The organism is Pedobacter sp. SAFR-022, from assembly GCF_051965375.1.
Taxonomy (GTDB): Bacteria; Bacteroidota; Bacteroidia; order Sphingobacteriales; family Sphingobacteriaceae; genus Pedobacter.
The window spans coordinates 1-115,343 of sequence record NZ_JBQCME010000005.1; the positions used below are offsets into that span (position 1 = coordinate 1).

At 44.0% G+C, this 115,343-nt stretch carries 88 protein-coding genes; 19 read left to right on the forward strand and 69 right to left on the reverse strand.

Translation table 11 applies throughout. From position 1 onward, the window contains the following. The first annotated feature begins 1,024 nt into the window (after positions 1-1,024). Entirely contained in the window at positions 1,025-3,931 is a 2,907-nt protein-coding gene (locus tag ACTHQF_RS12715; RefSeq protein ID WP_440430600.1) for a TonB-dependent receptor, read from the forward strand. A 48-nt stretch (positions 3,932-3,979) separates the two neighbouring features. Here the strand turns inward: ACTHQF_RS12715 and ACTHQF_RS12720 are convergent, their stop codons facing one another. The 11 genes from ACTHQF_RS12720 to ACTHQF_RS12770 form a co-directional block, all read right to left on the reverse strand. Next, complete coding sequence (locus tag ACTHQF_RS12720) at positions 3,980-5,311, reverse strand: transglycosylase SLT domain-containing protein (RefSeq protein WP_440430601.1); 1,332 nt, start codon at positions 5,309-5,311, stop codon at positions 3,980-3,982. A 52-nt stretch (positions 5,312-5,363) separates the two neighbouring features. Beyond that, a complete protein-coding gene (gatA, locus tag ACTHQF_RS12725) occupies positions 5,364-6,782 on the reverse strand; it encodes an Asp-tRNA(Asn)/Glu-tRNA(Gln) amidotransferase subunit GatA (protein ID WP_440430602.1) in 1,419 nt (472 codons plus the stop codon). A gap of 26 nt (positions 6,783-6,808) precedes the next feature. Then, positions 6,809-7,018 carry a Sec-independent protein translocase subunit TatA/TatB gene (locus tag ACTHQF_RS12730; RefSeq protein WP_440430603.1) on the reverse strand — a complete coding sequence of 70 codons (210 nt, stop codon included), beginning with the start codon at positions 7,016-7,018 and terminating at the stop codon, positions 6,809-6,811. Between the two features lie 10 nt (positions 7,019-7,028). Further along, positions 7,029-7,424, reverse strand: coding sequence for a Sec-independent protein translocase subunit TatA/TatB (locus ACTHQF_RS12735; RefSeq protein ID WP_440430604.1), 396 nt, complete (start codon positions 7,422-7,424; stop codon positions 7,029-7,031). Positions 7,425-7,500: 76 nt separating this feature from the next. Then, a complete protein-coding gene (locus tag ACTHQF_RS12740; RefSeq protein ID WP_440430605.1) occupies positions 7,501-8,763 on the reverse strand; it encodes a murein hydrolase activator EnvC family protein in 1,263 nt (420 codons plus the stop codon). A gap of 19 nt (positions 8,764-8,782) precedes the next feature. Beyond that, positions 8,783-9,577 (reverse strand): DUF4292 domain-containing protein, encoded by a 795-nt coding sequence (locus tag ACTHQF_RS12745; protein WP_440430606.1) that lies wholly within the window; start codon positions 9,575-9,577, stop codon positions 8,783-8,785. Between the two features lie 10 nt (positions 9,578-9,587). Further along, positions 9,588-10,019, reverse strand: coding sequence for a dUTP diphosphatase (gene dut, locus ACTHQF_RS12750; RefSeq protein WP_440430607.1), 432 nt, complete (start codon positions 10,017-10,019; stop codon positions 9,588-9,590). A gap of 18 nt (positions 10,020-10,037) precedes the next feature. Further along, positions 10,038-11,543 (reverse strand): lipopolysaccharide biosynthesis protein, encoded by a 1,506-nt coding sequence (locus tag ACTHQF_RS12755; RefSeq protein ID WP_440430608.1) that lies wholly within the window; start codon positions 11,541-11,543, stop codon positions 10,038-10,040. A gap of 1 nt (position 11,544) precedes the next feature. After that, the gene (locus tag ACTHQF_RS12760) at positions 11,545-11,820 is read right to left on the reverse strand and encodes an acylphosphatase (protein ID WP_440430609.1); all 276 of its coding nucleotides are present in this window, start codon (positions 11,818-11,820) and stop codon (positions 11,545-11,547) included. A gap of 70 nt (positions 11,821-11,890) precedes the next feature. Next, positions 11,891-12,832, reverse strand: a complete 942-nt coding sequence (locus ACTHQF_RS12765) for an NAD(P)H-dependent flavin oxidoreductase (protein WP_440430610.1) — start codon at positions 12,830-12,832, stop codon at positions 11,891-11,893. Between the two features lie 4 nt (positions 12,833-12,836). Continuing rightward, positions 12,837-14,009, reverse strand: a complete 1,173-nt coding sequence (locus ACTHQF_RS12770) for an amidohydrolase family protein (RefSeq protein WP_440430611.1) — start codon at positions 14,007-14,009, stop codon at positions 12,837-12,839. 109 nt (positions 14,010-14,118) lie between these two features. Between ACTHQF_RS12770 and ACTHQF_RS12775 the strand changes: the two genes are divergently transcribed. The 4 genes from ACTHQF_RS12775 to ACTHQF_RS12790 all read left to right on the forward strand — a co-directional run bounded on the left by ACTHQF_RS12775 (position 14,119) and on the right by ACTHQF_RS12790 (position 18,486). Beyond that, positions 14,119-15,453: a peptidoglycan DD-metalloendopeptidase family protein gene (locus ACTHQF_RS12775; RefSeq protein ID WP_440430612.1), complete on the forward strand. Its 1,335-nt coding sequence runs from the start codon at positions 14,119-14,121 to the stop codon at positions 15,451-15,453. 104 nt (positions 15,454-15,557) lie between these two features. Continuing rightward, a complete protein-coding gene (gene rluF / locus ACTHQF_RS12780) occupies positions 15,558-16,604 on the forward strand; it encodes a 23S rRNA pseudouridine(2604) synthase RluF (protein WP_440430613.1) in 1,047 nt (348 codons plus the stop codon). Positions 16,605-16,629: 25 nt separating this feature from the next. Beyond that, positions 16,630-17,679 (forward strand): 23S rRNA (adenine(2503)-C(2))-methyltransferase RlmN, encoded by a 1,050-nt coding sequence (gene rlmN, locus ACTHQF_RS12785; protein WP_440430614.1) that lies wholly within the window; start codon positions 16,630-16,632, stop codon positions 17,677-17,679. Positions 17,680-17,787: 108 nt separating this feature from the next. Beyond that, positions 17,788-18,486 carry a ComF family protein gene (locus ACTHQF_RS12790; RefSeq protein WP_440430615.1) on the forward strand — a complete coding sequence of 233 codons (699 nt, stop codon included), beginning with the start codon at positions 17,788-17,790 and terminating at the stop codon, positions 18,484-18,486. Between the two features lie 81 nt (positions 18,487-18,567). On the opposite strand, the gene ACTHQF_RS12795 is transcribed toward ACTHQF_RS12790, so the two are convergent. Both ACTHQF_RS12795 and glyA read right to left on the reverse strand, forming a co-directional pair. After that, positions 18,568-21,126: a response regulator gene (locus ACTHQF_RS12795; protein ID WP_440430616.1), complete on the reverse strand. Its 2,559-nt coding sequence runs from the start codon at positions 21,124-21,126 to the stop codon at positions 18,568-18,570. Between the two features lie 8 nt (positions 21,127-21,134). After that, complete coding sequence (gene glyA / locus ACTHQF_RS12800; RefSeq protein WP_440430617.1) at positions 21,135-22,406, reverse strand: serine hydroxymethyltransferase; 1,272 nt, start codon at positions 22,404-22,406, stop codon at positions 21,135-21,137. Between the two features lie 135 nt (positions 22,407-22,541). Between glyA and dxs the strand changes: the two genes are divergently transcribed. The 3 genes from dxs to ACTHQF_RS12815 all read left to right on the forward strand — a co-directional run bounded on the left by dxs (position 22,542) and on the right by ACTHQF_RS12815 (position 26,343). Next, positions 22,542-24,470 (forward strand): 1-deoxy-D-xylulose-5-phosphate synthase, encoded by a 1,929-nt coding sequence (dxs, locus tag ACTHQF_RS12805; protein WP_440430618.1) that lies wholly within the window; start codon positions 22,542-22,544, stop codon positions 24,468-24,470. A gap of 152 nt (positions 24,471-24,622) precedes the next feature. Beyond that, the gene (locus tag ACTHQF_RS12810; RefSeq protein WP_440430619.1) at positions 24,623-24,931 is read left to right on the forward strand and encodes a hypothetical protein; all 309 of its coding nucleotides are present in this window, start codon (positions 24,623-24,625) and stop codon (positions 24,929-24,931) included. Positions 24,932-25,011: 80 nt separating this feature from the next. Continuing rightward, positions 25,012-26,343, forward strand: coding sequence for a sigma-54-dependent transcriptional regulator (locus tag ACTHQF_RS12815; RefSeq protein WP_440430620.1), 1,332 nt, complete (start codon positions 25,012-25,014; stop codon positions 26,341-26,343). Here the strand turns inward: ACTHQF_RS12815 and ACTHQF_RS12820 are convergent. The 18 genes from ACTHQF_RS12820 to ACTHQF_RS12905 form a co-directional block, all read right to left on the reverse strand. Further along, the gene (locus ACTHQF_RS12820; protein WP_440430621.1) at positions 26,328-28,685 is read right to left on the reverse strand and encodes an ATP-binding response regulator; all 2,358 of its coding nucleotides are present in this window, start codon (positions 28,683-28,685) and stop codon (positions 26,328-26,330) included. The two genes, ACTHQF_RS12815 and ACTHQF_RS12820, sit on opposite strands and share 16 nt — an antisense overlap. A gap of 238 nt (positions 28,686-28,923) precedes the next feature. After that, on the reverse strand, positions 28,924-30,096 hold the full coding sequence (locus tag ACTHQF_RS12825; RefSeq protein WP_440430622.1) for an FAD-dependent oxidoreductase: 1,173 nt from the start codon (positions 30,094-30,096) through the stop codon (positions 28,924-28,926). Positions 30,097-30,218: 122 nt separating this feature from the next. Then, positions 30,219-31,385 (reverse strand): pyridoxal phosphate-dependent aminotransferase, encoded by a 1,167-nt coding sequence (locus ACTHQF_RS12830; protein WP_440430623.1) that lies wholly within the window; start codon positions 31,383-31,385, stop codon positions 30,219-30,221. An 8-nt stretch (positions 31,386-31,393) separates the two neighbouring features. Beyond that, positions 31,394-31,783, reverse strand: a complete 390-nt coding sequence (locus ACTHQF_RS12835) for a response regulator (RefSeq protein WP_440430624.1) — start codon at positions 31,781-31,783, stop codon at positions 31,394-31,396. Between the two features lie 4 nt (positions 31,784-31,787). Beyond that, positions 31,788-33,767 carry a PAS domain S-box protein gene (locus tag ACTHQF_RS12840; protein WP_440430625.1) on the reverse strand — a complete coding sequence of 660 codons (1,980 nt, stop codon included), beginning with the start codon at positions 33,765-33,767 and terminating at the stop codon, positions 31,788-31,790. A 165-nt stretch (positions 33,768-33,932) separates the two neighbouring features. Next, a complete protein-coding gene (locus tag ACTHQF_RS12845) occupies positions 33,933-34,631 on the reverse strand; it encodes an SGNH/GDSL hydrolase family protein (protein WP_440430626.1) in 699 nt (232 codons plus the stop codon). Between the two features lie 265 nt (positions 34,632-34,896). Continuing rightward, positions 34,897-35,790 (reverse strand): glycosyltransferase family 2 protein, encoded by an 894-nt coding sequence (locus tag ACTHQF_RS12850; RefSeq protein ID WP_440430627.1) that lies wholly within the window; start codon positions 35,788-35,790, stop codon positions 34,897-34,899. Positions 35,791-35,815: 25 nt separating this feature from the next. Further along, positions 35,816-36,898 carry a DegT/DnrJ/EryC1/StrS family aminotransferase gene (locus ACTHQF_RS12855; protein WP_440430628.1) on the reverse strand — a complete coding sequence of 361 codons (1,083 nt, stop codon included), beginning with the start codon at positions 36,896-36,898 and terminating at the stop codon, positions 35,816-35,818. Further along, the gene (locus ACTHQF_RS12860) at positions 36,895-37,446 is read right to left on the reverse strand and encodes a GNAT family N-acetyltransferase (protein ID WP_440430629.1); all 552 of its coding nucleotides are present in this window, start codon (positions 37,444-37,446) and stop codon (positions 36,895-36,897) included. The genes ACTHQF_RS12855 and ACTHQF_RS12860 overlap by 4 nt, the downstream gene beginning before the upstream one ends. A gap of 276 nt (positions 37,447-37,722) precedes the next feature. Then, a complete protein-coding gene (locus ACTHQF_RS12865) occupies positions 37,723-38,916 on the reverse strand; it encodes a hypothetical protein (protein WP_440430630.1) in 1,194 nt (397 codons plus the stop codon). A 12-nt stretch (positions 38,917-38,928) separates the two neighbouring features. After that, complete coding sequence (locus ACTHQF_RS12870; RefSeq protein ID WP_440430631.1) at positions 38,929-39,684, reverse strand: glycosyltransferase family 2 protein; 756 nt, start codon at positions 39,682-39,684, stop codon at positions 38,929-38,931. Continuing rightward, positions 39,681-40,730: a glycosyltransferase family 4 protein gene (locus tag ACTHQF_RS12875; protein WP_440430632.1), complete on the reverse strand. Its 1,050-nt coding sequence runs from the start codon at positions 40,728-40,730 to the stop codon at positions 39,681-39,683. Before ACTHQF_RS12875 ends, ACTHQF_RS12870 begins: the two co-directional genes overlap by 4 nt. Positions 40,731-40,901: 171 nt before the next feature. After that, positions 40,902-41,981 (reverse strand): hypothetical protein, encoded by a 1,080-nt coding sequence (locus ACTHQF_RS12880; RefSeq protein ID WP_440430633.1) that lies wholly within the window; start codon positions 41,979-41,981, stop codon positions 40,902-40,904. An 8-nt stretch (positions 41,982-41,989) separates the two neighbouring features. After that, positions 41,990-43,078: a Wzz/FepE/Etk N-terminal domain-containing protein gene (locus ACTHQF_RS12885; protein ID WP_440430634.1), complete on the reverse strand. Its 1,089-nt coding sequence runs from the start codon at positions 43,076-43,078 to the stop codon at positions 41,990-41,992. Positions 43,079-43,100: 22 nt separating this feature from the next. Beyond that, positions 43,101-45,686 (reverse strand): SLBB domain-containing protein, encoded by a 2,586-nt coding sequence (locus ACTHQF_RS12890; RefSeq protein WP_440430635.1) that lies wholly within the window; start codon positions 45,684-45,686, stop codon positions 43,101-43,103. 79 nt (positions 45,687-45,765) lie between these two features. Further along, complete coding sequence (locus ACTHQF_RS12895) at positions 45,766-47,163, reverse strand: undecaprenyl-phosphate glucose phosphotransferase (protein ID WP_440430636.1); 1,398 nt, start codon at positions 47,161-47,163, stop codon at positions 45,766-45,768. Between the two features lie 108 nt (positions 47,164-47,271). Next, a complete protein-coding gene (locus tag ACTHQF_RS12900; protein ID WP_440430637.1) occupies positions 47,272-47,907 on the reverse strand; it encodes a hypothetical protein in 636 nt (211 codons plus the stop codon). A gap of 260 nt (positions 47,908-48,167) precedes the next feature. After that, entirely contained in the window at positions 48,168-49,562 is a 1,395-nt protein-coding gene (locus ACTHQF_RS12905; RefSeq protein WP_440430638.1) for a UDP-glucose 6-dehydrogenase, read from the reverse strand. A gap of 484 nt (positions 49,563-50,046) precedes the next feature. Between ACTHQF_RS12905 and gmd the strand changes: the two genes are divergently transcribed. Then, entirely contained in the window at positions 50,047-51,159 is a 1,113-nt protein-coding gene (gene gmd, locus ACTHQF_RS12910; protein ID WP_440430639.1) for a GDP-mannose 4,6-dehydratase, read from the forward strand. A 73-nt stretch (positions 51,160-51,232) separates the two neighbouring features. Here gmd and ACTHQF_RS12915 read toward each other — a convergent pair whose 3' ends face one another. The 6 genes from ACTHQF_RS12915 to ACTHQF_RS12940 all read right to left on the reverse strand — a co-directional run bounded on the left by ACTHQF_RS12915 (position 51,233) and on the right by ACTHQF_RS12940 (position 57,660). After that, positions 51,233-52,633 (reverse strand): alpha-L-fucosidase, encoded by a 1,401-nt coding sequence (locus ACTHQF_RS12915; RefSeq protein WP_440430640.1) that lies wholly within the window; start codon positions 52,631-52,633, stop codon positions 51,233-51,235. Positions 52,634-52,719: 86 nt separating this feature from the next. After that, positions 52,720-53,910 carry a glucuronyl esterase domain-containing protein gene (locus ACTHQF_RS12920; protein WP_440430641.1) on the reverse strand — a complete coding sequence of 397 codons (1,191 nt, stop codon included), beginning with the start codon at positions 53,908-53,910 and terminating at the stop codon, positions 52,720-52,722. Positions 53,911-53,926: 16 nt separating this feature from the next. Next, positions 53,927-54,787: a glucose-1-phosphate thymidylyltransferase RfbA gene (rfbA, locus tag ACTHQF_RS12925; RefSeq protein ID WP_440430642.1), complete on the reverse strand. Its 861-nt coding sequence runs from the start codon at positions 54,785-54,787 to the stop codon at positions 53,927-53,929. Between the two features lie 6 nt (positions 54,788-54,793). Beyond that, positions 54,794-55,654, reverse strand: a complete 861-nt coding sequence (gene rfbD / locus ACTHQF_RS12930; RefSeq protein WP_440430643.1) for a dTDP-4-dehydrorhamnose reductase — start codon at positions 55,652-55,654, stop codon at positions 54,794-54,796. Between the two features lie 2 nt (positions 55,655-55,656). Further along, positions 55,657-56,556 (reverse strand): NAD-dependent epimerase/dehydratase family protein, encoded by a 900-nt coding sequence (locus ACTHQF_RS12935; protein ID WP_440430644.1) that lies wholly within the window; start codon positions 56,554-56,556, stop codon positions 55,657-55,659. Positions 56,557-56,655: 99 nt separating this feature from the next. Beyond that, positions 56,656-57,660, reverse strand: coding sequence for an MraY family glycosyltransferase (locus ACTHQF_RS12940; RefSeq protein ID WP_440430645.1), 1,005 nt, complete (start codon positions 57,658-57,660; stop codon positions 56,656-56,658). Between the two features lie 169 nt (positions 57,661-57,829). On the opposite strand from ACTHQF_RS12940, the gene ACTHQF_RS12945 reads away from it, so the two are divergent. Then, positions 57,830-58,657, forward strand: a complete 828-nt coding sequence (locus ACTHQF_RS12945; RefSeq protein WP_440430646.1) for a glycoside hydrolase family 16 protein — start codon at positions 57,830-57,832, stop codon at positions 58,655-58,657. Between the two features lie 36 nt (positions 58,658-58,693). Here ACTHQF_RS12945 and ACTHQF_RS12950 read toward each other — a convergent pair whose 3' ends face one another. The 27 genes from ACTHQF_RS12950 to ACTHQF_RS13080 form a co-directional block, all read right to left on the reverse strand. Then, complete coding sequence (locus ACTHQF_RS12950) at positions 58,694-59,530, reverse strand: glycosyltransferase (RefSeq protein ID WP_440430647.1); 837 nt, start codon at positions 59,528-59,530, stop codon at positions 58,694-58,696. Next, on the reverse strand, positions 59,517-60,509 hold the full coding sequence (locus tag ACTHQF_RS12955; RefSeq protein ID WP_440430648.1) for a glycosyltransferase family 2 protein: 993 nt from the start codon (positions 60,507-60,509) through the stop codon (positions 59,517-59,519). Before ACTHQF_RS12955 ends, ACTHQF_RS12950 begins: the two co-directional genes overlap by 14 nt. Before the next feature lies 1 nt (position 60,510). After that, positions 60,511-61,557 carry an EpsG family protein gene (locus ACTHQF_RS12960; protein WP_440430649.1) on the reverse strand — a complete coding sequence of 349 codons (1,047 nt, stop codon included), beginning with the start codon at positions 61,555-61,557 and terminating at the stop codon, positions 60,511-60,513. A gap of 15 nt (positions 61,558-61,572) precedes the next feature. After that, positions 61,573-62,364: a LicD family protein gene (locus ACTHQF_RS12965; RefSeq protein ID WP_440430650.1), complete on the reverse strand. Its 792-nt coding sequence runs from the start codon at positions 62,362-62,364 to the stop codon at positions 61,573-61,575. 10 nt (positions 62,365-62,374) lie between these two features. Continuing rightward, complete coding sequence (locus tag ACTHQF_RS12970; RefSeq protein ID WP_440430651.1) at positions 62,375-63,442, reverse strand: iron-containing alcohol dehydrogenase; 1,068 nt, start codon at positions 63,440-63,442, stop codon at positions 62,375-62,377. Continuing rightward, complete coding sequence (locus ACTHQF_RS12975) at positions 63,439-64,242, reverse strand: HAD-IIA family hydrolase (RefSeq protein WP_440430652.1); 804 nt, start codon at positions 64,240-64,242, stop codon at positions 63,439-63,441. The genes ACTHQF_RS12970 and ACTHQF_RS12975 overlap by 4 nt, the downstream gene beginning before the upstream one ends. A gap of 14 nt (positions 64,243-64,256) precedes the next feature. After that, positions 64,257-64,976 (reverse strand): sugar phosphate nucleotidyltransferase, encoded by a 720-nt coding sequence (locus ACTHQF_RS12980; protein ID WP_440430653.1) that lies wholly within the window; start codon positions 64,974-64,976, stop codon positions 64,257-64,259. A gap of 17 nt (positions 64,977-64,993) precedes the next feature. Beyond that, positions 64,994-66,166 carry a CDP-glycerol glycerophosphotransferase family protein gene (locus ACTHQF_RS12985; protein ID WP_440430654.1) on the reverse strand — a complete coding sequence of 391 codons (1,173 nt, stop codon included), beginning with the start codon at positions 66,164-66,166 and terminating at the stop codon, positions 64,994-64,996. A 5-nt stretch (positions 66,167-66,171) separates the two neighbouring features. Continuing rightward, positions 66,172-67,530, reverse strand: coding sequence for an SDR family NAD(P)-dependent oxidoreductase (locus ACTHQF_RS12990; protein WP_440430655.1), 1,359 nt, complete (start codon positions 67,528-67,530; stop codon positions 66,172-66,174). Between the two features lie 66 nt (positions 67,531-67,596). Continuing rightward, complete coding sequence (locus tag ACTHQF_RS12995; protein WP_440430656.1) at positions 67,597-68,640, reverse strand: glycosyltransferase family 2 protein; 1,044 nt, start codon at positions 68,638-68,640, stop codon at positions 67,597-67,599. Between the two features lie 9 nt (positions 68,641-68,649). Beyond that, entirely contained in the window at positions 68,650-69,732 is a 1,083-nt protein-coding gene (locus ACTHQF_RS13000; protein ID WP_440430657.1) for a lipopolysaccharide biosynthesis protein, read from the reverse strand. 15 nt (positions 69,733-69,747) lie between these two features. Then, positions 69,748-72,273: an SLBB domain-containing protein gene (locus tag ACTHQF_RS13005; RefSeq protein WP_440430658.1), complete on the reverse strand. Its 2,526-nt coding sequence runs from the start codon at positions 72,271-72,273 to the stop codon at positions 69,748-69,750. A 137-nt stretch (positions 72,274-72,410) separates the two neighbouring features. Next, on the reverse strand, positions 72,411-73,571 hold the full coding sequence (locus tag ACTHQF_RS13010) for a glycosyltransferase family 4 protein (protein WP_440430659.1): 1,161 nt from the start codon (positions 73,569-73,571) through the stop codon (positions 72,411-72,413). Between the two features lie 119 nt (positions 73,572-73,690). Next, positions 73,691-74,398 carry a glycosyltransferase family 2 protein gene (locus ACTHQF_RS13015; RefSeq protein ID WP_440430660.1) on the reverse strand — a complete coding sequence of 236 codons (708 nt, stop codon included), beginning with the start codon at positions 74,396-74,398 and terminating at the stop codon, positions 73,691-73,693. A 76-nt stretch (positions 74,399-74,474) separates the two neighbouring features. Then, positions 74,475-75,632, reverse strand: coding sequence for a metallophosphoesterase family protein (locus tag ACTHQF_RS13020; protein ID WP_440430661.1), 1,158 nt, complete (start codon positions 75,630-75,632; stop codon positions 74,475-74,477). 244 nt (positions 75,633-75,876) lie between these two features. After that, complete coding sequence (gene rfbC / locus ACTHQF_RS13025) at positions 75,877-76,440, reverse strand: dTDP-4-dehydrorhamnose 3,5-epimerase (RefSeq protein ID WP_440430662.1); 564 nt, start codon at positions 76,438-76,440, stop codon at positions 75,877-75,879. Next, entirely contained in the window at positions 76,441-78,378 is a 1,938-nt protein-coding gene (locus tag ACTHQF_RS13030) for a polysaccharide biosynthesis protein (protein ID WP_440430663.1), read from the reverse strand. Between the two features lie 211 nt (positions 78,379-78,589). Beyond that, a complete protein-coding gene (locus ACTHQF_RS13035) occupies positions 78,590-79,681 on the reverse strand; it encodes a TDP-N-acetylfucosamine:lipid II N-acetylfucosaminyltransferase (RefSeq protein WP_440430664.1) in 1,092 nt (363 codons plus the stop codon). 96 nt (positions 79,682-79,777) lie between these two features. Continuing rightward, positions 79,778-81,214 carry a lipopolysaccharide biosynthesis protein gene (locus tag ACTHQF_RS13040; protein ID WP_440430665.1) on the reverse strand — a complete coding sequence of 479 codons (1,437 nt, stop codon included), beginning with the start codon at positions 81,212-81,214 and terminating at the stop codon, positions 79,778-79,780. Beyond that, positions 81,211-82,338 carry a dTDP-4-amino-4,6-dideoxygalactose transaminase gene (gene rffA, locus ACTHQF_RS13045; RefSeq protein ID WP_440430666.1) on the reverse strand — a complete coding sequence of 376 codons (1,128 nt, stop codon included), beginning with the start codon at positions 82,336-82,338 and terminating at the stop codon, positions 81,211-81,213. Before rffA ends, ACTHQF_RS13040 begins: the two co-directional genes overlap by 4 nt. After that, positions 82,325-82,975: an acetyltransferase gene (locus tag ACTHQF_RS13050; RefSeq protein WP_440430667.1), complete on the reverse strand. Its 651-nt coding sequence runs from the start codon at positions 82,973-82,975 to the stop codon at positions 82,325-82,327. The genes rffA and ACTHQF_RS13050 overlap by 14 nt, the downstream gene beginning before the upstream one ends. Beyond that, the gene (locus ACTHQF_RS13055) at positions 82,972-84,099 is read right to left on the reverse strand and encodes an ATP-grasp domain-containing protein (protein ID WP_440430668.1); all 1,128 of its coding nucleotides are present in this window, start codon (positions 84,097-84,099) and stop codon (positions 82,972-82,974) included. The genes ACTHQF_RS13050 and ACTHQF_RS13055 overlap by 4 nt, the downstream gene beginning before the upstream one ends. Before the next feature lie 428 nt (positions 84,100-84,527). Continuing rightward, positions 84,528-86,168, reverse strand: a complete 1,641-nt coding sequence (locus ACTHQF_RS13060) for a gliding motility protein RemB (protein WP_440430669.1) — start codon at positions 86,166-86,168, stop codon at positions 84,528-84,530. Position 86,169: 1 nt separating this feature from the next. After that, a complete protein-coding gene (gene glmS, locus ACTHQF_RS13065) occupies positions 86,170-88,008 on the reverse strand; it encodes a glutamine--fructose-6-phosphate transaminase (isomerizing) (protein ID WP_440430671.1) in 1,839 nt (612 codons plus the stop codon). A 51-nt stretch (positions 88,009-88,059) separates the two neighbouring features. Continuing rightward, positions 88,060-89,049 carry a PorP/SprF family type IX secretion system membrane protein gene (locus ACTHQF_RS13070; RefSeq protein ID WP_440430673.1) on the reverse strand — a complete coding sequence of 330 codons (990 nt, stop codon included), beginning with the start codon at positions 89,047-89,049 and terminating at the stop codon, positions 88,060-88,062. A 4-nt stretch (positions 89,050-89,053) separates the two neighbouring features. Beyond that, positions 89,054-99,421, reverse strand: a complete 10,368-nt coding sequence (locus tag ACTHQF_RS13075) for a Calx-beta domain-containing protein (RefSeq protein WP_440430675.1) — start codon at positions 99,419-99,421, stop codon at positions 89,054-89,056. Positions 99,422-99,693: 272 nt separating this feature from the next. After that, positions 99,694-101,007, reverse strand: coding sequence for a nucleotide sugar dehydrogenase (locus tag ACTHQF_RS13080; protein ID WP_440430677.1), 1,314 nt, complete (start codon positions 101,005-101,007; stop codon positions 99,694-99,696). A 267-nt stretch (positions 101,008-101,274) separates the two neighbouring features. On the opposite strand from ACTHQF_RS13080, the gene ACTHQF_RS13085 reads away from it, so the two are divergent. The 6 genes from ACTHQF_RS13085 to ACTHQF_RS13110 all read left to right on the forward strand — a co-directional run bounded on the left by ACTHQF_RS13085 (position 101,275) and on the right by ACTHQF_RS13110 (position 105,221). Further along, positions 101,275-101,913: a DUF6266 family protein gene (locus ACTHQF_RS13085; protein WP_440430679.1), complete on the forward strand. Its 639-nt coding sequence runs from the start codon at positions 101,275-101,277 to the stop codon at positions 101,911-101,913. A gap of 10 nt (positions 101,914-101,923) precedes the next feature. Next, complete coding sequence (locus tag ACTHQF_RS13090; protein ID WP_440430681.1) at positions 101,924-102,220, forward strand: hypothetical protein; 297 nt, start codon at positions 101,924-101,926, stop codon at positions 102,218-102,220. Positions 102,221-102,227: 7 nt separating this feature from the next. Beyond that, positions 102,228-102,683: a hypothetical protein gene (locus tag ACTHQF_RS13095; RefSeq protein ID WP_440430683.1), complete on the forward strand. Its 456-nt coding sequence runs from the start codon at positions 102,228-102,230 to the stop codon at positions 102,681-102,683. Between the two features lie 131 nt (positions 102,684-102,814). Then, positions 102,815-103,906: a mannose-1-phosphate guanylyltransferase gene (locus ACTHQF_RS13100; protein WP_440430685.1), complete on the forward strand. Its 1,092-nt coding sequence runs from the start codon at positions 102,815-102,817 to the stop codon at positions 103,904-103,906. 79 nt (positions 103,907-103,985) lie between these two features. Next, positions 103,986-104,168, forward strand: coding sequence for a DUF3606 domain-containing protein (locus ACTHQF_RS13105; protein ID WP_440430687.1), 183 nt, complete (start codon positions 103,986-103,988; stop codon positions 104,166-104,168). A 141-nt stretch (positions 104,169-104,309) separates the two neighbouring features. Beyond that, the gene (locus ACTHQF_RS13110) at positions 104,310-105,221 is read left to right on the forward strand and encodes an NAD-dependent epimerase/dehydratase family protein (protein WP_440430689.1); all 912 of its coding nucleotides are present in this window, start codon (positions 104,310-104,312) and stop codon (positions 105,219-105,221) included. Between the two features lie 75 nt (positions 105,222-105,296). Here ACTHQF_RS13110 and ACTHQF_RS13115 read toward each other — a convergent pair whose 3' ends face one another. Continuing rightward, the gene (locus ACTHQF_RS13115) at positions 105,297-106,157 is read right to left on the reverse strand and encodes a glycosyltransferase family 2 protein (RefSeq protein ID WP_440430691.1); all 861 of its coding nucleotides are present in this window, start codon (positions 106,155-106,157) and stop codon (positions 105,297-105,299) included. 208 nt (positions 106,158-106,365) lie between these two features. Between ACTHQF_RS13115 and ACTHQF_RS13120 the strand changes: the two genes are divergently transcribed. Continuing rightward, positions 106,366-107,289 (forward strand): glycosyltransferase family 2 protein, encoded by a 924-nt coding sequence (locus ACTHQF_RS13120; RefSeq protein WP_440430693.1) that lies wholly within the window; start codon positions 106,366-106,368, stop codon positions 107,287-107,289. Positions 107,290-107,507: 218 nt separating this feature from the next. Here ACTHQF_RS13120 and ACTHQF_RS13125 read toward each other — a convergent pair whose 3' ends face one another. Continuing rightward, positions 107,508-107,879 carry a response regulator gene (locus ACTHQF_RS13125; protein ID WP_440430695.1) on the reverse strand — a complete coding sequence of 124 codons (372 nt, stop codon included), beginning with the start codon at positions 107,877-107,879 and terminating at the stop codon, positions 107,508-107,510. A gap of 173 nt (positions 107,880-108,052) precedes the next feature. Between ACTHQF_RS13125 and ACTHQF_RS13130 the strand changes: the two genes are divergently transcribed. Continuing rightward, entirely contained in the window at positions 108,053-108,505 is a 453-nt protein-coding gene (locus ACTHQF_RS13130) for a BLUF domain-containing protein (RefSeq protein WP_440430697.1), read from the forward strand. Between the two features lie 48 nt (positions 108,506-108,553). On the opposite strand, the gene ACTHQF_RS13135 is transcribed toward ACTHQF_RS13130, so the two are convergent. The 3 genes from ACTHQF_RS13135 to ACTHQF_RS13145 are packed head-to-tail and all read right to left on the reverse strand — an operon-like array spanning position 108,554 to position 114,173. Next, positions 108,554-110,920, reverse strand: a complete 2,367-nt coding sequence (locus ACTHQF_RS13135) for a GH92 family glycosyl hydrolase (RefSeq protein ID WP_440430699.1) — start codon at positions 110,918-110,920, stop codon at positions 108,554-108,556. A gap of 28 nt (positions 110,921-110,948) precedes the next feature. Continuing rightward, the gene (locus ACTHQF_RS13140; protein ID WP_440430701.1) at positions 110,949-112,361 is read right to left on the reverse strand and encodes a sugar porter family MFS transporter; all 1,413 of its coding nucleotides are present in this window, start codon (positions 112,359-112,361) and stop codon (positions 110,949-110,951) included. A gap of 6 nt (positions 112,362-112,367) precedes the next feature. Further along, on the reverse strand, positions 112,368-114,173 hold the full coding sequence (locus tag ACTHQF_RS13145; RefSeq protein ID WP_440430703.1) for a class I mannose-6-phosphate isomerase: 1,806 nt from the start codon (positions 114,171-114,173) through the stop codon (positions 112,368-112,370). A gap of 258 nt (positions 114,174-114,431) precedes the next feature. Between ACTHQF_RS13145 and ACTHQF_RS13150 the strand changes: the two genes are divergently transcribed. Continuing rightward, positions 114,432-115,160 (forward strand): GntR family transcriptional regulator, encoded by a 729-nt coding sequence (locus ACTHQF_RS13150; RefSeq protein WP_440430705.1) that lies wholly within the window; start codon positions 114,432-114,434, stop codon positions 115,158-115,160. Positions 115,161-115,343 lie beyond the last annotated feature (183 nt).

Sequence of the window (115,343 nt, forward strand, 5' to 3'; positions counted from 1 at the left end):
AAATATCTTGTTTAAACCTGCTAACCTCTTGAAAAACAAGCGTAATGATTTGCACAGCTTTTCACAGTACTTCGTGTCACTTGTACAATAAGCGCTATGAGCTGGTTTGAACTTCAATTGCAAAGCACATACAGGCTTCAACTCGGTAGCACCCTGCATCTGTTTACAACAAATCTCAAAACGCTGTTTAACAATGCTTTATTGCCAGAGACTCCATTTTACCGGCACATTTAATGTTCTAGCATAGTGTTGTATCACTGTAGCGAAGAAAGATCCCCTACCCTTTTTAATGTACAGGATTACCAACCTTCAGCCAAAACATGCATCTAGCTACATCCAGCTAAATTTAGCATGTATATATAGTAGCAACCTCTACAATATAATATCACCGCCATCGTACCAACCTCAAGTCTGCCGTCAAAACGAGTAGTAGGGTGACTAAAACGGCTTTCTTATTGCTCTTAAAGGGCTTTCCAGCGCCTCTTAAACGCCTTTTCTTCGCCTGGAGGCGAACAATAGGCGAACAATAGGCGAACAATACGCGGTCAAGAGGCGAACAAGAGCCGCTCAAGAAGCAAAGCTGTTCGCTGCCCATCAACATGACAATTCTGATAGATACCATACCATAGCAAATCCAAAAAGGGGTTTAAAGCATACTACTTTAGGTCTATACTTTACCTAAAGGGCTAATCTTCCGGTCATTCAGCTAATACAAGACCATCCACGATTCAAGCGGTATACCAGCACAGCGTGTCCCCCCCTTCAGCCTAGCCCACTGATCGTCAGGAAAATAATTGCAACACAATGCTGAATTTATTTTGCAATGTGATTCTCATCATCTACATTTGTCTACAATTTTAGTAGACTTTAATTTCAACTAAATTTAAGGACGAATTAGTAGTTTTTTCAGCAGGGTCAATGCGCACGTCGATTCCTGAAGATTAATAAACAAGTAAAGCAAAATCAATCTTCCATTTATTAATATTCTTTCCGACCTATGCCTAAAAACTACTGCAAACCAAGATTGATCTTACTTCTATTCCTGCTGGGCATCAATACACAGCAAAGCCTCGCACAGGAAAACCAACTGATCGAGGTCAGCGGAACCGTGACTGATCAGGAACAAAAGACGCCACTTGCCGGAGTCAGCGTTGTCATTAAAGGTGCAATAACCGGAACCACTACGGATCGAAACGGCAAATTCAAGCTACGGTCGCGGCTGAAGTTCCCCTTTAAACTGGTCTTCAGCAGCATCGGCTTTAAGACACAGGAATTTGAAGTGCGGGATATTGGAAACAACCTGAACATTGAACTGGCCAGTCAGACGGTACTGGCCAACGAGGTGGTGATTACTGCATCAAGGGTGCATGAAAGCATCTTAAAGTCCCCGGTAGCCATTGAAAAGCTCGACATCCGTGCCATACGCGAGTCGCCGGCACCCAGTTTCTACGACGCACTGGAGAATGTCAAAGGGGTACAGATGACCACTTCGAGCTTAACTTTCAAAATTCCGAATACACGCGGTTTCAACATTCCGAGCAACTACCGGTTTATGCAGCTGGTAGATGGAATCGACATGCAGGCTGCCACTTTGGGCGTTCCACTAGGTAATGCCATTGGACCAACAGAGCTGGATATCGCCAGCATTGAAATCACACCAGGTGCGGCTTCTGCCCTGTATGGCATGAACGCGATCAATGGCATGTCTAACCTGATGACCAAAAGCCCGTTTTACTACCAGGGCCTGAGCTTCTACCAAAAAGCAGGCTTAAACCACCTTGGCGGAACCGGTCGCGACTTGAGTAACCTCACTGAAACTGCTGTTCGATACGCCAAAGCCTTCAACAATAAGTTCGCGTTTAAAGTAAACCTGAGCTACCTTAGAGGTACCGACTGGCTTTCGGACACCCGTACCGACCAAAACCCCAACAACCTGAAGACCGCAAATCCTGGCTATCCTGCCCTGAACGGCAGCAACAATATCGCGTTCGATGGCTGGAATAAGTATGGTGATGATGTGCTTGCAGGGAGTAACACGGTTTCGGTATCTGGGCTCAGCATCAACGGGCAGCCAAATCAGACTTTGAACGTGGCCAGAACCGGATACTGGGAAAAGGATCTGGTAAATCCCAATGTCGATAACCTGAAGTTTGATGCAGCCTTACACTACCGTCTCGGCGAAACTGCAGAACTATCGTACGATTACCGTATCGGCAAGATGGACGGCGTCTTTCAACGTGGCAATAAGATCCAGCTGGATAACGTGATCATTCAAAACCATAAGCTGGAGTTAAAGGGCAGCAATTATCTGCTACGCTCTTATGTATCCATCGAGAGTTCCGGCGATTCGTATAATGTAAAGCCACTTGCAGACAATATGGACCTTGCAAGCGGTGGCAGTGGCAGTGCCTGGGGTACCAAGTACAAAAATGCGCTGAATGAATATGCAGCGGCAAACGGCGGTGCACTAACGGACGCAAACCTGGCCGCAGCGACAGCCTTTGCCCGTCAACAGGCAGACGCCGGGCGTGCAGAGCCGGGTACGCCAGCTTTCGAAACTTTGAAAAACACGATCATCGGTATTAACAACTGGGATATCCGATCAGCAACAATCCCCAATGCCCCGGAAACTGGTGGTGCAGCACTGATACAGAAAAGCCGCATGTACCATGTGGAGGGGCAGTATGACTTCTCCGGCAAGACCCGGTATTTCGACCTGCTAGTCGGCGCCGATGCCAGGCTCTACGAAATTATACCGGATGGAAACAGCTTTGTTGATTTCAGCAGGGCCATTGCCGACCGAGGCACAGCCTTACCGGATGGTTCCTATGGCGACAACATCCATTATAAAAAGATCGGAGCCTTTACGCAGCTCACCAAAACCCTGTTTCAGGATAAGTTAAAGCTGTTTGGCTCGGTACGCTATGACTATAACCCGGAGTTCGATCCGAAACTTACCCCTCGTATTGCCGCGGTTTATTCTCCTGATCAGCACCATAACTTCCGCTTCACCTATCAACAGGGATATCGCTTCCCCGGATTGTTCGAGGCCTTATCCTATGTAAACAATGGCCGGGTGAAACGTGTGGGAAGTCTATCCTATATCAATGAAGGCTTGGGATACCTGGATAACAGTTACACCCGTGCATCCGGCGTGTTATTTAATGCAGCGGTGAATGCTGACGTAGCAAATGGGGCCGACCGAAACACTGCAGCATTGGAAAACCGGGGATTGCTGGTGAAAGCGGATCTACCGAAAGCAGCACCAGAGCGGATCAACTCCCTGGAGTTTGGCTATAAAAGTGTGTTCTTAGAAAATCGGCTGTACCTCGACATTGATGCTTACACCAACACCTACACCGGATTTCTCGGCCAGGTTCAGGTGGATGTACCCCGGGGCGCGACTGTAGGCAGCGATGCAGCAGTACTCGCCATGCTCGATGTAAACCGGGATGCAGGTCAGGATCGCTACCGGGTATACACGAATGCCAAAAACAAGTATCGAAATTATGGAACTGCACTGGGCCTCACATTCAACTTCTACAAGAAATACACTGTTGCCGGAAATGTGAGTTACAACAAGATCAAGTCGAACGAGCAGAACGATATTTTCGTGACCGGCTTCAACACGCCGGAATGGGCAACAAACTTTACGATCGGAAATCGGGAGATTGCCAAAAACCTCGGCTTCAGCGTTGTTTACAAATGGCAGAATGCCTTTTTATGGGAGAGCCCATTGGTGACGGGCCAGATTGCGGCCATCCATACCTTTGATGCGCAGTTCAGCTACAAACTACCCGCGGTAAATGGAAGCATCAAAGTCGGTGGCACGAATATTTTCAACAAACCTTTCCTGCAATATGCGGGTGGACCAACGATTGGCGCCTTATATTACGCAGCCGTAACGTTTGAAGGACTACTTAACAGGTAGATATGCTTAGCAGCAAAGCGGAGCAGATATTGGATGAAGGTTCCGGTTTTAAATTTTTCCGGAACCTTCATTAGACCGCTTAGTCTTATAGGAAATATAAGTTTTAGAACGTGCCGGCACCTTTTTCGGTGCTGCAGCTTTAGCAGACACGATCAGACGTTGCCCAGGCACCAGTGTACTACCTTTCAGGTTGTTCCAGACTTTCAGGTCCTGAACTTCCACCCGGTATTGTGCGGCAATGGTACTCAGGTTTTGTCCGCTCTTGACGCGGTGGTAAGTCGTTGCTCCAGACGACGACGATCTGCTGCTGCCAGATCTGGATTTGCCACGCAGCCTCTTATCATCGTTGGAGGCAAGATACACGCGGGTATCCACATCTACAGGCATATTGTTTAGCACTTCATAAACCTTCGCAAAGTTTGACACCTTCGCTGAAGGCATGATGATTCGCTTCGGAGATTCTTCTGTACCATTAACAATCTTCTTTTTGTAGGAAGGATTTAACACGAACAAGGCATCGGTTTCCAGATCCAGCGCTTCAGACAGCGCCGTGAGCGAAACGAAGCGGTTCACCTGCACCGTATCGGTTTGTTGAGCCAAAGGTGATTTTTGCGCCATGATCTCGTGGCGCTCTGCATAATTCATTACATATACGGCTGCAATAAATGCTGGAACATAGTTCCGGGTTTCTTGTGGCAGGTAAGGACGAATTGCCCAGAAGTCACGGGAATTGGCCTTTTCTATTGCACGGTTTACATTGCCCGCGCCGCAGTTATAGGCGGCAATGGCAAGCAACCAATCGCCAAAGCGCTCATAAGCATCACGGAAATAGGCAGCCGCAGCATAACTCGCTTGTACCGGATCTTTACGTTCATCCACAAAATTGTCCATATTCAAGCCGTAGCCTTTCGCCGTGGTAAACATGAACTGCCAAAGGCCGGTGGCGCCTACCCTGGACACTGCATGTGGATTCATCGCCGATTCGATGATCGGGAGGTACTTCAGCTCATCCGGAATGTCGTATGCTTTCAGTGCTTTTTCGAAGATTGGGAAATAATAACTGGACAAACCAAGCATCTTCCCCATCATATTTTTTCGCCCAGAATACACGTCAATGTATTTCTGGACATACTCATTATAATCCATTGGAATTACATTCCGAATAGAGTCCAAACGCTTTTTATGAACGAAGTTGTAATTATAAAAAGCCAAACTTTCATCGACCAGGGGAACAGCGGTCGTATCCGTTTCGAAAGTATTGGGGAATGCAAATGGAGAGGCAGGTATGGAATCTAGTTTTGCATTTTTCTGCTGCGCATAACCTGAAAAAGCTATTGTCGTCAGGGCTAGTACGGTTTTAAAACGTAATTTTAATTTCATAGGCAAAGAACTGCATCTCGCAGATTTAAAAGATTTCTATCTTATCAATAGGCTATTTTAAAAAACTATATGACAAATTTAAAAGCGCGCTTTCATTGAAATGCCCGGCCATCAGCTGTATTCCTAACGGTAAACCAGCCTTATTATTGCCAAGGGGCAGAGATATTGCAGGAACTCCAGAAAGGGAAGCTAGTACGGTAAAGATATCCTCCATGTACATTACCAGAGGATCCTTGATGTTCTCACCAATCTTGAAAGCCGGTGTAGGCGTAACAGGCAATAGAATCGCATCATAGTTTGCCAGCAAACTTTCGATCTTATCGCGGATCAACCGGCGTACCTTTTGCGCCTTCTGGTAGTAGGCATCATAATAGCCGGCACTCAGAATAAAGGTCCCTAACATGATACGCCTTTTAACTTCGGGCCCAAAACCTTCCGCCCGGCTCAGTTTATAGAGCTCGTTAAGGTCTTTTGCTTCCTTATTCCTATAGCCATAATGTACGCCATCATAGCGGGAAAGATTTGAGGAAGCTTCCGCAGCGGTAAGCACATAATAAGCAGGTACAAGGTAATCCAGGAGATCGAAAGACACATACTCAATTTCGTGACCTTCTGCTTTCAACTTTTCAATTCCCTTTGCAATCGCTTCGCGGATCTCCGGATCAAGCGCTTTACTTTCCAGGGTTTCCTGCAGTACGGCAATTTTCTGTTTGTTCGCTGGGACCAAAGTCTGGCTATAAGCTGGAACAGGCTTTTCGGAAACGGTACTATCATGTTCATCCGCGCCCGCAAGCACCTCTAACAATAATGCGGCATCAGCTACAGAAGAGGTAATGGTACCCACCTGATCAAAGGAGGAGGCATAAGCAATAACACCATAACGTGAAATCCGTCCGTAAGTAGGCTTCAGGCCAATGCAGCCGCAGAATGCAGCCGGTTGCCGTACCGAACCACCGGTGTCAGTACCCAGGGCTGCAAGGCACATGTCGGCCTGTACTGCCACGGCCGAGCCACCGGAAGAACCCCCGGCAACACGTTCCGGGTCTGCAGCATTGCGCACAGGACCGAAATAAGAAGTTTCATTAGAACCGCCCATGGCGAATTCATCACAGTTCAAGCGACCGATGATGATGGCGTCTTCTGCAAGTAGCCGCTTGATTACTGTTGCATGATAGGGCGCCACAAAGTGCTCCAGCATTTTAGAGGAGGCGGTAACCAGGTGATCCTGGTAGCAAATATTATCCTTAATGCCGATAACCATTCCGGCCAGTTTACCTGCGGTCTGGTTATCTATCTTTTTCTGAACGGCTTCAGCCTGATTTCTTGCAGACAAAAAAAACACCTCATTGAATGCATTGAGGTGTTTATGATCTTCTATTTGTTGAAAATAGTATTCCAGCAGATCAGGAAGGCTCAGCTTTTGCTGGGCAATCTGGGATTGGATCTCTGCTAAAGTGGTGTATTTCTTCAAACTAAATGATAAAGGTCAGCGAATACTTATAATGGTTTGTTGGTGTTTGTACGATCAGGACCTAAGTTGTCCGAAGTATCGATACCGTCTTTACCATCTTTAAATTCTTTCATACCTTTTCCTAAGCCACGCATTAATTCAGGAATTTTTTTACCGCCAAAAAGAAGTAATACAATAACAAGAATAATTGCGATTTCAGTGCCACCTAAAGCAGCTAGTAGGGTTGTGTTTAACATAATCGTTAAGTTAAATATTGTTTTTTTCTAATTCAGTCTTTTCTGTTGTGTCCGTTACCGGTTGGCTTACTTCAACAGTACTAGCTGTTGACTCCACAACAGGTGATTCTGTACTGCCGGTTGTTGTTACAGTGCTGCTATTTGTTGAAGAATAACTATTGGTACCGCTCAAAGTATCATTAAAGGTACTCTTTACATCGTCAACTATATCCACGGCATTGATATTTCTGTGAATTTCTCTTTTTACCCCTTCGGAAGCGTCTTTAAAGTCACGGATACCTTTACCCAGTCCACGGGCAAGCTCAGGAAGTTTTTTACCTCCAAATAAAAGTAAAACGACAACCAGGATAATCATGATCTCTCCGCCGCCCATATTTAAGAATTCTAATAATGTTCCTGTATACATTGTCTGGAATTTATATGTATCGTTTTTATTTCTTGTTAATTAGCTATTGCAAATATAACGTATTTAATTTTTAAAATTATTTGGAAATCCAGGCTTCCGGATTTTGCGGCGACGCGCCCCTCCAGATCTGAAAATCAATTTCCGGCACCCCGTCAGATCCCGAAACCACCCCAATCGTTTGCTTTGTAGTAACTTCTTGTCCTATAGACACATTGACCGTAGCAAGGTTTTGATAAACTGTAAAATATTCTCCATGTTTGATAAGTACGAAGTATTTACCCATAGAGTTGCTGACGGTTGTAACTTTTCCATTAAACACAGCGCGAACAGCTGCACCTGCTGCTGTAGCGATCTTAACACCGTTCTGATCGATGTTCGCCTGATCTACACGGTGACGCCCAAAACGTTCCGTGATGGAACCTGTAGCAACGGGCCATGGCAATGAACCGCGGTTGTTTATGAATGCCGCGGAAAGCTTAGCCGCTTCTGGTGTTGCATTCAAATATCCCGAGTTGGTTTTTGCTGCTGCTGTAGGTGCTGCAGGTGCAGCTTTGTTTTCAGCCTTTGCTTTTGCAGCGGCTGCTCTTGCTGCTTCCTCAGCTCTACGTTTCGCCAAGGCAATCTCCCGTTGAATCGCATTGCGGATATCGCGATCAATCTTAGCCTGCTGCTTTTTACGGGCAGCGATGTCTCGTGAGTATTTACGCTCCTGCTGACTGTAGCGGTTAAGTACTTTAGATTGTTCTGATTTATTTTTACCCAGCTTTTCTTTCTCAGATTCCTGTTCTTTCAACAGATTGCTCTTTTCCTTCAAGCTTCTATCCAGTACGACGATCTTATAGCTTAGGTTTTTCTGCGTGCCATTGATATAATCGGCCTGCTTTTTACGGTATTGACTAAACTGCTGTAAATATTTAACCCGTTTATAGGCTTGATTGAAGTCCTTTGCCGCGAAGATGAACATCATTTTGTCGTATGCATTTCTGTTTCGTTGAGCAAAGCGGATCATTGCCGCATACTCCTTCTTCAACTGTGCAAGTTGCTCTTTCAGGGACAATACGGCATTGGTATTTTCGTGGATCTGGCCATCCAGGTTTCTGATCTCAGAGTTGATGACACCGATTTTATCCTGCATCAGACTGATCTTGGTATTTAGTGCCCGGATTTCGCTTTGTGTAAGCTTTTTACTGGTTGCGGTTTTGGTCAGATTCTTCTGTAACAAATTAATCTCGCGTTGCAAGGCTTCCTTTTTTCGCTTCAGTTGAGCACTGCTTTGTGCAAAAGCGGTGGTACCAAATGTGAGCAGGAAAAGGAATAGTATTAGTTTGTAGAACTTCATTCAATCAAAAGTATAAATTTTAGTTTATTAACTCGTAGCCCTTCGGAACTCTAAACGGAAAATCAAGCTGAACATTACTCTCGATCTTTGAAAAGTCGAAATCAATGTCCACCCGTCTATTTCCAGATAGAGAATTAATTGCGATCTGTGCTGGCGCCATAAACTCGTTCACTTTCTGATAATTGCCGTATGCTACTTTGAGCGCCTGGGCGGCTTTGGCATCATTCAAATTAAGCTGACCAGGTTTCTGCAGCGTATTGAAATTAAGGTTATAGCCCAATGAGCCCTCATTTCCTTTCAGAACCCACAAGCCCTGTGGATTTTGCTCGAGTGTAGCGGCAGGATTGAAGAGCGTGTTGATGGTATTACCTGTCAATACATCCTGCAGCATTTTAAAGTTCACCTGTTTGCTGGTGTAGCGGTAAATGTAGCTGAATGGCTGACGGACATAGGTGTTTTGTAATTTATTTAATACCATGATGCTGTCTGGGGTAATCACTGCCCGGGCAACCTCAATACCCAGTAGTGCGGTGATGCTCATCCAGATCTTCTGATCACGCTGGATGCGTACATTAACCGTAACGGTATTCTCGTTACCAGGTAAACGAAGGTTCGCTTTCCCCTTCATGGAAAGGGTGTTGAAGTTGATGTTTTTGCTTCTTAAAAGTTTGATGTGCGCTTCCTTCTTATCCGTTACAATTGGTGCTGGCTTTACCTCTGGCGTAGCAGCAACCATTGCTTTTTTACTCTTACATGCCATCACCACCGAAACCAGGCTTAGCATGACCATTGCTTTTACGAAACTTTTCTTCATTGATATGTTTTTATTTTCCGGTATGACCGTAACCACCTTGGCCCCTTGCCGTTTCATTTAACTGTTCTACAGGCTCCCAGTTAATGGTTTCATGTTTCGCAATAACCATCTGTGCGATACGATCTCCATTGTTTATGACGAAATCAGTATCAGAAAGATTAATCAGCAGGACTTTAATTTCTCCCCGATAGTCGGCGTCGATCGTACCCGGAGCGTTCACAATGCTGATGCCATGTTTGTAAGCCAGGCCACTTCTGGGGCGGATCTGTGCTTCATAACCTACAGGAAGTTCAATATGCAGACCTGTAGGCACCAACATACGCTGCAGGGGTTTGATCACGATCTGGAGTTCGGTATGTGCACGAAGGTCCATACCCGCCGCATGGGCAGTTTCGTATTTTGGTAATTCATGGCCTGATTTGTTGATGATGTTGATCTTCATTCTGATAAAATTTGTAGGTTATTTTTTAGACAATATAAATTTGAGCTGATCTTTTTCGAAGTAGAAAACACCGCCCAGAAAAAGCAGCAACATGGCGTTGCCAATGTAAATGTTCCGGTTGAATACGTAAAAGGACAAGGTCACCAGGATACAGGAAACCAGCAGATAAGCAAGAATTCTTTTTAACTTGTACGGGATCGGGTAATGTTTCTGCCCCAGCACATAGGAAGTTACCATCATGACCGAGTAGGCCAGCATGGATACAAATGCAGAACCCATATAGCTGAACCTTGGGATAAGCACAATATTCAAAACGATAGTCAGGATTGCGCCTACGGCAGAGATATACAGGCCATATCTCGTCTGGTCGGAAAGACGGTACCAGATGGAGAGATTCATATAGATCCCCAGGCACATATAACCGAAAAGCAGCAAGGGTACTGCCGGTAAACCCGACCAGTAGAGCAGCCGTTCTTCTGTATTTTTACCATGTATAAAGTACTTCAGGATCTCGATGTTGGCAACCAGTGCGACGAAAATCAATGTTAAGGCAATGACAAAGTACTGGAGAATGGTTGCGTAAGTTTGACGGGCATTCGCCTGTTTAGCGTGACTAAAAAAGAAAGGTTCTGCACCTAGTCTGAAGGCCTGAATAAAGATGCTCAGGAATACGGCAATCTTTGCGACGGCACCATAGATCCCAGTATCCCGGTCTGCAATGCTTTCCGGCAGGTAATGCCCAAGCATGATCTTGTCCAGGTTCTCATTGACAATAAAGGAAAGATTAGCCACCAGTATTGGCCAGCTGTAAGAAAACATGTTCATTAACATTTTGCGGTCCATTCTGAACTGGAGCTGCAGAATTTCCGGCAGCAGTAAAAGCAATGCTGCGCCACTGGCAGCAAGGTTAGCAATAAAAACATAGCCTACCCATTGCGGACGGTACCAGCTCTGGAACCATTCGGCACCCGGACCACCATTTGAGATGATCGCCGGGATTAGAAACAGGAAGGTCAGGTTGGTCCCGATGAATGTTCCAATATTCACAAACTTGATGATGCTGTATTTGATAGGCCTGCCATCAGCACGCAGCTTCGAAAATGGGATAACGGCGATGGCATCAAAAAAAGATAGCCATACGAAATATTGCACGTACCTGGTTTGATCTTTAAGCTCGCTGATATCGGCGTGCAACATCATCAGAGCAATATCTTCCGCCCATAACAAACCCGTAACCAGAAATAAGCTGGCAAGAATGAGAATGGTTAGAAATGCATTGTTATAGACCTCCTGCTTACGATCCTCATGTTTATTCAGGTACCTGAAAAAGGTTGTTTCCATGCCAAATGCGAGCACTGCATTAACAATAGAAACGTAGCTGTACATTTTGGTGAAAATACCATATACCGAAGGCGCAAAGACTGTGGTAAATATGGGTGTGAGGATGAAGTTGAAGAGCCTGGAAATGATGGTACTAAATCCATAGATCGCGGTATCACCAAGAAATTTCTTAATCACAGACATCCTATTTCTTTAGAATTTCAAAATTCTGGTAGCCTTTTAGTTCGCCAGGTGTTACCTGGACTTCCTCAACACGCGAGCGATCGGAGCCTTCATGGCACCATTCCAGGAAAACTTCCAGGGTAACATCGTCGGCCTCCGCTTCAATGAACAGCGAACCATCTTTCTCGTTACGAACGAAGCCGCGAACACCCATCTGGTCGGCGACATACTTTGTTGTTGCACGGAAAGAAACGCCCTGTACTTTGCCAGTTATTCTAATTTCTATATGTTTTTTCATCTGTTAATCTTTTGTACGCTTGATGAAGCCATCATGATCTTTACGCTTGCTGTTACGCCGCGAAGCTCATCTATATGGATTTTAATCTTTCTTTTTCTGTTAAAAACTCAGTCCAGATCTGCTGTATGATCTGTGCTGCAGGTTTAATCTCGCGGATCATCGCTGCCACTTGTCCGATTTCAAGTTCTCCCGCTTCCAGGTCACCCTCAAACATCCCGGCCTTTGCTCTTGCCCTTCCGAGCATTTGCTGCAACTGCTCCGCACTGGCACCTTCGGCTTCCGCAGTAGCAACAGCTTCTGCAAAGGTATTCTTCAATAGCCTTACGGGCAGCAATTTTTTCATCCGCAATGCGGTATCCCCTTCTGCAGCCTCAATGATCCGCTTTTTAAACGCCGGGTGCGCCGAGGATTCTTCTGCTACGGCGAAGGCTGAACCAATCTGCACGCCTTCTGCACCGAGCGCAAAGGAGGCCAACATGGCTTTACCACTGGCAATTCCACCCGCAGCAATTACCGGGATGCGCAGGGCCTCTGCGATCATTGGGACAAGGCAGAAGGTTGTGGTTTCCTCGCGACCATTGTGCCCGCCGGCTTCAAAGCCTTCCGCTACGACCGCGTCTACACCTGCCGACTGAGCCTTCAGCGCAAATTTCGTGTTGGCGATAACATGTACCACAGTGATGCCATGTTGTTTTAGAAAGCTGGTCCAGGTGGCCGGGTTTCCGGCAGAGGTAAAAACAATCTTCACTTGTTCTTCCACAATGATGTCGAAGATCTCTTTTATATCCGCATATAGCAAGGGTACGTTAACCGCAAAAGGTTTATTTGTATGGGCTTTGCATTTCTGCACATGTGTCCGGAATACCTCAGGATACATGGAGCCTGCACCGATGATGCCAAGTCCGCCGGCGTTTGATACTGCCGCGGCAAGCCTCCAGCCACTGCACCAGACCATTCCTGCCTGAATAATTGGATATGGTATACCGAAGAGTTGCGTAATTCTGTTCTGCATGCGGCTAAAATAATCTTTTGATACGGGTTGCACCTGATAGCTCTTCGTTTGCTATTGCTTCCAGCAGTACTACCCCAGGCTTTTTTCCGAGCTCAAAGCTACCGTAGGTATCCTCAATACCCAAGAATTTCGCGCCATTCAGCGTAGCCCATTCCAGTAGCGTCTGGAAACTGATTTGTTTGTGCGTTTGCAGCACCTTCATCTCTTCCAGGATACTTAGCTGCTGGTTGCTGGCCAGGCTGTCTGTACCTAAAGTGATCCGTAGGCCTTCGTTTTTCAGCATGTGCACATCTGGCAAGGTATTCTCGATGTAGCGGTTTGCATTCGGACACAGGCACCAGTAAAGATCGGGGTGCTGTGTGTTGGCTAACGCTACATCTGCTAGACTGGTTTGCGTGTTGTGTACGAGCAGGGTTCTGCTTTTCGGCAGCTTAGGCAGGGTGCTTTGCAAAGATGTTTTGCCACTAGCCTGGTAAAACTCCAAATCCAGGCCCAGCATTTTATAGAGTTCCAGGAATGCTCCGGTTTTATGCTGAAAAAATTCGTTTTCCGCCGCCGTTTCCTGATTGTGAATACTCAACAGGTTTTCCTGAGTCTGGCTGATGGTTGCAATTTCTGCAAAAAGTGCATCGGAGACGGAATATGGTGCATGTGGTACTATAGAAGCATTAGTCTTTTCAAAGCTATCCATGGTTTCCTTTGCTTCTGCGATGATTGACGAAGCTTGCGATGGATTGAAGCCCATGGCTTCCACGAAAGTATGGTAGTAAATCTTACTTTTTTGTTTTACGCTCGCGGATACTGCCTGATTGGAGATATCGCCGACGGCTACAATGCCATTCTGATACATCTCCTCATCTGCCTGTTCCATTGCTTTCATGATCTCAGAGGTATCTGCAGTGCGGCTTTTCATCACCTCCGACACAAATTTGAAGAGTCCGGTATGCTGACTGATTTTACCGCGCAGGTGCGAAAGCTCCAGATGACAATGTGTATTGATAAAGCCCGGTATCAGCAGGCCGGAATAGTGTTGGCTTACCGGAAGACTCAATGCTTCAGCTTCCTGCTGGGTGTACAGCCCCTTAACACAACCTTGCTCATCAAGTGCGATTACGCCATGATCAATAGCGGGTGTTGAAACAGGGTATATGGTGGATGCTGATAGAAATGTTAGCATGGGGCAAAGTACGCGTATATGTGCGATTGAACCAAATTGGCTTTAGCGTTTAAGGGGAAAGCGCAAAACTTTTTACGGCGGTTGATCGTATTAAGGTAAACACCACAGCATGAAACCATTAAATATTGTCTTGTCCGCTTGCGCAGTGCTTTGTCTTTTCTTTAGCTCCTGTAAAACAGGGCCGGTGAACATTTTTAAGACAGCGAGCCCGTATGAGTTGTATCAGCGCAAGCTTAGTAATGCGGGCCTGGATAAAACTGCCATGGGCAAAGCCTGGATCGATGCAGGGCAGGAAAGTATTGCTAAGGCCCTTCGCATTAAGCTGCCCTATAAGGAACAGGGCTATTTCCCTGCGGAGCGTGTCGCAGCTACTGCTTTTAGGTTTGATGTGGTCCGTGGACAGCGTTTGAACATTCGCCTGGAGAAAACACCTGCAACAGATTTCATGGTATACATGGATCTATGGGCATTCCGCGAGGGGAATTCACCCAAGGCTGTGGCTTCTGCAGACACCATAAATGCCAGCATCACGGTTGATGTAGACGAAAATGCGGAATATCTGCTGCGCCTGCAGCCAGAATTATTGAAAAGTGGTTCCTATACTTTGGAAATCCTTAGCGGACCTTCCCTGGCTTTTCCGGTTAAAGGAGATGGCCGGAAGCGAATCGAAAGCTTGTTTGGCGTGGGAAGGGATGCGAATACCCGCAGGCATGAGGGCATAGATATCTTTGGGGCAAAACATACCCCGGTGCTGGCCAGTGCAGATGGAATCGTAACCAGGGTGGGTGAAAACAATCTTGGCGGACTGGTCGTCATGATGCGGCCCAATGACAAGAACTACACCCTGTACTATGCTCACCTGGATAAGCAGCTGGCGATTGAAGGTCAGGAAGTGAAAGTTGGCGACACCCTTGGTCTGATGGGCAACACAGGTAATGCAAGGACTACCCCACCGCACCTGCATTTCGGCATCTACACTGGTAGCGGTGCCATAGATCCCCTGCCTTTTGTTAACCCGGAGGTCCGGGAGCCCAAGGCAGTAACGGCGGCGACGGCAAACCTGAACGCGACGCTTAGAAGCAGCAGCAAAACGGAACTGCGGGAAAGTCCTGATGCAAAATCGCTCAGCATAAAAAAACTGGAGCCTTCTACAATTGTGCTTGTTGAAGCTGCAACAGACTCCTGGTATAAAGCTAAGCTACCCGATGGTAGCACAGGTTATGTACCCAGCAAAAGTTTGGGCTCCGTAAAGACGAGCTTGCGAAGCCTGAAGCTGGGTCCGCAGCAACTTGCCTTATATGAGCAGCCCATAGTTGCTGCGCCGCTGAAGAAAACTTTGGATAGTGGTGCCACCGTAAATCTGATCGGCCGGTTTGAGGATTTTTTGCTCGTTAGAGATGCCGAAGCGGAAACCGGCTGGATTCCGGCAGCGGCTAAGCGCTAAATGATTGGACTATTATCTTGTATTGATGGTTCCAATATCATATTTTGATAGTTTATATGGGTATAAATCTATTCCTTTGCAGTTCGTAATAAATTTTTCAACACATGACTGATTCGTCTACAAGATTAAATAAATACATAAGTGAGAGTGGTTTGTGCTCGAGAAGAGCGGCTGACCGGTATATAGAGCAGGGAAATGTGTATATCAATGGCAAGAAAGCCAAAGTAGGCGATAAGGTAATTTTTGGAGATGTGGTTACGGTGAATGGTCAGACCATTGAACCAAAAGCGGTTGAAAACTCTGTTTTGATTGCATTCAATAAGCCGGTGGGCATTACCAGCACCACAGAAGCGGGTGTTCCAAGCAACATCGTAGATTACGTGAACCATAGCGAAAGGGTGTTCCCAATCGGCCGTCTGGATAAAGATTCTCAGGGTTTGATCTTCCTGACCAACAATGGTGACCTGGTAAATAAAATTCTAAGAGCGGGCAACAATCACGAGAAAGAATATCTGGTTACGGTTAATAAGCCGATCACACCGGCATTTTTGGAGAAGATGTCCAAAGGCGTTCCGATCCTGGGTGTAATGACGAAGAAATGTAAAATTTCACAGGAGAGCACTTTTGTTTTCAAGATTACTTTAGTTCAAGGGCTTAATCGTCAGATCCGCAGAATGTGCGAGCATCTGGGTTATGAGGTGACCAGACTGGAGCGCACCAGGATCATGAACATCAGCTTGAAAGGTATTCCTGTGGGTGAATGGCGTGAACTTACACCGGAAGAGCAGACAGAGATCTATAAGATGGTGGAAAAGTCGGCTGCGAATGCACCAGCTCCAAAAGCTAAGCCAAGCCCTTCTAAGAGCAAAGAACAGGGTTTTGGCGATCAATTTACGCCTTTTGAGCCATCTGGTAAACGAGGAGGCACGGGCAAGCCATCGGGGAAATCATCTGGAGCAGGTAGAGGCACTGCCAGTGGCCGTCCTGGGGCAAGGGGCGCCAATGAAGACAAACGGCGTTCACCGGGAAGATCTGCAGGTGCTGCATCCAGCAACGATTGGAACAAGAGCAATGGTCCGGCAAAAAGACCAGTAAAGCCATCTAAAGGTAAATCTGGAACTCCGGGTAAAAGCCGCGGTGCAAAACACTAAAATTTTTGGTTACCTTTGTGCCTAAATGGTTTACACAAAAAAAACAGACATTCGGGCACTGAGTTTAAGTCAGTTACAGGAACATTTCACTTCCATTAACGAACCTGCCTACCGGGCGAAACAGGTTTATCAATGGTTGTGGGAAAAGGCTGCCCGCAGCTTTGCGGAAATGAGTAACCTGTCTAAGGACCTCAGAAAAAAACTCGATGAGCACTTCGCCATCAATGTGGTGGAGGTGAACAATGCGCAGGTCAGCAGTGACCGTACCATTAAGAGTGCTTTCAGGTTATACGATGGGAACATTGTGGAAGGGGTGCTTATTCCAATGGAAGAAAGAATGACTGCCTGTGTAAGTTCTCAGGTGGGCTGCAGCTTAACTTGCAAGTTCTGTGCTACAGGCTATATGGACCGCAAGCGTAATCTTAATGCAGATGAGATCTATGATCAGGTGGTGCTGATCGATCAACAGGCGAAGCAAAACTACAATGCGCCATTGACCAATATTGTGTATATGGGTATGGGCGAACCCTTGCTAAACTATGCAAATGTAATGAAATCCATTGACCGCATTACGGCGCCTGATGGCCTGAACATGGCTTCTAAACGTATCACCGTATCCACCGCTGGTATTGCCAAAATGATCAAGAAGCTTGGTGATGACAACGTTAAATTCAACCTTGCCCTTTCCTTACATGCTGCGAATGATAAAAAGCGTAATGAGATCATGCCGATCAGCGAGCACAACTCGCTTTCAGCCCTGGCAGAAGCTTTGAAATACTATTTCTCCAAAACCAAAAACCCGGTTACTTACGAATACATTGTTTTCAACCATTTCAATGATGAAATTCAGGATGCAATAGAGCTTGCGAAGTTCTGTAAACATGTACCTTGTAAAGTAAACCTGATTGAATATAACCCGATTCAGTTTGCTGATTTCATAAATGCCGAAGGCGATAAGATTGATGCTTTTGCAAATTACCTGAAGAGCCAGGGTGTTAACACCAACATCAGACGTAGCCGCGGAAAAGATATTGACGCTGCTTGTGGACAACTTGCAGTGAAAGAACAGGCTTAATTGTATTCAAAGGCTATTTTCTAGTGCGATAGCATCTCTATTTTGCCGTCATACACTTCAACTTAAGAATCTTAGTACTTCTGCTGCATGTTGACATAAACTGCTAACATGCAGCATCTCAAAATCCTGGCGGCCGAGCTTCTTCAGCTGCTCTTTCCAAGTGTTTGTAATGGTTGCGGTCAGCCACTCGTCAAGTCAGAACAACTGATCTGCCTAAGCTGCCGCTTTGACCTGCCTTACACTGACTTTCATCTATATCCTGATAATCCGGTCGCAAAACAACTCTGGGGCCGTATCCCCTGTGCACAGGCTACCGCAATGTTATACTTCAAAAAAGGCACGCGAGTACAGCAGCTTTTGCATAATTTGAAATATAAGGGAAAACCAGAACTGGGTGTGCTGCTAGGGGAACTGCTTGCGGAAACCATCCTGCAGAGCAGCGAGCACTGGGAGATTGATTTGATCCTGCCAGTACCACTCCATAAAAAACGGGAAAGAACGAGAGGTTACAATCAAAGCATGTGCATTGCGGAGGGTTTGTCTGCAGGACTGCATCTCCCAGTTTATAAGAACGTGTTGGTTAAGCGGAGTTCGACTTCCAGTCAGACTAAAAAAAGCAGATTTAGCCGATTTGAGAACCTGAAATCAGCTTTCAGCATTGAGGAAGAGGAAAAAGTAAAGGGGAAGCATGTACTTCTTGTTGACGATGTTATTACGACTGGTGCCACAATAGAAGCTTGTGCATCAGCACTTAACTTCGCAGGGATAGCTTCCCTAAGTGTCGCTGCAATTGCTTACACAAAATAATTTTTAAGTTTTTTAAAACATTTCGAATTTGGCGGCGTTTATATATTCGAGAGCGTTAATTTAGATGGTAAGGGTCGATAGTCACAAGATTATCGGCCCTTCACTATTTATACGGGCGCCCAGGAACTTCGTTAATACAGATTTAACCTTGTCATGGTTGAATGGCTTTAGCAAATAGCCGTTCATACCGGAGGTTGCGATTTTGGTACTATCATGATACTCCGTAGATCCTGTCAGCGCAATTACCGGAACTTTCTGGAAGTATTCTCCTTCAAGGTCACGAATAATGCTGGTGGTTTCAAAGCCGTCAATTCCAGGCATGTTAATGTCCATCAAAATGAGGTCATAAGCATTTTCCATCACTTTAGTGATCGCTTCTTCCCCGTCTGCAGCGACGTCGCTTTCAAGCCCCCAAGTGTTCAGAATACGTTTAACAATAAGAATATTGATTTCATTATCATCTACAACCAATACCTTTTTTCCTTTAAAAGCACCCGTTTCCTGTTCCAGAACGGCGTCAACTTTCTGTTGATCCACCTTTTCAAAGGCTATGGAGAAATTAAATGAGGTACCCTCTCCTTCTTTACTTTTTACCTGGATGTCCGATTTGAACAATTTCAGTAGCTTTTTGGTGATTGCAAGTCCGAGGCCGGTGCCGCCATATTTTCTAGATATATCACTTCGTGCCTGGGTAAAGGATTCGAAAATGTAAGCCTGTTTATCTTCAGGGATACCTATGCCGGTGTCGCTAACCGTAAACTCAATGGCCACCTGCGCTTCCGGAATCTTGGCAGCAGCAGAAATATTTACCAGGCTGCCATTTGCATTTTGTGGATCAAATATATTATCTGCGGCTGCATGAAGATGGTGTAAGGCTGAATTGTTTAACTCTTGAAATTCCGCTTGCGAGGTCGTTTCAGAAAGTGCAAGCTTTAAGCTGACGGTTCCATCTTTTGTAAACTTGATCGCATTGCTCAGCAAGTTCATCAGAATCTGGTACAGTCTGGTCTTATCACCCATCAACTGCTCGGGAATACGATCGTCATAGTCCAACTGCAAGTAATTATTATTCTTATTCCCGTTAATCTGAAGGGATGTCAGAATATCATTTGCGAGTGTTTTCAGACTGAAGGGTATATGCTCCAACTGCAGGTTTCCAGTTTCTATTTTCGTGAAATCGAGTACATCGTTGATGATGTGGATCAGGTTTTCACCGGAGAACTTGAGGATCTTGAGGTCTTCCAGCTGTGAAGGTTTAGGATCATTTTCCAGTAAGAGGTGTGTCATGCCAATTACGGCATTCAGTGGATTGCGGATCTCGTGACTCATCACAGATAGGAACATTTCCTTGGATGCACTCAATTCCAAGGCTTTTTCTTTGGCATCCAGCAGCTCACGCTCTGCAAGTTTCTTTTCGGTGATGTCAATAATGATTTCCACCTCCATCTCCACTTTGCCGCGCTCGTCCAGCACCACGGTATTATATACCGACAACCAGATGGGCTTTTTATCCTTTCGGTAGCCGAGCACATCCATGGTGAAAGATTGGTTTTGCCTTGATAGGGCTCTTGCGTGTTCAACCAAGGCCATATCGGTCGCGGGACCGGCGAGCAGGTCGCCTAAGCGTTGCCCACGGATATCATTCAGGTTAAAGCCGGTGATCTTTTCAAAAGCCTCATTGATCCAGACCACCTCATTGTTATGATCGTTGATCACCACCGCATTGTTCACTTTGCTGGCAACAAGCGATAGCTTCATCAACTCACTTTGTACATTTCTTGTTTCCGTATGGTCCCTTCCGTAAGCATACCAAGTGCGATTCTTTGTCACGAGACTCCAGCTAAACCAACGCAGGGATCCATCCCTGCTTAGTATCCGGAACAACAGCTCAAACTGGCATCTCCCCGCATCTAATCCCTTATGCAGCGTATCAAGCACCAGCTGCATGTCTTCCTTGTAGCAAATATCCCAAAGGTTGAGGTTCAAGGCCTCTTCAACTGTATAGCCGAGTAAACTTGTTATTGCACCATTGATGAAGAGAATTTTGCCCTTGAAATCAAGCATCGCGTGAATTTCAGGAGAGAAAGCGGAGATATTTAACATCGCTTCCAGCCGCTGCGTCTCGTATCTTAGCGCACGCGCCTTTTTACGGTTCGACAGGTGCATCATGATCTCTGTACCAATAGTTTTTAGCATTTCATGCTGCTGAACATTCAATTTGTGCGGCACTCTGTCCAACAGGCATAATGCCCCAAGTGCAAAACCATTTTCATCTATCAAGGGTACCCCAACATAGTAGCAGAAATATGGTGGTCCGGTAACGAGGGGATTATTTATGAAACGATCGTCAAGCCGTGCATCAAGCACTTCATGGACATCTGTTTGTAAGATGGTTTGCTCACAGAATGTAGCACCTCGGGAAACTTCCAGGGCATCATAGCCAATAGCAGATTTGAACCATACCCTATGCCGGTCCACGAATGTGATAAAGGCATAAGGCAGGTTAAATATTTGTTTCGCCAGTTTAGTCAGGTTATCAAAACCAGGCTCTTTCGGCGAATCCAGAATGTCATACTCATAAAGCGCAGTTAAGCGGTCCTCTTCAGCATTGGACCGCAACGCCTTTCGGGCTTCTGACATATACATGGTTATTTATAGAGCGGATAAAGCGCACTTAATGCAAGCACCTTACTTCTTACATCTGCAAGATTCTCCTCATCTGCCGGGTTGCTTAGCACCTGATCAATCAAGGAAACGATTTCCTCCATTTCAGATTCTTTGTAGCCCCTGCTGGTGATAGCGGCTGTACCGACGCGGATTCCTGAGGTTACAAATGGTGACTTATCATCAAAAGGCACCATGTTTTTATTTACCGTGATGTCTGCTCTTCCAAGCGCCTGCTCCGCATCCTTGCCGGTGATGTTTTTATTACGAAGGTCAATAAGCATCATGTGATTATCTGTACCTCCGGAGATGATACCATAACCTCTGTTCATGAACGCCTCCGCCATAGCCTGTGCATTTGCTTTTACCTGTGTGATATAAGTCAGGTAATCATCACTTAAAGCCTCGCCAAAAGCAATCGCTTTAGCGGCAATAATGTGCTCCAGCGGGCCACCCTGTGTACCCGGGAAAACAGCCATGTCCAGCACTGATGACATCATACGAGGTTCCCCTTTAGGAGTTTTCAATCCGAATGGATTTTCAAAATCTTTCCCCATCATGATCATTCCACCACGCGGGCCACGAAGGGTTTTATGGGTAGTCGTAGTTACAATGTGGCAATGTGGAAGTGGGTTATTCAATAATCCACGAGCAATCATGCCCGCTGGATGTGAAATATCTGCAAGCACCAAAGCACCAATCTGGTCCGCTACTTTTCTAATGAAGGCATAATCCCACTCTCTGGAATAAGCTGATGCACCGCAGATGATCAGTTTTGGCTTTTCCGCCAATGCGATCTCTTCCAGTTTCTCGTAATCTATTAAGCCGGTTTCCTGTTTGACACCGTAGAATAGTGGCTGATACAGTTTACCGGAGAAGTTTACTGGCGAACCATGGGTAAGGTGACCGCCGTGTGAAAGGTCGAATCCCAGAATTTTGTCGCCAGGCTTTACTACCGCCAACATTACCGCAGCATTGGCCTGTGCGCCAGAGTGTGGCTGTACATTCACCCATGCTGCATTAAACAATTGTTTTGCTCGAGAAATTGCGATATTCTCTACCTCGTCAACAACCTGACATCCGCCATAATAACGCTTACCAGGCAAGCCTTCAGCATATTTGTTGGTTAGCACTGAACCTGCAGCTTCCATCACCTGTTTGCTAACAAAGTTTTCTGAAGCAATAAGTTCCAGACCGTTTTCCTGCCTGTCTAATTCCCTGTCTATTAGGTCGAATATCAAATTATCTCTTTCCATTTATCGAAGTATATTTTGGTAAAAATAATGTTTTTTCCGCGTACTTACCGAGCAAATCAGCGTGTTACATGTTTTTTTACATCATATATTAAAACAAAATGACGTACTTTGTACATCTTTTCTATAAAAAACTACATGGAAGAAAACGCCCATCCATTGCTACCGAACATCAACTATCCCGCTGATTTAAAGCGGTATACCGAGGATGATCTCGAACAAATCAGCCAGGAACTCCGTCAGTATATCATTGATGTTGTAAGTGTAAATGGCGGTCACTTCGGTGCCAGCCTTGGTGTAGTTGAATTAACTGTTGCTCTGCACTACGTTTTGAATACGCCTTATGATAAACTGGTATGGGATGTTGGCCACCAGGCTTACGGCCATAAAATTTTAACGGGACGAAAGGATGTATTCCATACCAACCGCATCCTGCATGGCATTAGCGGCTTCCCGAAGATCAGCGAAAGTGAGTACGATACCTTTGGCGTAGGCCACTCTTCGACTTCCATCTCTGCCGCACTGGGTATGGCTGTTGCCGCTCATTATAAAGGCGAGAAAGACCGTCAACACGTTGCCGTGATTGGCGATGGTGCAATGACCGCAGGATTAGCTTTCGAAGGTCTGAATCATGCAGGCATAGAAAATTCCAACCTTCTGGTGATCTTGAATGACAACTGTATGTCGATCGATCCGAATGTTGGTGCTTTAAAAGAATATTTAACAAGCATTTCCACTTCTAAATCATACAATCGCTTCAGAGACGACATCTCGAGTGCGTTGATTAAACTTTCTGAACTTGGCCCTAATGCACATAACTTCGTTAAGAAGATCGAAAAAAGCATAAAAGGCACTTTACTTAAACAGAGCAACCTTTTTGAATCTTTAAACTTCCGGTATTTCGGGCCTGTTGATGGTCACGATGTGAAGAAACTTGCTTCGGTGATCAAGGACCTGACTGCCATTCCTGGCCCTAAGCTTCTGCACTGCATTACGGTTAAAGGAAAGGGCTTTGCCTTGGCAGAGAAAGACCAAACCAAATGGCATGCACCAGGCTTGTTTGACAAGATTACGGGAGAAATTAAAAAACCGGCAGCGGTAAAGCCGCAGCCACCAAAATACCAGGATGTTTTCGGACACACACTCGTAGAACTTGCTGAAAGCAACAAAAATATTGTGGGCATAACCCCTGCTATGCCTTCCGGCTCGTCCATGAACATTATGATGAAGGCCATGCCGAATCGTGCGTTTGATGTGGGCATTGCGGAACAGCATGCGGTGACTTTCTCTGCAGGCCTTGCCTCACAAGGACTAGTACCTTTTTGTAACATCTACTCCAGCTTTATGCAGCGGGCATTTGACCAGGTGGTACACGATGTAGCCATCCAAAACTTGAACGTTGTATTCTGCCTGGACCGCGCAGGTCTTGCTGGTGCAGATGGCGCGACACACCATGGTGCCTATGACATTGCTTATATGCGTTGCATCCCGAACATGACGGTTGCCTCACCGATGAATGAAGAAGAACTGCGGAACATGATGTACACGGCGCAGCTTGAAAACCAGGGACCATTTTCGATCCGCTATCCTAGAGGTAATGGCGTTATGGTAGACTGGAAACGCAGCTTTACGGAGCTTCAGGTCGGTAAAGGCCGCAAAATCTGTGATGGTGAAGATGTTGCCGTGCTAACGATCGGCCATGTAGGCAATTTTGCTGTTGAGGCTTGCAAAGAGTTGAACAGCGAGGGTATCTACCCTGCCCATTACGATTTGCGCTTTGTAAAGCCCTTAGATGAAGCCTTATTGCATGAAGTATTCAAGCGTTATCAAACTGTGATTACCGTTGAAGACGGCTGCCTGCAAGGCGGTATGGGTTCAGCAGTACTGGAATTTATGGCAGATCATCAGTACAAATCGAATGTGATCCGTTTGGGCATTCCCGATGAGGTGGTAGAACATGGTGAGCAAGCAGAACTTTGGGCTATTTGCGGATACGATGCTGCAGCCATTATGGATACCATCCGTAAGGTAGCCGTAAGTAGAACGACCAAAACAATCGCTTCATAACACAGCAATCTGTTGCATAGCTCCACACATTTTTTCACGAGGAAAATCCTTAAAACACTATTAAACACGTATTTAGACTTTAGGTTGGCATTGGCACAGTTGTGTATACTAGTGATAGTAACCACAATCATTTAAACTTAAAACTAAATAACATGAAAAAGATGATTTTATCAGCAGCATTCCTAGCATTCGCAGGTCTGACTACTGTAAAAGCAAGTGAAGTTAAATCACCAGTAATTGCCATCCAACAAGATAGTACTACTAAAGTTCCGGTAAAACTTGAAGAATTACCTGATGCCGTAAAAACAACCCTACAATCTGACAAATACAAGGAGTTCAGTCCAAGCGCAGCTTACCTGGTAACTGCAGCTAACAAGTCTGAATGGTACCTGGTTGAATTAGCTAAAGAAGGACAAACTGCCTCTTTGAAAATTGGAAAAGACGGTGTAGTTGTAGAATAAACCCTTATTTATATAAAATCTAAATCATAAAAGCCGGAAGTCCTCCGGCTTTTGTATTTTTGTTATCTTAACACATAAATATGGCAAAAATACTAATTGTTGAAGATGACTTAACCTTTTCTCAATTACTAGAGGGCTTTTTCAAAAAGCACCAGCACGAGCCAACCGTTGTTCACAACATTAAGAATGCTTACCGCACGCTTGATCAGAAAGAATACGATCTCTTACTTGTAGACTATCGCTTGCCTGACGGTACCGGACTGGATATTCTTTCCTATCTTAATTCGCAGGGACTTGACTTGCCATTGGTCATCATGACCAGCTTCAATGACGTGAGAACTGCTGTTAAATCCATACAGCAAGGTGCCTCCGATTACATCACCAAGCCGGTAAATCCGGATGAATTGCTGATGATCGTGAAAAATGCTTTGGAGAAAGACAAAGAAGAAGACGTTGCCAAAATCTCCTCAGACGACGATACCATAAAAGGGCATAGCCCCTCTGCCGATAAACTATACGAACACATTAACCTGGTTGCGCCAACCGATATGTCGGTGATCATTCAGGGCGAAAGTGGTACCGGGAAAGAATATGCTGCAAGAGCCTTACACAAGCAAAGTAAACGTGCTTCTAAACCTTTTATAGCTATTGACTGTGGTGCGCTGTCGAAAGACCTTGCTGCCAGTGAGCTTTTCGGCCATATCAAGGGCGCCTTTACTGGTGCAATCAGCGATAAGCAAGGCCAGTTCGAAGCCGCCAACGGCGGAACATTATTCCTGGACGAAGTGGGTAACCTCAGCTACGAAGTGCAAATTAAGCTACTTCGTGCTTTGCAGGAGCGTGTGGTCCAGCCACTGGGCAGTACCAAATCGATCCCAGTAAACGTGCGCATCATTGCCGCAACAAACGACGACCTGGCAAACTCCGTAGCAAACGGCAGTTTCCGCGAGGATCTATATCACCGGATTAACGAGTTTAAAATTCAGCTTCCACCACTACGGGAGCGCGGGAAAGACCTGGAGCTGTTTATAGAACATTTCGTGAAGCTTTCCAATAAAGAGCTCGGCCGGAATGTAAAGCACATCTCCGAAGAAGCAAAGACCTTATTGCAGCAATACGACTGGCCAGGAAATTTACGTGAATTAAAGAATGTGGTTAAGCGTATGGTGTTGTTGAGCCCTACAGAGACCGCTGAAGTTTCCGCACTTCCCGATGAGATGATCTTGGCCATCAGGCATACCGCACCGAAACCTGTGGGTTCTGATCTGAAAGCCATCAATGAAGCGAATGAAAAAGCGTTGATTATCGAAACACTTGTTAAAGTGAAGTATAACAAATCACAGGCTGCTAAGCTCCTTAATATCGATCGTAAAACGCTTTATAGTAAGATGGAGCGTTATGAAATTGAATAGTCATTAACCAGATCTACCAGGTGATATAAGCCTGGTATTAGACGATCTGCTTCCGCTTTGAGTTTTGGGTTGATATCTGTGCAACCCATTACTTCAATTTCCAGCTTTCTAAAATCTGCAGCGAGCTCACCCGAGCCGATCTGCGCGATCCTGCCTGCAAGGCGATGTACCAACAATGAAAACTGACTTACGTTGTTGCTTTCCATACTTGTCCTAAGGTCTTCAATGTCATGCATGCAATCCTCACTAAAGCGTTTCAGGATCTTGAACAACTGTTCTTCATCACCAAAGGTCATCTTTTCAAGATACGAAGGATCAAATGTAATATCTGGCGCCTGCAGGGCTGTATCCTGAACATCTCCATTGCGGAGCAAGCCAAGCAGTTCCTGCTCACGGAATGGCTTCATTACCACACCGTCGAAACCCATTTCCATCAGCCGTGCCCGTTCCTCAGGTAATACCTGCGCCGTCACGGAGTAAACCTTTACCTCTGGACTTAAAGTCGGCTTCATCAATTTAAACAACTCGCTGCCCGACATTTCCGGCATCCGGAGGTCCATCAGGATGTATTTGACCTGATGTGTAACCGGTGTTTCGAGCATTTCTCTAGGTGAGTCGAAACACCTGTATTTTATATTGTGACGTTGTAAGAGGAGACTGCAGAGTTCGAGAATCAACTTATCATCATCTATTACCCATACTTCCATTCCGTTATCTAGCTTTGGCGTTAATGATTGTTCTATCAGGGGTGCAGCAGCATACTTAAACCTCAGGTATACCATGAAACTACTACCCTGCCCCTTCTTGCTTTTAGCATAAATCCGGCCACCCTGACCATCAACCAATGCCTTAACAATGGTCAGGCCCAGACCTGAACCTTCCTTGGCCATGGAAGCCGTCGTTTCCGACTGTTCAAACTCTCCAAAAATGTGTACCGCCTCCTCCTCAGAGAAGCCGACGCCAGTATCTTTCACTACAAAAGTAAAATGCAGATCATCACCTTTGCGCTTATAATAAACCGTAAGCAGCACTTCGCCTTCGGATGTAAACTTAATTGCATTCCCAACCAGGTTTAGCAGGATCTGCCTCAACCTGAAGGCATCACCTGAAATATACTCGACATCCCCAAGCTGAAAATCGGTATTCAGTTCCAGATTTTTCTTCTCTGCCTGAGGCTTTAAAATCATGATTACCTCCGCTAACAGTGCTTTAAGCGAGAAGGTGTCCTCTGAAAAGGTGAATTTCCCGGATACAATCCGGTTATAGTCCAATACCTCATTGACGATCTGCAGCAGGTGCTCTGAAGAGTAATAAATGGCGTCGATATCTTTTCGTTGTGGGTAGATCTGCTGTTTGATCAGCTCCGCATACCCGATAATAGACTGTAATGGGGTCCGGATCTCGTGGCTCATATTAGACAAGAACCGCTGTTTGGCCCGTCCATGGAATTCGGCAAGGTCGCGGGCAGCCTCAAGCGCTTTCCGGTAGCGAATACTTCTGGTGATGTCGGTAAGGATGAGGTACAGCAGCACGATGGTGATGCCAAAAAACACCAGCATAATGGTGCTGATGCGTGAAATACCCGTATTCACAACCGCACGCGCCTGCAAGCTGCTTCGCTCAATCTGGTTGACCGCTTCATCCTCAACCTTCCGCAATATGTTTAGCATCTCCCCAATCAGCTTGGTATTGGCATTCGCCAGTTCTGCCTCTTTCTCGATGAATGCCTGACTCTTCAGCTTCTGCGCATTCTGTATGGCAAGAAGTGAGCGATTTACGTCTTTCGCAATCTTTACGTCATTGACGATGGAAAGTGTATCTCGTTTAACGTTCTCCTCATTTACAATTTTAAAGGATTTCGCTTCTTCAGGTTTCTTGCGCTTGAAGATCTTACCCAGGAAACCCCGGCTATCTTCTTCTTGGGGAACAACGGTTGTTGTGAGGGTTTTTTGTTCAGAGGTGACTACGGTACTGTCTATTTTCTCGGCATTTTTAGCGACAAGCGCATTCACCCGCTTCACCTGCCGGGTAATCACCCCATCGTTCATAAGCTGTTCCCTGACTTTGAGGTAGTTTACAAACTGCTCATCCCGTTCGCTGAGCAGCGCATTGATGGAAGCGATCCGCACTTGCTGTACCGAGTCACCACCATAGAGCGCCCGCAAGGTATCGAGCACAGCGCGAAGCTGTTTAGACTGCGCGTAGAATTTATCGTAATTTCCTGGATCACTGATGGCCTGCTTTTTTTGCAGCTGATCCATCGCCGAGATATTTCCGGCAAGTTTATGTACAATCCTTAAACGTTCATTGGGTGCGGTGATGTTCGCAACAGTGTTCAGCATTTGGGTAAATGCCACTTTGCTAACACCCCACGCAAGTAGTAACGCGCAGCACGCCAGTACAAGCGCGATGATTATTTTTGGCCTCAAGATATTCTTATTGTCGTTATCAGCAGTATTGCCTGTTTAATTACCAGTATTCTTATTTCCGGAGAAATATTCCACTGGACTCCAACTTATTAATAACGCAAAAATACAAAAAATCGGGTGCAGACGAATGTGCGAATTTACCCATTCTGATTTATCTACTTCTCAGTTTATCAGCGATTAAGGGGATCTGAACTTGCTCATCGGGCAATGCCGAAGGCATCAAAAACACATCCCGTAAAGCGCGGCCCAGCTTTAAATGTGCTGAAACCTCCTTTGAACGCTGTTTATAGTAAGATTCAAAGGCTTGGGGATAATCCATCTGCTTCAGATTTGTTGCCAGCATTTGCGCATCTAACATCGCATTGGTCGTTCCAGCACTGGTAAAAGGCAGTGCAAGATGGGCAGCATCACCGATGAGGACTACGTTTTTGTGAGAAAAGGAAGACAAAACATCAAAGTCCCGGGTTGTCCAGATGTAACTGGTACTGAAGTCATTGCTGTTCAAAATATCTTTTACCAAGGGTGGAAACTCAACCAGCAGTCGCTGGCAGAATGCCTCTAGTTCTATAGGGGAATCGACTGATGTGATGTCCGAAATTTCCGGATCATACTGCATGAACCAAACCAGTTCATCACCTGAAGAAGGGATCATGCCGAAGGCAAGTCCGCTGTCGTCACGTTGAAATTTGTTGAAGGTCCCACGGTATTTTTCGGCAAGTGCTTGATTGGAGGCAATGCCCACTACTTCTTTAACCCTCCCTGGGATAAAAGCCGTTTGACCCCAGAGTTCCTGCCGGACACGCGAAAATCCGCCATCCGCACCAACAAATAAGTCCCCATACTCGACCTCGCCGTTTTCAAAAGCCGCAGCCACAATGCGGTCATCCTCATAGATAAAGCGATCAAACTTCCTGTTGTCACGTAGTGTGTTATCCCGAAGTTTATCGTAAAGGAACTGCGTAAGTTCGGTCCGTTTGATACACCGCCAATTATCGAGAGGCAGGTGTTGCACCTCCTTCCCATCCGGACGGCGCAAAATAAAACGTTCAACCAGTTGCCCCGGCAAGCTGGCCGATGTTTCTGGCTGTTGGTTAACTTCTTCTTTCAAATGTCTGCTCGCTTTTGGGGCACTTTGTGCTACAGATGTCTTTTCCGCAGCAAGTTCCTGCAGCACCGACAAACCGTCATTATGCATCAGAAAGGCATGCCCACCACCAACCGCACCAATCGCACGTTCATTAACGACGACCTCAAACTGCTCATCCTGCAAGAAGTTCGCAAGGGTTAAGCCAGCGATTCCGCCACCTATAATTACAATTTTCATTCTAATAATAAATTAATTTGTTGATGATGTATTTGATGCATGGCTGCTATACATAAGATCAGGATCACCCAAGCATTTAGAAATTCTATTTGATGTTGGCTCATGTGATCCTATGTTTAATGTCAGCTATTTAAATTTTGCTTAATCCGCTGGATCGCTTCCGAAATCACATTTTCAGATGTGGCGAAGCTCATCCGGATAAAGCCTTCCGCACCCTCGCCAAACCACTGTTTCGATCCGGGTACCACCGCTACCTTCGCGTCACTTAACAAGCGTGCAGCAAGGTCCGCACTGGAATATCCTGTTGCTTTGATGTCGGTAAAAGCCACATAGCAACCTTCCGGTGTTCTGCAGTGAAAACCTTCAATGCTGTTCAAGCCAGTGGTAATCAGGTCGCGCATCCTTTGCAGGTGCGATACGAAGCCTTCCAGCCAGTAGCCACATTCATCCAGCGCAGCCACCACGGCCACTTGAGAGAGCACGTTTGCACCATGGATCGTGGAAGTATGCAGAGAAGCTGCAAAAAGCCGTTCATAATGTGCAGTGTTCGATGCAACCACCGTCCCAATACGCAGCCCCGCCAGTCCATAAGACTTGCTGTAGCCTGTCACTGTTACCGTTTGATTACGTATTTCCTCGTTTATAGAAGCAATGCTGGTAAAAACATGAGGTTTGAACATAATATCACTCCAGATCTCATCCGAAAGGATGATCAGGTTATGCTTTACCGCCAGCTCCCCGATGCGTGTTAGCTCTGCTCTGGTAAACACCTTTCCGGTTGGGTTAAGCGGATTACATAGGCAGATCATTTTAGTTTTCTTGCCGACGAGCTGCTCCAGACGATCGAAGTCAACTGCTTCGTCCGTTGCTGGAATGGCGAAAGGTACGGCGAGGGCACCTACATTTTCCACCGAATAACGGAATAGGAAATCCACGGGATCAAAGATGATCGCTTCATCCCCGGCCTGGAGAAAAGCCTTGCAGATCACGTAGATACCGAAGGCAGCACTGTCAACGGGAAACAGCAGTTCTGGTGATGCTGGAATCTGCCGTTTCTCCTGAAAGAAACGCGCAACACTTTCCTTGAACTCCGGCAAGCCTGCAGGCGGGCCATAAGATAAATACCGGTCTCTGGTAAAGCGGATGATGGCTTCTGCAATCTCAGGCGCACTTGGAAAATCAGGATCTGCAGCAGTTAATGGAATTACACCTTCAGGTACTGTAGCCCAGCGGAGGTTGAAAGCGCGTTGTTTTAGAATGTCAAAGTTGATGGTGTGATTTTCAAACATGTATCTGATTATAATGCAGCTATTAAGTCTATGAACTTATCCTTTACCATGGGCTTCACAATGAACTCCTGCACCGCAGGGATCTGCTTCGCACGTTCCACCTCATACGGTGAAATTGAGGAGGTGACGATATACAGGTGTATTTTATTCGGATTACTGAAATTGATATCCTCATAGGCTTTCAGGAACTCCCAGCCATCCATCACAGGCATATTGAGATCAAGCAGAATAATATCCGGCAAAGCATTTTCATCTTCTGCCAGGCTTTGCAGCTGCTCTATAGCATCCTGCCCATTGATGTAGGTCTCTACGGTCACCTCTAGTTCCGATCTTGCAATCAACTTCTTCGTCAAGAATACAAAAACCTCATCATCATCGATCAACCAAACGTTTTTCATATACTTAGTGTTGATTATTAAAAACGACATAAAATACGGCGCCCTCATCTGGAATACTCTCCACCCAGATTTTACCGTTCATTGCTTCAATTTGTGTCTTGGTCATATATAAGCCAAGCCCCTTAGCATTGGGGTGTTTATGAAACACCTTTCCAATTTTAAAAACACTGTCGATGTGTTTGGTCAGATCAATGCCCAGCCCGTTGTCGCGCACCATCAACAGAATGGAGTCTTTGTTCCTGCGGGTGCTCAGCTCGATCCGCGGTTTACGGTCTGGTGAGCGGTACTTCAGTGCATTACTGACCAGGTTGTGAAAAATGCTGTTCAGGTATTTTGGCGGATAATGAACCACCGGCGCATCATCGAAGTTGACAATGATCTGCGCCTCGGTTTTATTAATCTCCATCTTTAACCCATCCAATGTACGCTGCAGGCACTCCTGAAGTACAATCTGCTCAGAGGCAATCTCCATGTCCTGACGCACCTGGATCGATTCAACCAGTTCATTGAAAGTCGTATTCAAACTGTCAATCACCGGCGTAAGTTTAGAAGTCAATAACTTGATCTCTTCATAGTCATTGCTGTCATTTATAAATTCAACCAGCATGGCCATGTTGGTCAGCGGGCCCCTTAAATTGTGAGAAACAATATTGCAGAAGTCAAGCAGCTGGGTATTCTGAGCAGATAGCTGCTTCATCATCACCGACTGCTTTTCTTCTAATAGTTTTCTTTCCGTGATGTCAATACCGAACCCGATGAACAGGCTTAGTTGTCCCGCTTCATCATGTACCGGAAAAATCCTTCTTAGCACGGTGACCGTCTGTCCCTGCGGATTTTTTACACTATCTTCCCATCGCACCACCTGTCCGGTGTTTTTGGCTTCCAGAAACTGCTCGCGACGTTTGCGGGCAACACTTTCATCCCTGTTCCGAAAACGGGCATATTCAAAATCATCCATACCAATGATCTTTTTGCGTAACTGCGGATCCTTGATCGCCCCAGGGTTAACAAAAATATAGCGATGATCCAAGTCAAACACGGCAATGTCCGTGGGTATTTTGTTTAAAATATTTTCATAGAATGACTTCTGCTTTTCAAGCTCACGATTTACAATTCTGCGATCCGTCAGCTCGCGTATGGTAACAATGAAATAGATCTGACCCTCGATATCAGTGGGCGACACGCCCAATGTAGCGATGAACTCAGAGCCATCCCCGCGTTTCACCATAACATCAAAGTCCTGCTTTGGCAGGCCATCTTTCTGATGCTGTTCCTGCAGACGCATAAATGCCTCGTAATTACGTTCCGGGATAATAGCGTTATGCACCATTTTACCCATCACCGCTGCAGCAGAAATACCGAATAAGTCCGCAGCTCTAGGGTTCCATCCCCGAATTACGCTTGATGCATCAGCAATCAGCACCGCATCAACATTATACTCAAAGAGGGTAATAGCCTGCGTAAGTGCATCTGATACTGCCGTTTTCCCAGGTTCAGTTTCCCTGCTGGAAAGTCGTAGCTGCAGCAGCTTTCCAACCTGTGCCCCCAGAAGTTCCAGTCCATGCCGTTGTTTGTCATCAAATGTGCGCTGCTGGGTGTCTGCAACTGCGAGATGCCCAACATTCAAGCCCTCCGGATTAAATAATGGCACTAACATCATGCTTTGGATCCCAAGCTGCTGTACCATCGGGTGTTCTTTAACACGCGGGTCATTAGCGGCATCTTCCAGCACATAAGTCTGCCTGATATTCAAGTTCATGGCTGCTACCGGATTTTCCAGAGAACCCGCAAATCCCAGCCGACTTTTATACCAGATCCGGTCCATATCGTAAAAGCCGATCATGGCCATTGGTGTTTTACAAAGCATTGATGCCAGCATGGTCAGCTGGTCAAATTCAGGCTCTTCAGAAGAGTTCAGAATTTCCAGTTCGAGTAACGCAGCATGCAAGCTGCCCCCGTCTTGTGGCTTGGGAAATTCTGTCATTATAATAGAAGACGTTTAGGTTTTTGATCAATGTAGAGCGTCACAACTGCATTTAGAATACTAATTTACAATATTAATTCTTAAAAACTCCAAAGCGAAAAAATCGCTTGTAGTTAACACATGAAAGAAGCTGCACCTAATCGGAACAGCAGCTTTCACCAAATGTTATTTCTTTAAAGCAACCTTGATCGCCTGCTCTGCCAAAGGTTCCATTACCGAATACCCAAGTTTATTTGGATGCACCTCATCGCTGTGGTAAATAGATTTCATGCCATTACGTTCATCCACCATTGCAGAAAAGTAATCAAGATAAACAACCTTTTTCTTGGCCGCATAAGCTTTTATCCATTTATTTAGTGCAATGACTTTTGGCGCAGGTTCCATATTAGGGCGCCAAGGGAAATCATACGCAGGTAGTACCGAAGACAATACCACGTTTATGTTGTTCGCCAGCGCAATTTCAGTCATGGACGCAATGTTATCTTCGATCATTTCCAGGGTCGATGGGCCAGTATTGCCGGCGATATCATTGATGCCACACAGCAATACCACGACCTTTGGCTTTAGGGAAACCACATCCTGGCGGAAACGTACCAGCATCTGCGGTGTCGTCTGTCCACCAATACCGCGATTAATGTATGGACGCCCCTTGAAAAATTCAGGAGCCTGTTTAATCCAGCCTTCGGTGATGGAGTTTCCCATAAAAACCACCCGTTGCTCATTTGCTGCAGGTGGCCCCAACTCCGCATTTGCCTCCCTGTATTTTTTCAAGTTTGGCCAATCAGGATCCTGCTGCTGTGCCTGAGTGGAATGGCACGCGAAAAGGATCAATACAAAAGCGAGTATTCGGGAAGTCTTTATCATATCTGGTCAGGTTAATTTCGATTCGTAAATTAAGATAAAAATCAAAATTTTTACCAGCGTGCAGCATTTATTCCCGAAAAAAATAATGCCTTGCTGCGCCAGTCGAGGTGATCACTTTAATTAGATACGAACTCAACCTGGCAGCTTGAAATACATCGTCCCGGAAAGAAATAGCTTGAGATTTCTGAGCAAAGCCCGGAACCGCAGCATTGATCATACGATCCTAATCAAATCACACGCAATCAACCACTAAACTGGCATTCAGTTATTTCGAAGAAACTTTAAGCTTCCTGAATAAGAACTTGGAAACCGCATGGGTTGTCCGCATTGGCTGATATTGAAAACACTTTTTCAATGATAACAGAGCTTTTTTGAAGTCTCCTTTATTTGCGCAGAAAAAGAAGACCTTCAGGAACTCCGTATAATTTCTCCGCTTGAGCACCTGCTGGTCAAAGCCTTGAGGCAAAATTTGAGCGATGTCATTATTCCATTTCTCCATCAGAAAAGCCCATTCCAGTTTATCTGAGGAGAGCACAATGCCATGGGTACCCTTACGGTAAACGGAAGAGATCACTGGAAGGTAGCGGATCTTGCCTTTGCGGGCCAGAAAACACCACAGGAAGGTGTCGGCACTAAACTTATAGTTCAGCAAAGAAGCATCGAGCATATTCCTGCGCAGCAGTACAGAAGCCGTTGGAAACTGTCTTTTGGCCAACAGGTGATGAATCTCGAGATCCCTTTCATTCATGTTGTTGAAAGGATGTTCCGTCCCTTTGCGGGTATCAAGCACCAGTCCATTCTCAGCGACCATACTATAATCGGGATTAGCCTCCAGGAAATCAAGCTGGCGCTGCAGCTTGTGTGGATCGGTCCAGTAGTCATCCCCTTCACAAATGGCCAGGTAGTCGCCGGTGCATGCCGCGAAAGTACGTAGGCCGTTGGCCGTCATGCCCACATTCACCGGACCAGTGATCAGTTTAATCAAACTTGGGTATGCCTCCGCATACTTTTTGCAGATGGCTAGCGTACCATCCGAGGAAAGATCTTCGCCAATAACGATCTCATAATCACAATTCAGCACCTGGCTTACGGCACCTTGTAGACAAGCCTCTATATAGGCTTCGTGATTATAAGTGATGATACAAACGGAAACTTTCATTTTAATTTATTCAGGCTTTACGATATTAGTTATTCTGCACCCGGAGCATTAAACGACTGATTAGATCAACCTCTTCCGTGGTCAGATCGCAATACAAAGGTAAACACAGCACCCTGCTGGAGATGTCCTCCGTGACTTCCAGCTTTTTATAGGCCATGTATGGCAAGGAGCTTGCCAGCGAAGGATAAAAATAGCGTCGCGTAAAAATCTCATTAACTTTCAAATACTCCATACAATTCAGCATCAGCTGGATATCTTCAAAAATCAAAGGATAATATGCGTGATTGTTCGCCGAGGCCTCGTGCCATTTTGGTCTGCGCGCCCGCAGGCCTCGCAAATTCTGATCATAGCGGTCGTTAATGGTCTTACGCTTCTCCATGATCTCTGGCAGGTGTGTAATGTTCACCAGCCCCATGGCAGCATGAAACTCCGAGTTTTTACCGTTAATGCCCAGCTCGGCAAAAGCCTCCGGCCCATTAAAGCCAAAATTACGCATCAATGCCAGCTTTTTCAGGAAGTCCGGATCATTGGTCATGATCAGCCCTCCTTCTATAGAATGGTAAAGTTTGGTGGCATGCAGACTGCAGATGGAAACGTCGCCATAGTTGAAAATGGATTGTCCGTTTACCTGCACGCCGAAAGCATGAGCACCGTCATAGATCACCTTAAGGTTGTGTTTTTTCGCGATCGCATCAATAGCGTCCACATCACATGGATTCCCATACACGTGAGTAGCCAGAATGGCGCAGGTTTTCTCCGTTATGGCCTCTTCGATCTTCGCTGGATCAATATTCAGCGAGTCGGCATCAATATCTACAAACACGGGTTGACAGCCTGCCCAAACGATGCTGCTGGTCGTGGCGACAAAAGAAAATGCCGTGGTGATCACCTCTCCCTGCAGCTCCAGGCCCTTCATTGCCATTTCCAGGGCTACCGTACCATTGGTAACATACAGCAGGTGGTTTACCTTAAGGTAGTCTTTGATGATCAGCTCCAGATTACTGGAAAGCGGTCCCATGTTGGTGATCCACTGCCGCTGCCAGATCCCCTTCAAATAATGTGCATATTCCTCCTGTGGAGGCATAAACGGTTTGGTAATCGGGATCATATATTAAACTTTTGTTTGGTTTCGAGATATTCCTCGTCGGTAATGCTCAGCAACCAACAGTTACGGTGTTTGCCGTTCTTGTAAATGTATTTGCGAAGGAAGCCTTCACGTTTTAGTCCCGCACGCTCCATGATCCGCAGCGAACCTTTGTTCTCTTCCATCACGTAAACAGCGAAACGCACCATACGCAGTTCTTCAAAAGCATGCCGCATGCCCAACAGCAGCACCTGAAGCCCATAAAACTTACCTGGTGTTGGCGAAATCACCTTAATGCCGCCACCAATACAGGTGCCATTGCGGTAATCTATATCGTTCACGGAAGCATAGCCAATGATATCGTCATTGCCGCCCACTTCACATACCGCCAGCCAGCCATTTCGCGGGTCATCATTATAAATGATATCATTCACCCATTTCTGCTCCCGTTCCAGGGATACAAATTTAGTTACGCCACCGATTTTCTCCTCGATCTCTCTATTCTTCCGTAATTCATTTATAAAAACGGCGTCTTCAGGTTTAAACGCCCTCAGATAAACCTCAAAATCCATATATGATTTATTAAATCTTCCTTAATCAAACAGCCATCAACAAATATTAAGCCCTGTTCCAGTCGACCATCCGGCAATGTGAAGCGACTGAAAAACGCAGCAATGACCGGATCGCCGACGTTCAAAACTTTGATTTGCAGTGTAATCTACAAATTATAATATTGCCATGGCTCCCCTTCGGAGTGTGCAATTTCACGATTTGATTCACAAAAAAAATTCAATTTCCCGGCTCGTTTTGTTTCCCGGGCATCTACATACAAAATGAAAATTGTGCAGTCACTGTACTTCCGCCAGGCTTGATTCTGCTTTTCGCTGCCTATACTGGTTCATAAAAAAGGTCACTATGGAAAACAAAACCGGATAGATCAACTGTAAGCTCGACGCAGAATAGGCAATGGTATTGTGAAAATTCGCAAAAATGATCATGTTAAACAGGATCGCCATACCTGTTACTTTATAGGTATCAGACTTGCGGATCAACAGATAATAGCCATTAAACAGCACCAGGAAGTAGAAAAACATCATGATCATACCTTGCCAGCGCAAGTAAGAAAAGCTGTACACGTAGATCGTACCAACATTCAGAAAGCGGTTAATCTGGTGGAACTTTTTTTCCTCCGGCTGAACAATAAACTTGGTCACAAAAGCCGGCAGAAATTCATTCATAACTAAATCCTTGTAATTGCCCTCGGGGCTTTTCACCAGGTTGATGTTGTTCTGCAGGTTTGCCACTGGTGAAGCCACATACAGGTAAGACCAGTAAAACTCCTTTGGTATCCTGCTCTTCAGGAATTCCTCCGTAGCACCCGAAGCTCTAGGAATATAGGTGGCATCACCATTGGCCGAGCGCAGGTTACCCATAAAACCGAAAAGGAAGAATACCAGCAGCACACCGGCGAGGGTCTTCAAAATAAGTTTAAACGGAATAACAGGCTTATGAAATAAAAAAACCACCAATGCCCCGAGCAGCACATTAAGGATACTGGAGCGATAGACCAGTAAAATAAAGGGCAATAGCACCAGCAGGAAAAGCCAGAGCAGCCGGCGTTTGCGCGTTGAGATGTACTGATGAAACAAGAAGATTGCGTAAAAAGTGTTGAAGGACACCAGAAAGGTATGGATCAAAGGCAGACCAAAGGCATCCTCGGCATAGTTGAAGTTCCCCCGTAGCAGGGCATATATCGGTAGGGTTCCCGAGTACAGCACCTCCACACCGTACAACAGGTAGATGGCCAATAGTATCACCAGGTTACCCCTGGTTTCCCCGATGGGTTTATACTGAAAGGGGCTGCAGAATTGAAGGAGCAGGCCTGCCCCAGTACAGACTAAAAAGGTAAAAAGGTAAAAGAGAAAGAGCGATAGGCTTAAGCGTGGATACAGCGTTGACCATTCAAAAGAATAGAAGATAAAAGGAACAATAAAGGCTAGAATGTATACGAAATTAGGGTTGTAGATAATCTTCTTAATCATGGCCCGGCATAACTAAGTTTTCCTGAAACAAAATCCCCACCATTTTACCATATATTTAGAATAAACCATCAGCGTATTGGTATAGACTTCATTGCTTTTGCAAGCCTGCAGAATTTCGCCATTCAGCCGCAGCAGGCTTTTCAACCCAGCAGTACTCACGCCCCCCATACGCATTTTTACCCAGACATCCCTAACGTATAAGGCTTTAACTTTATGAATATACAAAAAACGCATCAAAAGTTCAAAATCACCAGCGATCATATATCTGGTGCTGTAAAGACCGTATTGTTCAAAAAGATCTCTTTTAGCATAGAACGTTGGATGCGCAGGTTGAAACCCGAACTTAAACATCCAGGGTTTAAAGTGTCTGGAAGAGTAATACCGAGTGACTTTGCCTAAATTCTCCCGCTCGGTGAAAATCACATCTGCATAGGCGGAATTAATACCGGGATATTTCTCGAACACGGCTGCAATTCTACTGATCACGCTATTATCGGCCAGGAAGTCATCTGCATGCAGCAGACCCAATACATCACCCGTTGCAAACTTAATACCTTTGTTGATGGCGTCGTAAATACCCAGATCAGGTTCCGAAACCACCTTATGTATTTTATTGCGATACGCCCCGATAATATCCAGCGTATGATCTGTGGACCCACCGTCCACAACGATGTACTCAATCCAGGGATAATCCTGCCGGATGACTGACTCGATCGCCGTGCCAATACATTCATTATTATAAACTACCGTAATGATGCTGAACTTCATGATTGCAGGCTTTTGTAAAGTTCGTACGTTTGATCAAAGCAGCGCTCCCACGAGAAGTGTTGTGATTGCTGCAGTCCACGGAGAATGATCCCCTGGCGGTCTAGCTGGATCTGGGCAACGGCTTGGCGCGCAAGTTCAATTTCCGCTGCCTCCAGTAGAATACCCGCAGTGCCAGCTACTTCAGGTATAGCCGACTTATTCAGCGCAATGAAGGGGCAACCGGCGCGCATGGCCTCTAGAATGGGGATGCCAAAACCTTCATATTCCGAAGGGTACAGCAAGCAAAAGGCTGCATTATACAATTCGTTCAGCATGGATTCGTCCAGGCCGGTGAAGACTTTATAGCGCCCCGGCAGCTTTTGCTCTAGCAGCGCACGTTCTACCGCATTTAGCGGAGGTCCCACCACATAAAGGTCAAAATCGGACTGATCTGCTGCAACGTCAATGGCAAAGCTGAAATTCTTGTAAACATCGCGTAGGCCTACATAAAGAAAGTAAGGCCGTTTAACAGGCATTGGTTGCTCCAGTTGTTTGTAGGTTTCGGAAACGCCGTTGTAGATCACCTTAATCTTTTCCGCATTCAGATCGGGATAAAAACGCAGCAGGTCCTTCCTGGTATGCTCCGAAACCGTGATGATCAGGTCACTCTCCAAGATCGCACACCGTTTCATACGATTGTGCAGCCAGACCCGCGGCCCAGAGAAATAGATGTCGTGAATAAAATCATGTACCGTGGTCACGATCTTTGCATTCCGGTTGCGTTCAGGTATGCGGAAATAGCTGGAATGAAATAGATGTGGGCCCGGAAAAGCAGGTAATTTTAAAAAGCGTTCCACCAGTATGCCCGCACGATTACTGCGTATCACTTGTTCCTGTGCAATGTTCAGCTGCTTCCGGCATACGTTATGTTGCTCCCGACCGGTTTCATAGAACCGAAGATCGACATCCGGCACATTCAACAAGCGCCTGGTAAGTTCGTACCAGTAAGTGGATATTCCACCAAATGGCTGCAAGCTATAAACCAGATTATCATAGCATAAGGTCATTGTGCGAAAGTTTAGGTCTAAGCTGCAGCGGAATGCCGATACTTACAAATAAACGCAAACGACCTAAAAAAATTCCAAAAAGTTAATATTCAGGCACTTACACCTGTAAAGAATCGCTACTTATCGCAATTTGATGGTAAATTTTACGCCAGTGTGCAGGTAGAAAATCGACTAGTGTTCGATCGCCTTTTTCAGGAATGCACCGGAGGCAATTGCCTTAGCGATCGGGATTGTAGCAGCCTTCATTTGCACATAATCTGCCTGTTGCAGCGTATTAAGTATTTCAGGAAGCTCGACCAACGAATTGATTGTTATACCCAGCCCGTAATGATGTATAAAGTCGCCAATGGCAGAGGATGTTGGCGCAATCAGTGGAATACCAGCCACCAAATAGAGTGAAGCTTTATGTGGGTTATTGTATTGCAGGTATCTGCCAAGGGGACCAGTACAGGCATCTACCGCATCTCCATCCCAGATCAGTCCAAAAGCGGCATTGAGCTTTGCAGGTAATTCATTTGCATGGAAGCAACCTGCCCAGGTCATGCAGGATGAGTTTGGCAATTCCTCGTAACCCGGACCATAAAGGACAAAGGAAATGCCTTGTACCTGATCTAGTTTTTTCAGGAAGACACTTTTGCCCAGGTTCCCTGCGAAGGCTACGCGTTTGTATTTAGAGGCTAATGTCTCAGCGTTCATGGAATAATTAATATGCTCCTGCAACCAAATTTCCGAAACATGCCGTTGCTCCAGTGCCTTCCACACGTTATCTGGCATCAAATAATCAAATAAGCAAAGCGGACGCATTTCGACATTCAAATGGTTATCCGTCAAGAGCGCTTTCATCCGGGCATTATGTACAATTATCCGGTCAAAAGCACTTAAGCGCAGCAATTCTTCTTCTAATGTCCAGGCATGGTGTACCTGTCGCAGCGAATCCAGGTCATGCAAGAGGCAGATCATGCGACAGTTTTTATGGCGCAACAAACGCACAAAATACTTCAACCACTTATTGATGCCGAGTAGCGGATATTGCAGCAATACCTCATCACCAGGTTTCAACAAAGCATATAATCGCCATAAATGCCTTAGAAACCTCATTAAGTTTAATAGTGGGTGTTTGTTGTTGTAGATCGGCACATCAAAATGCTGGTAGCCCAATTCGGCCAGTATAAAACTACAGTCTGCCGTTGCTTTAGACCCAGCTGTTTGGTTCAGCACATCTGCATAATACATCCGGAGCTGGTACTTCATGATTATGTTCAAGCCATGATGTCCTGAAACATCTTTTTAATAAATAATACGGCCACTGCAAGAAAGCCAAATAGGACCATGCCTTTGATGAAGCTGCTGATCTTGCCGGGCACAGATTTATACAGTGGAAATTTGGGATAGTCCACCACCTGAATCAGTGGTGTTTCCCTTAACAAGCTCATCTTAGAGAGCTCCAGGTTCTTAACCAATTCCCCAAGTATCGCCCGGTTAGTCTCTGCGCTGAACTGCGAACGCTGTATGGGTGCATTCCGCTGTAGCTGCCTGGTAGGATTCAGGTTAGGTGTTGCATCCGCCACGGCAGCAGCACTGTAGATCTCTCGATTCATGTCTTGCCGGATGGAATCCGTTTTCGATTGTAAAATCTTGACATTCGACATTGACTTCCGCGTTTTCGTCTGGACATAAAATTCGTTCACGTTGAACACAATCATGTCATTAAAAGCCTTGGCAAAAAATTCGTCTCCAGCATTTACATCTACACGGATGATGCTGTTTTTATCGGGTTTATTCACCACCAAGTAGTTCCTGTTGATATCATCTGCAATATCCTGTAACAGGCTATCCTGCAAACGCATCTTTGATTCCGGTAGTTGCAGCCAATCGGCCTGAAACTTCAAGTCTTGCAGGTGTTTCTTCTCCGCCCATTGCTCCCTTAGGTGGTTGACATCTACATAGCGATCGATCAGCAGCATTTTTTTGCCACGATAGGATACCTCAGAGAGTAATGTTTTTTCAATCATGGTTCTGGAGCGGTAAAGCTCCAGAATGTTGTTGCCTTGGAATATGCCGCCGCCCGTGTTCAAGTCGAGACCGATCATGGAGGCGATACCTGCATACTGACCAAAATTGCCCGGATTGTCGCCGCTTTCCAGTACAAAAGTCGTCGTGGCGGTATATATTGGTTTTTTCCAGAAAGCATAGGCAAGCCCGAGTAAACCACCAAACAAGGTCAGCAGTAAAATCTGGAGCCCTTTTGAAAATAGAAAGTTGTAGTAATTGCCGCCAAGCACAATTAATTCCTTAATAGAAATCTCGTTGTTCCCAGACGTCGAATGTTGCATATGTTCCGGCTTCATACAAATATTGTTATCGTTTACACTATCGTAGTAAGCTCACGACGATCGCTGCCATACTGGCGACTGCCGTTCCAATACCGATCCAGCCTTGTGGAGTTAATCTTTCATTTACCGCGCGTTTAGGGACCAGGATCTCTGCCCCTGGCTTCACCTTTGGATAGTTGTTAAAAAATAAGAACTTTCTGGCAGACTGCACGGATCCATTAGCGTATTTGATGTAGGCACCACGACGTAAGGCCTTGCTGGTAAACCCGCCGGCACCATTAACATATTGTTTAAAGCCCTTTCCAGACGAAAAAACAATATTATTGGGGTTTAGCACTTCTCCTGTCACTTTCACGGTCTGCAACTGCTTCGGTATGCGAATTACATCACCGTCTTCGACAATCAGATCCAATTTAGATTTCGGATGTGCCAGGATGTACGGCAACTCGATACCAACTAGATCCGACTGGATCAGCTGCTGTTCCAAATTCATAGCGAGGGTATCTTCTACCCCAGATTGCTGCACCCGCTTAAGGTTGAGAAACTTTCTGGTTTCTTCTTCTTCATCCTCGACTAGATTTTTTTTCTGCTCCAGAAGTACTGGCATAGGACCCGGTCTCTTCAGAGAGGCGCCTTCCGCATAGCTGGTGGGTGTTAGTCCACCAGCACGTGCAATCAAGTCAGATATACGCTCATCCTTACGGCTGATGGTGTAAGTGCCTGGATATAGCACCTCTCCTTCCAAGGTCACCTGGCGTTGCACCTGGTAGCCCTCAGAACCACGTACGGCGACCACATCAAATGGCCTCAGAATAAAGCGTTGTTCAGCGAGTTTAAGGTTTGGGTCAATGGTAACGGTATACACTTCTGCAGTGCGTGCGGAAACAGAACTAGCATCACTGTTCTTAATTCGACGGGAAATTTCGATGCGATTAGGTGTTGCACCTTCCCTGAATCCACCCGCCATTTGGATCAGATCTTCCAGGGTCATATTTTCCGCATAAGCATAAGTTCCCGAATCCCTAACCTCGCCTTGGATCATAACCTTAAACTCATCTCTCAGATCGAACAAAGAAGATATAGTTACTCTATCTTCCCGCTGTAGTGGTATATCCATCGCCTGTCCGGCAAGTATTCCTGCTACATCGAAAGAGATCAGCGAAAGTGTATTGTCCAAATTCAGACGGTTGATGTAACCTCGGTTTAAAAAGGCATCCTCCTTCAAACCTTCGGCTTTGTTAATCAGTTCCCGGAGGGTAAGTCCTTTATCAAGTTCATAAATCCCGGGTCGGAATACCGCTCCGGCGATTTCCACACGGTTTTCGAACCGATCTAATATTTGTTCAACTATATATTTATCACCATTTTTCGGCTTATAGGTAACGAAGTCAGTAACCGGAATGTCCGCAATCCTCCGTTCTTTTTCAGTGTTTTGTAACACCTTAATACGGCCAGTATAAGCGCGAGTATTAAATCCTCCGGCAAAGTTGAACAGCTGTTGCAGGTTTTCAGTTTGCAGTAGTTCAAATAAAGCGGGGCGTTTTACCTCGCCAGCTACCTCTACGCGATTGTCATATAATGGAACATGGATAACATCTTGGTCCTGCAACCGGATGTTTCCTTTCTGAACCCCATTGATCAGAAAATCGTATGTGTCTATAGTACTTACTACCCGATTGTTCCGAATTACTTGGATCTTTCGAAAAGATCCATTCTCTGCCGGACCGCCCGAAGCATACAAGGCGTTAAAGACAGTTGCCAATGAGGGTAAAGTGTAAGTTCCCGGCCTAACGACTTCACCCGTCAGCACCACCTTTATACCACGTATGTTGCCGAGATTAACCGCTATACTGGAGCGACCGGTACGAAGTGCCGGATATGTCTTGCTCATGAGGCTTCGGATTTTTGAGCTGGCCTGTTCTATGGTTAGTCCCCCAACGGGAATAATGCCAACATACTGCAAACGAATGGTACCATCTGGGCTAACTGGCAATCGGTAATTTGCTTCATTATCTCCAGTCAGATCAATAAGCAACTCATCATCCGGTCCGATTATATAACTTTTCGGTGTCGCCATACGCAAATTCGGTTCGAAGGTGACATTGAGATTTCGAAATAGCTCGGCTCCAAAGACTTTTGCCTTAAAACTTTCGAATATGGAATGAAATTCCTGCCGTCGTTGCAATTCCTGGTTTCTTGTGTTTATTGCAAGGCTATCAGAAAAGTAGTCCTGATTTTGCCGGTTCAGACTGCCTGGATAATCGCCATTATATAGATTCTCATTATATGCCCGGCTTCTAGGGTCCTCGTGCGGTTGCCGGTTATTGTATGGGGGATTTGAGGCACTGGCGGTTGCAGCCCTACCAATCTCATCACTGCGAATCTTCTGCACGCGAATCCGTAGCTTTAGAATTTCATTTGGTGCTATTCCTTGAGCTGCAGCCATTTGCTCAAGTTGGGCATCATTGTAACCAATAGACTCAGCACGCTGTATCATCTGGCGGATTTGTGCATCGGTAAGTTCATCGATTCTAACATCAGAATACTGCTGCTGCGAAAAAGCCGGGGAAGCTAATGCCAGTATGAACAGCAAAAGTAAATTCAGGAATTTTCTTGAAACCATTTATGTTCAGGTAAGACAAATCTAAATTACCTATTAAAGATAATTTAAATATTTATAGTTTTACCTGAAGTTCAGGGGGTTAATACGCGTTTTCCTCACCCCTTATGGCATTTATAATAGTCATAAAGATAATCCGCACGTCTAAGGCCGTGGTCCAGTTTTCCAGATAGTAGATATCATATTTTACACGATTATCCATATCCTCAAGCAACCTGGTTTCGCCACGAAAACCGTTTACCTGTGCCCATCCGGTGATGCCAGGCTTCAGAAAATGGCGGACCATGAATTTGGAGATGATCTTCTTATACTCTTCTGTATGTTTAAGCATATGGGGTCTGGGTCCAACCACACTCATATTGCCGATAAAAACATTCAGGAACTGCGGCATTTCGTCAAGGCTGGTTCTTCGTAAAAAGGCACCTATTTTGGTTATTCTTGCATCATTCTTGGTGGCTTGCAGTTTATCGCTATCAGAATTTACAGTCATACTGCGGAACTTGTAACACCAGAAAGGCGTGTCGTTGCGGCCCGAACGCAGCTGTTTAAATAGTACAGGACCTTTACTCTCCCATTTGATGAGGATGGCCATCAAAGGATAGAGCCAGCTTAACACGAAAACGATCACCAATGAACTAAAGACCAAGTCAAAAAGACGCTTTTTAAACCGGTTCTTCATCTCCTCCAATGGTTCAACACGCAGCGTTATGATGGGAAACTCTCCACCCAAATAATCTATGGTATATGGCGAAGCGAGTGAGCCCCCTAGATCAGGAATGAATTTAAGTCGGATACATTGACGGTCTGCTTCATCTACCAAAGCACTTACTTCTGTCATACGATGAGGCGCCACGGCCACATATACATCTTGTACTCCAGCTCCGGCGGCCGCCTCAAATTTCTGTGATACCAGATCAGATACAATGCCGCCCTCTTCATTGTAAATGCTGTCATCATTACCCACAAAGCCATAGAAACTTAAGGTCTTTTGTTTTTGCAGATATTCTGAGATCCGAATTGCTGTGGCATTTGAACCCATCACGGCAACTTTTTTTGCAGCGTTGAATTTTGCCAAAAGCACATACTGAAAAGCGGTGCCTAAAAAGCGATTTAACAAGAAGGATATAGAAAGCAGCCCGTAGAAGATAAGCAGAAAGCTCCTCGAAAATTCGCTGTTCCTGGAGAAAAGCAAGAACACAGTGAATAAGATAAAGTGAAAGGCAATGCTACGCCAGGTTTCTCTATAAATACGCTCGAGTCGTCTAATGCCATATAGACTATAGAGGCCACAGAACATGGCGCTAAAAAACCAAATTAAATTGCAAACAATTACATAATTAGCATCAAGTTCATCATAAAGATGTTTGCCTAAGTGCTCGGTAATAAAGTAAGATAAAAAATAAACAGCATTAAGCATGATTACATCTGTAATCAGCAAAATATAACGCAGCAGATAGTTGTACCGGGTCTGTATGGCCATAAATGTATATACTCTTAAATAAAAACGCTTAATTCCGCGTCTTTGAGCGTCGTGCAATTATAGCAAAAAAAACGACTTTGAAAAGTCGGACCCGTACGGTTGTGTAGCTTATCGTGCGTTTGCGGTCGAGTAGCTGTGTTGTAGCGGTTGTACAATCGGACTGTACTCCAAATCGCTGCGCTTCCAGGCATTCATGCCACCAATGTTGTAGGTCTTACCTGCTTCTGCTTGATGAAAAAGAATATCTACGGCACAGGCTTTTTCTTCAACCCAAAACCATTCTGGAACTTCCTGCCCTTTGGTATAAACTGGAACAGTATTGTTGTTGGAAATATATTGTTGCGCAACCGAGGCGAATACAAAAGGGAAATCTGAAGATGCAAAGGTGTCTTCACAGGAGCTAACCAGTAAGTTCATACCTTTGTTATCATGGTATTCGCGCAGAATCAACTCCGCTTCAAAAAGATCAGAGCTGATAAGGAGAAAACGATGAGCGTCCTGGTGGGAACACCACTTGTTGTTTGCTACCTGCAAAAGGTTAGCCGTACCTTGGGTATTTTGCCCCGGTGTTGATGCAAAGTGAATAACCGAATCAAAGTTCTGAGCATCAAACAGGTTGTTTAATACGTCGATATCCGAAAGATCATTTAGTTCTACGAGTCTGTAATCAGTATAATACTTGGAAAACCAGCTAACTACCTGCTTTCCTATTTCGCCCGCGGTACCTGTTAATAATACGTTCATATTTCCTATGGTTTTTAAGGTCTGGAACTCGGCATCATTTACACTATCAACAACTGCTTTGCGCAATAAGTTTTTTGACGGTGGGAACTTCTGTAGAACCCCTTTCACAATTATACACAAAGATGTTATTAATACTTGTATAATAAAAATAATAAATGTGCTTTGCCGCAAAAAACAGTATTTACCGCAACGACATACCTTAAAAACAAAAAAGGCAGCTTAAAAAGCTGCCTTAAATCATCGTAAAAGCTATTTAAATGCTATGAACCAATGGCTTGAACAAAGAAGCCGATTTCACGCAGCTTTTTAACATCCAGCAGATTTCGCCCATCAAAAATCTTGGCAGGTTTAAGCATATTGTCATAGATCCGCTGCCAATCATAATCTTTAAACTCATCCCATTCGGTAAGTACTGCAATTGCATGGGTATCTTTACAAGCTTCATAAGGATCTGCAAAAACCGATACGCCTTGATGGTTTTCCTCAGCAGGTCTGGTATTTAGGTAATCCAGATCCGCGTGAATCTGTTTCTCCTCTACCTTAGGATCAAAAACCTTAATCCCGGCCTGCTCGTTCAGGAGCATGTCGGCAACATAGATTGCTGCAGACTCGCGGGTATCGTTGGTATCTTTCTTAAAGGCCCAGCCTAAGAATGCTATTTTCTTACCAGAAACCGTATTATATAATTTGCGAACAATATTCTCCGCAAAACGTCTTTTCTGGTGGTCATTCATAATAATTACCTGCTCCCAGTAATCGGCCACTTCCTGCAATCCGAAAGAGCGGGAGATGTAAACCAGGTTCAAAATATCCTTTTGGAAACACGAACCACCGAAACCTACGGAAGCCCTCAGGAATTTCGGACCAATACGGCTATCTGCACCAATGGCACGTGCCACTTCAGTTACATCCGCTTCGGTTTTTTCGCAAAGCTCAGAGATGGAGTTCATAGAAGAAATACGTTGTGCCAGCATGGCATTAGCAACCAGTTTGGAAAGCTCGGAAGACCAAACGTTAGTGGTCAGGATACGCTCACGAGGAATCCAGTTTGCGTAAATAGATACCAAAGATTCGATGGCTTCCTGACCCTCTTCAGAGCTATCTCCACCGATCAATACACGGTCAGGACTTAATAGATCTTCTACTGCAGTTCCTTCAGCAAGGAATTCAGGGTTAGAAAGGATCTGGAACTTAACGCCATTTCCGGTATTGTGCAGAATATCGCGAAGGGCCTCCGCAGTACGTACCGGAAGGGTTGATTTCTCTACTACAATTTTATCTTGTTTCGCCACCCTTGCAATCTGGCGGGCGCAAAGCTCTATGTATTTCAAGTCGGCGCCCATACCTTTACCGGCACCATAGGTTTTAGTCGGCGTGTTAACAGAGATAAAGATCATATCCGCTTCATCAATGGCTTTATCTACCTCAGTAGAAAAAAACAGGTTTCTACCTCGGGCTTCCGCTACCACTTCGCTCAAGCCAGGCTCATAAACTGGGATGTTCTCTGTATTTTCGTCATTCCAGGCCGCAATACGCGCCTCATTTAAGTCTACAACGGTAACTGTAATGTGTGGACACTGCTTGGCAATAACTGCCATGGTTGGACCACCTACATAACCTGCACCAATGCAGCAAATCTTTGTAATGTTCTTCATTGTCTATAATTGCGTTTTTTGAATAATGTTGTGGCTGATCGTAATAATTTTTCTAAGGTATCTGTAAAATCTGTTAAACCCAAAAAACCGGGTATCCAGGCTTTATTATGTGTATGATTTTGTGAAGCTGCTCTATAAATTTTGTTCCAGTCCGAGAATTTACAATTATTTCGTATAGAATAACCTCCGTTTGTAGACATGAGCACGGAATTCTCCACCTATGAAAACATCTTTACGGGCTCTACTTGTATGCAAGATCTAAATATTTGCCTATAATTCAAGACAAGATATTGTTCCCTTCCATCTAACCTGCTAATGGATGTAGCGTTTTTCCTAATTCACTACACAAAAGCTTGTACAATCTTCAAATGGGGCATTATTTTTATAAAAGAGGCGTATCTTTGATTAAGAGCAAAATTATAAGCAGTTCATCTTTATAAGCTGAACTACATACAACATATAAAATCTAAAACAGCAATTTTTCATGAAAAAAGCTTTAATTACGGGAATAACCGGTCAGGATGGCGCCTACTTGGCCGATCTGCTTCTAAAGAAAGGTTATGAAGTTCACGGCATCAAACGTCGTTCATCTTTGTTTAACACAGACCGTATCGATCATTTGTACCAGGACCCGCATGAAAGTCATCTACGCTTGGTACTTCATTACGGTGATCTGAGTGATTCGACCAACCTGATCCGGATCATTCAGCAGGTGCAGCCCGACGAAATATACAACCTTGGCGCAATGAGCCATGTGCAGGTAAGTTTCGAAACACCGGAATATACTGCTAATGCCGATGGGATCGGAACTTTAAGGATCCTGGAGGCTATTCGTATCCTGGGTCTTGTAAATAAAACAAAAGTTTATCAGGCTTCTACTTCAGAGCTTTATGGTTTGGTACAGGCCGTACCACAATCAGAAACTACCCCATTTTATCCACGTTCACCTTACGCCGTAGCGAAAATGTATGCCTACTGGATCACGGTAAACTACCGTGAAGCATATGGCATGTTCGCCTGCAACGGGATCCTGTTCAATCATGAAAGCCCGCTTCGTGGAGAAACCTTCGTGACAAGAAAGATCACCCGTGGTACCGCAAAGATTGCCTTAGGCATGCAGGATAAACTATATCTTGGAAATCTTGACGCCAGAAGAGACTGGGGTCATGCAAAAGACTATGTAGAAGCAATGTGGTTGATCCTGCAACAGGAAAAGCCTGAAGATTTTGTAATTGCAACTGGCGTGACCACTACCGTAAGAGATTTCATCAGAATGGCCTTCAGTGAAGTTGGCATTACATTGGAATTCAGAGGCGAGGGTGTGGATGAAAAAGGATATGTAGTGTCTTGCAATAACCCAGATTATCAGGTAGAAATCGGCAAGGAAGTTGTTGCCGTTGATTCACGTTATTTCCGTCCTACAGAGGTAGATCTACTTATCGGCGATCCGTCCAAATGTAAAGCGAAACTAAACTGGACACCTAAATACGACCTTGCCGCATTGGTAAATGACATGATGAAATCAGATGTGGAGAACTTCCAAAAAGAGCGCATGTTGAAAGATGCGGGCTACATTGTGAAGAACCAATTTGAATAATATACAATTGCAACAAACAATATTCAAAGATGCCGGCTGAATCAGCCGGCATCTTTGTTTTTTGGATAATGAACTATTTAGCGTCTTGGAATGCTTCGATCTGGAATACCCAGGCTTCCTGCGACGGAAGTCTGGCAAAATCAGCAGCTGCAAGTTCAACATGAAGCCTAGTTCCCTTGAGATTCTGCTTGACCTTAACCTTACTGCCCAACAAGCTTACCCTACCAACCTTTTTTAAACCATCAATGTAAAAACCATTGGCAGGCCACTTTTTCAGGAGCGCGAAAAGCGTATCCCCTTTCTGCGTAAATGCGATTTCATTGCCGGCAGCAGCACTAGCACCTGCCCATGCCTGTGTCCCATAGATTGCTTCTCCATTTACCTTCAACCATTTACCCATGTCCAATAGGCGTTCTTGCATCACCACTGGGATTAAGCCATTGGCCTGCGGACCAACGTTCAGCAGCAGGTTGCCCCCATTGCTTACCTTATCAATCAGCAGATCGATAAGCTGTTTGGAGCTGAAATAATCTTCCGCAGTTTCGAATTGATTATACCCGTATGAAGTACCAATGCCCCGGCTTTCCTCCCAAGGATGGGACCTTTTATCCCCTATGCCTTTTTCATCATGCACCAAGTCGTATTCCGTGGTATAATAGTCCCCATGTTTGCTGCGCGTTTCCTTACCCCAACGGTCGTTGACCACCACAGTCTCTTTCACTGGAGATTCATTGTACAACCAGGCCAGGAAACTTTCTGATTTGAGGTCCTTACTGGGGTAATCCCATTCCCCATCAGAGAAGATAATCTCCGGCTTATAGCGGTTCACCAGATCTTTCATCTGGGGGATCATGTGCGTATCCACCCATTGTTCGAGCGTAGCGGCGCTATACAGCGGCCGGTCCCATTCCAATAGGGAATAATAGAAGCCCATGTGCAGCCCTTTTTTCCGTACAGCTGCGGTAAGTTCGCCAGCCAGGTCGCGCTTAGGTCCAAGCGCAGCACTGTTGTAGCCATTGCTCTCCTTGCTTGGCCATAAAGCGAAGCCATCATGATGTTTGGAGGTCAGCACCACATACTTGGCACCGGCACGTTCAAACAGATCGGTCCATTGATCCGGATTGAAGTACTCCGCCTTGAACATGGGTACAAAGTCTTCATACTTAAAATCGGGCCCGTAGTACTTTTCATGATGGGCCATAAAAAGTTTGTTCTTGCTCAGCAGCCGGTTGGCATAATGCTCCGCATATTTCTCGTACACGCCTTCCACTTCATGTACCGGCGCATAGGCCGGCACACTATATACCCCCCAATGGATGAAGATTCCGAATTTGGCATCTTTCCACCACTGCGGGGTTTCCCGCTTATCTAACGAATCCCAGTTGGGCTGGTATTGGGCAAAACTGCTGCTCGGGCAGTTCATGAATATCAAAGCTGCTATCACAGCCAATCCGTTCTTTTGTCTAGTTTTCATAAACAGCTCAATGGAGTAGATTGATTTTAATAAATCTACAGAATTCCTTTTTTATCCGCCACCTTAAAAAGAGGCTTTAGCAGTACCTAGTTCTTGAAATGAAAGTTTGCAAACCGGATAAAGTTGCGCCATTCGTAGATCGTAAGATCATGGATCCCTGCCCGGTTATGATAAGCCAGATGCGTGTTCAGGATCGGCTGATTGATCGCTGGTGCTTGTTCCGGTAAGCGGGAAGACAGGCCATAAAGGGCATAGGCGGATTCCGCATGTTTAAGGGCTAGATAAGTCCCTGTAGGATCTGCCCAAAGATCTTCTGAGGCATTGGTCACGTAAAGTGGTCTGGGTGCAATTAAAGCCAGCAGCATGTGCTGATCAACCGGGAGCTCCGCCTCCCGATCATTAAACTGCTTATAGTTTGGGGTGAACCAATGCGGGAAGTTGGTGTTGATTACTTTAACGCTTTCACCGAAGTTCCGGCGCGAAAGTGCCGCCCCGGTGTTGCCCGAGCAATTGGAAATACAACTGGCAAAACGCTGATCCTGCGCGGCTGCCCAAAGGGCCGCTTTACCTCCACGGGAATGTCCAACAAGTATCACCTGATCAGCATTGACATCGGGATCTTGCTCAAAATAATCCATTATTCTGCTAGCTGCCCAAGCCCAGGCCCCGATCGCACGCATGCCATTTGCAGCCGCCAGTTGTTCCGGGTACAACCGCAGTACGCCGTTCATGAAGCTTTCCTTATCGTCTGGAGCGGCATCAGACACATGGAAGGCTGCAATCGCATAACCACTGTCGATGGCAAGTTCAGCGGGCCAGAAGCCACTTTTTACCCGCCTTGTCGGATCGGTATTTTCCTGCCCGCGATTGTTGATCAATAGAAAAGCAGGAGCCGCTTTCCTGAGGTGATTCGGCACAAACAAAATCAGGTTAATCTTAACCGATTGTCCACGATTGAACACCTCCACAGAGACTTTCTTCATGGTTGCTTTGCCCTGCATGGCCAATTCATCCTTCTCGACCAGCGAAAATTTTATATCCACGAAGTGTTTAGGCATTTGCCCATAGATATTCTCTTCGAAAAGATCAAGCAGCTGTTCCCGGTTGTTCTCCCAATCTGCCTTGTTGCGAATTTTGGCATGCTTGGATGTCCGGAGCACATCAGGCAATAAATAAGGTTTTACATTAGCCTCAACAAAATTAGCATCTGCCGGCCGCTGTGCACGTACAGCGATCATGAAAAGAATCATTGCAGTAAAAAGTACAAATCTTTTCATGATCTCTGTTTAAAACTTATTTGGTCAGTCGCATCAAATATTGCCCGTATCCACTTTTTACCAGTGGTGCGGCAATTTCTTCAAGTTGTGCTTCGTCAATGTATCCCATACGAAAAGCAACCTCTTCAATGCACCCGATCTTGAGCCCCTGACGCTCTTCAATCACCTGGACGAACTCCCCAGCCTGCATGAGCGACTTAAAGGTTCCAGTATCCAGCCAGGCAGTGCCACGACTTAATACGCCAACCTTCAATCTGCCTTGCTCCAGGTAAGCCCTGTTCACGTCGGTAATCTCGTATTCACCACGGGGAGACATTGGGATGTGTTTTGCAATTGCAACAACGGAGTTGTCATAGAAATACAAGCCAGGTACAGCAAAGTTAGATTTTGGTTGTTCAGGCTTTTCTTCAATAGATACTGCATTTTTGTTTTCATCAAATTCCACAACACCATAACGCTCCGGGTCGGCCACCTGATAAGCAAATACAACGCCACCTTTAGGTTCTTTTAGATCCTGTAATAAGCGGGAAAGTCCATCACCATAAAAGATATTATCACCAAGAATTAACGCTACGCTATCCGAGCCAATAAATTCCTCTCCGATCACAAAGGCCTGTGCTAAGCCGTTAGGTTCTGCTTGCACGGCATAAGAAAATTTACAGCCGATACGAGAGCCATCCCCAAGTAGCTTCTCAAATTGGGGAAGATCGTGAGGTGTTGAAATGATCAAAATTTCGTTAATACCTGCAAGCATTAAGATCGAAAGTGGGTAATAGATCATTGGTTTATCGTAAACCGGCATCATCTGCTTACTGCAGGCAAGTGTGAGGGGGTGTAATCTGGTGCCAGATCCACCTGCTAAAATAATTCCTTTCATGAGGTGCTAATTAGAAGCTAATTTCTCCAAACAGATTTTTAGGCTATCACGCCAGTATGGAACTTCTAAGTTAAAGGTATTTTTGAATTTTGTCTTATCCATTACTGAATACGCAGGTCTTGCGGCCTTGGTCGGATATTCCGTTCCTGGAATCGGTAATACTTTAGTACGCATTCCGCTGATGTCGAAGATGGCTTTAGCAAAATCATACCAGGAAGTTACCCCTTCGTTGCTGAAGTGATATATGCCATAGGCTTGCTTTTCACTTGCAATGATGTGAAAAATTGCGCTTGCAAGATCCATGGCATAGGTTGGTGTACCCACCTGATCAGCGATCACCCTAAGTTCATCACGCGTACGCCCCAGATTCAGCATGGTCTTCGCGAAGTTGTTGCCATATTCGGAGTAGAGCCAGCTCGTACGTAAGATGTAAAACTCCTGCATTTGTGCGGCAATGGCTTGCTCACCTTCAAGCTTCGTTAAACCATATACTGAGAGTGGATTTGCACGATCTGTCTCTGACAACAATTTTGGTATATTCCCTTCAAATACGAAGTCGGTGGAAATGTGAATCAGAACGGCACCATATGATTTACACATACGGGCTAAGTTTGCAGCACCGTCACGGTTTACCTCTCGGACAAGATCAAGTTCATCCTCTGCTTTATCAACCGCAGTATACGCTGCACAGTTGATCACATAGGCCGGTCGAATTTTTTCAAAAGCTAACTTCAAACAGTCCATTTCCCGGATGTCTGACATTGCTTCTTCTGGGAATATAATATTGACAAAGGCTTGTTCCGCTGCCAACGTCTTTAAGCAAGTACCTAGCTGGCCAGCTCCGCCGAAAACAATAATTTTATTCATTCTTAATGTTTGAAACTGTGAATTGTGGTGATGAGACCATCCCTGGAAGAAACGGGAAGGTGATTAACATTGAGTGCATTTTTGATTTTCTGATTGGATACAACATAACTTTCCGTAAGCTTTTTTAAGCGTTCTGAATTCAGCGGCAAATGTAAATTATCACCAATATTGGCCAGCCGATGGATCAAATTCTTATTTAGACGCCAAAGACGTGCCTTCATTCCACTCGCATTGGCAATTATCCGTATTACCTCGTTAGTAGATATTGGATCATCATCAGCAATATTGTATATTCCACCAGTAATGGTAGGATCCTTCATAATCATTTCTACGATATACAGAAGATTTGCTATCGATAAGAATGACCTGGCATTCTCAAATGCAGCCAAAGGATATGGGAGACCTGTTTTAACCACCTGATATAGCAAATTTAAATTGCCTTTATTGCCTGGTCCGTGAACCATGCTGGGTCTAAGAATGAACACAGACTTTCCTTCAGGTAATAATTGTTTGCTTATATATTCTTCCGCCTGCAGCTTAGATCTGCCATAGGGTGTGTTCGGACTGGGAGTTACATCCTCCAGTAACCGGCCTTGAACTGTGTCTGCAACAGCCTTAACACTGCTAAAAAAAATAAAAATTCTGCATTGTGACCCTAAAAAAAGATCAAACAGTTGTTTGGTCTTTTCGTAGTTTACGCGGAAGTACTCATCATCATCAATAGACTGCTTTAGATCATGTGCTTTGCCTGCCAAGTGTATTACTGCATCAGAATCGGGTAACATTGCAGGTAACCCAAGACGCAAATTTAAACTTGTTACAGTTCCTATTTTCCGGTCAACCAAGTGAGCCATTAAGTGCTGACCGATAAACCCGGTTGAACCCGTCATAATGATGCGCATATAAAATTTCTTATTAGGATTCCTACTTTCTTTGTTGCCTAAATTAGATTAATACGGTTGCTTTCTCAAATTTAAAGGAAATTCATTTCAGAATGAGCTTTAGTTTACATCAACAACTTTGGCTTTCTCTGCCTTTTGAATGAAACTGGCTACAGCCGGGACTGGACTAATCATTAATTTAGGTTTCAATACTATGTAGATGATAACAAAAGGCAGGGTACAAACTAATGCCACCGAGGCAAAATTCCACTGGGTGCTTACGGCAAAGACAATAATTAACAATTGAAGAACTGCATATATGGACGAGACAACAAGATGAGATACCTTCTGATCATTCGCGAGAATCTGATAAAAATGCAGACGGTGGGGTTCTAGTATATTTTGTTTCAAGATAATCCGGTGTATAATGGTAAGTATAGTATCAACCCCATACAATGTTAAAAACAAGATGTATACCGGGTTTTCGCTTTTTATCATCAGATCAAGTATTAGAAACACAATCCAAAAAGCCATTGTAATGCTGCCAACATCCCCTGCAAACACCTTCGCCTTGTGTCTGAAATTGTAATACAGAAACACTAGGCAAGCTATCATTGGAAACCAGATCAGATCTTCTTCAATAAACTTGAACTGGTACAGGTTTACATATTGAACACCTCCCAACAAAATCAGACTGTATAATCCGGTTATTCCGTTAATTCCATCCATGAAATTATAAGCATTTATAATCCCGGCGAAAAGGACATAAAAGGCGGCTATCTGCCAGACTTGAAAATCGGTAAAAATTGAGAGGAATGCAAATAAAAGCGTGATAGAAAACATGTGGACGAGCAGCCGTATTCTTTTTGAAACATTAAGATTATCATCCAGGAAACTGATGACACCTATTGCTACAGCGCCGGAAATCGGCAGCCAATAAGCTGTCCGGTATTCAATGATAGCGAAAGCAATGGACAGTAAAAATACGATGCCTCCACCCCTGATTGTTGAAACGGTGTGCGAACTTCGCTCATTGGGTTTATCAAAAATCAAATATTTATTAGCTAGTTTTGTGTACACCCACATTCCGGTGAACAAAAGAACGGTAACAATTATATAAACCATAGTATCTATTAAGCCCAATCATCAATGCCAATCACTTCAAGGTAAGATCGTAATTTTGAATATTACTGTTCTCACGTTTAAATAACACTGTGGTTAACAAAAATATAACTTCAAATTGGATATTAAAATAATGTTAAGGAATTGTTCCGAACTGATGCATACAACTCAAATGAAAAGAACCGTAATTACTTTCATTTTTCTGATGCTCTGCTGCACTAGCTTTTCTTTTGCACAATCAAGCAAGGGTTACAGGCTTGTGTGGGCAGACGAATTCAATTATACAGGTGCACCTGATCCATCAAAATGGAATTGTCAAACTGGCTTTTTAAGAAATTATGAACCGCAGTGGTATCAGGCTGAAAATGCGCAGGTGGCTGGCGGTTTTTTGACCATTACGGCGAAAAAAGAAAAGAGGATAAATCCTAATTTCAATCGGCAGAGTAAGAACTGGAAGATCAACCGTAGTTCTGCACCGTACACCTCTGCCAGCTTAACTACTAAGGGAAAGTTTGATTTTAGGTATGGTAAAGTTCAGATGCGTGCTAAAATCGATATAGCTAAGGGTATGTGGCCAGCTTTCTGGATGTTAGGTACCAAGCAGGTTACCTGGCCTGCGAATGGCGAAGTCGACATCATGGAATATTTTCGCGGAAACTTGCATGCCAATGCTGTTTGGGCTGGCAAAAATGGTGAAGCTTGGTCAATCAAGAAAGTACCTACATCTTCTCTTGGAGGAGAAGCATGGGCTAAAGAATTCCACACTTGGGAGATGATTTGGGATGAGCGCAAAATTGTTATTTCGGTCGACAATAAAAATTTAAGTACAATAGACCTCAGACAAACCATAAATCATAAAACCAAAGAGAATCCCTTCCATGAAAGGTTTTACCTGCTTGTCAATTTGGCGATGGGCCAAAAGTGGGAAAAAGTTCCCGATTCGAGTCTCCCCTCAAAATTTATCCTCGATTACATCCGTGTGTACCAGAAACGAACATAAAGGCCTTAATTAGGCCAAATGAGCAGTATTGTCGATTTACTTTCGTAAAAAAGTATTGTAAATCCACAATACAACTTTCGGCGGCATCAGACGTACAGGGAATTTAAGACATACATAAACAACTTGATCAAGCCTTGTAAAGATTCCTGAGCGCACTGCGTAATTAACAAATTTAAATTCTTTTCTAAGATAATGAGATCCACTCCGTCGTTTGATGGTTTCTAGGCCGTCTTTAACTCGAAAATAAAGCAAGCACTCCTGCACGTTATAGAATTTTGTTCCATTTGCCATTAGTCGTAGAAACAATGAATAATCTTCAAAGAGCGGCAGATCGCCATTATAGTTCCCCGCGTTAAGTACCTCCTGTTTCCTGAAGATTATGCTCGGGTGATTGAACGGACTTTTTAGTTTAATCTGTCGGGTTAATTGTTCATGATGCTCCGGGTTAATCTTAAACCTTTTTAGATCCCCGGGAATCGAATTGAACTCTTCGATATTACTACCAACTATCCCGACATGCGGATTTTCAATTAAGAATTGAATTTGTTTCTCAAAACGTTCAGGAACTGCAATGTCATCGGTATCCATCCTAGCCACCAGTTCATAAGTACAATGTCTTAAGCCCACTGCAAGTGCATTGCCCAATCCAGCATTCACCGGAATATCTACCAGTTTAAACAAATCCCCATACTCAAGCTGATAGCTGATGATAATTCTGTTAAGTGCATCTGGTAATGGCCCGTCCTTTACAAGGACGATTTCTGTAGGTGGAAGTGTCTGCTTGATCACGGAGTTTAACGCTTCCTTAAGATTGCCCGGAGTTTCTTGACGATATACTGACAGGAGTACCGAGAAACGTTTATCTGCTTGCATTCCTATTTAAATTTTTAGTTTTCAGAATAGCAATGAAAAGGCTCGGGCTTATACGATAAGCTGTTTTTAAAACAAGTGAAATCAATGAGAACTTGTCAAAACCTAATGCACCATTTAAATGAACTACTCGGTCTGTTTTGCGTATATCATCAATAAACTCGTAAGCGCCTTGCTTTATACATTTGTTTAATACTGATAAGTATTCAATGCTCGAATAGTTGATCAAATTTTTGATAATAGCTTTGTCAGCCTTACGCTGCCTTAGATAGCTATAAACTCGTTCAAAAACGTTGAGTGTGGTTAGGCGCTTTCTGTTAAACGGCTCGCCCATAAGGGAGGTATCACGAACATTGTATTTGAAATACATCTTTCCAAGGTAGCCGATCTCCCGGCAATGAAAGTTAGCCTTAATTTGAAATTCCTGATCTTCCCCCACGGGTGTTTCCTCATCGAACCACAATTCATGCTTTCTGAGCAATGATAATTTCATCGCGAAAGAACATATATGTTGCTTCAACTTACGTTTTAGGTGTAACTTCATAAAATCGTGTCCGTTAAAAACGCATTCATGATGCTCAGGATGTACGAAATCCGAAATGAGTTTGCCGTCGCAGAATCTACCTGAACCAAAAGACACGATATCCAAATTCGGGTGCCTTTGCAAGAACTGCTCAATGTCCAAGAGTAAATCCGGTGAGTAGGTATCATCCCCATCGAGGAAAAGCACGTACTCGCCAGTGAGGTATTTAAATCCGGCATTTCTTGTAGCAGCCAAACCTTTATTGGGCGAATTATCGACAACTTTTATCCGCTCATAATGTTCATATGACTTCATTACCTGAAACGTATTATCCGTGGAGCCGTCATTCACTAGTATGATCTCATAATTGCTGCAGGTTTGTGCAAGAACAGATTCGATTGCGTTTGGCAAATCATTTTCAATGTTATAACATGGAATGAGTATAGAAAATAGCGGCATACTAAAAAAGTTGAAAATTCAGTGAGTAAGGAATGATCTGGATTCTGACACCAATTGCCACAATCGTCAATATGTAGAGTAAGATGAAAAGCATGTAAAAAGCGTAGGAACTAATTTTTTTACTTTTATATTCTAGCGTTTCTAGAATCATTGGGATCAGAAAAATATAAGTGGCTAGAATGTAGTTATGCAATCTTTTTAAAAGAAGGATCAGTGCTGAATTGTTCTGGAATATCAGCATCAACAACACGAAGACACTGAGAAAATTGAAGTTGAAAAGTATATTGGATAACGCTGTCTTATCAAACCTGCGGCGGATCAGTTCCAGAAAGATGCCCAAAAGAAGAAAAGCATAGATCTTTGCGTCGATCCTGACATCAAAGGATTTATCATCTCCAACATATACTGCATACGGCGTCATTGCAATCAGCTTGTCAATCATGAATCCAAAGGCAACAGCCAACACCAGAAGTAAAATCTTGAATATCGTAGAATAGTGTTTTTTAATTAGCCAGTATAGGGGATAATAAAAAATGATAGACAAATGCGCAAAAATCGCTGCGACAAAAATGTATATAGAATACCTTTTTAGGTCGGAAGTTTGAATAAACCAGATGGCATATAGAAATACCGCCCCGGCTAGGGATTGTCGGACACCATTGAATGAAAACAGGTAAAAAGACAAAATACAGAAGTAGATCAGGATTGACATTTCCTGATTTACGCTGTTTTTCTGGATGGCTTTATAGGTATAATATTGTGTAAGAACCGCAAAGATCAAAAAGAATAGCTGTGCAGTACCGCCAATTACAACCAACAGGTTTAGGAAGAAACCGAACCCGAATTCTTTTGTTACGAATAAGGAGCCATTTTTGACATAGTCGAACAGGTTACTATACTGCGGATAATCGATTCCGACCATGTAGCGGAAGCCAGCAAACAGCGCGAGTACTGAAAATAGGCAAGCATATGCACCTTCGAAGCCCTTTACCCTTCCAAGTACCAGAAAGAAAATAACAGCTATTAATAAGATGAAATAAATGCCCATTGCGATTTCCCGTTGTTATTTAAGATACACCTTGATATTATGTGTTAACCGGTCCTTTTCTGGTGGCAGTTGCATGTAGTTCCCGAATAAATTGGAAAGGTATTCCGAGTAATTTCCAGGAGCTCGATAGCTCTTATTTTCAAAAGTGACCGTGGTGTCGTGTTCGAAGGCTTCTATGGAACATATCTCTTTTTCCGCATATCCCCAGACTGCATTGCCGACGTATTTGGAAGTCTCAAAAGGAAAACTCATGGCGAGTTTTGTAAGCTTGTGCGTCAAAGATTTGGCTGGAATAGGAAGCAGTGCAAGTTGTATGATTTTCGACAAAACCTCTTTATAAGCTTTTCGACCAGGCCTAGGTTCAATTCTTTTCAATGCAATCAGATCCCTATAGAAAAAGATATGCTTGGCGTGTTTCACTGCTTGCTGTTTTTCTGATGGAAAGCCGTCAAGAGGGAAAATGTCGATATTAACGCCTATAGGCAAATCGTTGAGTCCGTTTTCATGAAGAACCGTGTTGGTGTCTGCTATTTTTGAAAAGGGTAATACATAATTTTTTACCGAAGTATAAGAAAAGAGTTCAAGTCCTTCTTCATTAAAGTGCTCAATAAGCTTCATGTAATGGCTCCGCGGCATCATCAAATCAATATCATCATCCCAGGGTATGTACCCCTTGTGCCGAACCGCCCCCAACAATGTGCCTCCACAAAGATAATAAGTAAGGTGGTTTCTATCGCAATAAGCCACAACCCTATCTAAGATTACCTTTTGAATATTTCGGATTTCATCAATAAATATTTCTTTCATATCAAGGGTTTTATGGCTTCACCTTTTCTTGCATATAAACTCCAAATGCTTGTACGCGCTGAACAAAAAGGTCTTCTGTTATCATATCCAGAATAGTAAACCTTCCCGGTCGCATTTCTCTAGCCTTCTGGTAGAGAAGTTGTAGTGTCAGCTTATCGGTACTATGTAACAGATTGGTAAAATTTAACATTATTCCTGTCGCTAAAGCATATTCCACATGAACGTTCAGAAGTTTATCTTGCAAAAATAAGGTAAACAAACTGATGCTAGCCACCTGATTTCCATGTAACACGTTCGTTTTCGAAAGATCAAGAAAATCAATAGCATGACTGATCAGGTGCTCACTTCCACTGCAAGGTCTGCTGCTTCCCGCAAGTGACATGGCTATACCCGAGTTAATCTGTCCCTGAACAATCATTCTTAAAAATGCTTTATCCTTTAGAACTTTCCGGTTGAAATAGATCAAGGCATTCGCAGCACTACGGGAAAGATGAAAACCAATATCGTTAATACTCTCACCCTTTTCTTTATTGGCCAGTATCCAATCGTTAGTGGCTGATATATTAGACAAGATATCGCCGGCAGCAGCCCTGATATAGTCAACAGGCGATTTCTGGATGATATCGAGGTCAATGATTACACCCATCGGCATCATGCCTGATATGCTTTCCGTTTTTCCATGATGGTTTTTTATCACGGATATCGGTGAGATCAGGCCATCGTTGGAGATGATGGTTGGCACTGACAGGTGATTTAGATTTGTCAGATAACTTACCCTTTTCACAACATCCAAGACCTTCCCACCACCAATGGCAATGATCAAGTCACAATTTGAGGTTTCACTAAACTGCTTCAGTCGTTCGACTTCTGCAAAGGTATTATCTTTAAGCACAAAGTGAGTCCAACTATTGTTTTGACATAGCTGAACAGCATAATTACTCGAAAACGACTTGCCCGAAACTACTACAACTTTATTGAAGTAGAAATTATTCCGCTGTAAAAGCTCGGGTACAGAAAGCAGTATTGCCTCATCCACCTGGAAAATAATTGGTATATAGGCGAGCTGTTTATAGATCATGTTAGTGTAGGATGAATTAACGGTAATTCTCTTCCGTCAAGAAAATCAGACAGCGTCTCGGAGCAATGGCTTAAAAGAACAGAAGTGTTGTTTTCTACGTCTTGGTATTTGCTCTCTCCACTCAATACCAATAGGGTCTTCACCCCTAGCTTATTTCCAAGTGCCATATCCGTGTATAGTCTGTCACCCACCATAAGAACTTCGTCCTTATTAAAGCTGACAATTAGCTTGGAAATGTAGTCATTCATTCGGTCAGATGGCTTACCAAAATCTGCTTCAGGTTTAGTCTTGGTAACGCTTTCCAGCAGCATAGAAATCGCTCCACAATCGGGGATAGGTCCATTTTCCGAGGGGCAGGCTAAGTCGATGTGTGTGATGTAGTATGGAATCCTCTGGTTGATGAATTTACAAGCGGTCTCGAGCTTATCATAGGTTAGTTCCCTGTCAAAAGCAGCCAGCACAAATTCAGGTAATTCATCATCTTGTTGCAACCCATAAGCACTTTCCATTTCAGCAATAAAACTCTTGGTTCCGAGCATGTATCCGCGCTCATACTTTTCTTTCAGATAAGCAGCTGCAATTATAGTCGGCGTAACAATTTCACTGATTGAGACCTGGAGTCCTAATTTCTCAAGTTTGGTTAGATAATGAGAAACACTAACGCTTGTATTGTTTGAAAGATAGAAAACAGCATTCCCTCTGCGCTTATAATCATTCAACTTTGTAATAACATCTTTGATCGGCTTACCATCGGTGTATACGGTACCATCCAGATCTAAAACCAGTACTTTATAATGCATTATGGCTACTTTTACTATTTGAAAATTTGTTCCGCTTTGCTTAAATCGCCGTGATCGTCTATTTCCATCCACTTACGGGTAGAGCAGTCAAAAGGTCGTAGCACCCGTTGCGCTTTAGCCAACATATCGATTGCCACTTCTGTCCAGCTGTTAAGGTCTCCGTCGGAAATAACCTTGGTGGTAACATTCAGAAGCTTTTCTTTAAGATTCTGATCAAAAGAATAGATATCCATTGATACAAAGTTACCTTCTGCTTCCGAAATTGCTTTCGACATGGCCATTATAAAGCCATCACTATCAACCGACACCTTCATGGATTCTTCATTGAAAATACTTTTATCGACAGCAATGAAGTTATCATCTGTTAAAAGCATATTGCTTACGATATCATCTTCATATACACAATCCGCATTAATGATTACCAATCCCGCTTGAGGATCTGTCTTTTTCAAAGCCAGGTTTAGTGAAAACATATTATTCGTACTGTTGTAGTCGGTATTCTCTATAAAGGTAACTGGAATGCCGAGAGCTGTAATAAAACTTTTCAATACATCTTCTTTATACCCGGTGACCACGAAAATATTTTTTTCAATGGATGAATCAGCGATCTGTGTTAATATCCGCTCAATAATAGGCCGTCCGTTAACCTTTACCATACATTTTGGTATCTCGTCTGTTAAGGGGCGCAGGCGCGAGCCAATGCCGGCTGCTAAAATTATAATGTCTTTTTTCATCTGTTTATGTTCTGATTTTATGATGATTTGTATTTTGCGACCTTACTACCAAATACATGTTCCGTTAGGCGCATCGTACTATTTGCATCAAGGTGGCTAAAAAAGCGGTCACGGATCTCAACACGTTTATCCTGATGCGGATCAATTCCCGAGTCTAGTATTTGTCTTAGTGTATCAAAGAATAACGCTTGGTCTTGGATTAATTCACTTGGAACCCAGTTCTCAATATCATCAAAATACAATCCTTGTGTTGCTTTATAATCCTCTAGGTCCGTACAGAAGCAAACTATAGGTTGCTCAAGCAATGTATAATCGATCATTACCGAAGAAAAGTCCGTCACCAACACATCCGTACATGCAATTAGTTCGTATAATGTGATACCTTGGCCGCACACCCATTCATCGTCAATCATCAGTATATTACTGTAATCGAAAACGTGATCGGCCGTTAAATAAAAATAATGTGGCTTAAGTAAGCAAATGGTATTCTGTTCTATTAAGAGCGCATTGAACTGCTCAATATCGAAACCTTCAACCTCAAATGGATTATCCAACTTTAATCCCCTTCTAACATTCATCATTTCAGTTGGAGACTTCCTGCGGAATGTAGGCATCCAGAATAGTATTTTACCGTATTGGCTCAGATCAGGCTTTATCCTTTTTCTTATTTCTGCCATTTTGTTCTTACTTCGAAGCATCAGGTCATTTCTAGGATATCCAGAGATCACAATGCTCTCGCTTGGTACACCAAAACACTCAGAGAACATTTTTCCAGTTAATGCTGATGTTGCGACAGTTATATCCGCGGTTATCCCCGACTCACCACGTAGTAGCCTGATTTTTTTATGCCCCACACCGTGCCAAACATTGACTTCAATTTGTCGCCTTGTTGATCCAGCCAAGGAACTCCCATGCGTACTAAAAATGTATTTGCAGGTTAAAGTCAACATCAAAAATTGAATACTCGACATATCAACGATCTTGATTTTAGTGTCAAGCAACTGTTTTACACAAGAATGGAACCGCGATGACACGCCGAAGTAAACTGTTATGTTATAATGGGCAGCTATATAATTTGCTGTTTCAATGGCATTGCTTTCTACCTTATCGCTTCCGGTAACAAGAACCATATTCAACTTGGGCATAACCATGTTAGCCATACGGTAAGCTCTATTCTTCAATGTCGACATATGGATTACAATTTTACGTCAACAACCTGGCCTGACCGATCCGAGAATAAAGTATTAATTGAAGCAATAGCTACAATTTCAGATTTCAGAAGGGAATGTTCAGGTTCATTTCCGAAGTTTTTAATCCGCATTGGCGTTTTGGTACGTTCCGGATTTATACAGTTAATCCTCACATCAGCCCATTCTTCGCTTAGCGCCTGAACAAGGTTTACAATGGCCGCTTTTGTAGAGGAATAGATACTATACAAGCTCCTGCCTCGGGTATAGGAGCTTGAGGTATACAGCAGAAGCGCACCTTTGGTAGCCTGCAAATATTTAAAACTTTCTTTAGCAACAATGACTGAACCAAGGTAGTTGATGTTTATGCTTCTGACAATATCTTCGTAAGACATATTGGCAAGTGACTGTTTATCAAGGACGGCCGCAGTATTCACCACAAAGTCGATCCGGCCCTCACGGGCAAAAACCTGCTGCAATGCAGCTGTAACCTGTTCCTGAGCCGATACATCAACGTTATTAGAGCGACTAAAAGAGTAGACCAGTGTTCCTGAGGATTTACATAGGTCGTGAATATCCTTACCAATCCCATAACTGCCTCCAAAAACAACCAATACTTTATCCTTTAGCATAGCTTTTATCTCAGCGGAAAGCGGCATACCATTGTCCGAGGAAGACTTTAGCTGAAACAATTTGTCGATTAAGAAAACATCTTCTTTATAGGTGAGCTTCATGTTAAATTGCTCGCCTTTCACAACATAGATTTTCTCGCCAGGCATATATTTTTTAACAACACCACAGTCGTCAGTGGCTTTAAAGGCCGGATCTTTTAAGGCCAAATCATAGGCAGCTTTAATAGTTTGAATTCTAAAAGCCTGTGGTGTCTGCCCATTATATAATAAGTCGCGGTTCGGAATAGCTTCGACTAATGCTTCCTGAACCTGTATAATTGTGTCTGTAGTTTTAATTGCTACGTCAACGGCACTATACGTGATTAGAGCTTGAATGCAGTCTGATATAATCCTGTGGTTCACCAGTGGGCGCACGGCATCATGAAAAATAAGATTTACATCCTGATCCACATAGGATTGAATTGCTGAAAGACTTGAATGATAGCGTTCGGCCCCGCCATTCAAAATTTTCTTGAGCTTGGAAAAGGAATTAGCCCGAGCTACCTCTTCAATATCACCTACATGCTCCGGATTGGATACTATAGCTATTTCGTGAATTTCGGGATGGCTTTCAAATACCTCTAGTGTATGTTCGATAACTTTTTTACCAGCAATTTTCAACAGTTGTTTTGGCCGACGGCTGTCTAACCTTACGCCCTTACCACCTGCTAGAATGATAGCAATATTTCTTGTCATTTGAATGATATTATTATTTATCCGATGTTTACTGAAGCTTGATTCGTATCGATGATGAACACAAACTTAACGATTAACTAACGGCAAGTTTACTTTAATGCGGTGAAGTTTGAATAAAAGCCTCATATATTGATCATAAAGCGCAAAGCTTCCCTTTTTGTACAGGTAAATGGAAAATTGGATTGGCGCTGGCAATTTCAGGACCTCAATGCCTTCAAGGTATTTTACATTTTGCGGCAGATACGCCTTTTTCAACAGCTGTATCCGGTTCGTAAATGTAAGTGCCGAGTTGTTATGGTAAAAAGTCTGAATTGCTCGGAGGAAAAATCTGCCGAGCCAATTCTTAATATACACTTGTGCAGCATGACTGAGTTCAAAGCATTTGATTATAACATCTAATTCTGCCTTCAAGAGTTCAAAGGCTTGATATTCTGAAAAAAAAGAATTATGTGTCTTTGACAACGAATCCGGATTGTAATGCATGTAGTGATACCCTGTATAATCCAAGTACTTAAGCTGGTCAATGTACTTGAGGTATTGTAGATTGAACAACAGGTCTTCAGCATAATGGATTTCCTCGTGAAAAACAATCTTGTGCTTTTTAACAATTTCCGAAGAAAAGAACTTAGCGCAAATAAAGCCAATTCGGAGAAAGTTCAGGTACGTGAATGCTGATGAGAAATCATTTTTCTTGTAACTTACATTTTGATAGGAGAATTTTTTGGTAACCTGCTGTTTTCTTTCAACATAATGGTTGAAAATGATTAAAGCATTCCCATCTTCCCTGCTTTGTAGAAACTGTTCGAAATAGTCAGATTCAATCCAGTCGTCAGAATCGAGAAAACATATAAAGTCGCCTTTAACATTTCGGAGACCAACGTTCCTTGCGGAACCCACACCGCCGTTAGTCTTATGGAATACCCGAATCCTCGGATCTTTTTTGCCATATTCATCACATATATCGCCGGTTTCATCAATGCTGCCATCGTTGACGAGCAGAATTTCAAAATGTGGATACGACTGGTTTAAAACACTGTCGAGGCATACATGAAGATTCTTGCCGACATTATATGCAGGTATGATTATAGAAATTAAAGGATTTATCGTCATTAATAGGGATTATAGGTCTGCTTCAAGAATTTCCTTCACCTCTTTTACAAGAATCAGAAAAAAGCAGATGAACAAACCAGCCAAAAATCCGCCGATCGCTAAACCGGTCAGTTTGCCAAACCGCTGCTTCTCCAATGGAAGAATTGGTTTGTCAATTACCTGTATCAATGGTGTTTCTCTTCGCAGCGCAATCTTTGATGTTTCAAGATTTCTAACCAGTTCCATTAGGATAGTTTCGTTTGCCTGTACATCGAACCTTCTTTTAGAGGAGGGCACCGATAGCATTCTCAGGGCAGGATTTGGATTGGGATTAGCATCCATTGCTGCCGCTACCCCACCAATGGCAGCATTCAATGCCCGCCGTACAGAATCAGTCTGGTACTGCATGATCGCAACATTCTCTGCGGATTTCCCAATCTTTGTCTCCACATAGAAGTCATTCACCTTTTCTACAAGGGCTACTGTAAAATCTTTGGCAAACTGTTCATTCTCTATGCTTGTTTCAACAGCTATTAAGCTTAGCTGTTTATCAGGTTTTGACACCTTCAGATTGTTTTCCCGAATTGTCTTAACAATCTCGCCCATTATAGAATCGTGCTGCAAGCTAAATTTCGATCTAGGTATGTCAAATCGGAGATCCTTTAATTTTGGCGAATCTTTCCAACCCTCTTTAAGTTCATTGAAAGCAATATAGCGATCAATGAGTAGGGAATCATTACCAGCTGAATTACTAAGCAAGGTTTCGCTCAACATGGTTCTGGAATTATAGAGTTCAATAATGTTATTGCCCTGGAATATTCCTCCACCTTCGGGTGACACTGTAATACCGGCCATACTAGCAAGGCCACCGAGGTTGCTCATTCGTTTACTCTCCGGATCCTCCAATACAAAGGTTTGTTTGGCCAGATATAATGGTTTTTTTAGGGATGCATATACAAACCCCAATGCACCGCCGGTTAAGCCAAACAATAAGATTAGCATCCATTTGCTTAACAAGTAGGTCCACCATCCCTGAACTTTTATGAAAATGTATTTCAATGAAACTTTCTCATCAGGAACTCTGTCTTTTATGCTTGCGTTTTGCGTACTCATGGGATAATTATAAACTTACTTCAGAAGTGTGACAATTACTGCTGCCATGGATGCAATAGCAGACCCCAGCCCCACCCAGGCTTGCGCACTGAGCGTTTGTCTTTCACGATATTTTTTCTTCGGAACATAAATTTGTGCACCTGGCTCAATTTTGGGATAGGTTTTAATTCCCAAAAAGGATTTCGTGCTTTGTACAGATCCATTGGCATATACTACATAGGCACGTTTTTTAAGCACTTGTTCCGTAAACCCTCCAGCTTGAGAAATATAGTCCTTAAAACTGCGGTTTGGCAGGTATACTGCTGTCACAGGAGATAGTACTTCCCCTCCAACATCTACAGTTTGTTGTTCTTTAGGAACATAGACCACATCCCCGTCTTTCAACAAAAGGTTTTGTCGGTTATTCGGATTTTCCAGGATTCTATTAAAATCCACACCTACATAGTCATTCTTCAGCTTCTCCTGGATTTCTGTATCCGATAAAGCTACGTTTTGGTTATCCTGTTGTAAAGATTTAAGCATCTCGACTTGCTGCTTTTGATCTTCTTCCTGACGTTTAACCTCCATTTGATCACTGCGACTGGCCTGAGTACGCAGTCCTGCTATTGCTTCTCTCTTAAGTGAAGCGCCCTTAACGTAAGCGAACGGCGTGAAACCACCAGCACGGGTGATCAGGTCAGTAATGCGTTCATCTTTCTTGCTAATACTATAAACACCAGGGAAGAGCACCTCACCTTCAATCTGAACTGTTTTCTGAGTCTCGTAACCAGGAGCTGTGCGCACTACAACTAGATCGAAAGGCTCAAGAATAAAATTCGCCCCTTCACCTTCAAAGGCTTTATTGAGGTTAACTTGATATACCTTGGCTCGTTGTCCTGTACCAGCTGTAACGTTTACATCAGTCATTCGCCGCGAAATCTCCACTCGCAACGGGGATGCACTTTCCTTAAAACCTCCGGCTTCAAAGATAAGATCTTTGACTGTCCTACCTTCAGAAAAAGCGTATGAGCCTGGTATCCGAACTTCTCCAAGTATTTCTACAGTGTATTCATCTCTGAGATCAAAAATTGACGAAATCGTTATTACATCTTCTTTGCGTAACGGAATGTCAGGTGCCGTTCCGGCTAAAATTGCAGCAACATTAAAGCTTAACTGCTCGGATTGTAAATCTTCTTTCTGCCTTGTTATCGTACCTAAGTTTAGGAATGCATCCTGGGTTACACCATCAGCTTTTTTGATTAGCATGGATAATGTCAAGCCTGGACTAAGTTCAAAGGCTCCAGGCCGAAACACGGCACCATTGATGACCACGCGGTTTTCGAAGCGTTCCAAAATGCGGGATACCATGAATTTATCGCCACTTTCCGGGCTATACTGAGCAAACTGGCTTGACAGTAGATCTTCAATTCGCCGTTCTTTTCGGGTGTTCTTTAAAACCTGTACTCGGTCCTGGTAGGCATATTCGGTAAACCCTCCAGAAACATCTAAAAGGTTCTGAAAAGTTTCATTGTTCTTGATCTCGAACAAAGCAGGACGTTTTACTTCACCAATTAGCTCAACACGCTTATGATAAGCCGGCACGAAAATCACATCCTGATCCTGAAGTATAATGTTATTTTTCAAACTTCCATCAACCAAAAAATCATAAACGTCCAAAATCGAAACTACACGTCCGTTTCTAAGTATCCGGATATCACGCATCGTTCCATTTTCGGTGGGACCACCGGATGCATATAAGGCGTTAAATACAGATGCTAAGGAAGGAAGTGTATAAGTTCCCGGGCGGACAATTTCACCTGTGAGGATAACGTTTATGCTCCGTATATTACCAACTGTGATATTTACCCTTGTATTGCCACTGCCGATGGCTGTATAAACCTTTGCCAATTGATTTTTGATCCTGGTGCTTGCCTGTTCGATTGTTGCACCTGCTACCATTATTACCCCTACATTTGGAATGTTAATGCTGCCCTCTGGAGTCACTGTTAATTCGTATTGCGCTTCTGAATAGCCATAGATGGAAATATTCAGTACATCTCCTGTTCCAACTACATAATTCTTTGGCGTAGCAATATTGAGGTTGGTTACAAATTGAGGATTTGCATTCTTAAATAGTGAAGCTCCGAAAATCCTAGATTTTAATTCATCCAGTGCCTTTTGTGCTTCAGTGTCTGGATCAGAGGCGATAGAATCTCCGAACTGCGCCGCACTATATTCCCGTAAAGTCTGTTTTTTCTGGCTTAAACTATCTGGTGTTTTAGTGAACGTGGCCCGATCCGTAATGCCCCCGCTGTTTTTTAGCCTATTTACGCGCTCACGAAGTTTTTGCACTTCTGCATTTGCCATTCCTCTTGCTATGGCGACCTGCTCAATTTGAGCGTCAGGAAGGCCGGAGGCCTGCACCTGGTTTATAAAACTTCTAATTTGACTATCAGATAATTCGTCTACCCTTACATTAGACATGCTTTGAGCAAACATATTGGTCGAGAAACCAAGGCAAATAAAGACAATGAGGTATACTATCCGTACAATTCTGTTCATAGGTTTTGAGGCATTATATATGGGCTTTTAGTTTGGTCCCATATAATCTGCAAAGGAACATTTATTTTTGGTACTATCAAAGCCTTGAGTCTCAGTATTAGTATTGAACAGTCCACCAGAGCAGATAAATATTCAACTTAATGCTTTATCCCTCTTAGCAAGCTCAGAAACTGATATGCATAGTGTTCCACCGTTAGTTCTGACTTAACTTTGTTATAGCCGTTCTGCACAATGTACTTGTATAACGGAAAGTCATTGATAAGGCGCTCAATTGCTGCAGCCAACTCAACAGCATCGCCGTCGTACAAAAGTCCTGATTTTCCGTGTTCAATCAATTCGGAAGTACCTGCACTATTATACCCAATCACTGGCGTACTATGCGCCATGCTTTCAACAGTAACCCGACCCATTGCCTCATTCGGAGAACACATGAGTGTGATGTCTATCTGACTAAATATCTCAGATTGACTAGATTTATAACCTTTAAAAAACACAGTATTTTCCAGGTCATGCTGCTTTACATACTCCAGCAGCTGCATGTAGTATGCTCCCCTCGCTTCTCCGATGATATCCAGCGTGACAGTAATGCCTTTTTCAGTTAAGGTCTGGACAGCTAAGATCGCTTCATACTGATTTTTCGATTTGTCAATTAAGCCTACGATTGCTAAACGGGCAACTGCACCTATCTTCCGGATATTTAACATCGGCAATTCTTGGTCCCCAATTACCCCATTATAGATGAGCTGACTTCTCGCATTAATGCCCCGGGCTTTAACCGCGATGGCATCAATAGATTTGGATATAGAAATTATATATGTGGCTTTATTCGCCCAGTATGCCAAATATTTAAACCCAAACTTATATTCATGATGATAATCTTTGTCCAAAAATTCCCTAAAATGCCATAAGTGAGGGATTCTGCTAATGAAACTAATGTAAGCGCCTAGGCAACTCGCAGTAGTATTAGAATGGATAAACTTAATATTCTTTACCCGTGCATAGGCACTGATCAAAAGTGCGAAAAGCATGTTATATATAAGTTCTATTGCAAAAACATATGAATTGTTCTTTCGGGCAGTTTTCGAAAGGAAAATATCAACTCTAAACGGAAGCACATAACACTTCACATGCAATCTAGCCAACTCTTGCCGAATATCGCCAGAAATTCCACCACCGCCCCTGCATATTACCGTCCAATCCACATAGTCTCTGGTGCCTTCAATTAAATTCAATAGAGAGCGGTTTGCACCATACAAAGCTGAGTAATGAGTTACCGAGAGAATCTTGATTTTAGGCATAGGCGGTGAATAGTATTAAGTATAGGTCATTCTTGTTTTCACGATGTGTCTTGACTATTAGCAAAAGAAAGCAGCTAGTACCTCCAAGGATTTACTCAGGTTAATCTGCTATCTGAATTTTATTTAAAAAGTGCTCTTGCTCTTAACAGCATTGATGTTAACCGGAGTTGTCTACTGGTTATGAGCCCCCAAGCCCTTCGAACTTTCAATGCCTCTATTTTAGCTTCGGTGGTATAAGAAGCACCACCAATTCTGAAGTTGGCTATAATGGTATTAACGGGATGAAATGGAACCCCAGCTTTATATAACCTAATGATAAAGTCCAGGTCAGATGAATAACGATATGTTAAATCAAAGCATCCGTTAGCATTATAAATATCTTTAGTCACAAAGGTTGTTGGATGTGGAATCATTCTCTTTGCGGGAAACATATGACTTGGTCGCTCAAGATAATATTCTTGATCATCAGCTAAATACCTTAAAATACCATAATAAACTCCAGAACCATGTTCTTTATAAGCTTGGATCATTGTCTCGATGGCTGTGGGCTCATACCAGTCATCGCTATTGATCATTCCGATGAGCTGACCGGAGGCGAGTTGTATACCTTTATTCATTGCATCATAGATCCCCTTGTCATTTTCTGATATAAGCCTTATAAACGGGTAGCGCAGAGCATATTCCTCAACAATGCTTTGGGTGCCATCTGTAGATAAACCATCAATAATCAGGTATTCTGACGGTAAAACCGTCTGGCTACAGACACTTTCTATAGTATCTCGAATTGTTTTTTTTCCATTAAAAACTACTGTAATTATTGTGATCATTTTATTGAACTCTATTTGATAATTTGGAACTTCAAAAATGTAATTTTAACAAAAGATATCCATACGCTGTCGTATACTAATAATCTAAGACTGTTACGCGATCTGTTGCTAGGCCAGTTTTGTTCTGGTGAGCGCCATAGACAACAACGGTGATCTTTCGCTTTTTGCGATCTACCGAGGTGAATGCAAATGTATTTCTTTCTTGCTCATTGCTTCTGAACATTTTGCCATCAGGATTGGTCCACATGTTAGACATGTTTATGGATACCTGATCTGGAAACTTATCCGCCCTTAAAAACTGAAGATTGTGAATGTGCCCACCCAAATAACAAATGAATTCACGCGGTTGGTCGTTTGAAAAGTCAAAAACTTTACTTGTTGAAAGCTCAGGGAAAGCTTTATTTTTATGTACATGTGTATAGGAAGTTCCATTTTTATATGCATTGATGATGGATGGAATAACATCTACACCTTGAATGTAGTTACCAACAGTGTATCCATTGGTAAAGGGTGCATGTGACATCACGATTAATCCATAATCATCAGGTGTTGTCTTTAAGGTATCATAAAACCAATCCAGTTCCTGCTGAGAGAAATAATGCCCCGACACCCAATACTTTATCACACCTTTTGCATTTCCAACCAAAGGGTAGTCATATGCATCTAGCGCGATCATGCGAATCTTGAACTTATCAAAGTCCGTATAATGATGGCCACGATTTTCTTGACCCTTAATTTGCGGCCATTTATCTACAAGCGGTTTCACCAATAAATTATATTGCTCAGCTTTGGAAAGTGCATTCGCCAAGGAATTTTCTTTTGTAACCGTTCCAATGTAGTTGATGTTATCATCATGATTTCCAATGACATTTAGCAGAGGTTTAGGGCTGGTAATTGCACGCTCCATAAAGGAGTTAATTTCATGAATTGTAGACTCTTTACTTTTCCCAGCACTTCCATTAGATACATCTCCTGTTGAGATAATAGCAGAAATTTCCTCTTTGATCCTCTTCTTATTGGCAAAAAGTAACATTTCCCGCATATTAACGTCTGAATTGTTCGATTCATAATGGACATCACTAAAATGCAGGAAGTTGAATTGTTGTAAACTATCAATTCGTCCGAGTGCAATTTTCTCATCATAAATCGCCAAATTTGGTTCAATTGAGTCCTTCGAGCAGTTCGAAAATAAAGATGGAATTAAAAGTAGTGTTAAGAGTAGGCGTAACTTCATTGGTTTTGTTAAGTCTCAAAAATACACTTTAGCGTGCAAGAGTGTTCATTATTAGCATTCAATACAAATGGGTAAGTGTGGACCAGGAATTACACTTGGATCATTACTATGTTAAATTCGTACCCCAAATCAGCTAATCGATGCATAAGTTGGCAGATACAGTCCTTTGATATGCAAGGTAAATCGGCTATTCACCCCATTTTAAATCGGGTACCCTGCTAAGACAAGTACGGAATCTTCATAACTATAGAATTTTATTTAACTCATTGGTGACTTCAGCGAGGAAAGGTAAGATGGCATCTTTTTCGGAAACGATCAACTCATCACTTGGGACCTGCCAATTAATATTAAGGGCAGGGTCTGCAAAATGAATACCTCCTTCAGCAGCTTTATTGTAATAATTATCGCACTTATAAAAGAATTCTGCCGTTTCAGAAAGCACAACAAAGCCATGAGCAAAGCCTTTAGGAATGAAAAACTGAAGCTGATTCTCTTCAGATAGGATTATACTTTCATACTTTCCAAATGTTGGAGAACCCGGACGTAAATCTACAGCTACATCTAATACCTCACCCTTAAGTACACGCACCAGTTTCGCTTGGGCATGTTCACCATACTGAAAGTGTAGCCCCCTTAAAACACCATATTGGGACCAGGATTGATTATCCTGCACAAACCGCACGCTGATGCCGCTCAGGTTAGCAAAAGATTCCTCATTAAAGCTTTCGAAAAAATAACCGCGCCCGTCCCTAAATATGGTAGGCTTAATCACGAGGCAATCTGGTATAGCAGTTTTTGATAGTTCCATTTAAGCTAATTTGTCACTATTATGGATGTCACCCGGAATAATGGTAGAGATTTCATTTTCTAACAAATGATCCAACTCTTCAAACTTAGAGTTTTTACTTTTAAATTCTGGTACTAATCTTTTCATTTTTAAAACCACTCTACGATTGTCATTTACAATAGCATCTGAAATAAGACTAATCACTTCCTTTTCAACCTCCTCAAAAACATATTCACGAACTTTCCCGATCATGATTTTTTCATGATGTGTAGGCAAAGTATTTTCATTATCATTAAGCAGCTCTTCATACAATTTTTCTCCAGGCCGTAGTCCGGAGTAAGATATTTGGATATCTTTATTAGGCTCCATACCGGCTAATTGGATCATACGCTTGGCGAGATCAGCAATCTTAACGGATTTACCCATATCAAAGATAAAAATCTCACCACCTTTTCCCATGTATCCGGCTTCCAATACCAGCTGACAAGCTTCCGGAATCGTCATGAAATAACGGGTAATATCCGGGTGAGTCACCGTAACTGGCCCACCGCGTTCAATTTGTTGTTTAAACCTGGGGATTACAGAGCCATTTGAGCCAAGTACATTACCAAAGCGTGTAGTTATGAATCGAGTTCCAAGTGCAGTTGGCGTATTATTCAAGGATTGTACATAAATCTCGGCAATCCGTTTGCATGCCCCCATAATGTTCGTAGGATTGACTGCTTTGTCCGTTGAGATCATTACAAACTTTTCAACGTTGTGCTTTACTGCAAGATCAGCCATAGTCTTCGTGCCGAGGACATTAGTTTTTACTGACTCTGCCGGATTATCTTCCATCAGTGGCACATGTTTATAAGCAGCAGCATGATAGACATATTGTGGTTTGAAGTGGCTAAACAGGAAAGCCATACGTCCTGAATCTTTCACGTCACCAATAAAGGCATGCACGTTGGATCCAGATTTATGTTCGCTCATTTCCAATGAAAGATTATGGAGAGCTGTCTCACTCTGATCGAGAATAATAATCAGCGCTGTTTCAAATTTTGTAAGCTGACGAACAATTTCAGACCCAATAGAGCCCGCGGCACCACTAACCAGTACCCGTTTCCCTTTCAATTCTGCACCAATGCCCTGCATATCCATGCGGATAGGCTTACGATCCAGAAGATCCTCAATATTTATCTTGTGAATAAGCTTGGGACTAATGTTTGGTTTGGTTAAAACCTCCGGTGGTGGAATGTTAAGGACCCGAATCCCTTTATCAAGACAAAGATCTACAATTTGGTTCTTGCGTGTTGCAGGAATTGAATAGCTTGCAAAAATGAGTTCATCCACCTCTTTACTATTGATTATCCCATCCAATTCAGTGGCCGGTTTGATAATAATACCATTGACTGTTTTACCGATTTTACGATCATCATCGTCTACAAAGGCGACAATTTTCTTGTTAGTTTTTGGATCATGATCGAAGGTTCTTTTTGTCACTAAGCCAGCTTCACCAGCTCCATAAATAATAACTCTGCGCTTGTCAATTTTCGCATGTTTAAAAAACAAAAATGCAGACTTGGCCATCATACGGTAGGCAGTCAGAATCAAGAAGCTGAATAAGGTAAAGTTTACTAGAGTTGTGAAACTAATCAGCGTATGCCCATAAAGAGTGACCAGAACGGCGTTTAGAATAAAGATTAAAAATGCACTTAGTAAGACTGACCCAAGGATTTTTACAGAATCTTGTGCTGAGGTGTAACGTACAATGCCAGCATACGTTTTAAGAATACAAAAGACAATGCTATTTACAACAATGACCGATAAGGCAGACTGGTAGAGGGTCTGAAAGTCTATGGAGGTGATGTTGAAATTCTTAGAAATCACTTCTGCAAGCAACAGGGCGATCACACTTAAGCAAATGTCTATTGCAAAAATAATCCAACGCGGTACAATTTCAATCTTCGAGAACATTACCATTTTTAAAATTTAATACAATGATAACAATAGTAGACCAAATTTTTCACCAATCAAGGAAACAATGCTGCAACACAGCTAATAATACAGTAGATTCATGGCTAACTGGCAGCTTCGACGACTGGGAGGCATCCTCTATATGCAAACAAGTTCAGGACTTGCTATGATGGTGAAGCGTGCTTTCAGATGCTGGTTCAAATCTGCCTAATCAATCTAGGCCAACAATCGCATTAAAGAAACTGGAATTGTTCTCCATAGCTAATTTTTCAAGGACGACCAGCCGGTTGTCCCGAAGATCTACTTCTAATAGGTGTTGAGGACTAGTTAGCACTTTTTTCTGGAAGTATTTGAGTCCCCACCTATCAAAAGTACTATTTAGCGGATTTTTCGGATGAGTTATTACAGCTTTTTGTGTTAAAAATGCAGTTAATAAATTCCCACCTGCTTGTTGTCTTTTATGGTTCATCCAAACTATTCCACAATTATTTATAATCTCTTGGTATTCGTTCAGTGGTAGAAAGTCAAGTAGAGGAATGAATTTCGCGCCGAAGAATTTATGCCCGAGTGCACAAACATTCCTAATGTACAATTGCGATTGGCCGTAAGATAATGGACAATAAATTTTTCCTTCAAAATTAATGGATTTAAGATACGTAAGTGCCTCAACATGATTATTAGTTGGTGCTCCAGAATTGCCCAAAAGTATATTTTCCAAATTTCTATCTTGAAGTTGAAGCTCATCTAGCTTCATTAATTCTGTTGTAAAGTAGTTGAAGTATAACCGCCTTAAACTTGGATTAAATTTTTTAGCTAATACATAATCCTCATCCACCCATGTGGCGCAATAGTCCATTTTACGTATGATATTCTGCACACGAAGATTTTCTTTCAAAATGAGACTGCTTTTTATACGGCTTAATGTAAATTTAGCAGCCCCTAGAACCGATCGCGGGTACATAAACTGGTTTGAGCGAAAGCTTAGGTAAGTAGACCTACGGAGAGCCGTATAGCCATCTGAGCCCCAAAAAAGCCAAACCTTCTTAGCGCATTCAGGCATAGAATTTATGAGTGGAAACAGCAAGTCATCGAAGCTATGAAAAATCACGACACTATCCTCTTGCAGATTCTCATGAATCTTTTTAGAACTTAGCTCATGATACTTAATAACAGCAATGTCGGAACTAGTAGATCTAATGTATTTTAAACCCGACTTGCCAGCAAGAACAATGTAAGACGATTTTCCAGGTATAAACTTCTCTGACATGGTGATGTAATAGTCCAAGAATTTTTCGTCTGGCATAATATTTACAATCTTCTTTAGTCGCATGGTAGAATTTGGTGTGTCAAGTAATTGATTATCGCTTCTGTACTTTCGTGGTATATCAGTGGGATCATTCTACCTATATCTAATAAGCTTGTAAAGATCTCCCATGGCTTCAACTTTAAAGATATATGATAAAGCTAAATATGCAAGTGAAAAGGCTAAGGCTTTAATAGCAAATTCAGCTACTACGTTTAAGAAAGCAGGAATGATATTCAACGAAAATAGACAAAAGCAGATAAAGCTAGTCACAAGATAGGGTAATACGTTAATTAAAATAGCACGAAGTTTAAGGTTAATCAACTTGCCGAGATTGTAAGTTTCTATAAAAAAGGCCAAACCTGAGGTAATGCAGTAACCATACACCATTCCCATCAAGTCTCCTAAAAAAAGCCCAACCACTATACCCGAAATCATTAAGACTTTCGAAATTAAGCCTAACTGGAACATTTTTTTTGTTTCACCGAGAGCCATGTAAATATTACCACTTAGTGTTGCAATCGCCTGAAACATTCCTAGAATGCTCAACACCTTGAAAATAGGCACTACTTCCAACCATTTATCACCATAAACAATCAGAATAAGTGGTTCAGCAAGAGCAGATAGACAAAGCATCATCGGAAATGCGACGAAAGCTATGACTCTAGATATTTTTAAATAAATCGTAGCTATTTGTTCCTTATCATCTTGTATAATGGAAAAACTCGGAAAAAGAACTTTTGTTAAAGTACCGGTAAGTTGTCTCACGGGCAATAGCATCAAGGCATAAGCCTTGCTATAATAGGCAAGAGGATCCTTTCCAAGATATCGGCCAACAAGAAGATTATCAACATTTCTGACCCAGTAGTTAATCGATTGGTCCGCAAACAAAGGAAGCCCGAACTTCTTAAGATCAGAAAAATATTCTTTTTTAATTGTGAACCTTGGAATCCATTTTACATGCAAGAAGTTGAGAATAGTATTGAAGATTAAGGTTAAGTATGTCTGAATTACTAATGCCCACACTCCATATCCTTTCAAAGCAAAGATAACTGCTATGAAGCCAGCCAAGCTAGTTGAAAGAAAGGACCTATAAAAAATTTGCTTGAATGCTATCGCTTTGATGAGTTTATTATTCCAGACAACTCCAACAGAATTAATAACAAAGGTAAAGGAAAGCGCTCTAGTAACATCCCCAACACGAGGCTCATTAAAATAGGAACTTATCAGAGGAGCAGCCTCAAATACTAGGGCAGTTAGCAAAACACCAACTATAATGTTAATCCAAAAGACAGTACTGTACTCGTCGTCATCAACCTCTTTTTTCTGTACAAGCGCTGCACCAAAACCAAAGTCCTTTATTACGTTTAGAAAACCAATTCCTATTGTCACCATTCCCAAGATCCCGAATTCAGACGGTGTAATCAGCCTGCTCAATATCCCAGATACCACCAACCCAATTATGGTAAGACTGAGTTGATTTGTTAGGGCCCAAATGAAGCCACTTAATGCAACCTTTTTTAATGACTTCAAGCTTTAAGCACCTTTAATATGGATTCAATGACTAAGTCCTGGTCTTCAAAACTCAGCTCAAAATACAATGGAAGTCTTAATAGCGAATCCGTATAAAAATCTGAGTTAGAAAGCTCATCACCAATATAATACTGGGAAAAGTAAGGGCTTTTGTGGAGCGACAGATAATGAAAAACCGGGTGAATGTTTTTGGATTTACAAGCATCGATTATTTGATTTCTTTGTTCTAGATTTTTAGCAACTAAATAGAACATATGGCCATTACATGTAGCATACTCAGGGATAAAGGGAATATTAATTAAACTGTTAGCAGCCGCTTCCTTAAATCCATCATTATATCTGTACCAAAGCTCCGTCCTACGTTTCTGAATACGCTCCAAATTTTCCAGTTGTGCGAAAAGAAATGCAGCTATAATATCCGAAGGCAAGAATGAAGAGCCTATGTCTACCCAGCCATATTTATCTACTTCCCCTCGGAAAAAGGAGGATCTATTGGTGCCTTTCTCCCTGATAATTTCTGCACGCTTAGCGAATCTTTCGTCATTAATAACCAGCATTCCTCCTTCACCAGAAATAATATTTTTAGTTTCATGGAAAGAAAAAGCAGCTAAATGGCCTATAGAACCGAGCGGACGACCTTTATAATAGCTATCGATTGCCTGAGCCGCATCCTCCACAACGAATATCTTGTGCTTATCAGCTAGTTCCATAATCTTGTCCATGTCACATGCCACACCTGCGTAGTGAACAGGTACAATTGCCTTAGTTCGAGGGGTAATTAAACTTTCAATCGTATCGACATCTATATTAGGAGTGCTACTCTCGCTATCAGCAAATACTATTTTAGCACCTCTTAAAACAAATGCATTTACGGTACTCACGAACGTGTAGGACGGAATAATCACTTCGTCACCTTCTTGTATGTCGATAAGTATCGCAGCCATCTCTAACGCATCTGTACAAGATGTAGTTAAAAGCACCTTACTAAAGCCAAATTTCGTTTCAAAAAAATCATGGCATTTTTTTGTATAAACTCCATCGCCGGATATTTTACCAGATTCTACGGCTAGTTGGATGTATTCTGTTTCTTTACCTGAGAGGTAAGGTTTGTTAAATGGTATCATTATTTTTTCTTATAAATTTTACTGGATTTCCTACGTATACACCAGCACGGTCAATATTTTTAACTACAACTCCACCAGCCCCAATCTGAGTGTTTGGACAAATTGTAAGATTGTCTATTATAGTACAATTAATCCCAAGTATACACTTTGCGCCAAGCTTAGAGAAGCCGCCAATAGAAACTCTGGGGGCCAGAAAGCTATGTGCCCCGATGATTGTATCATGAGCAAGACAACATCCTAGGTTTATCAAGGCATTTTCTTTGACTAAAACGTTTTGGTCTAAAATAGCACCTGGATAGATGATTGTTCCCTCACCAATAACACATGACTTATCTATTATACAGGTAGAATGTATTAATCGAGCAAGTGGTACTTGTCCAACAATTGATTTATATAAATCTTGCCTGAACTGCATATGATTATATCCTACTCCGATAAGAACCTCATCAAATTGATTATGTCTGAATTGATTAAGAACATCACTTAACTTTCCAAGAACCTCTAGGTTTCCAACCTTTGCCCCAATCGGTTTAAAATCATCGAAAAAGCCAATAACCTGAAATTGATTATCAGTGATAGCATGGTGGGCAATTTGCCGCCCTAAATCACCAGAACCAATTATCGCTAGTCGTTTCATAAAAGTTCTACCCTCCTATTTGAATGATATATCAAGTATCCAGAACGATCACTGCTATTAGCAACTTTTTTCAGATTATCATTATAAATCTGTTTCTCGACAACAAATGCGTTTTCATCTGCAAAAACCTTCTTTAAACTCGATGTTTCCTTACATAGGAAATATACACCTGAGAAGGAGGAGTCACCATCAATTGACGGAATTTCAAAGCGGTTTAATGCTACATCTAAAACTGCTTTAATGTAATCAAATCCTTTAGAAAGCGGAACGAGATGTGAACCAATGAAGTCACCGCCCATTCTTGCGCCAACTTCGATAAGGAAAACTTCTCCTCGATCAGTTATCTTAATTTCAGTATGGCCAGCACCATATCTCACATTCAATGCATCTAATGCCTTTATCGTTTCCCGTTTAACTTTCTCTGCTAAAGGTTCGGGTAAGTTGGTTGGTTGATGATGTGCAAGCTCAACGAAATAAGGTGCTCCAGTGGTTACTTTATCCGTAATGGTTACTATATAGTGTTTTCCTTGCCACGAAATTGATTCGACACTTACTTCTCTTCCATTAATAAATTCCTCCACGATGCACCTTCCCACAAGCGACTCGGAACAGGCATATTCAACCGCTGTCTTGAGCTCTTCAGTATTGTCCACCTTTGAGATGCCCCGACTTCCCGATCTATCGACGGGCTTGACAATCAACGGAAAGTTAAATGTTCTTAATTCTAGGTCTGCATAACTATTTATTTCATCATACTTTGGAGAAGAAACGCCCGATATTTCAAATGACGCCCTCATTCGTCCTTTGTTGGTCGAGCATAAAGATGATTCATACGAATTGCTAACTAAGCCTAGTTCTTCGGCAACGTAACTAATTGTAGGCATACCTATATCACTTGCGATAGTTGTAATGCCATTTATCCCAATGTCCTTGCACTTCCGAAGAATTGCTTCTTTGTCCAATATGGAAATTGGATAGTAGAAATCAGCTACATTGGCACACACAGCGCCCTCCATCCAAGCAAAACAGTGTGTTTCTAAGTCCATTTCTTTTGCTTTTAAAACGAGTGGAAGCTGAAGGTAACTAGCGCCAATGATTGCTATTTTCTTTTTATTGTTCATCATCCTTTTATAACTAAAAATAATATTCCAAGAATCTTGAGATTGAATGTTCATGCAAGGTCAAGAGACAGCTGCTAACATCTAAGCTAAATTGAAACTTTTAGATTGAGATCAAAAAGCGTCTGAGCTGCGCCATATTTAACATAAGGCGCCACAAGCATATAAAATTTTATTCTTATGGCATCTCTGATTTGAGAGATTCGGCATTATTAGGTGACATCGTACTAAAGAGTGCTCAAAATCACCCAGCTGTCCAGTTGATGCCCGGTAGACAGTGAAAGCGAAAACTTTATACAGCCAGAGAGAACGTTGCTTCATAGAAGAACCGAGTTTATTTAATTGTAAAGATAAGTGTTATATGTTTCATCTACGAGTTAATTCCAATACATTGCAGGCGCTTTAAAGCTGGAATGTATTTATCGTGGTATTGTCTAATAATCCTGATATAAATTTCTAAATGTACTTCTTAAACCAAAGGTAATTAGCTGAGTCCTCTGTGTAAACTCCACAGACTTTTCTCTTCGATATATTCCACCAAGTTCAATCCTCAAATTGTACTTCGGATTAAGCAAATAGGAAACCTTTGCTTCAAGGAAATTTAGGTCAGTCTTCAGCCCCTGACCAATTACATTTCCATATTCGGCTACGCGAGTATTGTACGGCTTGAAGATATTGGAACCATAATTCTTTCCTACCGGGTCCAAACCATACCTAGAATAGGTCGCCTCTGCTTGAAAATCAAATCGCCTGTAACTATAGTTCAAGATCCCAAGAAACTCTCTAAAATTGGCACCTAATGGATGTGCCAAAGGCTGACTCATACCAGAATAACTGGTCAATCGTTGAAAATGGGAATAGGTATATGGCCTTGCCGTATTAAATTCCGCCAGGTAATTTAAGCTGTTTACCTTGAATAGATCAGATCCCCTAACGCCTAGCTGTACGGCATACTTGTTAGCCCAATAACCCTTTCCGGCAAAGAACTCTTTTGCTGTAAATTCGTCAATCATAAACTGCACGTACACCGCAGTCTTTTCAAATAGCTCATATTTCAAGTTCGTACCGAGACGCATCTTGTCTGGTGATGAAGTATTTGCACCCTCTATCGGCCTTAAGAATACGAATGGATGGATATAGTTAAAGTCGAAACCGCGTTTACCCTCCGGCTCCGCATCTGCCCAGGTAACAGCCTGGAAGAGACCAACTGACAAGCGATTATTTACATTCCAATCCAGATAGTGCATAGCGTTCCATTTACCTCTGGAGCCCAGCCTGCGGTCGGTAGTTAGACGTGGAGCCTGATTGTCAATCATGTAAGAAAAGATCGTCTGATATTGCACATTACCTACGGTCGCTCTAATCCTTGCAAACGAATAATTAGCCGCAACATCAGACAACAACATGGACCGGTAGCCGTCACCAATAAAGTTCTTATCATAACCAAGTGCCAGGTTAAGATACTTATTTGGTGTATAAGACACCAATGCTGAAACATATGCCCAATCTTTAGTCTTGCCATCTAACTTTCCTGACATTTCACTCGGCACAACTTTATTGGTATTGATGAATCTGGTTAAATAATTGGCAAATTGAGCTTGATTCTCGTAACCACTGGTGTAAAAAGAAAACTTCTTTCCAATTGTCCCGCCTATCTGGTACCCCCTCGTATTTTTCCAGGTGCCTTGACCATCTTGAAACTCACGACCAATCTGAAAATCTGGGAGGAAGTCTGCATAAATATCATAATCTTCCGACTTGAAGTTTAACAAATGTTCATCTGTGATTTTCCTTCTAAGCCATTTATGGTAAACATTGCTATCTGTACCAAGGCGCATCAATTCATCATAGCGGCCAACAAGCAACGTATCATCCGCATAATAACTTCGAACAGAACTATGCATTCTTGTATTCACATCATAAACCTGCTTATTCAGCTTTTGATAAAACTGATAAGAATAAGGCAGGTTTACATTCGGTGTCTCCGTCTGTGCAAAGGTGCTTTGACTGCATGCGATACACGCAAGCAGCATATACAATATACCAATGGGGCTGCGGTTTAAATTCGTTTTCAAGTTATTCAACGGTTACAGATTTAGCAAGATTTCTTGGTTGGTCCACATTACATCCACGCAATACTGCGATATGGTACGAGAGTAATTGCAAAGGAATTGTCGCAAGCAGCGGTAGAAAAGCTTCGCTAGCATCCGGAATTTCGATTACATAATCAGCCATCGCACGTACGGTTTGGTCCCCCTCCGTAACAATAGCAAGCACGATACCCTTTCTGGCTTTAACTTCCTGAATGTTACTGATCACCTTTTCATAAGAAGAATTTTTGGTTGCAATCACCACCACTGGCATCTCTTCATCAATCAGGGCAATTGGACCATGTTTCATTTCCGCAGCAGGATAACCTTCTGCATGGATGTATGAAATTTCCTTTAATTTCAGCGCCCCCTCAAGGGCTACTGGGAATCCACTTCCACGACCTAAAAACAAACAGTTCCTCGAATCCTTGAAACGTGCCGAAATTTCGCGGATCATGTCATCTGCGGCTAATGCTTGCTGTATCTTTTCAGGGATCAAATCTAACTCCGTTAACAACTCTACTAATTTCGAGTTTTGAACGGTTCCACGCTGTTGCGCCATAAAGAATGCGATCAGCGTAAGTACAGTCACTTGTGCCGTGAACGCTTTCGTAGAAGCCACCCCGATCTCCGGACCGGCGTGGGTATAAGCGCCTGCATGGGTGATCCTTGGTATGGATGCACCAACCACATTACACACCCCAAAGATCGTAGCACCTTTTTCCTTCGACATTTCGATGGCAGCCATCGTATCAGCGGTTTCCCCTGACTGTGAAATGGCAATAACGATATCTTTCTCCGTGATAATCGGATTACGGTAACGGAACTCCGAAGCATACTCAACTTCTACCGGGATTCTCGCATATTCTTCAATCAAATATTCTCCTACCAAACCGGCATGCCAGGAAGTTCCACAGGCAATAATGATGATCCGGTCTATATTCTTGAACTTTTCCGCATATTCCTGGAGTCCGCCAAGCTGCACCCGTCCTTCATTCGGATAAATACGGCCACGCAGGCAGTCGCGAATGGATCGTGGCTGCTCATAGATTTCTTTAAGCATGAAATGCTCGTAACCACCTTTCTCCAGCATCTCCAGCTTCATCTCCAACTCCTGGATATAAGGTGTCTGCTCCACATTGTCAAGCCTTTTGATCACCAGCTCATCACGCTTTAAAAACGCGATCTCGTTATCTTTCAGGTAAATGACGTTTTTGGTATATTCTACAATTGGTGTGGCATCCGAAGCGATGAAGTATTCACCTACGCCTACGCCAATAACCATGGGACTGCCCTTTCTGGCAGCAATCAGTTGATCCGGATTATTTTTATCCATGACCACGATGGCATAAGCGCCGCTAACTTCATGTAGCGCTAAACGAACCGCTTCCAACAGGTCATTATTCTCGTTCTTGTAAATTTCTTCTATAAGGTGTACCAGAACTTCAGTGTCGGTATCACTATTAAAAGTATGTCCGCGTTCCAGTAGTTCTTCTTTTATGGTGGCATAATTTTCAATTATCCCGTTGTGAATAATACTCAGCTGACCATCATTAGACGTATGTGGGTGGGAGTTACGGTCCGATGGCGCACCATGGGTAGCCCAGCGTGTGTGACCTATGCCGACGCTGCCCGTTTGGTCTTTCTCCGCAGCAAAACTTTCCAATTCAGCAACCTTGCCTGCTTTTTTATAAATATTTAATCCACTTTCACCGATCAAAGCGATACCTGCACTATCATAGCCACGGTATTCTAATCTTTTAAGGCCTTTTATTACAATTGGCCAGGCTTCACGGAAGCCAATGTACCCTACAATTCCACACATAAAAATGAGATAATTAAAAAACGTTAATCGAACCAAAGGTAAATTAATTCCTTAAAATACCCTCGGGCAAATTAATGCCCTCGGGACTTTCCCAAAAGCCAGCGCCATGGTAATTTCATGTGAACCGTTCAGGCTACTTCCCAGATCGCTTGTCACATAGTCATAAGAATATCCAATTCTGAACCGCTCGGTAATAAAAATCTGTGCAATACCGGAAACCGAGTTATCCTTACTTAATCCCTTAAAGTCTTTCTTCCACAAACTCATGCCTGTCCTATAGGAAGCGCCAATCCAGATCCGGTCATTAAAGATCATCATCGCATTTAAATCCGCACTCGTAGGTCCTCTGAAATCTTCTTTCAACAAAATACTGGGGCGGATCCTTAAACCCTGGGATAAGTTAATTAATCCTCCTGCCATAAAATAGGCATGGCGGCTCCTGTCGATATTCAAGTCTGTTTGTGAAGGATCGACTACATCGTTCACCCGGGAAAAAACATTCATCACAGACAGGCCAAGGTATAAATAGTTCGAATTATAGAAAGCGCCAACCCTGAAATCCGGAACAAAGGAATTTTCCCTTCCTGTTGGCAGTGCCTGGTCATTATCATCAATGGTGTTCAATAGATCTCCTCTTAAGGTGTATTGAGCCATGCCCGCGGCAATCCCAAAGCTTAGTCTTCTATTGTCCTGAGGGTCTAGCTGCAGCCGGTAAGCATAGTTCAATGTTGCAGTCGTCACAGATTGGGGACCTAGTTTATCAGCGGCAATCTGGACGCCGAGTCCCATCTTTCGATCCCTCGGATCAAGGATACCATCTAAAGACACCGTTCCGGTTTGTGGTGCGCCTTCTACACCGACCCATTGTTTACGCAAGCCCATCTGTGCAAACCACTCTTCTTTGTAGCCCGCATATGCCGGATTTACACTTAAGCTGTTAAATATGTACTGGCTGAATTGGATCGTCTGCTGGGCACTGCTTTCCCGGGCAATGCCGAGTAAAAAGCTGATAGTGGCCAGAATAAGTTTTATATGTTTCATTAAATTACCTTTTAATCAATACCCAACTGCGTCGCGACTCCAGCACAGTTCCTTTCTTAAGTCTTAGTAGATAGTAATAGGTTCCTTCATTCAGGTTGGACCCATCCCATTCATTTTTGTAGTTATTACTCCGGTAAACCTCATCTCCCCACCTGTTGTAAATAGAAAGTTCTATGTTGTCATAGTTTTCTCTGCCCTTTATTTCGAACCTATCATTCTTTCCATCTCCATTTGGGGTGAATGTATTTGGAATTTCAAGGTCTGGTGGCGTGATCTGGATCAACACAAGGGCCTCGTTCGAAGACACGCCAATGGAGTCTTTAATCTGGTACTTAAAACGATCCGTCCCGATGTAACCTTTGTCAGGAGTATAGGTCACCCGTCCATCACTTCCTGGATCGATAGTGCCATATGACGGTCGACCGGTAATAATCAAAGTAGATCTATCCAGCGGGAATAGCTTAGCGATATCATTTTCAACAAGGGGGATTTCAAGCTTCACATCGCTTTTTGTAGAGCCGACATCATCATTCGCGACTGGCGGTACTACAAACGCTACCACAGTCGGTTCATCATCATTTTGGGTTAACCCGGATATATCGCTGACCTTTGCATTAATTGCGGTAACCGCAGTTACGATTGCAGTATTGATCACCTGACCATCAATTTTTTCTGCTGTAGAAATTGTATAACGTGCTGTAGTGGTCGTCGAAGCTCCTGGCACCAGTGAATTTACTGTTAAAGGCAATCCGGTTGAAGACAGCTTTTCATCCCTAAGATTTAAATTATACAGCGTCACATTTCCGGTATTCGTTACCTTGAATGAGTAAAGGATTGTTCTAAGGTCTGCGTTTAAAACACCTGTCTTCACCAATGTTATAGCCGGGTGGTTTCCAATCTGCGTAATTGTCGGATTGTCATCCTGAACTGTTGCGCCCGAAACATCACTTACCTGATCTCCTGCAGGCGTGATTGCTTTTACAACGGCAGTATTACTTATCAGTCCTTTATCAATTTCAGTTTGCGACAATCGATATTCTTTCTGCATTTCCATAGACGCAGCCGGAAGCAGAGTGCGTTCTTTTAACACCAACAAGCCACCGAGAAGCGGATCTGTCAACACCAAATCGCGTAGGGTAACGTTGCCCGTATTTCTAAGGTTAAACGTATAGTTGATTGAAGTTCCGGTTTTGTTTAGAATTCCGGTTTTTACCAGTGCTATGCCTGCTACTTGCTTTATCGGAAATATTGTAGGATCATCAGGAATTGGAGTTGAAGGATCATCGGACAGGGTAACTACATTATGATCTTGCGGGTCTCTCCATATTGCTTTTGCCTGGTTGGTGACCTTACCCTCGTCAAGATCTGATTGTGTAAGGATATGGCTTGCGTCAATTGTGAATACCTCGTTCGGCGCTAATGACGAGATTGAAGTTCTCGATAACTTTGCATTATCATCGTTAACCAAAATATTAGTTATAGGAACATGACCCGTATTGGTAAGAACCAGTTTGTAGTTAAGTACCTCTCCCGGTTGTTTGGGCAGATTCCCGGAAATTTCCTTGCTAAATTTTAGCGCAGCATTATTATCTATAATGGTTCCGGTAGCACTTGAGGCGGTTGACCCAACTATTCCAGACACAAGTTGTTTGTATACAATGCTGAAAGTTTCATCCGATTCAAGCAAGTCATCAACAACCGTTGGAACAATCAAAAAGCCTGCAGTTTCACCAGCTTTAATTATAATTGTAACTTCAGAACCTTTATAATCGGAGTCACCTGCGGTTCCCTTTAATAGCTGGTATATTAACTTCAGATCGGTTGAACTTGGATTACTCAGGGCAACCGGGAATGCCACCGGACTGCCTTCAATCGCATTTGCATCAGACAGCGTGATTGCAGGCGCGTTAGCATCTTTAATTAAAGTCTCTACATTTGATTCACCGAGTACCGCCCGGCCCCTCAGGTTAGATAAACTAACTTTGTAAGATTCATCTGGCTCCCCGATTTTGTCATTAATCGTCTGGACGCTGAAGATCTGTGTTGCACCGGTAACAGCGCCTGCTGCAAAGCTTAACTGCCCACTCGAACTTGTATAATCAGCACCAGCTATTGCTGAGCCATCTACAGTTCTATAGTGCAGCGACAAAGCATCCTGGATACTTACTCCAACCGCACCGGTCAGTGTTACCGTATAGCTGGCCAGTGCTCCTTCCGTAATTGTTGCAGGACCAGAAAGCACAACACGTATCTCGTCATTATCAGTAATCGTCGTAATAATCTCGGCGGTTTCTGTCGTTACAGGAGAAAGTCCAACAACATCACTGATGCTTGCAGTATAAGACTCTGGTGATTCTACCACCTTGTCATCAAGCGTCTGCACCGTGAAAGTCTGGGTCGCACCACGAACGGATCCTGCTGCAAAGTTTAGCTTGCAATCGCAAGTGACGTAATCAACTCCAGCCTTTGCTGAGCCGTCGGTAGATTTATAGTTTAATGATACAGATTCCTGAATACCATCAGCATCCCCCGTCAGGGTTGCTGTGTAAGTAACCGATCCCCCTTCGTTTACTGTTACCGGACCACTAAGCACAATGCGCATTTCATCATTATCCGTAATCGTGGTAATAACCTCAGCTGTTCCCAGGCTGACTCCCATTCCAATGAAGTTGCCACTAATGTTTGCAGTATAGTTTTCTGCTGGTTCAACAATTCTATCATCAGTAGTCTGAACAGTGAAGGTTAGTTGGTTACCCTTAACTGCACCCGCAGCGAAAGTCAGCTTGCTGTTGGAACTGGTATAATCGCCACCAGCCTTTGCGGTGCCATCAACAATTTTGTAGTCTACCGAAATTTCATCCTGGATCCCATTAGCTGTACCCGTCAGGGTTGCTGTATATTTAGCCACCCCGCCTTCGGTAACTGTTGGTTCACCACTAAGCACAATTTGCATCGCATCATTGTCAGTGATGGTCGTAACAACTTCAGCGGTGCCTATCGTTACAGCAGAAAGCCCTCCTACATTGCTGATACTTGCAGTATAGGTTTCTGCTGGCTCTACCAATTTATCGTCGGTCGTCTGAACAGTGAAACTTAGCTTAGAATCCCTTGCTGCGCCAGGAGGGAAAGTCAACTTGCCACTTAATCTGCTGTAGTCAACACCAGCCTTTGCTGTACCATCAGTATTTTTATACTCAACCGATATCTCGTCCTGAATACCTTCAGCAGGACCCGTCAGCGTTGCGATGTAAGTTACTTCATTCCCTTCAGCAATAGTAGATGCTCCGCTAAGCACAATTTGCATCGCATCATTGTCTGTAATTTCGGTAACAACTTCTGCAGTTTCAATCGTCACAGACGAAGCGCCCGCAAAACCGCTGATGCTTGCGATATATCTTTCTGCAGGCTCTACCAATTTGTCGTCGGTGGTCTGAACCGTAAAAGTTTGCTTTGCCCCTTTAACTGCACCTGCAGCAAAGGTCAGCTTGCCGCTTAGACTGGTATAGTCAGCACCAGCTTTTGCTGAGCCATCGGCAGTCTTATACACTACCGATATCTCATCCTGGATCCCGTCAGCTGTACCCGTCAGGGTTGCTGTATAGATTACTTCTTTACCTTCAGCAATAGTAGATGCTCCGCTAAGCACAATCTGCATCGCATCATTGTCTATAATCTCAGTAACAACTTCTGCCGTTTCTATCGTTACCCCTGGAATTCCCCTAACACCGCTGATACTTCCGGTATACCTTTCTGCTTGCTCTACAATCTTGTCATCAATAGTCTTAACCGTAAAGGTTTGTAGGTCACCTTTAACTGCGCCAGCAGGAAAAGTCAGCTTTCCACTTAAGCTGCTGTAGTCAGCACCGGCTTTTGCTGAGCCATCAGTAGTTTTAAAGTCTACTGATATCTCGTCCTGAATCCCATCGGCAGTACCAGTCAGGGTTGCTGTGTAAATAACAGCTGTACCTTCTGCAACTGCCTTTGCTCCAGTAAGGATGATCTGCATTTCATCATTGTCTGTAATTTCGGCAACAACTTCTGCTGTTCCTATCGTTACAGACGAAGGTCCCGAAACACCGCTGATACTTACGGTATACCTTTCTGCAGGCTCGACCAATTTATCATCAGTGGTCTGAATTGTAAAAGTTTGCTTGGCACCCTTAACTGCGCCTGCAGCAAAGGTCAGCTTGCCACTGGAACTGGTATAATCAGCACTAGCTTTTGCAGAGCCATCAACAGTCTTATACTCCACTGATACCTCATCCTGGATCCCATCAGCAGCACCCGTCAGGGTTGCTGTATACTTAGCCAACCCGCCTTCGGTAACTGTTGATTCACCACTAAGCACAATTTGCATCGCGTCATTGTCGGTAATGGTTGTAACAACTTCAGCTGTTTCTATCGTTACAGCTGAAAGGCCCACTACATTGCTGATACTTGCAGTATAGGCTTCTGCTGGCTCTACCAATTTATCATCAGTAGTCTGAACAGTAAATGTCTGATAGGCACCCTTAACTGCACCTGCAGGAAAAGTAAGCTTGCCGCTTAAACCGGTATAATCAAGACCCGCCTTTGCTGAGCCATCAACAGTCTTATACCCCACTGACACTTCATCCTGAATACCTTCAGCAGTACCCGTCAGAGTTGCTGTATATTTAACCAACCCGCCTTCAGGTACTGCCCCGCCGCCACTAAGCACAATTTGCATCGCATCGTTATCGGTAATTTCTGTGGTAACCTCAGCGGTGCCCAAACTTAATCCGAGACCAATGAAGCTGCCGCTTATGCTTGCAGTATACTTTTCTACTGGTTCTACCACTTTATCATCGGTGGTCTTAACCGTAAATGTTTGTTGAGCACCGTTAACTGCGCCGGCAGGAAAAGTCAGCTTGCCACTGGAACTAATATAATCTGCACCAGCCTTTGCTGAGCCATCAACAGTACTATAGTCTAACGACACTTCGTCCTGAATACCTTCAGCAGTACCCATCAGGGTTGCTGTATATTTAACCAACCCGCCTTCAGGTACTGCCCCTTCGCCACTAAGCACAATTTGCATCGCATCATTGTCTGTGATGGTCGTAACAACTTCAGTTGCTTCTATCGTTACAGATGAAAGCCCTCCTACATTGCTGATACTTGCAGTATAGGTTTCTGCTGGCTCTACCAATTTATCATCAGTGGTCTGAATTGTAAAAGTTTGCTTGGCACCCTTAACTGCGCCTGCAGCAAAGGTCAGCTTGCCACTGGAACTGGTATAATCAGCACTAGCTTTTGCAGAGCCATCAACAGTCTTATACTCCACTGATACCTCATCCTGGATCCCATCAGCAGCACCCGTCAGGGTTGCTGTATACTTAGCCAACCCGCCTTCGGTAACTGTTGATTCACCACTAAGCACAATTTGCATCGCGTCATTGTCGGTAATGGTTGTAACAACTTCAGCTGTTTCTATCGTTACAGCTGAAAGGCCCACTACATTGCTGATACTTGCAGTATAGGCTTCTGCTGGCTCTACCAATTTATCATCAGTAGTCTGAACAGTAAATGTCTGATAGGCACCCTTAACTGCGCCGGCAGCAAAAGTCAGCTTGCCACTGGAGCTGGTAAAATCAACTCCAGCTTTTGCTGTGCCATCAATAGTTTTAAAATCTAATGATATCTCGTCCTGAATCTTATCAGCAGTACCCACCAGGGTTGCTGTGTAAATAACTTCATTTCCTTCCGCGACAGTAGTTGCTCCACTAAGTACAATCTGCATTTCATCATTGTCTGTAATGGTTGTAACAACATCAGGTGTTTCAATCGTTACCCCCGGAAGTCCAACAACACCGCTGATAATTGCGGTATAACTTTCTGCAGGTTCTACAATCTTGTCATCAGTAGTCTGGACGGTAAAGGTCAATTTGGATCCCTTCGCTGCACCTGCTGCAAAGGTCAGCTTGCCGCTGGAACTGGTATAATCAGCACCAGCGTTTGCTGTGCCATCAGTAGTTTTAAAGTCTACGGATATCTCGTCCTGAATCTTATCGGCAGTACCCATCAGGGTTGCTGTGTAAATAACAGCTGTACCTTCTGCAACTGTCTTTGCTCCAGTAAGGATGATCTGCATTTCATCATTGTCTGTAATTTCGGTAACAACTTCTGCAGTTTCTATCGTTACCGCCGGAAGTCCAACAACACCGCCGATGACAGCTATATAGTTTTCTGCAGGCTCTACCAGTTTATCGTCGGTGATCTGAACAGTGAAGGTTAGTTGAGCACCCTTAACTGCACCGGCAGCGAAAGTCAGCTTGCCACTGGAACTGGTATAATCAGCACCAGCTTTTGCTGAGCCATCAACAGCCTTATAATCTACTGAAACTTCGTCCTGAATACCATCAGCCGTACCCGTTAGCATTGCTGTGTAAGTAACAGCTGTTCCTTCTGCAACTGCCTTTGCGCCACTAAGCACAATTTGCATTGCATCATTGTCAGTAATGGTCGTAACAACTTCTGCAGTTTCTATCGTTACAGATGAAAATCCTACAGCATTGCTGATAACAGCTGTATAGTTTTCTGCTGGCTCTACCAATTTATCATCAGTGGTCTGAACCGTAAAAGTTTGCTTTGCCCCTTTAAGTGCACCTGCAGCAAAGGTCAGCTTGCCGCTGGAACTAATAAAGTCAGCACCGGCTTTTGCTGAGCCATCAACGGTCTTATAGTCTACTGAAACTTCGTCCTGAATACCATCGGCTGTACCGGTCAGAGTTGCTGTGTATTTAGCCAACCCGCCTTCGGTTACTGTTGATTCACCACTAAGCACAATTTGCATTGCATCATTGTCAGTAATGGTCGTAACAACTTCAGCTGTTTCTATTGTTACCGCTGAAAGTCCTACAGCATTGCTGATAACCGCTGTATAGATTTCTGCTGGCTCTACAACTTTGTCATCAAGCGTCTGAACCGTAACGGTTTGTTGAGCACCCTTAACTGCACCAGCGGGAAAATTAAGCTTGCCACTTGAACTGATAAAATCTAGACCCGCCTTTGCTGAGCCATCTGTAGTTTTATACTCTATTGAAATTTCATCCTGAATCCCATCGGCAGTACCAACCAGGGTTGCCGTGTAAGTAACGGCTGTCCCTTCAGCAACTGTTGCCAGCCCACTAAGCACAATGCGCATTTCATCATTATCGGTAATTTCAGTAGTAACCTCAGCGGTGCCCAACCTTACTCCGCCAGCGAGGAAACTGCCGCTTATACTTGCAGTATAGCTCTCAGTCGGTTCTACAAGTTTATCGTCGGTTGTCTGAACAGTGAAACTTAGCTCGGTTCCCCTAATTGCGCCGGCAGCAAAAGTCAGCCTGCCGCTAGAATTAGTATAATCAACTCCAGCTTTTGCTGAGCCACCAACAGTCTTATAGTCTACTGAAACTTCGTCCTGAATACCATCGGCAGTACCGGTCAGAGTTGCTGTGTATTTAGCCAACCCGCCTTCGGTTACTGTTGATTCACCACTAAGCACAATTTGCATTGCATCGTTGTCAGTAATGGCCGTAACAACTTCAGCTGTTTCTATCGTTACCGCTGAAAGTCCTACAGCATTGCTGATAACCGCCGTATAGGTTTCTGCTGGCTCTACCAGCTTATCATCAGTAGTCTGAACTGTAAAAGTCTGTTCGGCACCCTTAACTGCGCCAGCAGCAAAGGTCAGCTTGCCGCTGGAACTGGTATAGTCAGCACCAGCTTTTGCAGAGCCATCAACAGTCTTATAGTCTACCGAAACTTCGTCCTGAATACCTTCAGCAGTACCTGTCAGGGTTGCCGTGTAAGTAACAGCTGTACCTTCTGCAACTGCCTTTGCTCCACTAAGCACAATATGCATTTCATCATTATCTGTAATTTCGGTAACAACTTCTGCTGTTTCAATCGTTACAGACGAAGGTCCCACAACACCGCTAATAACCGCTGTATAGGTTTCTGCTAGCTCTACCAATTTATCATCAGTGGTCTGAACCGTAATAGTTTGCTTTGCCCCTTTAACTGCACCTGCAGCAAAGGTCAGCTGGCCACTGGAATTGGAATAATCAAAACCAGCCTTCGCTGTGCCATCAGTAGTCTTAAAGCCCACGGACACTTCATCCTGAATACCCTCAGCAGTGCCCGTCAGGGTTGCTGTGTAAGTAACAGCTGTTCCTTCTGCAACTGCCATTGCTCCACTAAGCACAATGTGCATTTCATCATCGTCCTTGATAGTCGTAACAACTCCGGAATTGACTAAGGTAACGCCACCTGTGGGAGAACTCAAGGTTGCAGTGTAATCTTCCAAACTTTCAACAATAGCATCATCCTTGATCCCTACTTCAAAAAATTCTGCTTTCCCTACTGACGCTCCGGCAGGAAAGGTGATAACTGTAGGCGTAAAATCATAATCAGAAACCTTTGCAGTTCCAGCGGTTATCCCAGTCTCCAGGCTAATTGGAAATGATGTAACCAAACCAGCAGGCCCATTTAGAGTAATGGTATACTTAACCAACCCGTCTTTCTCCGAAACGGATGTCAAGCCGGATAGGGTGACACTCAAAACTTCAAAAGTAATAGTGATTGTACCCGTATTTAAACTTTCATACCCGGCGTTGTCAATAAGTTTATACGCGATCATGGTTTCAACTCGTCCGTCATCTGGATCTACCTGAACTCGGAGCGATTTATAGTCCACTTTGATACCTTCTGATGGGAATGTCGCCTTGGTATAGGTCGTGCCGTTGGCAACGAGTGAGTTCAGGTGCTCTGGAAAGGAAGTTATGTGTACAAACTCAATGGTACCGTCGTCAGTGCCGGAAAAGCTTGCCGCCGGAACTTCAACAGCGTTAGTCCCTCCAGGATTCTGCAACCTTATGGAAGCGGGGTTCAAATCTACTTTGGGCCGCTCCTGCACACCAAAATCAGCACTAACAGCATTTATAGAAATAGTCGGTACTTTCCGAACCGATATATCATCTATACCCAGATCATTTCCACAGCCACCCGGGGCAGTATTGGTAAGGAAAAAGTCAACCTCCGTATTGTTTGAAGTATTAAAGTCGAAAGTGTATTCAATCCATTTCGCGTTCGCAGCATAGGCAACTACACCGGTGGCTCCAGAGCGTAGAATCTCTAAACTGGACGCACTTTCGATGCTATATTTGATGTTCGGAAACACAAAACCGCCTCTTGTTCCTGAACAATAATCATAATCGGCCTTGCTATTGACATTTATGGCCCAGAACTTAAGCTGGTAAGCCTGATTTGGCAATAAGCCGCTAACCTTCCTTCGATAAAATTCTATAGGCCTTGTGTCTGCATTTACAAGCAGGAAACGTCCGTCACCTGGTGTTGTATGATCGGAAACATTCTGCCATGAATTAGAGCCTTGCTGCGCATTGCTTGCAATGGTATAAAAGCCGTCCTCGACCTTGGAATTATTTGCCAGGTTCGGAACTTTATAAGTGTAGGTCGTAATACCTGTCCCAAGCGCCGGCCCAATTCCTTCCCCAACACCGAAATCCTCAACAAATACGAGCTCCGTGGCATTTACGCTGTTTGTTTTCAACAACAGCCCGCCATCCGGCATATTGTCTGAAGAACCGCTAAATCCTTCAGAGGTGTTCACCCACCCAGTGGGCAAACTTGATGTCGAAGAGCCCGAGGGATTCTGATGTAGCACCAGTTGATAGAAGCCCCCTGGTTGATTTTCAAAACGAAATTTTTGGTCAGCGGAGACAGGCTTTGTAGCCATGATTGTTTTGACCTGGTCAAGTAAACTCACGTAAACTGGTGCAAATAAGGGCTTAGTGGAAGTATTATTCGTTAATGCGTCAGTAAATCCATTAACATCGTGATAAACATTTCCAGCAATGGTATAAACTGGAGAAACAAATTTGGTGGATACATTGTTGGTCAGATCCGATTCTATTTCCGCACCGGAAATGTTAGCAACATTGGTATAGGAGTCATTGCTTAATACCTGAACCTGAATTCGCAGGTTTCGCCTACTTGAAACAGCCATATCGCCGATGTTCCAGATACCGGTTGTATGAACATAACCAGTACCTTCCAGCGTTGAAATATATTTGAAGCCTATGGGCAACAAATCATTTACCGTAACCTTCGTAGCATTTTGAGAACCCGTGTTCTGTGCGATCAGCATCAGCGTGATTACGTCGCCGATCTTCGGATTTACTTCACTAAAACTTTGATCGATCTGTAAGTTAGATTGAGCATTCGCGGACTTACCAGAAGCAAATGCAAGCAGAAAAACAGAAATAAATATTAAACGAGAAAATTTTTGAAAGCCACGAAACCAGTTGATGTGAAGCAAACAGGTGCTTACAAGAGCGCTAAGGTCCAAGTACTTAAATTCAATTGTTAAATAATATTTAACAAAAGTAATCTAAATTTCGATCGCACTTACCGAACAGCCCAAAAATTTTTCATTAACAACTGTGCCAAAACAGATTAAATAGGCATTATCAATATAAAAACCGCTCTCCAAGGCAACAGAATTAGGATTTTAAAAATTACGAGCGTTGATAAACTAAAAACTAAATGTGTAGATTTTCCCCAATGAATGCGAGACAGCGAATAAACCTCTACATTTTACCACATCAGGCTCAACCATCACTACAATCTATAATCAACCTCGCTCCGGTCTAGAAAAGCTTTGATATCATACACTATTGATTTGTCCTTTTTCAATTCTGACAGTTTAAGCGATTTAAAAATATCATGTCCAACCGCCAGAATTATGGTGTCAAACCGATCCGAAGAGATCGCTTCAAATTGGTTGTAGGACAGTACACCATATTCCGACATCACTTCCTCAGGCTTTGCCCATGGATCATAAACAGTAACCTTGGTATCGTAAGTCTCAAGCTCGTTAATGATATCGATTACTTTGGTATTTCGGACATCGGGGCAGTTCTCCTTAAATGTGAAGCCTAAGATCAGGATTCGGGAAGCTTTCACCTGTATATCATTTTTGATCATCAGCTTGATCACCTCCCCTGCGATGTAATTGCTCATATCGTCATTCAGGCGCCGCCCGGCCAGAATGATCTCCGGATGGTAGCCTAATTCCTGCGCCTTTTGCGCCAGGTAATAAGGATCCACGCCAATGCAGTGCCCACCGACCAATCCGGGATAGAATTTCAGGAAGTTCCATTTCGTACCGGCAGCCTCTAAGACATCGTGGGTATCAATCCCCATGCGGTTAAAGATCTTGCTCAGCTCATTCACAAAAGCGATATTGATGTCCCGTTGTGAATTCTCAATCACCTTTGCGGCTTCTGCCACCTTGATGCTGCTGGCTTTATGGGTGCCGGCAGTCACAATGGAACGGTAAAGGGCATCCACATAATCCGCTACTTCTGGAGTGGAACCGGAGGTCACCTTCAAAATATTCGTGATGGTCCGTATCTTGTCCCCTGGATTGATGCGCTCAGGGGAATAACCTACAAAAAAGTCTTCATTATACTTCAACTGGCTTAAACGCTCCAGAATAGGCACACATTCCTCTTCTGTAACGCCAGGATAAACCGTCGACTCATAGATCACCAGATCACCTTTCTTCAATACGCTTCCCGCCATCTCACTAGCCTTGTACAATATGCGCAGGTCTGGACGATTGTTTTTGTCCGCTGGAGTAGGCACCGTCACGATATAGATGCTACATGCCCGGATCTCGTCCAGCGCGTTGGTAAAAACCAGTCCGCCACCTGTTGTATCCTTAGCCATGACCTGCCTTAAAGCATGTTCCTCCACCTGCTGTGTCTGATCATTAGCCCTATTCAGATGATCAATTCGCGCAGGATTGATGTCGAAGCCCATAACGGGATACTTTTCAGCGAGGGCCACGGCCAGTGGCAAGCCTACATAGCCAAGGCCTATAACAGCGATGCGGGTGGCATCAGTTAGCACAGCAATCGGTTCTTTCATTTGCGTTCAAATATAAGGGCTATCTACAGAATAGAACTCCGGCTAAACAGAATATAATTTAGCAGCGTAAATGCCGGGGGCTTGAAACGCCCTCAAGCCGCCCTCGAACCGGCCTCGAACCGGGGTTGAAACGCCCCCTCACCGGATCAAAGGCGGCAAGACCCCAAGCAAATACCTCGTCAAGGTTTAATTATTTTCTAATATTGTTGTTTTGTTTTAACAATTAGTAATATATTGGATACTTAACCAAATAAAACGTTCGCCAATATGGCAAGATCCACTGGCCCCGCAGGGGCCGCAAATGGTAAAATATCCAAGATGGTTTTTTACCAACTCAATGGTCAGGAAGTTATCCGTGGCCTCGGCAGTAAAAAGAAAATCAAATCGAAGAACGTACTGGCACAGAACAACAGCATGAAACTGCTGATGGCCTTCTTCAACAAGATCAAGCCTTTTATTAAAGCCGGCTTTAAAAACAAATCCGCAGGTACGATCCACAACTACCATAACCTGGCGACCGCTTATAACCGTATGCATGCGGTGACCTTTGAAGGGCAACAACCGGTAATCCTTTACAATAAAGTATTGCTGAGCCAGGGTACTGCCCTTTTACCCAAGCAGCCGAATGTTGCCAGGGATCCTGAAGGCCTCCGGTTTAACTGGGACATTGAACCGGAACTGCCCTGGTCCACAAACCAGGATCAGGTGATGCTGCTGGCCTGGTTTCCAGAGATCAGCGAAGCGCTGTTCAGCACCGCCGGGGCGCATCGCAGCACAGGTACAGACCTGCTGCCCTTACCTCCATCCTATCGGGCTATGGCCGCGGAAACCTACATCGCCTTTGTATCCGAAGATCGTGAAAGTGTGTCAAATAGTGTCTACCTGGGTAGCATTACCCAGAACTGAGGGTCAAACCATGGGAAAAAACCGTTGGACCTATAAAAGGCCGCCCGCCTGGAAAAGAAATGAGCCGACTTTCACACAAACCGCATGCACCCGGATCCTGCAATTGAACCGCTGGAGCAATGTTGCAGTCGATGAGCTTTTTCGCCTGGGTGGTGTGGATCTCAGGAACCCCGAACTTCCTTTCATTGACAGACTGGGCTACGACACCATTGTGAAAACAAAAAACCAGGAGATTGAACACCTGGAAAGTTTCGGCATACAACTATTTGCAAATAAATTACCAGTCTGGAGACCAGCTGACCTATAATGTACCTATGGAAAAAAATATGACGGTACTGGACACCACAGTACTTCCCCTGCCTGGCAGGGAAGGAAAACAGGCAATGCTGCAAATTATTACGCGCTGCACGGCACTGGATCAGCTGAATTCCAATTACCACTATACGGTTGTAAAAGCGAACGCTGCACCCAGGCCCTGCTGGTTGAATGCGGAAGAGTTGCCGGTACAAATTAAACCCGCAAGATCAGATAAAGGTGTGGAAATGGTTTTTACCTTGTTTCAGGTGTATCATGGAAGCGAGCCAAACGGCGTGGTCTTTCAGCGCATGGAATTCAGCTGCCGGGAGTTGCCCTGCGACGCTGACACACTTTTCCGCCTGCAATTGGAGCCGCAAACCAACAATGAGATCCTCATAGGCATCCAGACTGCCTGGATGGACAATTTAAACAGCTTTAAACAGGCACATGATCCCGTAAGCTATGTAAACTAAGGATTTAACCATTTTAAGAATCTCCGTGTGAAAATCCGTGTAGCAAGCTGTTCATTACATTACTGGCAATGAAGTTGTATCTTGCCCGCAATCAGGAATGAAAGATGTCCTGAGAGTAATGGACGGACTTTATGAACAGAAACAATTACGCATTAATCATGGCGGGCGGCGTTGGTAGCCGCTTCTGGCCGGTTAGCAGAACTGCACATCCGAAACAATTCATTGACTTCTTCGGCGTCGGAAAAACGCTGATTCAAAGTACTTATGAGCGATTTTTAAAAACCTGCCCGCCTGAAAACATATTCATCGTGACCAACGAGATCTATGTGGATCTGATCAGGGAACAACTCCCTGCCATGCAGGATAACCAGATCCTGGCAGAACCCATGATGCGCAATACCGCAGCCTGCATCGCTTACGGCGCCATGAAAATTGCCGCCATCAATCCGGAGGCCGTAGTAATCGTTGCACCTTCCGACCATACGATTGCCAACCAGGATGCTTTCATCGACGCAATTGACCAATGTTTGCAGGCGGCTGCATCCAATGATGTGCTCGTTACCCTGGGCATTAAGCCGAGTCGCCCCGATACGGGATATGGTTATATCCAGTTTACAGCCGATAGTCTCGAAGGAGACGAGCAGATCCATAAGGTGAAACTATTTACCGAAAAACCTAATCGCGAACTGGCACAGACATTCATTCAAAGTGGCGATTTTCTATGGAATGCCGGCATTTTCATCTGGTCTGCAAAGGCCATAGCCAACGCTTTCCGCAAACACCTGCCGGATATGCATGAGATCTTTGATCAAGGGGCTACCGCCTACAATACCGGGCTGGAAAAAGAATTTATCGCAAGGGCTTACCAGCAGTGCACCAATATTTCCATCGACTTCGGCATCATGGAAAAAGCAGAGAATGTTTATGTGCTGCCAGCTGACTTCGGCTGGTCTGACCTTGGAACCTGGTCTTCCATCTACGATATGGCGGAAAAGGATTATGTCGGTAACGCGGTGATCCCCTCCGAGCAGGTCATGATGTTCGATTCCTCCAATTGTATGGTGAATGTTCCGGAAGAAAAGCTGGTGATCTTACAGGGTCTACACAATTACATCGTTGTCGAATCCAATAACACGCTGATGATTTGCCCGAGAGCGGAAGAACAAAGCGTTAAACAGATCGTCGCGGACGTAAAATCTAAATTTGGGGAACGTTTTATATAAGCCCTATTGGCGCTATTCGCCATAATTGTCAAACTTTTTATTCTGGTCCTTTGTTCCTTTAGCAACAAAAAATTGGACCATGTCAGATAATAAGAACATACAGGACGGCCGCGACCGCAGCCGGGTTAATGGAAATGAAAGTTATGAACTGTCTTACCTCGAAGAAAAACTTGGGGTAAGCCGGGAGCAGGTACGTGCCGCGATTGAAGCCGTTGGCAACAAACGCGAGGATGTAGAGGCTTGGCTGAAAAAGCAGCAATGAGAAAAACTGTGCGTTTACTCGAATCTACACAGGCAATTTCTCATAATGCGGACAGAAGCTATGGAACATTTCCCCCGGTGAATACTTTGCCTAATTTTATAACAGCGAATTTAACCAACGCTTTGTTTAATCACGCTCGTTATGAGAATTCTAATTACCGGAAACATGGGCTATGTAGGCCCGGGGACCCTGGCCCAACTACGCCGCGTTTACCCGAACGCAGAACTGATCGGCTATGATACCGGCGCTTTTGCGCATGCGCTGACCAATGCAGGCTTTTTGCCGGAACGGAACCTTGATGCCCAACATTTTGGCGATGTCCGCAACATCCCCTCCAGCCTGCTTGAAGGCGTAAACGTAATCATACATCTTGCAAAAGGTGCACCTGAAGCTTTTCCGGAAATTAATGCCTTGAACACCATCCGGCTTGCAGAGATGGCTAAACAAGCTGGTGTAGAACATTTTATTGATCCTTATGGCCCGGGGGACATCGAGGTTTCGAGCAAGCTGCAAGCATTGGCTGATGCGAATTTCGAGGTAACCATGCTGCAGTTCGGTATCGCTTGCGGCATGACCGACCGCCTTCGTTTGGATCTGCTGCTCAACGAGTTTGTATTTCAAGCAATCACCGATGGGCGGATCCTGGTTCCCGGTGACGCTAATACCTGTATCAGCCTGATCCACGTGAAAGATCTGGCCAGGGTGATCACCTGGGCGGTGAACCGCAAGCAGGTAAGTGATGAACCATTTTTAAACATCCAGGCTGGTGCTGCCAACTGGACCTTCCGCCGCAGCGAACTTGCGGATATCGTCGCAGAACTCATCCCGGGCAGCCTGGTGATCTGCTCCGCTGTTCCACAGGAGCGATGCATACCGCCGTACGACTATAGCCTGTTCCAACAGCTTGCCCCGGCACAGCAACCACGTTATACTTTAAAACAAACCATACTGGAACTTTACGCCGGACTGCTGGAAATGGGCATAGGCCATGGTGCCTTTGATCCCGCAGTATTCAGGCGTATTGATCCGATCAGCAGCCTCGAAGAGGCTTAAACAATATTAACGCTCCAATCCTGGTCCACCGAACAGGGTTTTAAACAAAAAACCGGCTCAAAGGCCGGTTTTCTTTTATCGTTTCAGCAGGTCCCAGATCCATGGGAACAAGGTCTTCAACCACATCTTTACCTTTTCACGGAAAACGTGCTTCGGAAAGTGTCTTTGGTAATATTTCATGTAATTATCATAGGAAAGACCTTTCACACTGTACATAAAGGCAATACGCTCCTTTAGAGTAGATTCACCTTTAGACAGCCACTTTTTACCGTGATCATTTTCACAGATGCCCAATACCATCGACGTGATCATTACCGGGATGTTATGTTTACGTGCCGTAAGGGTGTACTCGAAATCGGCAAAGCCATGTTTGTAGGCATCAGTAAGCACTCCGATCTTTTCAACCACGGGGTGACTCACCAGCATAATGTTGGCATTACCAAGGTCAATCGCCTGCGGACTTACGCCATTCGGGGTAAGCAGGGTTGCCTTCGGTGCTCCAGGCTTCAGCAATTTGCGGCCACCATAGGAGATGCTTCTGTCCTCAGCCGAGCTATAGGTACTGCCAACCAGGATAATCTCCGCATTGTTCAGCATCGCCAGATCATGTTCGAAAACATCAAACAGCTCCGGAAAGATCAGGGTATCATCATTCAGCAACAAATAGTAGTCGTAAGCAGTGTCGGAAGCAATGGCTGCTTTCCAGGCGGTATTGCTGCCAGCTGCCCAGAAAAGTGAACCATCCGCTACAATAATATGTACTGCCGGGAAATGTTCCGCAACAGCTTCTTTGGTGCCATCGGTACTTCCATCATCAACCAGGTAAACATCAAAATTCAGGTCTTCAGGCAGACTGCAGGCATGCAGTGCCCTTAAACAACTCAGTGTCTTGGCTTTCCTGTTGTGACAGGTGAGCAACACGGCAATTTTCTTCATTATTCTTTTTTGAGACAATATTGTTTTTTATTATAAATCAACTGCCACATATCAAGTAGCGAGCCGATTTTGTATCAAATTTGAAAATTTATTTCAAAAGCGCCGTTTATTTATCGTGATGTTATTGTTAACTGTTGTTTTAACGCGGATTCGGTACAGGAATTGTACTTCGAGGATCATACATTTGAAATAAAAATATTCCTTCTTAATGCCAGAACAGCCACTCGTTTCCATCATTATTCCTGTTTATAACCGCGCAGACCGTGTAGCGGCAACGCTCGACAGCCTGATTGCGCAAACCTATACCCATTTCGAGATCATTCTGGTCGACGACGGCTCTACAGACCGCTCGGCAGAAGTGATCGCCCCTTACCTGAATACCAGGATCAAATACTACAAACAGCAGAATGCGGGTGCTCCGGCAGCAAGAAACTATGGCTTTAGCCTGGCAAATGGGGAACTCATCGTGTTCTTCGACTCCGACGACCTGATGCTTCCGAGCAGGCTGGAAGAACAGGTCAAAGCCATGGTCAGCCAACAGGCCCAGGCCTGCGCCGCGGGTTTTTACGTCAACATGATCGGCGGTCAGCAGTACCTGCCTGTCTTACCGGGCAAAGAACCCATCATGGACCTGTTCATCAAACGTAAGGTGCTCGGGAGTACACAAAGCTGGATGTTCTCCAAAGCAATGGTTGCCGCAGTAAATGGCTTCGATCTTTCGCTAAGCTGTCGCCAGGATATTGACCTGACCTTCCGCATCTTGCAGCAAAATCCCACAGTTGCCCTGCTACCAAAACCACTATCCCTCTTTATAGATCATGAAGGTGGCGAACGCATCATGAATAACTGGAACAGCCTGAAACACCTCGGCTCCAAGGAACGCTACCACCATAAAGTACTGAACTATCTGGCAACACAAAATCGCGGGGATCTCCTGCCAAAAGCATTGGACTACTATTACTGGGATGTTCTACCAGCCTACGTAAAAAGAAAAGAATACGGGAAAGCGGCAACACTATATAGTGCGGCACTAAAATATTCGAAAGCTTTGAATGTTGGAAGCCGCCTGAAGGTGCTGGCAGAAGCGTCGAAGTCGCTGATGCACTGGTTTGCAAGCGGACTGAAGAATTAAACCCTATGCGGAAGGGCAGCTTTATATAATGAGGTTTCGGGAATGCTGAGCCACCACTCGTGATCCCCGAAACCTTTTTGGTAATTTATAAAGAACAATTCTATAAACCTTTCTACCTAAGGTTTTACTAAAGTTAAACAACTTTAAAATAAAAAGGTTGTATTATTTTTGAAATAAAGAAATATTTTGACGAAGCCAGCGTTTTAATCTGCTAACTTTCAATCAGATGCCGCCAGGTTAAGCTGCTGGTTAACGGCTTCAAACAACTCATCAATATCAAAGGGCTTCAGAATAACCTCGTCCGCGCAGACATCTTTAACCTGAGCTGCCTTCGGATGCGTTGAAAGCACTATTACAGGGATATCCTTGGTTGCTTCCTGCTGATTCAGCTGCACACAAAGGGCGGTACCCTCCTCGGTAACACGGATCACATCCAATATGATCACATCCGGCCTTGCCTTAAGGATTGCTGACAGTGTATCTTCAAATGGTGATGCCGTAAGAACGCGTAATCCTTTTTCTTCCAAAAGCAGTGTCAGCAGCTCCAGTAGCGATGGATCTTTCTCAACGACGAATATTGTCCCTTTCATGGATTTGTTTTTCAGGAGGTTAAAATCCGGACAAAGATAAGATATTCACAGTTTCAGACAGCCCTTTCTCAAATCTTTACAACAGTTGAACAAATTAAGGTTAGGGACTACTTTTCGGAAATTAATATGCCGCTTTAAACCCCTTTCTGGGCCCATAAGCTTATCTTTGTGCCATGCAAACACCAGCAATATACAGCCTGATCTATATGAGTGTTGCAACCAAGGGATTAAAACAGGAGGAAATTGATGCAATCGTGGCGCAGTCCAGGTTCAATAATAAACTTGATGACATTACCGGTTGCCTGGCCTATATTGAAGGCCAATCCAGTCAGGAACGGCACCGTAAATTCATCCAGGTGCTCGAAGGTGAAGAACATAAGCTGGTTGATCTTTTTCAGCGGATCCAAAAGGACCGGCGACACACCAATGTGACGCTGGTAGTACATGGCCCCATTAAAACCCGGAACTTTAATTCTTGGGAAATGGGGTTTGAAAAGATAAACCTGGATCTTAGCCCATCCTTCAGCGGCTTTTTTGAATTAGATCCAGAGGTACTCGCGACAAAAGAAGATATCAATAATCACATGTTACTAGACTTTATGAAGTCGTTTTGTAAAGCCATGTAAAGCCGTCCAAGCTTTTCACCTGAACGGCGCTTTTCTGATCGTCAAAATTTACTGCGCAGATGGTGGCGGCACTTTGGTGCCCCAGCTTTCATTCGGCTGATTACCCATGGTAAATACCAGCTTACCACCTTTCATCAGTTCATCACGGTATAACCAACAATTATCTAAGGGTCTGCCATTAAACTCGGCCGACTGCACATATACATTTTCCGCCGCATTGTTATTGGTTTGTATCGACAAATACTGCCCATTACCGAGCTTGATTTCCGCTTTATCAAATAGCGGGCTGCCGAGTTGAATAATCGGCCTCGCATCTGTCAATCCTTTTACGTCAAAAAGGCCTAAGGCATTCATCACATACCAGGACCCCAATTGGCCTTGATCTTCGTCCTGCCCATAGCCATAGCCATGTATGGGATCCGTACCGTAGAAGTCGCGCCCAATGAGACGGGTCCATTTTTGCGTTAACCAGGGTTTACCAGAGAAATTAAAAAGCCAGCTGATATGTAAGTTGGGTTGATTACCGTGATTATAAATGGCATTGATCCCGGCGAAAGCATCAATGGTCTTGCCACCGCCGAAGGCCAGTTGCTCCGAAACCTTGAAGATGCTGTCCAGGCGTTGATTGAATTGATCTTTCCCAATCGCATCTATCAGGCCCGCGGGGTTCTGAGGTACATAAAAGGTGTATTGAACAGCATTACCTTCCTGAAAACCGCGCCATGGCTGATAAGGGTCAAACTTGTCCACAAATTGACCATTAGCCATTTTCGGTTGCATGAGCTTATTTGCCGGATTCAGCAAAGCACGCCAGCCATTAGAATATTTCAGCAGCTGCTGGTAGTCTTCATTTTTCCCCATCACTTTGGCCATCTGTGCGGTTGCAAATGCGCTGAAACTATATTCCAAAGTATGCGATCCAGAGAAATTCGAGCCTGTAGAGTCAGTTACAAAATCGCGCCCGGTTTGTTCCAGATGTGGCACATAGCCATGTTCCAGGAACGCTCTGGTATCCATCTTACCGGAGCCGATGATCCGGCCTTTATAGTTCAGGTCATTTGCTTTAACAGCTTCGTAGGCCAGGTTAACATCGTAATTGCGAATACCGGAATTATAGGCCGCAGCAATGGCCAGTCCGACGAAGTTGGTACCCACACCCGAGACATACTGGCTATTGGCGATACCATCACCAAACCAGCCCCGGTCCTTATACAACTGTAACTGTGTATTCACGAAACTACCGTACCATTCGGGGTAACTCAGTGCCCAAAGTTGGGTGATGTTCCAGTAGCCACCCCAAATCGCATCCGTGTTGATGAATTCGGCTTTCATGTCCTTTCCAGACTGCGCAGGAAGCTGCCCAATGGTACCCTGGTGTTTTGGGTAGGCACCATTCACATCGCTGGCGATACCCCTGCCCAGCAAGGCATGGAACAGTCCCGTATAGAATTTTTTCTTATCTGCTTCATTGCGACCTGTCACGGCAATTTTGCTCAGTTCCTGCTGCCAGCTTTCCTGTGCCGCGGCCTTGGCCTTTTCGAAGGTTAAACCTGTAGCTTCGGCCACAAAGTTGCCCTTAGCATTTTCAATGGAGGTGTAAGATAAACCTGTTTTAACTTCAATCACTTCCTGATCGCTGGTTTGATAGTTCAGCACCAGTCCGGCTCCAACACCTTTTGCAGCATTCGTGTTTGGCCTGACCTCAGCCGCAGTAAATGACGTTACATTCGCAGGTTTTTTGCTGATCTCTCCATAGAAGAACATGGCCACTTTACCTTCAGGGTCGTAGATCTTAACATATTTTGGGTAGGTATATACATAGCCTTCAAAGTGCGTATCGTCTATCATCCTGATGCTTGCATCCGTTACATCACTGCTTTCGCCCTGTTTATTACCAATATCCAGAATGATGTGCGACTGCGCATTTGCAGGAAAGCGGTAGCGCTGGAAGCCTACTCGCCTGGTCGCCGTGAGTTCGGCGGTAATGCCATAATCCTCCAGCAACACCTTATAATAACCAGGTTCAGCCTGCTCCTGCTTACGGTCGAACTTCGACCGGTAGCCGCTGTTGGTATCTTCCAGTTTTCCGGGTTTCACTTTCAGTTCACCTGTTGTTGGCATATAACTTACACCACCCACCTGCCATTCGTGAAAGTGTACAAACCCTTCTATGGAGTTTTGACGCGTATCATAACCTACCGCCTCCCAACCGGACTCGTTGCCATAATGTCCATTGGTTGAAGGAGCAAGTTTCGCCATGCCGTAAGGCACTGCCGCAGGGGTATAAAAGAACCAGCGGCTATGTGCTGTGCCAATATTAGGATCAACATATTTCAGAAAATTTTCACGTTTGACGTTACAGGAAGCAAGCGCAAACAGTAATAGGACAAGGATGGGTTTAAATGTTGTTTTCATAATTTCCAATCTATGGCAACAAGCCAATTTAGTTTTTATTTGTATGCTTCCAATGGTTCTCAATGTCTTCCAAAGAACGTCCCTTGGTTTCGGGTATCACTTTCCAGGTCAGCCATAATGCCGGAGAGCAGCAAATTGCGAACAACCAGAAGGTCCAGGAAGAACCCAGCCCCTCCAGCATAACGGGCGTGAGTTGTCCAACCAGAAAATTTCCCACCCACAATGACAAGGTTGCCAGTGCCATGGCTTTACCCCTGATGGCATTTGGAAAGATCTCTCCGATAACTACCCAGCAAACCGGTCCAAAAGAAAAAGCAAAGCAGGCTATGAAGGCCAGGATGAATAAGAGGATCCATGGCCCTGATGTAATCCCAAGTGCGAATAAAGCACCGATGATAATCAATGAGGCAACCGCACCGCCGATGCCGACAAACAACAGTGGCCTTCTACCCCATTTGTCGACGGTGAATATGGCTACAAAGGTAAATACGACATTGACCAGACCGATCGTCACCTGCCCGCCGAGCGCGCTGTTCAGGGTGAATCCTGCCTGCTCGAGTATGCGGGGTCCGTAGTAGATAACCGCATTGATGCCGCAGACCTGTGACAGGAAGGGCAACAGCAAACCGATCCATAAAGCTTTGCGGTAAACCGGGGTAAAAAGGGCTGCGAGTGGAGTGTCCTTATCATCCCCCTGCATTTTAAAAGCTTCTACTTCACGCTTTGCGGCTTCAGGACCATCAATTTTAACCAAAATGGCTGCAGCTTTCTGCTCCTGCCCGGTTAACAGCAGCCACCTTGGGGATTCGGGCACCAAAAACAGACAGATCAGGAAGATGGCCGCCGGTAAAGCCCCCAGGCCGAGCATGGCACGCCAGACTTCCGTAGAAAAGATTTTGGTCATGCTCTCCGTTGCGTAAACTGAACTCGCATGATCCGCAAGATAAGCGTTCGAAAAGTAAGCCAGTACAATACCAATTGTTAAAGCCAGCTGGTAAAGCGACACCATCATGCCCCTTAAACGGGAGGGTGCAAATTCAGAGATGTATAATGGTGATACCATGGAAGCCACACCGATTCCCAATCCCCCGATCAAACGGAAAATGATCAGTATGGAAAAGGTCTCCGCGTACATACAGCCAAGGGCAGAAGCTAAAAACAGGATTGCTGATAGGATCAGTACAATTTTGCGCCCGTACTTGTCACTGAGCTTACCCGAGAAACTCACCCCGATAATACAGCCCAGTAAGGCACAGCTTACAAACCAGCCTTCACTAACCGGGTTAAGGCTAAAGTCATTTTTCACCAGGCTGATCGTGCCAGATATTACGGCTGTATCAAATCCAAATAGGAAACCACCTAAAGCAGCGACAAGGCATACCAGGTATAGGTAAGAACTGCTTTTTTGGGGTGTTAGGCTGTTGTTGCTTAAAGTGTTCATCTTTGCTTACTTTAAAAATGCTTTGATCACCTTAGCGCGGCCTGTACCCAGATTTGTTAATTGATAGGATCCTGCCGCAGCCGGAATCACGAAGGTCTCCGCGTAAGCATATTGCTGAATGCTGCCCTCTGCTGTTTGAATACTTACCGCATCTCCTTCAACGAGCATTAAAACTTGACAGCTGTCTTCCGTCTGTACGCTGATCTGCTGGTCAAATTCCAAACGGTGCACATCATAGAAATGCTCCGGATGTGTAGGCAGGTGCAGGATCTGCCAGTCCTCGCCTTCTGCAAGCAGCGCCTGCTTAGAGATCAGTTCCTGTGGTACCTTTTCACCTTTGCGCTCAAAATCCAGGTTATTAAAGGCATGTTCAATATTTATAGGTCTCGGATTTCCATCCAGGTCGAGCCTCACCCAATCGTACATCTTGAAGGTGAATATGTATGGCGTGGCACTGATTTCAAGCACTAAATTGCCCGCTCCAGCGCTATGCACCGTGCCGTTTGGTATTAGAAAAAAGTCATGCTTTTCCGCTTCGAACGATTGCACATACTTGTCTACCGCAATCTCTTCTCCCTTTTCCTGGCTTTCTTCTAGGATTGCTTTAAAGGTTTCGGGCTCGATGTCGTCCTGAAAACCCAGGTAAACTCTTGCATCTTTTTCGCAGTCCAGAATATAATAGGTCTCATCCTGGGTAATCTGCTCACCAAAGTGCTCCTGAATATATTTTAGACTGGGATGGCATTGGATGGATAAATTGCCCCCTCTTACCGTATCCAGAAAGTCAAAGCGGATTGGAAACTGGTCACCATAAATTCCGGCATGCTTACCAAGCATTTGCTGCTGATTATGGAACATCAGCATATCGAAAGAAACTTCCAGTAAGTTGCCGTCGCTTTCGAACACCAAACCATTTTCAGGTGAAATCAATTCAAAAGACCAGGCATAATTCACAACATCGGTATTCAAGCCGCTGATGCGCTCCTTGATCCATTGCCCACCCCAGGCCCCCGGTTCGAACCAAGGTCTGGCGCGAATAACGGACTGACTGAGTTGATCCAGCGCCGAAGCAAGGTCCGACTGATACATCCAGTTGATGGTGTCGGGCCATTGGCCGTCTGCGACCACATTCATTTTATTTAAAATTGACTTTTTATGCTCATTCAGCAGCACCCAGTCTACAAAGAAGGCCCGCTTGTACATTTGAAAGGGCTGTACAAACTGCGTTGCACCCAGGTTATTTACTGCTCCTGCGCGCATCCGAAACTGAAACTCATTTTTAGGGAGATCGATATATAGGATTGCGGCATCCCAATTGGCCAATGCAGCCGCAGGGCCGATGATGATATTGACCTCTGCAGTGTGATCGGGCAATTGCGCCTTTAGTGCTTCAATCTGGTATAAGTCCGGCAGGCTTAAAGTACATTTGCTACCCCATACCGCGTCTTCTACACCAAGGAAAGGCGCAATCATCGAATCGATTTCGGCACTTGACTTTAAAAAATCCTCCGTTTTGATCCAATTTGCACGGCGTCCCTGTGCATTGAGGCAGCTATTGATGGCCTCCTGTACTTTATCCCAGAATACACCAACATAACCGTCAATAAGCACGTTCTGCTGATCCACAATCCACTTCGTTAAGGATTCATAGCCACTGAAGATTTTGTCCCTACCCAGATCAGCGGAAGGATAAATATTATACCCATCCTTTACATTATGGGGCTTATCTAATTGGGAAGGCATGAGGAACTGCGCTGTTTTACGTAGTTCGGCACTGGTCTGAGCTGGGTTGGCTTTTAGATCTGAAGTCATGATTTTATTTATGCGTGTACATATTATTTTTAATTCGTGCTTGTTAAAGGCTGCCGACATATTGAACAAAATGTACAATCTTCAACACCTTATATGTACAAACATATACATTTGTTTAGATAAACAATATGTTATTAAAGATTAAATTCGACAACCAATAGTGTCTAAAATACACTAACATAGGCGTTTTCACGTCCTTATATGTACATACATATGTGTATTAAAGGAATTATTATACTTTTGTGTATAATCATGACCATGCGCTACAGTATAGATCACAAAAGTCCCGTTCCGCTACATGTTCAGGCAGAGAACCTGCTCAGGCAACTTATTACAGAGGAGCAATACCAGAATGGGAAGAACATCCCGAATGAAGTGGAGTTGGCTGAGCGACTGGGGATTTCGAGAACTACGCTTAGAATAGCGATCAACAAACTGGTATTTGAGGGTTTGCTCATCCGTAAAAAACGAGCAGGAACGAAGGTTGCCCCAGGTGCCGTAAGCTCCAAATCAAATAACTGGCTGAGTTTTTCACAGGAGATGAAATTGAGGGGAATCCCGATCAAGAACTTTGAACTACATGTTACCTGGGAACTGCCGGACAAGAACCTGATGATCTTCTTTAATATCCGGTCCGATGAGCCGGTCTTGAAAATGGAGCGGGTGCGCGGTCGGCCAGAGGAGCCATTTGTTTATTTCGCCTCATACTTCCATCCCAGAGTGGGCCTTAGCCCCGACGACGACTTTAAACGCCCCTTGTATGAGTTACTGGAACAGGAACATGGTGTGATCGCAACTTTATCAAAGGAAGAGATCAGCGCCATTGGTGCAGACGCGTTCATTGCGGAAAAACTACAGGTTCCAGCCGGCAGCCCGATTCTTTTCCGCAAGCGTTTTGTGTACGATCAGCTGGAGCGACCCATTGAGTTTAACGTAGGTCACTACAAAGCGGACAGCTTTATTTATACGGTAGAGAGTACAAGGTAGCTCAAATGACGCAGCCTCCACACCTTGCGCATATTTACTATAAACCTTTATTCAATCATTAGCGATATAGCAATGTATAGGCTTGAGCAACTTCAGTAGTTGTAATGAGAAATTCTATGTTGAAAACGGCCTTGCACTGACCCAGGGTCTTAAAAATTAACAGCTGAACAGAAAGGTTTACAA

Coding starts and splice junctions, on each gene's coding strand:
- ACTHQF_RS13140 (WP_440430701.1), bottom strand. CDS start 112,361: ATGAACACTTTAAGCAACAACAGCCTAACACCCCAAAAAAGCAGTTCT.
- ACTHQF_RS13105 (WP_440430687.1), top strand. CDS start 103,986: ATGTCAGATAATAAGAACATACAGGACGGCCGCGACCGCAGCCGGGTT.
- ACTHQF_RS13070 (WP_440430673.1), bottom strand. CDS start 89,049: ATGAAACATATAAAACTTATTCTGGCCACTATCAGCTTTTTACTCGGC.
- ACTHQF_RS13110 (WP_440430689.1), top strand. CDS start 104,310: ATGAGAATTCTAATTACCGGAAACATGGGCTATGTAGGCCCGGGGACC.
- ACTHQF_RS13015 (WP_440430660.1), bottom strand. CDS start 74,398: ATGATCACAATAATTACAGTAGTTTTTAATGGAAAAAAAACAATTCGA.
- ACTHQF_RS12950 (WP_440430647.1), bottom strand. CDS start 59,530: ATGCAAGCAGATAAACGTTTCTCGGTACTCCTGTCAGTATATCGTCAA.
- ACTHQF_RS13145 (WP_440430703.1), bottom strand. CDS start 114,173: ATGACTTCAGATCTAAAAGCCAACCCAGCTCAGACCAGTGCCGAACTA.
- ACTHQF_RS12960 (WP_440430649.1), bottom strand. CDS start 61,557: ATGGGCATTTATTTCATCTTATTAATAGCTGTTATTTTCTTTCTGGTA.
- ACTHQF_RS12735 (WP_440430604.1), bottom strand. CDS start 7,424: ATGTATACAGGAACATTATTAGAATTCTTAAATATGGGCGGCGGAGAG.
- ACTHQF_RS12755 (WP_440430608.1), bottom strand. CDS start 11,543: ATGTCTGTGATTAAGAAATTTCTTGGTGATACCGCGATCTATGGATTT.
- ACTHQF_RS13120 (WP_440430693.1), top strand. CDS start 106,366: ATGCCAGAACAGCCACTCGTTTCCATCATTATTCCTGTTTATAACCGC.
- glyA (WP_440430617.1), bottom strand. CDS start 22,406: ATGGAAAGAGATAATTTGATATTCGACCTAATAGACAGGGAATTAGAC.
- ACTHQF_RS12975 (WP_440430652.1), bottom strand. CDS start 64,242: ATGCATTATAAAGTACTGGTTTTAGATCTGGATGGTACCGTATACACC.
- ACTHQF_RS13095 (WP_440430683.1), top strand. CDS start 102,228: ATGGAAAAAAATATGACGGTACTGGACACCACAGTACTTCCCCTGCCT.
- ACTHQF_RS13020 (WP_440430661.1), bottom strand. CDS start 75,632: ATGAAGTTACGCCTACTCTTAACACTACTTTTAATTCCATCTTTATTT.
- ACTHQF_RS12795 (WP_440430616.1), bottom strand. CDS start 21,126: ATGTCAGAAGCCCGAAAGGCGTTGCGGTCCAATGCTGAAGAGGACCGC.
- rlmN (WP_440430614.1), top strand. CDS start 16,630: ATGGTTTACACAAAAAAAACAGACATTCGGGCACTGAGTTTAAGTCAG.
- ACTHQF_RS12890 (WP_440430635.1), bottom strand. CDS start 45,686: ATGGTTTCAAGAAAATTCCTGAATTTACTTTTGCTGTTCATACTGGCA.
- ACTHQF_RS12995 (WP_440430656.1), bottom strand. CDS start 68,640: ATGACGATAAATCCTTTAATTTCTATAATCATACCTGCATATAATGTC.
- ACTHQF_RS12770 (WP_440430611.1), bottom strand. CDS start 14,009: ATGCTAACATTTCTATCAGCATCCACCATATACCCTGTTTCAACACCC.
- ACTHQF_RS12790 (WP_440430615.1), top strand. CDS start 17,788: ATGCAGCATCTCAAAATCCTGGCGGCCGAGCTTCTTCAGCTGCTCTTT.
- ACTHQF_RS12920 (WP_440430641.1), bottom strand. CDS start 53,910: ATGAAAAGATTTGTACTTTTTACTGCAATGATTCTTTTCATGATCGCT.
- rfbA (WP_440430642.1), bottom strand. CDS start 54,787: ATGAAAGGAATTATTTTAGCAGGTGGATCTGGCACCAGATTACACCCC.
- ACTHQF_RS12740 (WP_440430605.1), bottom strand. CDS start 8,763: ATGAAGTTCTACAAACTAATACTATTCCTTTTCCTGCTCACATTTGGT.
- ACTHQF_RS12840 (WP_440430625.1), bottom strand. CDS start 33,767: ATGACAGAATTTCCCAAGCCACAAGACGGGGGCAGCTTGCATGCTGCG.
- ACTHQF_RS12935 (WP_440430644.1), bottom strand. CDS start 56,556: ATGCGCATCATTATGACGGGTTCAACCGGGTTTATCGGTCAGCACTTA.
- dxs (WP_440430618.1), top strand. CDS start 22,542: ATGGAAGAAAACGCCCATCCATTGCTACCGAACATCAACTATCCCGCT.
- ACTHQF_RS12830 (WP_440430623.1), bottom strand. CDS start 31,385: ATGTTTGAAAATCACACCATCAACTTTGACATTCTAAAACAACGCGCT.
- ACTHQF_RS13130 (WP_440430697.1), top strand. CDS start 108,053: ATGCAAACACCAGCAATATACAGCCTGATCTATATGAGTGTTGCAACC.
- ACTHQF_RS13055 (WP_440430668.1), bottom strand. CDS start 84,099: ATGATGAACAATAAAAAGAAAATAGCAATCATTGGCGCTAGTTACCTT.
- ACTHQF_RS12980 (WP_440430653.1), bottom strand. CDS start 64,976: ATGAAAAAAGACATTATAATTTTAGCAGCCGGCATTGGCTCGCGCCTG.
- ACTHQF_RS13100 (WP_440430685.1), top strand. CDS start 102,815: ATGAACAGAAACAATTACGCATTAATCATGGCGGGCGGCGTTGGTAGC.
- ACTHQF_RS12955 (WP_440430648.1), bottom strand. CDS start 60,509: ATGCCGCTATTTTCTATACTCATTCCATGTTATAACATTGAAAATGAT.
- ACTHQF_RS13090 (WP_440430681.1), top strand. CDS start 101,924: ATGGGAAAAAACCGTTGGACCTATAAAAGGCCGCCCGCCTGGAAAAGA.
- ACTHQF_RS12885 (WP_440430634.1), bottom strand. CDS start 43,078: ATGAAGCCGGAACATATGCAACATTCGACGTCTGGGAACAACGAGATT.
- rfbD (WP_440430643.1), bottom strand. CDS start 55,654: ATGAATAAAATTATTGTTTTCGGCGGAGCTGGCCAGCTAGGTACTTGC.
- ACTHQF_RS13135 (WP_440430699.1), bottom strand. CDS start 110,920: ATGAAAACAACATTTAAACCCATCCTTGTCCTATTACTGTTTGCGCTT.
- ACTHQF_RS13000 (WP_440430657.1), bottom strand. CDS start 69,732: ATGAGTACGCAAAACGCAAGCATAAAAGACAGAGTTCCTGATGAGAAA.
- ACTHQF_RS13085 (WP_440430679.1), top strand. CDS start 101,275: ATGGCAAGATCCACTGGCCCCGCAGGGGCCGCAAATGGTAAAATATCC.
- ACTHQF_RS12835 (WP_440430624.1), bottom strand. CDS start 31,783: ATGAAAAACGTTTGGTTGATCGATGATGATGAGGTTTTTGTATTCTTG.
- ACTHQF_RS12880 (WP_440430633.1), bottom strand. CDS start 41,981: ATGAAGTACCAGCTCCGGATGTATTATGCAGATGTGCTGAACCAAACA.
- ACTHQF_RS13080 (WP_440430677.1), bottom strand. CDS start 101,007: ATGAAAGAACCGATTGCTGTGCTAACTGATGCCACCCGCATCGCTGTT.
- ACTHQF_RS12760 (WP_440430609.1), bottom strand. CDS start 11,820: ATGAAAAAACATATAGAAATTAGAATAACTGGCAAAGTACAGGGCGTT.
- ACTHQF_RS13010 (WP_440430659.1), bottom strand. CDS start 73,571: ATGCCTAAAATCAAGATTCTCTCGGTAACTCATTACTCAGCTTTGTAT.
- ACTHQF_RS12845 (WP_440430626.1), bottom strand. CDS start 34,631: ATGATAAAGACTTCCCGAATACTCGCTTTTGTATTGATCCTTTTCGCG.
- ACTHQF_RS13115 (WP_440430691.1), bottom strand. CDS start 106,157: ATGAAGAAAATTGCCGTGTTGCTCACCTGTCACAACAGGAAAGCCAAG.
- rffA (WP_440430666.1), bottom strand. CDS start 82,338: ATGATACCATTTAACAAACCTTACCTCTCAGGTAAAGAAACAGAATAC.
- ACTHQF_RS12745 (WP_440430606.1), bottom strand. CDS start 9,577: ATGAAGAAAAGTTTCGTAAAAGCAATGGTCATGCTAAGCCTGGTTTCG.
- ACTHQF_RS13150 (WP_440430705.1), top strand. CDS start 114,432: ATGCGCTACAGTATAGATCACAAAAGTCCCGTTCCGCTACATGTTCAG.
- gmd (WP_440430639.1), top strand. CDS start 50,047: ATGAAAAAAGCTTTAATTACGGGAATAACCGGTCAGGATGGCGCCTAC.
- ACTHQF_RS12850 (WP_440430627.1), bottom strand. CDS start 35,790: ATGAAAGTTTCCGTTTGTATCATCACTTATAATCACGAAGCCTATATA.
- ACTHQF_RS12940 (WP_440430645.1), bottom strand. CDS start 57,660: ATGGTTTATATAATTGTTACCGTTCTTTTGTTCACCGGAATGTGGGTG.
- ACTHQF_RS13035 (WP_440430664.1), bottom strand. CDS start 79,681: ATGCCAGACGAAAAATTCTTGGACTATTACATCACCATGTCAGAGAAG.
- ACTHQF_RS12990 (WP_440430655.1), bottom strand. CDS start 67,530: ATGACAAGAAATATTGCTATCATTCTAGCAGGTGGTAAGGGCGTAAGG.
- ACTHQF_RS12965 (WP_440430650.1), bottom strand. CDS start 62,364: ATGAAAGAAATATTTATTGATGAAATCCGAAATATTCAAAAGGTAATC.
- rfbC (WP_440430662.1), bottom strand. CDS start 76,440: ATGGAACTATCAAAAACTGCTATACCAGATTGCCTCGTGATTAAGCCT.
- ACTHQF_RS12915 (WP_440430640.1), bottom strand. CDS start 52,633: ATGAAAACTAGACAAAAGAACGGATTGGCTGTGATAGCAGCTTTGATA.
- ACTHQF_RS12765 (WP_440430610.1), bottom strand. CDS start 12,832: ATGCAGAACAGAATTACGCAACTCTTCGGTATACCATATCCAATTATT.
- ACTHQF_RS12855 (WP_440430628.1), bottom strand. CDS start 36,898: ATGATCCCGATTACCAAACCGTTTATGCCTCCACAGGAGGAATATGCA.
- ACTHQF_RS13125 (WP_440430695.1), bottom strand. CDS start 107,879: ATGAAAGGGACAATATTCGTCGTTGAGAAAGATCCATCGCTACTGGAG.
- ACTHQF_RS12775 (WP_440430612.1), top strand. CDS start 14,119: ATGAAACCATTAAATATTGTCTTGTCCGCTTGCGCAGTGCTTTGTCTT.
- ACTHQF_RS12895 (WP_440430636.1), bottom strand. CDS start 47,163: ATGGCCATACAGACCCGGTACAACTATCTGCTGCGTTATATTTTGCTG.
- ACTHQF_RS12815 (WP_440430620.1), top strand. CDS start 25,012: ATGGCAAAAATACTAATTGTTGAAGATGACTTAACCTTTTCTCAATTA.
- ACTHQF_RS12970 (WP_440430651.1), bottom strand. CDS start 63,442: ATGATCTATAAACAGCTCGCCTATATACCAATTATTTTCCAGGTGGAT.
- ACTHQF_RS12875 (WP_440430632.1), bottom strand. CDS start 40,730: ATGACCTTATGCTATGATAATCTGGTTTATAGCTTGCAGCCATTTGGT.
- ACTHQF_RS12820 (WP_440430621.1), bottom strand. CDS start 28,685: ATGCTGAACACTGTTGCGAACATCACCGCACCCAATGAACGTTTAAGG.
- rluF (WP_440430613.1), top strand. CDS start 15,558: ATGACTGATTCGTCTACAAGATTAAATAAATACATAAGTGAGAGTGGT.
- ACTHQF_RS13030 (WP_440430663.1), bottom strand. CDS start 78,378: ATGTTCTCGAAGATTGAAATTGTACCGCGTTGGATTATTTTTGCAATA.
- ACTHQF_RS13050 (WP_440430667.1), bottom strand. CDS start 82,975: ATGAAACGACTAGCGATAATTGGTTCTGGTGATTTAGGGCGGCAAATT.
- ACTHQF_RS12870 (WP_440430631.1), bottom strand. CDS start 39,684: ATGAAGTTCAGCATCATTACGGTAGTTTATAATAATGAATGTATTGGC.
- ACTHQF_RS12865 (WP_440430630.1), bottom strand. CDS start 38,916: ATGATTAAGAAGATTATCTACAACCCTAATTTCGTATACATTCTAGCC.
- ACTHQF_RS12985 (WP_440430654.1), bottom strand. CDS start 66,166: ATGTCGACATTGAAGAATAGAGCTTACCGTATGGCTAACATGGTTATG.
- ACTHQF_RS12825 (WP_440430622.1), bottom strand. CDS start 30,096: ATGAAAATTGTAATTATAGGTGGCGGAATCGCTGGCTTAACCCTTGCG.
- ACTHQF_RS12900 (WP_440430637.1), bottom strand. CDS start 47,907: ATGAACGTATTATTAACAGGTACCGCGGGCGAAATAGGAAAGCAGGTA.
- glmS (WP_440430671.1), bottom strand. CDS start 88,008: ATGTGTGGAATTGTAGGGTACATTGGCTTCCGTGAAGCCTGGCCAATT.
- ACTHQF_RS12860 (WP_440430629.1), bottom strand. CDS start 37,446: ATGGATTTTGAGGTTTATCTGAGGGCGTTTAAACCTGAAGACGCCGTT.
- ACTHQF_RS12720 (WP_440430601.1), bottom strand. CDS start 5,311: ATGAAATTAAAATTACGTTTTAAAACCGTACTAGCCCTGACGACAATA.
- ACTHQF_RS12810 (WP_440430619.1), top strand. CDS start 24,623: ATGAAAAAGATGATTTTATCAGCAGCATTCCTAGCATTCGCAGGTCTG.
- dut (WP_440430607.1), bottom strand. CDS start 10,019: ATGAAGATCAACATCATCAACAAATCAGGCCATGAATTACCAAAATAC.
- ACTHQF_RS13005 (WP_440430658.1), bottom strand. CDS start 72,273: ATGAACAGAATTGTACGGATAGTATACCTCATTGTCTTTATTTGCCTT.
- ACTHQF_RS12730 (WP_440430603.1), bottom strand. CDS start 7,018: ATGTTAAACACAACCCTACTAGCTGCTTTAGGTGGCACTGAAATCGCA.
- ACTHQF_RS12945 (WP_440430646.1), top strand. CDS start 57,830: ATGAAAAGAACCGTAATTACTTTCATTTTTCTGATGCTCTGCTGCACT.
- ACTHQF_RS12905 (WP_440430638.1), bottom strand. CDS start 49,562: ATGAAGAACATTACAAAGATTTGCTGCATTGGTGCAGGTTATGTAGGT.